The following is a 113,935-nucleotide window of genomic DNA, read 5'->3' as shown; positions in this document are numbered from 1 at the left end:
CAGCGCGCCGATGATGGTGGCCTGGTATTTGTCCGAGCACGCCTTGCCGCCTAAACCCAAGCATCTGTTGGCGGCCGGGATATTGTTGTTGGTGCCGGTGCTATTGATCGCTAAGCAGCCTGACTTGGGCACGGCTCTGCTGGTCGCCAGTTCCGGGGCCGCGGTGTTATTCTTCGCGGGCCTGTCGTGGTGGGTCATGTTGGGGGCGGTGGCGGTGTTGGGCGCGCTGACCCCGGTCATGTGGCACTTCATGCGCGAGTACCAGCGCAGCCGGGTCTTGACTTTCATCAATCCCGAGGCCGACCCGATGGGGGCCGGCTACCATATTATTCAGTCCAAAATCGCGATCGGTTCCGGCGGCGTGGACGGCAAGGGCTGGCTGGGCAGCAGTCAGGCCGAGCTGGATTTTTTGCCGGAAAGTTCCACCGACTTTATTTTCGCGGTTTTCGCCGAAGAATTCGGTCTGTTTGGCTGCGTCGGTTTGCTGTTGATGTATCTACTGGTCATCAGCCGCTGCTTTTACATTGCCGTGCAAGCCCAGGATACCTATTCCCGGTTGTTGGCCGGCAGTTTGTCCTTCACCTTCTTTGTTTACGTGTTCGTCAACATCGGCATGGTGATCGGCGTGTTGCCGGTGGTTGGAGTGCCGCTACCCTTGGTCAGTTATGGCGGCACCTCAATGGTGACGCTGATGGCCGGTTTCGGCATTCTGATGTCGATACACACTCATCGCAAGTTGTTGCCGGTTTGAGGCGATCGCCATAAACCAGCGGTCCGCTCGGGGAAAACCGCGTAATATTCCCCAATTATTCCCATTTTCTGTCTGAGTTTATGAATTTTAAAGTCGCGTTTATGTTGTTGTTATTGTCGGCCATTGGCCCGGCACTGGCTGAAGTTGCCACCACCGATTCCTTCAACGGTTTCATCAAGCAGATGGTCAAGCAGCATCGTTTCAACGAAACGGAGTTACGGAGCTTGTTCAAGGCGGTCAACATCCAGCAGCCGATACTCGATGCCATGTCCAAGCCGGCGGAGGGCAAGCCCTGGTTTCAATACCGCGAAATTTTCATGACCGAGGCCCGCATCGCCGGCGGCGTGCAGTTTTGGAAGGATAACGAAGCCGCGTTGCGCCAAGCCGAACACCAATATGGGGTTCCGGCGGACATTATCGTCGCCATCATCGGCGTCGAAACCAAATACGGCGCGCACACCGGCAAATACCGGGTGATCGATGCGTTGGCGACATTGGGATTCGCCTATCCGCCGCGTAGCGAATTCTTTTTAAAGGAGTTGGAGCAGTATTTGGTGTTGGCGCGCGAGGAGGGCATGGACCCGTTGCAGCCGATGGGCTCGTATGCCGGCGCGATGGGTTTGCCGCAGTTCATGCCGAGCAGTTTTCGAAGCTATGCCAAGGATTTGGATGGCGACGGTAAACGCAATATCTGGACGAATCCGGCTGATGCGATCGCCAGCGTCGCCAACTACTTTGCCAGCAACCAATGGAAACCCGGCGGTCCGATCGCGTACCCGGTCAACGCTGCGGGAGAGGCGTATAAAAAGGCCTTGAGCAAGGGTGTCAAGCCCGATACCAGTGCGGCCGAACTGCGCAAGTTGGGGGTCGAATTGCCGGCCGGTTTGCCCGCCGGCGAGGCGGTCAAGCTACTGGCGTACCAACAGCAAATCGGCGAAGACTTATGGATAGGCTTGCACAATTTCTACGTCATCACCCGTTATAACCATAGCCCGCTGTATGCGATGGCGGTTTACCAGCTTAGCCAAGCGATCGCGGCACGGAAGATTTGAACGGAAAGCGGCCGACAATATCCAAGTCCCGGTCGTTACGCTTCGATTCGCGAACAGAAAACCGAGTTCCCTTTGACGGGCGGCAAACCGATGTGTTTCGCTACGAAATGTAATTGAACAATGACAGATTTTGCACCTTGGTAAACGCGGCTTGCGCGGCTTGCAACGACGTTTGTTGCAGACTGAATTTACTCAATGCGTCGGCATAATCCAAGTCGCCTATCGCCGATGCGGTGGTTTTGTTGGCCAAGATGTAGTCGGTATTCAAATTTTGCTGATCGTCCAGTGCGTGCAAGCGCGCGCCGGTCGAGGCGCGGGTGGTTTCGAAGCGGACCATCGCTCTATCGATATCGTCCAATGATCCGCTGTTTGGCGTATTGGCTTTCAGATCCTGAGATAACCGGTTGATGGCTTGAAATGCATTGTCGATGCCGCCGGGCGTCAATGTTCCGGCCGAGTACACGCCGAAGACTGCTTCACCGGCGTCGCCATCGGTAATGGTCCGGCTGGGGCCGATGGAGATGCTGCGCTGGTTGGCGTCGCCCTGATAGGCGTAAGTGGTGGTATCGAACGGAATCGTGTCGCTCTTGTAGCCGGCAAACAAATACTCGCCGTTAGCGTTTTTGGTGTTCGCCATACCCAGCAACTGTTTGTTTAGTTCATCGATTTCCGCGGCGATTTCCTGACGATTGGTAACAGTATTACTGTCGTTCATACCTTGCACGGCCAATTCGCGGATGCGTTGCAACACGTTGGTCGCGTTTTCCAGGCTGGACTCTTGCAACTCCAAGCGTTGCCGGGCCGCTCCGATGTTGGTCTGAAACTGTTGGTTCTCTTTGATGTTTTGTTCCAAATTGATCAACGACACCGCCGCCGGAGCATTTTCGGACGGCGACAGATATTTCTTGCCGGACGACAATTTGAGTTGGGTGTCGCTGAGTTTGGACTGTTGTTCCAGCATCGCGTCGACGCCGAGCTGGTGGTTCCAGGTCGTGGAAATGCGCATGTGAATTCTCCTAACGTACCGCTCCAATGAGGGTGTCGAATAGCGTGCTAGCCACCGATACGGCCTTGGCGGCGGCTGCGTAAGCGTTTTGGAATTTGATTAGGTTGGCGGCTTCCTCGTCGAGATTCACGCCGGAAACGGTTTCCTTGGCGCTGGTGGCTTGTTTCAACAAGGTGTCCTGCGCGGTCCGGTTGACCGAGGCCGCGTGTGTTTGCGAGCCGACGTCGGCCACCAACTGGCTGTAGACTTGGGTGAAACTGGCCTTGCCGTTTTGCATCAGGGTTTTCGTTTCCAGATCGGCCAGCGCCAGCGCATTACTGTTGTCGCCGGGCACCCCGGCGGCGCTGCTGGCGGCGGCGATTTGTTTGGGATTGGTGATCGCGCTGTTCACCTTCAAGGTGCCGGCCGCGTTAAAGCTCGGGCTGAGGTCGAAGGTATCGCCGCTGGTCAGCGAACCGCCGCTGAACGTGATGCTGAAGCCTAAGGCCGCGGCGGCGGTGGCAAGCGTCGTGTCGTCCAGGCCGGTTTGGCTGGTGTTGCTGCTCAGATTGGTCAACGTATAGGCGTTGGGGCTGGTGCCGGTGACACTGATCCGGTAGCCGGTATCCAGGTTGGCCGACGAACTGGGGGCGACGAAGCTGGCGGTGGCCAGCAGGTTGTCGTCGGCGGTGTGCGGCGTGACCTGAACCACCGGCGAGCCGAGGTCGAAGAATGCCAGGCCGGGGTCGCCGTTCAAATCGAAACCGGCCTGATGGGTGCTGTTAAACTCGGTTGCCAGACCCATCGCCAGCGTGCCCAGTTGTTTTTGAGCCGGGTCCAGTACTTGGTCGCGGAAACGCAAATTGCCGTAAAGCTCGCCGCCGGAAATCAAACCGGAAATGTCCTGGCCGTTCAGCAGAATTTCCTTATGAGTCGAGTCGGTGGCGGAGGACTGCAGGGAGAGTTGCGAGGCGGAATTACCCAATACTAGAGGTTGACCGTTGCCGATGAAGACATTGATCGATCCGTCGGTTTGGCTGGTGAAATTGACGTCGACTTTTTCGGCGATTTTGTTCAGTAACAAGTCGCGTTGGTCCAGCAAATCGTTGGGCATTTCTCGACCGGAAGCCCTGCCGATGTCGGCGACGATTTTTACGTTGAGATCGGCCAGGGCCTTGGCATACCCGTTGATCTCGGTGAGATCGGTCTCCAGGTTGGTATTGACCTGATCGCGCAATTCGCCGAAGCGGGTATTCAAGGTGTTGAACTGCTGGGTCAACGAGCTGGCCTGCGTTAACAAGGTTTGGCGGGCCGGGATCGAGGTGGGGTCGTTGGCGACGGTGTCGACTGCGTCGAAGAACGATTTCATCGCCGGCGCCAGACCGGTGGTGTCGTCGGCGGTGATGTTGTCGATTTGGCTGGACAAGGTATAAAAACTATCGACGTCGTGGTAGGCCGAGGTACTGGAGCGGACCTGGCCGGTAATGAACTGATCGTAACTGCGGGTGATATTGACGACGCTGACGCCGCTGCCGACGTAGCCGGAGCCGGTATATTGCTCGCGACGGGTCGCGGTTTCGACGCGCTGCCGGCTGTAGCCTTCGGTGCTGACGTTGGAAATGTTGTTGCTGGTGGTTTCCAGCGAGCGCTGAAACGCCGTCAGTCCGGATAATGCGGTGTCCAATATGCCCAAGCCCATGATGGTCTCCTAACCGTTGGTGTCGCTCGCCGCGCTGTCGCCGGCATGGCTGCGATAGATAGACATGACTTTTTCCGCGTATTTGGGGTCGGTGGCATAGCCGGCTTTTTGCAAAGAGCGGATGTATTGCGCCGGGTTCTCGGCGTTTTTCAACGCTTGTTCATAACGCGGGTTGGATTTGATGAAGTCCACGTAATCGTTAAAGCTATCTTTGTACGAGTCGTAAGCGCGGAAACCGGCCACCTGTTTTTGGGCGACGCCGCCGTCGAACTCCAATGTCATTGCCTTGGCTTGCTTGCCTTGCCAGGCTCTATCCGCCTTGATGTTGAACAGGTTGTAGCTGTTATCGCCGCCGTTTTTGACCATCGCCTGTCCCCAGCCGGTTTCCAGCGCGGCTTGAGCCAGCAACAGTTTGGCGTCGACCCCCAAGCTTTGCGCGGCTTGCCGGGCATGCGGCATCAATTCGTTGAAAAAGGTTTGCTGGGCCGGCGTGGCGCCGTCATCGATTACGTCCGACGAGGCCGGTGCCGAGTCCAAGTCGCGCCAACGTCCGGCGGTGTTGGACTGATCACGCTCCAGTCGAGCCAGGCTGCGTTCCAGGCTGCTCAGTCCCGAGGCGTCCAACGCGTTGGACGCGGCTTGCCCGCCGCGCGGCGGTTGCCGGTTGCCGTTGGCCGAGCCGCTGCCGGCGACGCGATCCAAGTAGTCGCTGGCTTGTAACACACGGCCTGGCTCGTCTTCCTGCTTGTCTTGCCTGGGGCTCAGCTGCTTAGCGATGACTTCCGCCAGCCCGACGCCGGTGCCGGATAAATGCATGGCCATTTGCTGGTCGTACATGTCTTGGTACATCTTGCTCTGTTGACTGTCGGCAAAGCCGTCGGCCAGTTTGGCTTCGCGCATGCTTTTCATCACCATGCCCAAAAACAGCGATTCGAATTGTTTGGCGGCTTCCTTGATCGCGGCCGGCGAGGATTCGCGCGCACCTTGTTTCAATTTGGCCAATCCGGCGAAGTCGGTATAAACCGATGCGGTATCCGCGTTTAACATGGCAACCTCCCAAGCACTGTCAGACTTAAATGACGATCAATTCCGCCCGTAGCGCGCCCGCCGATTTCAGGGCTTCCAAAATCGCCACCAAGTCGCTGGGTCCGGCGCCGACGCCGTTGACCGCCTGGACGATTTCGTCCAACGAAACGCCAGGGTTGAAGACGAACATATGGTTTTTGTCCTCTTTGATCGACACCTGCGATTGCGGCGTGACCACGGTACTGCCGCCCGATAGCGGATTGGGCTGGCTGACTTGCGGGTTTTCGTTGATCGTCACGGTCAAGCTGCCGTGCGATACCGCCGCCGGCTGCACCCTGACCTTGCTATTGATGATTACGGTGCCGGTTCGGGAGTTGACGATGACCTTGGCCGGCGCGTCGTCCGGCGTGACGTCGAGGTTTTCCAACATCGAAACAAAGCTGACCCGTTGCGAAGCCTCCACCGGTGCCCGCACGCTGACCGAGCCGGCGTCGACCGCGCGGGCGGTATCGGCGCCGAAGGCTTTGTTAATCGCTTGCACCACGTTGTTGGCGGTGGTGAAGTCGGTATTGTTCAGGTTAAAGACCAGATCGCCGCTTTGGTCGAACGAGGTCGGCACCACTTGTTCGACCGACGCGCCGTTGGGAATTCGGCCGACCAACGGATTGTTGACGGTGATTTTGGAGCCGTCCTGGCCGCCCGCGCTCAGGCCGCCGACGACCAGATTGCCTTGGGCAATCGCGTAAACCTTGCCGTCGGCGCCCTTCAGCGGGCTCATCAGCAAAGAGCCGCCGCGCAGGCTTTTGGCATCGCCGATGGACGACACGGTGACGTCGATTTTCTGACCCGGTTTGGCGAAGGCCGGCAGTTCCGCGTGAATACTGACGAACGCGGTATTTTTGGCTTTCGGATCGGTACCCGGCGGCAGGGTCAGGCCGAGCTGGCCCATCATATTGCGCAAGGTTTGCGGGGCGAACTTGGACGATTTGTCGCCGGATTTGTCCAGGCCCGTGACCAAGCCGTAGCCGACCAACTGGTTGGAGCGTACCCCGGCCACCGACGCCAAGTCTTTGATACGTTCGGCATGCGCCCAGCCGCCGCTCAGCAGCCAGAAGGCGATGACGATCAATGTGGTTCTGTTCATGATGGTATCCTCAAAAGAGCGCCGAAACGGTTTAAAACGGGAAAATCGGGCTCAGGAAAAATCGGGCCAGCCAACCGATTTTGTTGGAATCCGCGATGCCGCCGTCGCCGGTGTACATAATCGTTGCATCGGCGACTTTGGAGGACGACACGGTGTTGGCGGCATCAATGTCGATGGGGCGAACAATGCCGGACAAGCGCACGTATTCGTTACCGTCGTTCAAGGCCACCCGTTTCTCGCCGCGCACCCGGACGTTGCCGTTCGGCAGTACTTCGACGACGGTGACGCTGATGTCGCCGGTCAGCGTATTGCTTTGGTCGGCCTTGCCCTTGCCGTCGAATTGCGTAGTCGCGGCCAAGCTGGTTTTCAAGTCGTGACCCAACAAGGCCTGGCTGGCGACGCCGAACAGCGTTGGCGCGGTCGCCGACACCGAGGTGTTTTTCGAGGTGTTGGTATTGGCTTGTTTTCTGGCTTGGGTGGCTTCGTCCAGTGTGACCGTCAAAATGTCGCCGACCCGGCGGGTCTTGATGTCTTCGAACAGGCGCATGTCGTAACCGGCCTGGTAAATCGAGCCGTTGTTCTGTTGCGGGGGCCTCAGGTCTGCCGGTTGGACCGGTGCGAAATCCGGATCGCGCTTGGGCAGAGTGTCGCAACCGGTCAGTGCCAGCAGAAACGCGGCCGCCAGCGGCAAGAGTTTGCCGGAGTACCGGCGCCGATGCGGAAAATAGGTGTTCATCGTCATGCCCCTGAATTAGAGTTGTTGGGTAACGAACGACAGCATTTGGTCGGTGGTGGAGATGGCCTTGGAGTTCATCTCGTATGCGCGTTGGGTTTCGATCATATTGACCAATTCCTCGACCACGTTGACGTTGGACGTCTCCAGCGAGCCTTGCACCAGATTGCCGAATTCGTTCTCGCCCGGCGTACCGACGATAGGCGCGCCGCTGGCGACGGTTTCGCGGTACAAGTTGTCGCCGATCGGCTCCAGGCCGGCGGTGTTGATAAAGTCGGCGGTTTGAATCTGGCCGATTTGGTTGGCCGCCGCCGAGCCGGGTTGGGTGACGGTGACGGTACCGTCTAGGCCGATCGTAATGCTGGTGACATCCTGCGGTACCGTGATGGCCGGCTCTAGCGGCATGCCGTTGGAGGTGACGATCTGGCCGGTCGAATCCAGCTTGAACGATCCGTCGCGGGTGTAATTGATCTCGCCGCTCGGCATCAGGATTTGCAGGAAGCCGCGGCCGCTGATGGCCATGTCCAGCGAGTTGCCGGTTTGCTGAACGTTGCCCTGGGTATGCAGCTTCTCGGTGGCGACGGTTCTGACGCCGGTGCCCAACTGCAAGCCGGTCGGCAACTGAGTGTTTTGGGTGGATTGGCCGCCGGCTTGACGGACGTTTTGGTACATCAAGTCGGCGAAAATCGGTCGGGCTTTCTTAAAGCCGGTGGTGTTGACGTTGGCCAGATTGTTGGAAATCACGGCCATTCGGGTTTGTTGGGCATCCAGTCCGGATTTTGCGACCCATAATGCTCGTTCTGTCATGTTCGTCTCCTGATCTGACAAATTTTTGTCTTATCAGGGATAAAGCAGCTTCTATGCCACTTGCATGATCTTGGCCGTGCTGTTGGCGGTTTCGTCGGCGGTTTTCATGACCTTGCTTTGCAGATCGAAGTTTCTGGACAGTTCGATCATCTCCACCATCGCCGCCATCGGATTGACGTTGCTGTTTTCCAGGGCTCCCTGGACCAATACGACGTTCGCGTCTGCCGTCTGAACCGCGCCGTCCTTGGTATGCATCAAGCCGTCCTCGCGTTTCTCCAGCGAAGCCGGATCGGGATTGACCAGCTTGATTCTGTCGACGATCACGGTGTTGGTCGAATTTTCGCCTTGCGGCACGATGTTGATCGTGCCGTCGTCGCCGATGTCGATTTTGCGAGCCGGCGGTATCGTGATACCGAGCGCGGCTTCGCCGACGACAGCGAGCCCGGAACTGGTTTGCAGTTGACCTTCGGGCGTAATGCGCAGATCGCCGGCGCGGGTGTAGGCTTCCTTGCCGTCCGGCGTGGTAACCGAGATCCAGCCGGGGCCGTTGATGGCGACGTCGAGTTCGTTGCCGGTGGTTTGCAGCGCGCCGGACGAGAGATCGCTGCCGGGCCGTTCGGTCATCGCGTAAACGCGGGTCGGATAACCGGGTCCGAACGCCGGCATGGCTCGGAATTGCTCGAAGTCGGACTTGAAGCCGGGCGTCTGGGTGTTGGCGAGGTTGTTGGCGTTGGCGGTTTGCGCGAGCAAGGTCTGCTTGGCGCCGTTCATCGCGATGTAAAGGCTGCGGTCCATGGGAAATCTCCGTAAAAGCAGGCGGGACCGGCGCCGCTTGCCGGCCCGGTCCCGCGCTAGCCGTGTTTACCTGATGTTGAGGACGGCCTGCATAATGGTGTTTTCGGTCGTGATGGTTTGGGCGTTGGCTTGATACGCTTGTTGGGCGACGATCAGATTGACCAATTGCGCCGATAGATCGACGTTCGAGCTTTCCAGCGCGCCGGATTGAATCAAGCCGAAATTGTTGGAACCGGCTTCGCCGGCGATCGGGTCGCCGGAGGTGGCGCTTTGACCCCAGGCGGTATCGCCGAGTTTGGACAGGCCGTTGGTGTTGGCAAAACGGGTCAGAGCGACCTTGCCCATGGTTTGCGAGCCGCCGTTGCTGAAGCGGGCGAAAATCACGCCTTCATCGTCGATGTCGATGCCGGTCAGGCGTCCGGCAGGCAGACCGTTTTGGGTCATCGCGTTGACGCTGAATTTCTCTTGGACCTGGGTGGACCCGAAATAGTCCATCGTCGATACGGTGATGTCGGACGCGCCGGTGGCAGGCGTGATGGTGTAGGCGCTGAGCGCGAAGCGGCCGTTGGATGGGGTGGTCAATTTGCCCGAGGAGTCGAAGGTCATTGTCGCCGGCGTCGGCGGCACCGTTAGGTCGGATGGCGCGGACACCGTCGAACCGTAGGTGCCGGCATTGACCGGCGTCTTGGCGGTCGGCGTGGCCGGTTCGCTCATGTAGTGATAGACGTCCCAGTCGGTGGAACTGGCGGTTGACGTGCCCTTGACGAAGTAGGTAGTCAGGATGTGCGGCGAACCGAGCGAGTCGTAAATCGTCACCGAGGTTTGGGAATTGTAGGAGTTGCTGTCGGTCGGATCGAAGGTGGTGACGCTCGGGGTGGCCGCGTTGGCGTTCAGGTTGACGGTTAGCGAAGCGGTATCGGTGGCGCTGGGCAGGCCGGTCAGGGTGTTGATTTGCACGGATTGGGTGACGCCGGTACTGAAGCCATCGGTCACTGAGGTACCGTTGGGCGCGTACACCATCAAGGCCTTGCCCTGGTTGTTGACCAGATAGCCGTCCTTGTCCAATTTGAATTCGCCGGCGCGGGTGTACGATAAATCGGTGGTTTCGGTAGGGCTTTTCGCCAGCGTAAAAAAACCCTCGCCGCTGATGGCCAGGTCCAAATTGTTGTCGGTGAATGACAAGCTGCCCTGATTGAATTGCTGGGCCACGTTGGTGACCTTGACGCCAGAGCCGGCCGTGGTGCTGCTGACGCCGCCGAGGCTGGCGGCATAGACGTCGGCGAATTCCGAGCGGGATTTCTTGAAACCCACCGTATTGGAGTTGGCGATGTTATTGCCGGTTACCGACAGATTGTTGGATGCGGCATTCAAACCGCTGAGTGCTGTTGTAAAAGCCATGACGCCTGCTCCTTAAAGAATTTGTTTGATTTTGCTGAATTTGATGTCGCCTAGACCTTCCAGATTCACGGACAGACCGCTACCGTTACTGCCGATGGCGACGCTTTTTACCTTGGAGTTGATGCTGGTATCCAGCGCGGTATTGGTGCCGTCCAGCCAGCCGAAGGCCTTGATTTTGTAGACGCCTGGATCGGCCGGAGTGCCGGCGCTGTCGTTGCCGTCCCATTCGAATTTCAGCGTTCCGGCCGATTGCGCGCCCAGATCGAGTTCCCGAACCACCGTGCCGGTCTCCGGGTCGACGATTTGCACGCCGACGCTGGTTGCTGTGCTGGGTATATCGAGTTCGCCGGATACGCTGCCGCCGGCGCTTAGCAAGGCTTGCGAGCCTGGTGCCACGACGGTATGGCCAACGATGCTGGCCGCCTGCAGGGCTTGGTCGGCATTTAACGAATCCGACAGGGTCTGGAATGAGGTTTGTAACTCCTGAATGCCGGAAACCGCGCTGATCTGCGCCATTTGGCTGACGAATTCGGCGTTGTCCATCGGTTTGGTCGGATCTTGATGGGTGAGCTGGGTCGTTAACAGTTTCAAGAATTCGCTTTGGCTTAATGACTGGCTTTTGCTGGTCGCGCTGCTGGCGCTTGAGGCCGAGCCGGTCGTGGCCAGTCCCAAACTGTTGAAGGTATCCGTTAGGGTCGTCATGGCTTAGTCCTCATTGCCCCATCTTCAGGGTCTGTAGAATTAGGTTTTTAGCGGTGTTAAGCACCTCAACGTTGTTTTCATAGCCGCGCGAGGCCGACATCATGTTGGCCATTTCCTCAATGGTGTTGACGTTGGGTTTATAGATGTAGCCTAGTTCGTCGGCCATCGGATGATTCGGCGCGTATTCCATGATCGGTTGCGCCTGGCTTTCGACGACGCCGCGGACTTCGACACCGGTGGTGCCGGCTCGGCGGTCGAGCTGGTTTTGAAATTCGGCCGCGAACACCGGCTGCCGCGATTTGTAGACTTGGTCGATGCTGCTGCTGACGCTACTGGCGTTGGAAATGTTGCTGGCCACCAGATTCAGGCGCAGGTTTTGCGCATTCATGCCGCTGCCGGCAACGTCGAAGATTCGCAATGAGGACATGGTTATTCTCCCTTGATGGCTCTGACCAGCCCGGCAAAGTCGTCGCTGACGAAGCGCAGACTGGCTTGGTATTGCACGGCGTTTTCGGCGTATTTCGCCTGTTCGATATTGGTCTCGACGGTATTGCCGTCCAGAGAGGCTTGATACGGCGTCCGGTACAGCAGTTCGGCACCGAGCAAGGCATTGGGGCCGGTCATGTGGCCCTGATGGGTGCGACGCAGGTCGCCGCTAGCGTCCGCCAGGGATTGCTGGAATACCGATTTGAAGTCCAGATCCCTGGCTTTGTAATCGGGGGTGTCCGCATTGGCGAGGTTCGCCGCCAAAATTTCGCTACGTTTTTCGCGTAGGGTTAGCGCTTGCGGATGAACGCCCAATGCTCGGTCGAAATTGATTGACATGGTTTGCCGCCTCTTCGAGTTGATACCCGTATTCAGCAGAAAATATGCCAGAAATAAAAAGTCTGAATAAATCAGTTGGATTGGCTGGAGTGGCGTCTGGACGAGCGTCAAAATTTGCCGTTTGCCGCGCGGCGGCAAAATTTTTCCGCATGACCGGTGCGCAATTTTGCGGGGTTGAGACCGGCGTTTAGGCGAGGTGCGTCAAGAATCCGGCGGAGGGGGCAGGCCGGGTTACACCGCGGGATTCCGTGGGCTGGTGGGCGCGGAGGGGGTGTCCGGTTCGGGGAAGTCTATCAATCGACGCGAGAGCGCATGAAGGACGCGGCGACGACGAGAGCCGCCAGTCCGGCGCAAATCCACATGAAGGGCTGGAAGAAAGCGATGATTAATGCGCAGCCGACCAGAAAGAAGCCGAGTAGGCTGAACTGCCAGCCGATGTGATACCCGTCTAGCATCGTCGATTGGCCCAATATCAGCAGGATCAGCATATCGCTTGAGACGCCGACCATTTGGCCGGATTTGTTCAACATGGATGCGGCGGCCACGACGACTATCGTATGTAGCCAATGCATTGCCTGGGCTTTTACGATTTTGCCCAGATCCGCTTCGTTGCTTTTGGCGCGCAGGCGGGCCACGAAAATCGACAGCAGTCCGAACACGAAGACCATCGCCAGCCAATAACCGTAGCCGTCGTCGGGGTTGAAGTCGGTGATAAAAATGCCCACCAGCGACAGCAAGATCAGCAGGATGAATACGGTTTGTTCGATGCCGAAATGGCGCTTGGTGGGCTGGCTTTCGGTCGGGATTTCGTCGTCGGTCATGGTTCGGGTCCGGTGGTGTGGCGGAGAATAGGGTTTTGGGAGTAATACCGGTTGGCTTGAATTCGTCGAGCGTTGAGGCTGACAGCCGTTTGGCAACCTTGCCCGTGCATCGAGTACTGCTCGATATCGGGGTCGGTTGTCAAAGCCCGGTTCAGCCGCGCTTTTTGAAATAGGTTGATTGACCGTTGCGAACCGGTTCAAACGCGCCGAGACCGGTCGGCATCGACTCGGTGCTGCTCAGAAACAGATAGCCGCCGGTTTCCAAGTTCTCGGCCATGCGGCCAATAATGTCACGCTTCACCGCGTCCGAAAAGTAAATCAACACGTTGCGGCAAAATATCACGTCGAAACGGCCGAGCGCGGCGAAGGATTTAAGCAGATTGAATTGCTGAAAGCGCACGAGTTGGCGGACGTCGTCGTTGAGCGTGTAGCCTTCGTAACTCTTTTGGAAGTAGCGTGCTTGAGTGGCGCTGTCCACGCCGCGCGATAAAGCCAACTCGGAATACACCGCGCGTTTGGCGTCCGCCAGCACGGTTTCGGAGATATCGGTACCGATAATTTGGATATTGCGGTTTTTACCCGTGCCGCGCAGGACTTCGAGCGCACAGATGCTCAGCGAGTAAGGTTCTTGACCGGTAGAACACGCCGCCGACCAAATCCGCAGGCTACCGTTTTTTTGGTTCAGTAACTCCGGTAATACCCGGTCCTTAAAGTCGGAAAACTGTTTGTCGTCGCGAAACCAGTAGGTTTCGTTGGTGGTCATCGCGTCGATGACCGCGCTTTTTAGTTTGGCGGAGGAAAACGCGGCGGATTGCAGGGCTTGAGCAAGTTCGTTGAAATCCGCTAATTCGAACTTGACCAGCAACGGCAGCAAACGGCTTTTTGCGAGATATTGCTTGCTGTTGCCGAGCACGATGCCGCAGTTCTGGTCCAGGAACTCGCAGATGCTTTGGTAAGCGGCCGAGCTTAAATTCGGCTCGCCGCCGGCCGAACCGAGAAGATTGGACATGCTGGAAGTCAAGCGTGGTACGCCGGGAAACGGTCGGCGTTAATGGTGCGTGGCATGCTGATGTTTAAGTTGCTTTTGAATGGAATCCAGCAAGGCATCCGGGTCGAATTTCGCGAGGAATTCGTTGGCGCCGACTTTCTGCACCATCGAGGTATTGAAGACGCCGCTCAACGAGGTGTGCAGGATCAGGTAGATGTGCTTCATGTTGGCATCGGCCTTGATTTTGGTGGCTAGCGTGTAGCCGTCCATGCGCGGCATTTCCACATCCGAAATAATCATCGCGTAACGATCCTCGATTTTGACGCCGTCGGCGATCAGATCGCTCAAATGGTCCCAAGCCTCCTGCCCGTCTTTCAGCAGAGTACACTCCAGGCCGATTTGCTGACACACGCGCTTGACTTGATTGCGGGCGACCGAGGAATCGTCGACGACCAGAATATGGTCGTTTTTGCTGGCGATGTCGACTTCAATGTTTTCGGCGGCGGCTTCTTCACGGCCGCCAATGACTTCCTTCATCACTTTTTCGACGTCTATCACTTCGATCAGCTCGCCGTCCACTTCGGTGACGGCGGTCAGGTAACTTTCCTTGCCGGTGCCGGTGGGTGGCGCTTTGACCTGCTCCCAGCCGATATTGATGATTCTATCGACCGATCCGACCAGAAAGCCTTGAATCGAGCGATTGTACTCGGTCACGATCACGTAGCAGCCCGCATCTCTGGTCAAAGGGCGCATGCCGATGGCCATCGAAAGATCGAGGACCGGAATAGTTTTGCCGCGTAAATGGGCGACGCCGCAAATCACGGAGTGGGAATTGGGAATTTGGGTCAACGGCGGGCATTGAATAACCTCTTGAACCTTGAAGACGTTGATCCCGAAGCGTTGCTGGCTGGTCAGCTTAAACAGCAGCAGTTCGAAACGGTTGTGTCCCGCCAATTTAGTGCGCTGATCGACGCCGTCTAAGACTCCGGCCATAAAATTCCCCTGGAATGACAGTGTTCCAAAATTATAGCGACTTTGCCTTGGTTTACTTTAAAAAATGCTGGCATGTTTAGTGCTGGATTGACGGCATAGTCAAAAAACCGACAAGCGAATATGAAAGCCTTAGCAATAGCAAGCCTGTTGGCGGCCGGGCAAGCGGCCGCCGTGCCAACCCAGCCGGTGCAAGAGATACGGGATAGCGTGACCCAGTTTGTCGGCGCCGCGTTGGAGCCTGGCGGCCGCTACGAAGTGGTCGTCGCCCAGATCGACCCGCGCTTGCAACTACCGATGTGTGCCCAGCCGCTGCAGGCCTTCGCCCAGTCAGGTGAGATCAAGCCGGGGCGCAATACCGTTGGTGTGCGTTGCCAGGCTGATAAAGGCTGGACGGTGTACAGCGTTGCTATGGTCAAGGCCTTCAAACAGGTCGCGATCCTCAACAAGTCGTTGCGCCGCAACGATGTGATTCGTGCCGAGTATCTAAATTTCGAAATCCGCGATGCCGGCATGATGCAGGCCGGTTATGTGACCGATGCCAGCCAAGTGGTCGACAAACAAGCGGTTCGCAATATCCCCGCCGGCAGCGTGCTGAATCGTCAACATTATGCCGAACCGACCTTGGTCCGACGCGGCGAGCGGGTCAACATACAGTCGGGCAAGTTCGGGATGTTGATTACCGCGATGGGGACTGCGTTGAACGATGGCACCGAAGGCCAGAGAATCAGTGTCAAAAACCTGTCGTCGCAACGGGTGATCCAGGCCGTCGTGGTCGGTTCCGGACAAGTGACGGTCAATTTTTGACCGATGCCTAAAGGAATTTATGATGATGCCGCTAACAGCTCCAGATAAAACTCTTTTAGGAATGTCGCCATGGCTATCGAATCCATCAATGGTAAAGCTTTCAGCACGGTGGTGCCCGCAAAAACGGCCGCGAAAGATCTGGTCGAAGCCAACAAAGACCAGTCGGCGAGCGCGCTGGACACGGATACCGTCAACATTACCGCGACGGCGCAAGGCTTGGCCGAGGCCGCCGCGACCAGTGCATCCTCGCCCGCCGTGAACGAAGACCGTGTCGCCGAAATTCGCGCGGCGCTGCAATCCGGCACTTACTCGTTCGACCCGGAGCGAATTGCTCGCAAAATGATGCAATTCGAGGATAAATTACCAGACAGTTCCTAACGCCATGATAGAGAAAACCTTCCCCATCGCCGAAAAACTTCTGATTCACGGCCATAAGGCTACCGGAAAATTGTTCGAGCTGTTAAAAGCGGAAGCCGAACAGCTCGGACGGGCCGCCGATCCCGATGTCATCTCCCGCATTGCCGCCGAGAAAAAAGAGATGGTGGCCGAACTCGATCAATTCACCCGTCAATTCGGCCAAGTGCTGGCCACCGAACAACTCGGCGTCGGCGGCGATGGTGTCAAAAGCTACCTCGTCAAAGCCAAGGCCGCCGGTCTGAGCGTGCTGGAGGCTTGGAATCTTTGGCGGCAAATCGTGGCGGTTTCACGGCAATGCAAAGCCATCAACGAGCAAAACGGCGCAAGCATCGTATTACTCAGTCGCCACACTCAACGATCCCTGCAAATTTTGCGCGGCAAATCGCCGTTGGCCGCCACTTACGGCCCGGACGGTTCGACGCGGAGCGAGCTGTTTTCTCATACCTTGATTTCGGTGTAGACTGAAATCCGCTTACAAGGTAGGGTCGTTTTACATGCTCAAAAAACTTAAGCAATGGTTTGCCAAATCCGATGAGCCGGCGCCGGAATCGGACGACAGCGATTTTTTCGCGTTCGAAAATCCGAATTTTTTGACGGACCCGGATCGCATCGCCAAATTGCTGGCCGAAATCGAGACTGGATCGCCATTGTGTACGATACAAATCGAAGGTTGTCAGGAAGACTTCAGTTCTTCGATACTCGGCGTCAAGCTCGATAAAAACGCCATTATTCTCGACGAGTTGGTGCCCAAACATGGCAACGATTTGTTATTGCGTAGCCGGTCGCTAAAGTTATCGACCTTTCATAAGGGCATTCATTTGTCATTCAATCTGAGCGCGATCGAAATCGGCCATATGCGCGGGATCAGCTATTATAAGGCACCGTTTCCGGACCGAATTTTTTATCCGCAACGCCGCCGCTCGCCGCGCTTGGAGATTGCCACCCTGGAAATTCCGTTCAACGGCATTGTCCAGCGCACCGGCATGTCGATCGGCGGTTATTTATTCGATTTGTCACGCGGCGGTGCCGGCATTAACATTCCCGCCAATCGGGCGCGGGTCCAACGCGGCGACAAAATCAAGGGTTGCCAGATTCAGTTCGAGGATTACGCGATGGATTTCGACTTGATCGTCCGTTTCGTCAAGCCTATAGGGCAGAGTTCCAGCAAGGTTCAAATCGGTGGATTCTTCGAGAGTCTGTCATCCAAAAGTCAATCCAAGCTGTCGTATTTCATCACCTCCCTGGAGCGGGTGGAAATCCGAAAACAAAAGTCCTAATCAAAAGGGCTGTGTTAAAATTCGCGGTCTAAGTCCCGGTAGCTCAGCAGGATAGAGCGGTCCCCTCCTAAGGGACAGGTCGGACGTTCGAATCGTCTCCGGGACGCCATATAAAACAATGATTTGAAGTGTTGTCAAAAAGCCTGAAAACAATCCAGGGCATTCGCGGAGCAGTTGAAAATAAATTGCTTCCACCGCGTAGATAAAAAGGCTTGTGCGTACCCCAATTCGAAACCATGCTCTACCCCACCCGATATGGGTACCTGTGTTTGGACTAGTTTCTAACTCACTCACTTTGCCTCGTTTGTAGCAGAGCCGACAAAACCACTGAATTTTATACGGTTGTTGCCAGCCGGCGGCCGGCAGCCGAATTCCAGATGCCTTGCCGTACATGGGCTGGCGAGGCGCCGGTAAAATTGGATTGAAATTTGCTTTACCCCGGTATCCTTCACCTTCTTTTACATGGGGCGCAATATGTCGAACAGTGTTTTTTCCGAAATCTTGAGCGGCTTGTACGACAATCAAGTCATACCTTATCTGGGACCCGGCGTGGTGTTCGACGCCCAGAACAAACTGACTCGCGAGCCCATGCCGGCCGATAGCGATAGCTTGATTCTGGCGATGAACGGTGGTAAACCGATGGCGCCGAAATTGATGTACGAATTTCCGCGCGCCGCGATGAACCAGGAACTGAAGCGCGGCCGCTCGTTTCTGACCCAGTTTCTGGACAAAACTTACGGCGATGCCCAATACACTCGGGCGGCGCTGCACGATTGGCTGGCCGAATGGCGGCCCAAATACGTCATCGATATCAACCGAGACACCCAGTTGCAGGATAGCTATTCCGACGAAGAGCATACCTTGGTCGTCGGTGTCGCTCGGATTACCGCTACCGCGTTCCGGTTTAGAATTTACCATTACGACGGCTCCAGCTATTTCGAAATCCCGCAAGAACAAGTCGACAAGAAGTTGCCGGTGCTGTTTAAGCCGATGGGCACGCCACGCCCCGAAGCTAACTATGTCGCTTCCGATGCCGACTATGTCGATTACATCACGGAGCTAATGGGCGGCTTCGCGATTCCGGATTTCTTGAAGGATTACCGCAAAGGCAAGAAATATCTGCTGATCGGCTTGCCGCTGAACCGCGACTCCGAGCGCATGGTGATGAGCGACATCGTCTATTCCGCCGCCGAGCCGAAAGGTTGGTTTATGCGCAAGAATCCGACCCCCAAGGAAATACGCTTTAGCGAACGTCTGGGCTTTGAATTGATCGACGCCGATGTGCAAGAGTTCTTGCAGGCCGTGCAAGGCAGCGCGGTCGCTGCGGCGTAATCCTTGGCCGTAAGCAAACCCGGTTCGGTCGTCAGGCGCGGATTGGGTTTGCGCTTTCTGGCCGAACGAACCGTGGCAATAGTGGTTCGCCAGCGGCAAACCCCGATAACTCCCGTCGTTTGGCCAAAATCCAAGTTTCTAACACCGCAAGCGTAACGTAGTTTGTCTTGTTGATCGGGCTCTGGTCGAATCGTCGGCGCGATGAGTTATTGGCTCGGTCTGGCGGACGGAAGGACCGCTCGCGCTAAACACGGGCAATGCGCGTCACTCCATCCGCGCCGGCACAAACCGGCTGCCTCATTAACCTTTTACGATGTTATTGGTTTGGCTGTCCGCCTCGGCTTACGGGGATTGTCGTTCCGGATAGCGGTCCTGTCACATTCCTGTAACTTGTTGGGCTTACAGTCAGGCGTTTCCGGCTTTGGGCCGTTTTACGAGTGGCGAACGATGACGACTTTGAGCGAGAGCGCGACTGGCGCGCACACTGTGCGGGCATTCGACGATGAATTGCAGCAGTTACACAGCTTGTTGCTGACGATGACCGAACTGCTGATGCGGCAGTTGGAACAGGCGATGCGGGCACTGGACGCCGGCGACATGGACTTGGCGGAGAAGGTACTGGCGCGTGCCAGCAAGGTCAAACATTGCGAAACCCGAATCGACAACGAGGTCTTGGCGCTGATCGCCAGGCGCTGCCCGGTGGCTAACGATCTGCGCACGGCAATTTCCAGTTCGAAAATCGTTGTCGAGCTGGCGAAAATCGGCGAGGAGCTTGCGGACTTCACCCGATTGATCACGGTGCTATACGATCCGGATACCAGCGACCCGAATCCCAAGCTACTGGCCGACATTATCAAGATCGGCGATTTGATCAGGCTGATGTTGAGCAAGTTGATTCAGGCGTTGGAGCAGAGCGACACCGAACCGGCCTACGCCTTGTTGCGTCACGACAGGGATTACGAAATCGAGTTGCAGGAAGGTATACGCCACCAGTTGGCTCTGGTTCTGAAGGACGTCAGGATGACGCGCCGCGCGCTGGATGTGATGCAAATGATGAAAGCGCTAGAACGCTGCGGCGAGCATAGCCGTAATATTGCCCAGTACTTGATTTTCATGCTGGACGGTATCGACGTACGCCACGCTCGCGGTTAATCTCTTCACGCCATTTGGCGTTCCAATCCTACACGGCGTGGGGCATTCGGTCCGCCCCTCGTCGCTCCTGGCTGCAATTACGGTTAAAATAGCCGGCTATCACTGACTTCGTTGTGGCTTATCGGCATGAAAAGACTATTGAACCAGAGCTTTCTAACCAACCTTATTTCGTTGGTGGTGATCGTCGCAGGCTACGTCAGTCCCTACTATCCCGAAACCTTGAAGGCTATCGGTTTTTTCGCGTTTTCCGGGGCGATTACCAACTGGCTGGCGATTCATATGTTGTTCGAGAAAGTGCCGTTTTTGTATGGCTCCGGCATCATTCCGGCGCGCTTTCAGGAGTTCAAGGCGTCGATCAAGGCCTTGATGATGGAACAGTTTTTTACCGTCGCCAATATCGAACAATTCATCGAGCGCGAGGAAGCCCAAGGCGGCCGGGTGTTGAACCTGGAGCCGCTGCTGAATGCGGTCGATTACGACAAGGTCTACGAAGGTTTGGTGGCGTCCATTATGAATTCGTCATTCGGCGGGATGCTGTTGATGATGGGCGGCGAGGAAGCCCTGCAACCGTTGAAGCAACCGTTTACCGATAAGATGCGGCTGACCTTGGAGGAAATGGCCGAGTCTGATCGCTTCAAGCAAGCGCTACGGCAAGGCTTGAACGCACACCGCATCGGCGAGGATTTGACCGGCAAGATCGAAGCCGTCATCGACAATCGCTTGGCGGAATTGACGCCGAAAATGGTTAAGGACATGGTGCAAGGCATCATCAAGCGGCATTTGGGCTGGCTGGTGGTGTGGGGCGGCGTATTCGGCGGGGTGCTCGGCGCCGTGTTCGGTTTTGCCTGAGACGCATATGACGACGCTCGAACTGGCCTACGAGAGTTACGGCGAACCGGGCGGCACGCCGTTGCTGTTGATCCATGGATTCATGGCGTCCTCGCGCAATTGGCGGACCGTCGCCAAACAACTGGCGCGGCGTTACCATGTTTATGTGCTGGACATGCGCAACCACGGCGTTTCGCCGCATGCGACGCTGCTAGACTATCCGAGCATGGCGGCGGATTTGGCGGCGTTTATCGACAGTCTGGGACTGGATCGCGTGCATTTGTTGGGGCACAGTATGGGCGGAAAGGTGGCGATGTGGCTGGCGCTGCAGCAACCGCAGCGGATCGACCGCTTGATCGTCGCCGATATCGCGCCGGTCGGCTACCAACACAGTTTCGATGCGCTGATCGACGCGTTGCGGGCCGTGCCGGTGGACAGCATCGTTAACCGCAAGCAGGCCGAGGAGGCTCTGGCGGACGGCATTCCCGATCAGGCCTATCGGCAATTTCTGCTGCAAAACCTGTTGCTGAAAGATGGCCGTTACCAGTGGCGCATCGATTTGGACATTATTCGGGATAACGCCCATCACATCGTCGGCTTCCCGGACGCGGCGGGCCGGGCGTATTCGCGGCCGGTGCTGTTTATCGGCGGCGGCAAGTCCCGCTACCTCGATCGCGCGGCGATTGGTCGATTGTTTCCGCTCGCCAGCGTCTCCGAAATTCCCGATACCGGGCATTGGCTGTATGTCGAAGCTCCGCAAGCCTTCTGCGGTTTGGTGGACGACTGGCTTGCCGGGCCGGATTAGCTGCTCGGGCCGGTTTTGAACCTTGGTACACTTGCCGGAATTCGCTAGAACATTAAGCTTGCTTTCCCACTTGTTCCGACCATCGGGTCGAATCGACAAGCTGCGGAATTCTCAGTTTGAAACGCGCGGGGCAGCCCAAAATGACAGATCTTTTCTTCCGTAGGCGCCGGTTTCGGCGGATCGGCAAGTCGGCATTGACGTTGGCCGAGTTGTTGGCGACCGGCCGGAACGCGCCGCTGAGCGATTATCTATCGTTATCGCTCAGCGATTGCGGGCAGTACACCAAGATCAGTCTGACTACGACCGATGCCGAACCGGTCACTTATTCGGCCCTGATGACCGACGCTTCTCAAGCCGATCTGCAATCCCTGGTATTCGTCGCCCAAAACGGCCGGCAAGCCAACGACCCCCGCATCACTTCCTGATTCAGCTTCGGTCGGGGCCTGTGCTAAAATCGCCGGCCTAGCGGCGCGCGGGCCTCAGCGCATCCAACCGCCGCGAATGCGGATTCCGCATCGAGTACCACCACTTTCTCAACCGATAACCATCAACACGCTCATGAACAAACCCAAAAAAGTCGCAATCCTTACGGCCGGCGGTTTGGCGCCATGCCTGAACTCCGCCATCGGCAGCCTGATCGAACGTTACACCGAAATCGATCCCAGCATCGAAATCATTTGCTACCGGGGCGGTTACAAAGGCCTGTTGTTGGGCGATTCGTATCCGGTGACCGCCGAAGTGCGCCAAAAAGCCGGTTTGCTACAACGTTTCGGCGGCTCGGTGATCGGCAACAGCCGGGTCAAGCTGACCAACGTCAAGGATTGCGTCAAACGCGGTTTGGTTAAGGAAGGCGAAGATCCGCAAAAAGTCGCGGCCGACCAATTGATCAAGGACGGCGTCGATATTCTGCACACCATCGGCGGCGACGATACCAATACCGCGGCGGCCGATCTGGCGGCGTTTTTGGCAAAGAACAACTACGGTCTGACCGTGATCGGTTTGCCGAAAACCGTCGACAACGACGTGTTTCCGATCAAGCAATCGCTGGGTGCCTGGACCGCCGCCGAGCAGGGCGCGCGTTATTTCATGAATGTGGTGGCCGAGAACAATGCCAACCCGCGCATGCTGATCGTCCATGAAGTGATGGGCCGCAACTGCGGCTGGCTGACCGCCGCGACCGCCCAGGAATACCGCAAATTGCTGGATAAAGCCGAGTGGTTGCCGGAGTTGGGCTTGAGCCGCGCGTCCTACGAAGTCCACGCAGTATTCGTTCCGGAAATGGCGATCGATCTGGAAGCCGAAGCCAAGCGCCTGCGCGAAGTCATGGACAAGGTCGATTGCGTCAACATCTTCGTATCCGAAGGCGCTGGCGTCGAGTCCATCGTCGCCGAAATGCAAGCCAAGGGCCAGGAAGTGCCGCGCGACGCGTTCGGCCATATCAAGTTGGATGCGGTCAACCCCGGCAAATGGTTCGGCGAGCAATTCTCGCAGATGGTCGGCGCCGAAAAAACCCTGGTGCAAAAGTCCGGTTACTTCGCTCGCGCCGCCGCGTCGAATATCGACGATATGCGCTTGATCAAATCCTGCGCCGACTTAGCGGTCGAATGCGCGTTCCGCCGCGAATCCGGCGTGATCGGCCACGACGAAGACCAGGGCAATGTGTTGCGAGCGATCGAGTTCCCGCGTATCAAAGGCGGTAAACCTTTCAATATCGACACCGACTGGTTCAACACCATGCTGAGCGAAATCGGTCAACCTAAAGGCGGCAAGGTCGACGTCAGCCATTAAGCCGCGTTTGATTTTTTGGTGTTCTAGGGGCGGATTGATCCGCCCCTTTTTATTGGCGCCGCCGCCATTCGCCGCGACCGATCGGCTTCACAATCCCAATTCGGTCAAACCGGCGTGATCGTCCGGGCGCCGGCCCAAAGGCCAATGAAACAAGCGCTCGCCGTCCTTGATCGGCAAATCGTTGATGCTGGCGAAGCGGCGTTGCATCAATCCGTATTCGTTGAACTCCCAATTCTCATTGCCGTAACTGCGGAACCAGTGGCCGGTGTCGTCGTGCCACTCGTAGGCGAACCTTACCGCGATGCGGTGGTCGGTAAACGCCCACAACTCCTTGATCAGCCGGTAATCCAGTTCCCGGGCCCACTTGCGCTGTAAAAATTCCTTGATCTGTTGCCGACCGACCGGAAACTCGGCGCGGTTGCGCCAGCGGCTGTCCTCGGTATAAACCTGCACGACCCGGTCCGGATCGCGGCTGTTCCAGGCGTCTTCGGCCATCCGCACTTTTTGCGCGGCGGACTCGGCGGTAAAGGGGGTAAAGGCGGTTTGGTTTCCATGATGTGCTCCGGATAAGGAAAATTGCCAGGGAGACAGCTTTGTCTACAGGTTGATCGTATCAGGATGTAGACTGATTTGTCTACATGAGGCTCGGTATTCCAGAGTTAAGTGATCTTGAACGGCTTTCCCGCGAGCTCTTTATTCTGTTCGATTTAATACCGCCGCCAAATCCGTCTCGTCTCCCGCCAAATGCGCATCGCGCGGCGGCAATACGTCGGCCACCGCAGCCAAGCGTTTCCAGGCCGGCGCCGGAGTTTTTCGTTCGGCTTTGGGCACGAAAGCCGATTCTTCGACCAGCGTCATTTTATGAATGTAGCGCGGGCAATTTGGGAACATTTCTCTAAGGGTCACCCGTACCACCAGTTCCGCTTCCGGCCATTCGCCGCGCAGAACATCGTCGACTTCGATATAAGCATCGCCGTTGAACCGCAAACGCGCTTGACGTTGAAAATCGACGAACAGCAAGCTGACATGCGGAATGATAGACACATTGCCGGCGGACAGATACATACCGCTGCCGTCGTATAGCGGGAAGGCAATGGTCGTTTCGTCCAAGACCCTGACGAAGCCGGTGGCGCCGCCCTTGTAAGAACAGTTGGGTCGGCCGGCTTCGTCGACGGTTGCCAGGAAAAACATGTTTTGCGCTTCGATAAACTCCCGGTCTTCCGGGCCGATTTGCGTGTCCACAATCGCTTCCCGCAAGCGGTCGGCCAACGCGCGGGTTTCGAAACGATCTTGGAAGTGCCGGCTCCCCTCGTGATAAAAGTCGGTCATTCGTTAGTCCTGGTTTGATGGTGGTTGGCTGCCGCTGGTATGGCGGACGCCTGTTGGTAGGTGGCGATCAAAATTTCAGCCACTCGCTTGGCCTGCCGCGATGCGCCGGCATGGCGTTTCATTTGTTCCGAGACGATGGCGCCTTCGACCAGTAACGTGATTTGCGTTGCCAGACTATCGTGGCCAACGATGCCGCATGCCGCGGCGAGGCCGCTGATGAAGGCCGAGAATTTGTCGTAAAACTCGGCGGAAAGCTGGTGGACCGGATTGCCCTCTACCGGAAATTCGGCCGCGGCATTGATAAAGGCGCAGCCGCGAAAACTCGGAACCGACATCCAATCCTCGATCACGTCGAAAATCGCCAATATCTTGTCCTTGGGATGCTCGGCTTTGTTGTTGAGTTGCTCGACGAACCAGTGCGTAAAGTCTTCATCGCGCTTGCGTAGAAAAGCCAGCACCAACTCGTCTTTCGACGAGAAATAGTTGTACAGCGTCATTTTGTTGGTGCCGGCCAATTTGACGATGGCGTCGATGCCGGTGGCCTTGATACCTTGGCTGTAAAACAGCTCGGTGGCCGCGTCGAGCAAGCGTTGTTGTAGGTTTTTTGCCATACGGATGTTATGTCGGTCCAATTTGCCAAGCGGTCAAGGGCGGCGGATACGATAAGGCCAATTTCTCGTTTGACAGCTTGCTTACCGTTCAATATACAATAAATTAACTTACCGGTAAGTAAGTTTTCGAGATTCGCGTCCGGGATAGGTCTTGAATCAGAACAGGGTATTTTTTCAAATCAGACAAAGAGGTTGTGATGAGTGTATTACTGTTGGGTGCGGCTGCCTGCATCTTGGCGTTGATATTGTCGGCGTGGTTGATGACGTTTGCTCGCTGGTTTCCGATCGAAGGCGTCGACGGCAAGTTTCTGGTGGATTACAAAACCATGATTCGGGCGCATGTGGATTACGCCTTGATGGCCTTGTTCAATTTGGGTTTTTACGGCATCGGCATCGATCTGCCGATAGTGGCTTGCTGGTGCGTCGCTATCGGCGGCTTCGCCAATCCGACCGTATTTACCATCGCCGCCTTCGATACCGATTTTTGGCGGAAGGCGCATTGGCGCGTTTATACCGCAGCCTCGTTTGTCGTTTCGACCATTGGTTTCTTGTGGGTAGGTTATGTGTTAGCCCAAGCCGGCTTGGCCGCGCTATAGATTTTGGGACGAAACCGTCTGGAAAGAAACCGACCAGGTCGTCGTTAACAATCCATCGGCTGTCTCGGCGGAAGGTCCGTCGAAGTTAACTTGAATCTTCGAATAGTGCATCGTGAACCCTACGCGCAAGTGGGCGAACATAAGAGTTTGCTTGCCTGCGCCGGCTGCTTGAACGCCGGTATCGCGTGGCGGAGAAACGATTCGTTACGGAACCCATCGCAGTTGCCGTCGGGTTCCGGCTCAACGCGTTCTTTTGATCCGGCCGGACTGGCGCCGTGATTGGGTTCGGTGGGAGCGCCGGCTCGACAATCCGCGCTACAATCGCCAACATGAATGACAAGAGTCCATCGATAGCCGATAAACCGCCGCGCGAGCGTATTTTGCTGACCGCGCACGATCTGTTTTACCGTGACGGAATCCGCGCCACTGGCATCGACAAAGTCATCGCCGAATCCGGCGTGACCAAGGTGACGTTTTACCGGCAATTCCCTAGCAAGAACGATTTGATTCTGGCGTTCTTGAATTACCGCCACCAGCGTTGGATGGCGTGGTTCGAGGACGCGCTGGCCCGCCACGGCGGCCGGGACGGTGGCGGCCTGGCGCCGGTAAGCTTGGCGCTGGCGGAGTGGTTCGACAACCCGTTGTTTCGCGGTTGTGCGTTTATCAATAGCGTCGCCGAGTTAGGCGGGGCGATGCCGGACGTGGTGGCGATCTGTCGAGACCATAAACAGGATATGGAGCGGGTAATAGCCCGCTTGCTGCCGGATGGCCCGATGCGCGGCCGTCTGGCCGAGGCGGCGGCGATTGCGGTGGATGGCGCCATCATCCGGGCGCAGGCCGAGCCTAATCGCCCAGACGACGAGGCCGCGCGGCGAGCCGCGCTACGCGGCCTGGAAACCTTACTAACGGCGTTGTCGGCCGCCGGCTTAGCCGGGGTTGAAGCGGCGCCAGATTAATTTTTCTAGCCCCACCATTGCATAAATCACCCAGCCGACCGCGACGATTAACAACCATTCCTCGCTGCCGATCGGCGCGCTGCCGAACAAGGCTTGCATGGTCGGCCAATAAGTGAATAGCAGTTGCAGTCCTATCATGCTTAATACGCCAAATATCACCCAGGGGTTGGAAAACACTCCGACCTTGAACATCGAGTAGCGCAACGAGCGGCAATTGAACAAATAAAACAATTCGCCGAAGACAAAGACGTTGACCGCGACCGTGCGGGCCTTGGCGAGCGTTTCGCAGTGACTCAATTCCCACTCGAACAAACCGAACGCGCCGGCCAACAACAGCACCCCGACCAGGCAAATTCGGAATGCCAAGTGCTTGGTGAGTATCGGTTGGTCGGGGCTGCGCGGCTTGCGCCGCATCAGGCCGGGTTCCTTGGGTTCGAAGGCCAGCATCAAGCCCAGCAACACGGCGGTGGTCATGTTGATCCACAAAATTTGCACCGGCGTGATCGGCAGGGCAACGTTGGCAAACACTGCGGCCGTTATCACCAAGCCTTCGCCGAGATTGGTCGGTAGGGTCCAGGCGATGAATTTGATCAGATTGTCGAACACGCCGCGGCCTTCCTCGATCGCGGCTTCGATGGTCGCGAAGTGGTCGTCCGTCAAAATCATCGCCGCGGCTTCCTTGGCGACTTCGGTGCCGCCCATGCCCATTGCCACGCCAATATTGGCTTGGCGTAGCGCGGGGGCGTCGTTGACGCCGTCGCCGGTCATCGCCACGACGTGGCCGGCCGATTGTAGCGCTTCTACCAGTGCCAGCTTTTGTTCCGGGGCGATGCGGGCATAAACCGAGCAGGCCGCTAGCGTTGCAGGGTAATCGGCCGGCGCGAGCCGTTGCAACTCAACGCCACTGATCACCCGCTCGGCCTGGCGCATGCCGAGTTGCTTGGCGATGGCCAGCGCGGTGACCGGATGGTCGCCGGTAATCATTTTGACGGCGATGCCGGCCCTGTAGCAGGCGGCAATCGAGGCTACCGCTTCCGGCCGGGGCGGGTCCATCATTGCTTGCAGGCCGATCAGCGTGAGGCCGCCGGCGACTTCGGCGTGGGCCAGCGCGTCGTCTTGATGGTCGCGGCGGGCGAAGGCCAATACCCTCAGGCCCTGTTCGGCCATCTCTTCCAGTTGGCGAATCAGGCGCTCCTTGTTGAGCGCGACCGGCAGCATATGGGGGTCCAATGCGCTGTCGCAGCGGGCCAGCACGCTTTCCAAGGCGCCTTTTACATAGATCCGCCGACTGTCGGTCGTCGGGTCATGGTTCAGCGTTGCCATGAATTGGTGTTGCGATTCGAACGGGATCGCGTCCAGGCGGGGATGAGCGGCGCTGACGGCGGAGTGGTGCAGGCCGGCCTTGTGAGCGGCCACCAGCAGCGCGCCTTCGGTGGGGTCGCCTTCGATGCGCCAATGGTTGGATTCGGCGATCAGACGGGCGTCGTTGCACAGTAAGCCAGCCTTCAGACATTCCATTAGCGCCGGATAGCTTAGGTGGTCTATCGTTTGGCCGTTGTGGTGAAACTCGCCGTCCGGCGTGTAACCGGAGCCGCCGACTTGAAAATAGTCGCCGCCGGCGTATATCGCTTGTACCGTCATTTGGTTTTGGGTGAGCGTACCGGTTTTGTCCGAACAGATGACGGTGGTGCCGCCCAGCGTTTCGACGGCGGGCAATTTGCGGACAATGGCGTTGCGTTTGGCCATCCGCGATACGCCGATTGCCAGTGTGATTGTAATCGCGGCCGGTAAGCCTTCGGGTATCGCGCCGACCGCCAGCGCGACCGAGGCCATGAACATTTGCAGCATCGATTCGCCGCGCCAGACACCGACCGCAAAGGTCAGCACCGCGCAGCCGACGATGACCCACAACAGCCATTGGCTGAACTCGCTCATTTTTTGAGTCAGCGGTGTGTCCAACTCGGTGGCACTGGCGATCATCCGGTTGATTCGGCCGATTTCGGTGCGGTCGCCGGTTTCGACGACGACGCCGACACCACTGCCGAACGTGACTAGCGTCGACGAATACGCCATGTTGGCGCGGTCGGCGAGTAGGGTTTCGGCGGCCAGCGTCGCCGGGCGTTTTTCGACCGCCACCGACTCGCCGGTCAAGGCCGATTCGTCGATTTGCAGATCGCGGATGCGCAGCAGGCGCAGGTCGGCCGGTACCTTGTCGCCGGATTGCAGCACGACGATGTCGCCGGGTACCAATTCCGGCGCGGCGACGGCGCGGCGCTGGTCATCCCGCAACACCGTGGCGCCGACGCTTAACGCGCGCGCCAGGGCATCAATGGCGCGGATCGCGTTGAATTCCTGAATGAAGCCGATCAGCGCGTTGACCACTACCACGCCGAAGATGACGCTACTGTCCACCCATTCTTCCAGAAATGCGGTGACGGCTCCGGACAGCAGCAGGATGTAAACCAGCGGTTGGTGAAATTGCGACAAAAATAGTCGGACCGGTCCCTTGCCGCGACGGGGTGTCAATCGGTTAGCGCCGTAATCGGCCAGCCGTCGTTCGGCCTCGGCGGCCGACAGGCCCTGGCCGATATCGACGCTCAATTCGCGGAGCAGTTGATCTTCGGCGACGGCGTGCCAAACGGTTTTTTCGGCGGAGGGTGAACCGGCTTCGGCGGATCGTTTTCTGATGGGCATCGGCTTCCTTGAGGCTGGCGAAAATTCGCGCTTGTTCCCCGGTAATTATAGGGTTATAGTCCGAACCGAGGCCTAAGGCCTTATTTTAGAAAAATAAAAACAAAACAATCGGAGGTAGTTATGGGTGGAGTCATCGAGCTGATGGTGCTGATGTTGATCATTGCCGTGTTCGCATTCGCGCCGCTAGGGTATTTTATTTACATGTACACGATGAAAAACGGTGAGCCCTTCGGCGACATCGAGCCGCACGGCGATAGCGAGTCGGCGTTGTTGAATACCGTCGCCAGGACCATCGAAATGATCAGGCACAAAATCGGCAAATAAGTTTAAGGAGCGTCGAAAAAGCCGGGGCAACCCGGCTTTTTTGCGACTATCGGTGTGAAACGCTGCCGCAGGTTGGGCAAGCCGGGTTGCGTTTTAGGCGCATGCCATGCCATTCCATCGTTAAACCGTCCAATAGTAGTAATCGGCCCGTCAACGGCTTGCCGCAGCCGACTAGCAGCTTTATCGCTTCCAGCGCCTGCATGCTGCCGACGATGCCGGTGATTGGCGCTATCACGCCGTTTCTGGCGCAGTTTTGCAATTCCTCGCCGTCGTTTTGGTACAAACAGTTATAACACGGACTGTTGTCCCGGCCCGGTGTAAATACGCTGATTTGACCTTCGAAACGGATGGCCGCGCCGGACACCAGCGGTTTGCCGGCCGTTACGCAGGCGCGGTTGATCGCGAAACGGGTCGGAAAGTTATCGCTGCAATCCAGTACCAAGTCGGCTTCGGCAACTTCGCGCGTCAGAGTGTCTCCCGCCAGTTTGGCCTTGTGGGCCTCTACCGAGACCCCCGGATTGATCTTTTTCAAGGTCGCTCGGGTTGAAATCACTTTATCCAACCCTATATCGGCGGTGTCGTGAGCGATCTGGCGCTGTAAATTGCTCAAGTCCACTTGGTCGTCGTCGTAAACCACCAGTTTGCCGACGCCGGCGGCGGCCAGATACATCGCGGCCGGCGAGCCAAGCCCGCCCGCACCGACGATCAGCACCGAGGCGGACAGTAGTTTTTGTTGGCCGGCGATGTCGACCTGCGGCAGCATGATCTGACGGCTGTAGCGGAGTAATTGTTCGTCGTTCATATCTTGTAAGGCTGTCGGCAAGGACCAGATGATGCCAAAGAGCTTGACAGAGTGCAAAAGCGGGATATTATTAGCACTCGTCGATAGAGAGTGCTAATAACTCGGATGCGGTTTAAAAGCCGGTCCTTCGGATCGCCGGGGCTGAGTTTTAAAACGTTTCTTAACTTGTAACTTTAACTTTATCCATATTGAGGAGACCTTGATGAACATTCGTCCGTTACATGACCGTGTAGTCGTTAAACGCGTGGAAGAAGAAACCAAAACCGCCGGCGGCATCGTGTTGCCCGGTTCCGCGGCCGAAAAACCGAGCGAGGGTGAGGTGTTGGCGGTAGGTGCCGGCAAACCGCTCGATAACGGTCAAGTGCGCCCAATGGCGGTTAAAGTTGGCGATAAGGTGCTGTTCGGTAAATATTCCGGTACCGAAGTGAAAGTCGACGGCGAGCAATACATCGTCATGCGCGAAGAAGACATCATGGGTATCCTGGGTTAATCCCGGATTGCCTAACACACCACATTGATTTCAAACTCATTTTTAGGAATTAAGAAATGGCAGCAAAAGACGTAAAATTTGGTGGCGATGCCCGTGCATTGATGGTCGCGGGCGTTAATATTTTGGCCAACGCGGTAAAAGTCACCCTGGGCCCTAAAGGCCGTAACGCGGTTCTTGACAAAAGCTTCGGTGCCCCGACCATCACCAAGGACGGCGTATCAGTCGCGAAAGAAATCGAATTGAAAGACAAATTCGAAAACATGGGCGCGCAAATGGTCAAAGAAGTGGCGTCCAAAACCTCCGACGTCGCCGGCGACGGTACCACCACCGCCACCGTACTGGCGCAAGCCATCGTTAACGAAGGCCTGAAATCGGTTGCCGCCGGCATGAATCCGATGGATCTGAAACGCGGTATCGACAGCGCGGTAACCGCCGCCGTTGCTTCAATCGAGAAAGCGGCCATCCCTTGCAGCGACAGCAAAGCGATTGCACAAGTCGGCACCATCTCGGCCAACTCCGACGAGTCCGTCGGCGCGATCATCGCCGAAGCGATGGAAAAAGTCGGTAAGGAAGGCGTTATTACCGTCGAGGAAGGTACCGGTTTGAACAACGAACTGGATGTCGTCGAAGGCATGCAATTCGATCGCGGTTATTTGTCACCGTACTTCATCAACAAGCAAGAAAGCATGAGCGTCGAACTGGACGATCCTTTCGTGTTGTTGTACGACAAAAAAATCTCCAACATCCGCGAAATGTTGCCGATTCTGGAAGGCGTGGCCAAATCAGGCCGTTCCTTGCTGATCATCGCCGAAGACGTCGAAGGCGAAGCCTTGGCGACGTTGGTGGTCAACAACATGCGCGGTATCGTGAAAGTCGCGGCAGTGAAAGCCCCTGGCTTTGGCGACCGTCGTAAAGCCATGCTGGAAGACATCGCGGTTCTGACCGGTGGCGTCGTGATTTCGGAAGAAGTCGGTTTGTCTCTGGAAAAAGCCGACATCAGCCAATTGGGTACCGCGAAACGCGTCCAAATCAATAAAGAAAACACCACTATCATCGATGGTGCCGGTGACGAAAGCCAAATCAAAGGCCGCGTCGCGCAAATTCGCGCGCAAGCCGACGAAGCGACTTCCGATTACGATCGTGAAAAACTGCAAGAACGTCTGGCCAAACTGGCTGGCGGCGTAGCGGTCATTAAAGTCGGCGCCGCGACCGAAGTGGAAATGAAAGAGAAGAAAGCCCGCGTGGAGGATGCGTTGCATTCAACCCGCGCCGCGGTTGAAGAGGGCGTCGTGGCCGGTGGCGGTACCGCGTTGATCCGCGCCTTGTCCGCGTTGGACGGCCTGAAAGGTATCAACCACGATCAAGACGTAGGTATTAGCATCCTGCGCCGCGCGATGGAAGAACCTTTGCGCCAAATCGTCACCAACGCCGGCGATGAAGCGTCCGTGGTACTGAACGAAGTCAAAAAAGGCAGCGGTAACTTCGGTTACAACGCGGCAACCGGCGAATACGGCGACATGATCGCGATGGGTATTCTGGACCCCGCGAAAGTCACCCGCTCCGCGTTGCAAAACGCCGCATCCGTGGCTGGTCTGATGATTACCACCGAAGTAATGATCGCCGACGCGCCGGCCGACAACAAAGCTCCGGCAATGCCTGACATGGGCGGCATGGGCGGCATGGGCGGCATGATGTAATCGTGCCGTTTAGCTCACGCTAAATCAACCCCGGTCTTCGCAGGAAGCCGGGGTTTTTTATTGCCGGCGGAAAGATCGGCGCGAAGAAAAAGGTGGCAGTGGTGGTGCAAAACTTCTCGGTGTTGATTGCCGACGACAACGATCTCAATCGCTGGTTGTTGCGCGAACAACTGGAAAATTGGACGGGCAATATCCACGAAGCCAGCGACGGTTTGCAAGCTTGGCACACGTTGCGACAGACCGAATTCCGCATCGTGTTCCTGGATGTGAATATGCCGGGACTCGACGGTCTGGCGTTGATCGACAAATTGCGTACTAGCGAAGTGAGCTGGAACGGTGTTCCGGCCGTAGCGGTGACCGCTCATGCCGGCGAGGACCAACGTCAAGCCGCGATGGCGGCCGGATTTGACGATTATTTGGTAAAACCTATCCGGCTGGAGCACTTGCGGCAAGTCCTGGACCGATGGTTGGAGCCCGAGAGGCCCGGTGAATACGGCGCTTGTCTGTTGCGTAAAACCGGCGACAACCGCCGCCTAACGTTTAATTTGTTGGAACAGTTTTTCGCGGAATTGCCCGGCCAAGTTGCCGACATAGATGACGCGCTGCAGCAGGGGCGCGACGAAGAGGCCTGGAAGATCGTGCATAATTTGCACGGCACGTTTTGCTTTTTCGAGTTCGCCGATTGCCGGGCGCTAGTGGCGGCGTTGGAAACGGCTATCAAACATGATTCACGGTTGGTTCCGGCGAGTTTTCGAGCATTTCAAGTCAGAATGACATGGCTAACGGCGAACAAAGCTGCCGTTATGCAAGGCTTGATTGCCGACTAAACCAAGACAAGACCCTTATTTCAGCTCGTCCAGCAGGGCTTGAGCGGCGGCTTGCTGTTGTTTGGAGCCCTTTTCGAGGACATCGTTGGCGATGGATTTCGCGGTTTCGGTATCGCCCATGTCGATGTAGGCTTTGGCCAGATCGATTTTGGTCTCGAATTCGTCCATATCGGTCAGGTCGGCAACGCCTAAGTCGGGCGTGCCGTCCGCGCTGGTCGGTACGATCGGCGCGTCGAAGTCGAAATTGAAATCGAACTCGTCGTCGCTGGTCGTCAAACCGGGCGATTCGCTGGTGCTGGCAGATTTAGAGTTATCCTCAAAACCGGAAAAATCGAAACTATCCAGTTCTAGGGTTTCAATGGTTGGCGACGTGTCCTTGGGTTTCGGTTTGGCGGGTTCGGAAAAATCCAGTTCGAAGTCGAAATCGAAGCTGTCCGGCACCGTGGAACTTGCCGTCTGTTTCGGATCGGCGGCTTTGTCCGCGGGAATTTCCAGGCCCGAAAGGTCGAACGACTCTAGTTCCAGCTCCGTGCCGGCCGGCGTGGGTTCCGGTGTTCTGTGGGACTGTTTAGGGAGGGGCGCTTGCTCGACATCGAAGTTGAAGTCGAAACTTTCCAACTCGTCGGTATCGGTCGCGAGCTGCTTAGCGCTAGCCGGTTCGTCCTGGGGTAGCTCGGTCGGCGTTTCCAGAGCGGTCAAAGAGAACTCAAAGCTCTCGATTTCAGGTTCCGCGCGAGCCGTTGTCGGCGTGACCGCTTCGGTAACGGCTTTGCTGTCCGCGGCAAAGGCGACCAGATCGAAGTCTAAAGAATCGGGCGTCGAAACGACGGCGTCGGACTTGCGGGTTGCCGATTGGACCGTGCCGATTTCGAAATCCAGACTTGCCAGGTCATCGTTAGTCGTGGATGATGCGGAGGTCAGATCGTTTAAGTCGAAATCCAGGCCGTCACTTAAACTGGCGTTGAGATCCAAATCCAATTCGGCGAAGTCGTCGTCCAGCGAAAACTCGGTCTCGGCGCTTTGCGCGGCGACCGGTGCCGGTTTGACGGTTTCGACCGGAGCGGGCGCCGCGACGCCGCTTCCACCGAATAGCGGCAGATCGGGAGCGATTTCCATCGCCATGTCGCTGACCTTGTTCCAAAAGGTCTTGTCGGCGGTTTTGCCAGCCGCGGCGAGCTCTTCGACAAATTGCACGAATCCGCTTCTGTTCTCGCTGGCGTAAAAAATTTCCAGCAGCTTCAGTTTACATTCATCGCGGTGCGGTTGTTCGCTGATCGCGGTGCGCATCAATTCTTCGGCTTGTTGGTAGCGGCCGTAAGCGAGATAGACATCGGCTTCCGAAATCGGGTCGATTTCGTTTTGATCGGTATCGAATGCGTCGAAATCGCTAGGCGTGAAGTCGCTGATAAACGAGCTTTCGCCAACGGTACCGACGTCGTAATCGTCGGTGCTGCTGATGTCCATGACCGGCACCGACAGGCTGCTTTCGGTGTCCGGCATCCGGATCTGGCTGGCCGATGCGAACATGCTTTCGGTGTTGGTGCGTTCGTCTATTTTCCGCTTACGCCATAGCAGCCAGCCGAGCAGACCCAGCATGCCGGTGCCCAGGCCGCCGACGCCCCAGTAATATAAATCGGAGTCGAAGAAGCTCGGTTCCTCGACGGGCGGCGGTACCACAACGGGCGGTGGCGGCCGTTTTCGCGGTTTGGCGGGCTCTGCTTGGGCCGGCGCCGGTTGCGCGACCTCGGCTACCGGCGCCGGCGTGGTCACGGCGGGCGCGGGAGGAGGCTCGGGCGCGGCGACCGGCGGCTGAGTCGGATTCGCGGACGCTTGTTGGCTAGGCGCGGGTTGCGGTTGGGGCGGTGGCGCGACGGAATCCGCTGGCGTCTGGGCCGGTTTGTTGTTTTGCAAGGTGGCGAGTTGTTGGTCCTTTAATGCCAACAACTGTTGCATCATGCCCAGTTGTTGTTCCAGCTTTTCGATTCGGGCCTGCAGTTCCAGCGCCTTGCCGTCGCCGGTTTGATCAGAAGCGCCGCCAATACCGGCTTGCGCGGTTTTTTCAGCGGTCTTGGCTTGGCTGGCGACTACCGCGTGTTCCGGAATTTTCGATTCGGCAGGTGCCACCAGTTCCAGCGGTTTGGCAATCGAGGCTTCGGCCGGTTTGCGGGCGCTGGATTTCGCGGTTTCGGCGCGCGGCGGTTTCGCTTGGGCTTGCGCCATGCCGTCGGCCGCCGGAATTTTCAGAACCGCGCCTTCCTTCAGCGAATTGATATTGCCGTTGAAAGCGCCGGGGTTCGCTTTGTACAAAGCATTGAGCATCTGTTGCGCCGATACGCCGCGTTCTTCACTGAGTTGCGTCGCGATGCTCCACAAGGTGTCGGAACGTTGCACCGGGCCGAACTCGCCGTCGGTCGCGATCGGTTGCGTCGGTTCGGGGAGGGCGGCATTGCGGATCGCCTTTCGCGGCGCGCTACGTATTGGTCGTTGCACGGGCTCCAGAGGTTCGGCGCTGAAGGGCGTCGCATCGACTGCCGGAAGGACCGCTTGATTATAGCTGGTGGGCGGATCGATCAGCAGTGTGAACTCTCGCGTCATACTGCCTTGCGGCCAAGTGACTTCAAGCAGGAAATCCAGAAAAGGTTCGGTGACGACTTCTCGGGTTGTGACTTTGACCAGGATGCCGCCGTCGGCCTGTACCACCGGTTCTAAACGAAGCTTGGACAGGAAGTAATTCCAAGGTACGCCGGCCTGATCGAATTTTTCCGGCGGCGCCAATCTGACCGAGACGTCGCTAGGGTTCTCGCCGTCGGCGACGCTTAGGCGGATTTGCGCATTCAGGTTTTGGTTCAGCGAAGAGTGCAATTGTATGTCGCCAATGCCCAGCGATTGACCGCTGACGGGGGCCAGCAGGGAAACAACCGCTAAAGTCTTAGTAAAATGGCGCACATTGCTTTCCTTCACTGGTATATACCTCGGTACTGGCGGAATCGCAGGTTGGACATGGGCTAAGGTTAGCCTAGATGTAACTTTTTACCAGAACCTCGGCGATCTGCACACTGTTAAGCGCGGCACCTTTCCGGACATTGTCGCCGACCACCCACAGGTCGATTCCCGTCGGGTGGGAAATGTCCTCGCGGATGCGCCCGACGAACACATCGTCGTTGCCGGCCGACTCGGTCACCGCGGTCGGGTAGCCGCCGTTCGCCCGTTCGTCCAACAGGGTCACGCCAGGAGCCTTGCTCAGCAGTTCGCGTACTTGCTCGGCGCTGATCTTTTGCTTGGTCTCGATGTGCACGGCTTCGGAATGGCCGAAGAACACCGGTACCCGCACCGCCGTCGGGTTGACCAGAATACTGTCGTCCCCCATGATTTTGCGGGTTTCCCAGACCATTTTCATTTCTTCCTTGGTGTAGCCGTTGTCCATGAACACGTCGATTTGCGGCAACACGTTGAAGGCAATTTGCTTGGGGTAAACCTTGGGTTCGATTGGCTTGGCGTTGAGCAGGTTAGCGGTTTGAGTTGCCAGCTCCTCGATCGCTTCCTTGCCGGTACCGGACACCGCTTGGTAGGTCGCGACGTTGATGCGGCTGATGCCGACCGCGTCGTAGATTGGTTTCAAGGCCACCAGCATTTGTATCGTCGAACAGTTCGGATTGGCAATGATGCCGCGATTTTTGTAATCGGCGACTTTCTCCGGATTGACCTCGGGCACGACCAACGGAATATCGTCGTCGTAGCGAAATTGCGAAGTGTTGTCGATGACCACGCAGCCCGCGGCGGCGGCCTTCGGCGCGTACTCGGCAGACACCGAGGCACCCGGCGAGAACAGGCCGATTTGGACTTTGGAAAAATCGAAAGTCGCCAGATCTTCGACGACCAGCGAGCCGCCCTTGAACGGAATGCGCTTGCCGGCGGAGCGTTCGCTGGCCAGCGCATAGACTTTTCCGACCGGAAAATTGCGCTGTTCCAGGATTTCTATCATCGTCTCGCCGACCGCGCCGGTGGCGCCGACGACGGCAACATCATAGGTTTTTGCCATGGTCTTAAGCTCCTTTCAACGCGCCGAGGACGGCGTCGCCCATGCCGGAGGTACTGACTTTGGTCGTGCCTTCCGAGTAGATGTCGGCGGTGCGGACGCCGCTGTCCAACGCACTATTGACCGCTTGCTCGATGCGCTCCGCGGCATCGTTGCGATTGAAGGTGTAGCGCAGCATCATCGCCACCGACAATATCGTCGCCAGCGGATTGGCGATGCCCTGGCCCGCGATGTCGGGCGCCGAGCCGTGGATCGGTTCGTACATGCCCTTGGCATTGGCGTCCAACGAGGCCGACGGCAGCATGCCGATCGAGCCGGTCAGCATCGCGGCGATATCGGACAGAATGTCGCCGAACATATTGGTGGTGACCAACACGTCGAACTGCTTGGGCGCGCGCACCAATTGCATGGCCGCGTTATCGACGTACATGTGGCTCAGCGCCACGTCCGGATAGTCCTTACCGACTTCGGTCATCACGCCGCGCCACAGTTCGGTGACTTCCAACACGTTGGCCTTATCCACCGAACACAACTTCTTGTTACGTTTTTGGGCGATCTTGAAGGCCGAATGGGCAATACGGCGGATTTCCGATTCGCTGTAGATTTTGGTATTGATGCCGACTTTCTCGCCGTTTTCGGCGACATGCACCCCGCGCGGCTGGCCGAAATAGATGCCGCCGGTCAATTCGCGGACGATCATGATGTCCAGGCCGGACACCACTTCCGGCTTCAGCGTCGAGGCATCGACCAGTTGCGGATAGAGAATCGCCGGCCGCAAATTCGAGAACAGATTCAGTTCCGAACGAATGCCGAGCAGGCCGCGCTCCGGGCGCACCGCGTGAGCCAACGGCTCCCATTTCGGGCCGCCGACCGCGCCGAGCAGCACCGCATCGGCATTTTTGCACAGGTTCAGGGTTTGCTGGGGCAGCGGCGTGCCGAAGGCGTCGTAGGCGGCGCCACCGACTAGCGCATTTTCAAAACTCAAGCCCAAACCCATGTCGGCGTTCAGAAAGCTCAGCACTTTCACCGCTTCGGCAACAATTTCCGGGCCTATGCCGTCGCCGGGCAATACTGCGATTTTTTTAGTCATCTATCTACCTATCTAAACTGAAGCGTTCTGAAACAGCCACGGAGCGCGTTTGGCGCGTTCGACCTCGTAGGCTTTGATTTTGTCGGCATGCTGCAAGGTCAAACCAATATCGTCCAAGCCGTTCAACAAGCGGAAACGGCGGTTTTCATCCACGCTGAACGCGATCGTCGCGCCGCCGGGCGTGGTGATGGTTTGCTCGTGCAAATCAATGGTCAATCGGTAGCCGTCCGCAATTTCCTTGAACAAACGGTCAACCGTTTCCGCCGGCAATACGATGGGCAGGACGCCGTTCTTGAAGCAATTATTGAAGAAAATATCGGCAAAGCTGGGTGCGATGATGGCCCGGAAACCGTAATCTTCCAAGGCCCATGGCGCGTGTTCGCGCGATGAGCCGCAGCCGAAATTCTCGCGGGTCAGCAGGATTTGCGCGCCTTGATATTGCGGCTGGTTCAGTACGAAATCCGGATTCAGCGGACGCTGGCTGCAATCCATCTCCGGTTCGCCGCGATCCAGATAGCGCCATTCGTCGAACAAGTAGGGGCCGAAGCCGGCGCGGCGGATCGATTTCAAAAATTGCTTGGGAATGATTGCGTCGGTATCGACGTTGGCCCTGTCCAGCGGCGCGACCAATGCTGTTAAGGTGGTAAAGGCCTGCATGATTAGCGTTCCTCCGCGATATTGACGAAATGGCCGGCGATCGCGGCAGCGGCAGCCATCGCCGGGCTGACCAAGTGGGTGCGGCCGCCGTAGCCTTGGCGGCCTTCGAAGTTGCGGTTCGAAGTCGAGGCGCAATGTTCGCCGGCTTCCAGGCGGTCGGCATTCATCGCCAGGCACATCGAGCAGCCGGGCTCGCGCCATTCGAAGCCGGCGGCGGTAAAGAGCTTGTCCAAGCCTTCGGCTTCGGCTTGCTGTTTGACCAGGCCGGAGCCGGGCACGATCAGCACTTGCTTGACCGAATCGGCCTTGCGGCGGCCGTTAATGACCGCGGCGGCGGCGCGCAGGTCTTCGATGCGCGAGTTGGTGCAGGAACCGATGAAGACCCGATCGACCGGGATGTCGGTAATTTTTTGATTGGCCCGCAAGCCCATGTAATGCAAGGCGCGCAACATGCCTTCGCGTTTGACCGGATCGCTCTCGGCGGCTGGGTCGGGTACGGCGGCATCGACGGCCACCACCATTTCCGGCGAGGTGCCCCAGGTGACTTGGGGTTTGATGTCGGCGACGTTCAATTCGACGATTTTGTCGAATTTGGCGTCGGCGTCGGAATGCAGGTTTTGCCAGTAGCGCACCGCCATGTGCCAGTCATCGCCTTGGGGCGAGTAGGGGCGACCGTGGTAATAGTCGATAGTCACATCGTCGACCGCCACCAGTCCGGCGCGGGCGCCGGCCTCGATCGCCATATTGCAGACCGTCATGCGGCCTTCCATACTCAGCGCGCGGATCGCATCGCCGCCGAATTCTATCGTGTAACCGGTGCCGCCGGCGGTGCCGATCCGACCGATAATGGCCAGCACGATGTCCTTGGCGGTGACGCCCGGACCGGCTTGGCCGTTCACTTTAATCAGCATGTTCTTGGCTTTCTTTTGCACCAGGCATTGGGTCGCCAGCGCGTGTTCGACTTCGGAGGTGCCGATGCCAAAGGCCAGCGCCGCAGAGGCGCCGTGGGTCGAGGTGTGCGAGTCGCCGCAAACCACGGTCATGCCGGGCAGCGTCGCGCCTTGCTCGGGGCCGATGACATGGACGATGCCTTGACGCAAGTCGTTCATGTCGAATTCAGTGATGCCGAATTCGGCGCAGTTTCGGTCCAGGGTTTCGACTTGCAAGCGCGATACCGGATCGGCGATGCCTTGGTGGCGGTCGCTGGTCGGCACGTTATGGTCGGCGACCGCCAGGTTGCGGGCAATGCGCCAAGGCTTGCGGCCGGACAGGCGCAAACCGTCGAAGGCTTGCGGCGAAGTCACTTCGTGCAGCAATTGCCGGTCTATATAGATCAGGCACGAGCCATCGTCTTCGGTGTGAACGACGTGATCGTCCCAGAGTTTGTCGTATAAGGTTTTACCTGCCATCGCGGGTTCTCTTTTATCTGTAGGGTACGCAATGCGTACCGAATTCAAGCTGGAAGGTACGCGGTGCGTACCCTACGCCAATGCAGCGAACAATTTGTCGGTGATGTCTTGCACCGAACCGACGCCGGCAATCGACGCGAATTTGGCGGATTGTCCCGGCGCAGAATAAAAACCGACCAGCGGCTTGGTTTGTTCGTGGTAGACGCATAGGCGCTTGCGAACGGTGTCTTCGCGGTCGTCGTCGCGTTGGATCAGCGCTTCGCCGGTGACGTCGTCGATGCCTTCGGCTTTCGGCGGATTGAACACGACGTGGTAACTGCGGCCCGAGGCCGGGTGCACGCGGCGGCCGCTCATGCGTTTGATGATTTCCTCGTCGTCGACGGCGATTTCGACCACGTAATCCAGCTCAACACCCATGTTCGCCAGCCCTTCGGCTTGAGCGATAGTGCGTGGGAAGCCGTCCAGCAGAAAGCCGTTGGCGCAGTCAGCTTGGGCGATGCGCTCCTTGATTAGTCCCAAAATGATGTCGTCGGAGACCAGACCGCCGGCGTCCATCACTTTCTTGGCTTCCAGGCCTAGCGGCGTACCTTCGCGGACCGCGGCGCGCAACATGTCACCGGTCGAGATTTGCGGAATCGCATATTTCTCGGTGATGAACTGGGCCTGGGTGCCTTTACCTGAACCTGGACTACCTAACAGGATGATACGCATAGCTATGACTCCGGAGCATGAATCAGGCGGGTCTTGCCTGGGAAAAGATGGAAAGGATTGACGGTTTCGGCGTGGCGCGAGTCCGCCGTTAAAAAACCCGGCATTTTATCGCAATTGACTGGGCTTGCCGTTAAAAACTTGTCAAGGATTTTCTGCTTGGAAATCGGCATGGTTGGCCAGTCGCGCGAACTCGGCCAGCGAGATCGACTCGGCGCGTAAATTGGCGTCGATGCCCAGTCGCTCGAACAGTTCGGGGCCGACTAAGCCCTTCAACGAGTTGCGAATGGTTTTGCGACGTTGGGTAAAGGCCTGGCCGACCAGTTGCGAGAAATTGCGGAAGTTCGCGACGTCGACCGGAGCTTGTGCGTGCGGCGCCAGTCGGACGATGGCCGACATCACTTTGGGTGCCGGATCGAAACTTTCCGGCGGGACGTCGAATAACGCTTCGGTTTCGCAGAAATACTGCATCATCACGCTGAGGCGGCCGTATTGTTTTCCGCCCGGCTCGGCGCAGATCCGCTCGACGACTTCCTTCTGCAGCATGAAATGCATGTCTTCGATACAACGGGTGTTTTCCACTAAATGGAACATCAGCGGCGTCGAGATGTTGTAGGGCAGATTGCCGATGACGCGCAACTTCTCGCCGGGTTGGGCGAGCGCGGCGAAGTCGAAAGTCAGGGCGTCGGCGCTGTGTATCGTCAGTTCGGCGCGGCCGGCGTATTGTTTTTGCAGGCGGGCGACCAGATCGCGGTCCAGTTCGACGACGTCGAGCCGGATGCCGCTGTCCAGCAAGGGTTTGGTCAGCGCGCCCAAGCCGGGACCGATCTCGACCCAGTGCTCGCCGGCTGCCGGGTGGGCGTGCGCCAAGATATTGTTGATGATCGCGGAATCGTGCAAGAAGTTTTGGCCGAAGCGTTTACGGGGCTGGTGAGTCATGGGCGATGCGGAGTCGAGGGTGGCGGAGTGTGTCGGCCTCGCGGCCGCAAAGCCGGAGATTGTAGGGCATTTGCTTGGTCCGCGGGCAATGTAGAGAGTGAGCGGAAGGTCGTTGCGGGGCATTTGTAAGGTTTGCGACAAATTTCTCGCCGCCGGCCGGCTTGTCATGTCGGTGTTGCGCCAAGCGGCCGGGGAAGTCCGCAAAATCCCTGGATTTACGCACTTGGCAAGTGTTTTGCTTTAAGCCTAGCAAGGGTGAGGTTAAGCCCAAATCACCGAATTGTTGCTGATTTGTATCGAGGTTCCAGCATGACATTTCCCGCTCGTTCCATCGTAATCGACGATACCACGCTCCGCGACGGCGAACAGTCGGCCGGTGTCGTGTTCTCGCTGGACGAAAAGCTGAATATCGCCAAACAACTGGCCGAACTAGGCGTGCCCGAGTTGGAAATCGGCATCCCGGCGATGGGCGAGCAAGAGCGGGAAGAGATCAAAGCCATTGCCGCGTTGGGCTTGTCCAGTCATTTGCTGGTGTGGTCGCGGATGCGTCAGGAAGATTTACAACACTGTTTGGGCTTGGGTGTCGATACCGTCGATTTGTCGATTTCGGCTTCGGACCAGCACATTCAGCGCAAACTGAAACAAAGCCGCGCCTGGGTGTTGGCAACGATAGATCGTTGCGTCAAGGCGGCGCTGGATGCCGGCATGCAAGTTTGCGTCGGTGCCGAGGATGCTTCCCGCGCCGATAGCGATTTCCTGGCGCAAATGGCCGAAACGGCGCAAGCCGCCGGTGCTTGCCGAATCCGGTTCGCCGATACCGTCGGCGTGATGGAGCCGTTCGGCGTTCACGACGCGATTCGCAAGCTGCGGGCCGTGACCGACATGGACATCGAAATGCATGCCCACGACGATCTGGGTTTGGCGACCGCCAACACCTTGGCCGCCGCGCTAGCTGGCGCGACTCACGTAAATACCACCGTCAACGGTTTGGGCGAACGCGCCGGCAATGCCGCGCTGGAGGAAGTCGTGGTCGGCTTGAAGCAACTGTATGGTATCGAGTCCGGCGTCGATTTACGCAATTTTCCGGCCTTGTCTCATCGAGTGGCGACCGCGTCGGGCGACACGATAGGCAGCCGCAAAAGCCTGATCGGTCGCGACGTGTTCAGTCACGAAGCCGGCATCCATGTCGATGGTTTGTTGAAAGATCCCGCGAACTATCAAGGTGTCGATCCGGCGCTGGTCGGCCGCAGTCATCAATTGGTGCTGGGCAAGCATTCCGGCAGCCAAGGCGTCGTTCACGCCTACCGGCAACTCGGTATCCAGATTAACCGCTGGCAGGCCGGCCGTCTGCTACCGATGATCCGGCAATTCGTCAGCGTCAACAAACGCGCGCCGCAATCGGCCGATCTGAATCAGTTTTTACATAGCCTATAAGCGAGGTGTCCGATGAGTAGCAAGCGTCAAAAATCAGCCGTGCCGGTCAACGGTAAAGTGGAAGCGCCGATTAGCAATTTGCCGCGGGACGAAGCGCCGGACGATCGTTATCCGGGGACCTTTTTCCGGGTGCCGGGCGTGCCAATGCCGGGTAAAACGACTTGGAGCTTAGCAAAATGATGTTCTTCTCGCCCTCCCGCATCGCTGCCACACCCGGCTTATGGCGGGATTGGCGGGAAGACGTGGCCTGCGTATTCGCTCGCGATCCCGCCGCCCGCGGCTGGCTGGAAGTCTTGTTGGCCTATCCCGGCGTGCATGCAGTATTGCTGTACCGGGTCACTCACCGTTTATGGTTGGCCGACTGGAAGTTGACGGCCCGATTGTTGGCTGCGTTCGCTCGCTGGCTGACCAATGTCGACATCCATCCCGGCGCGACCATCGGTAAGCGCTTTTTCATCGATCATGGCGCTTGCGTCGTGATTGGCGAGACCGCCGAAATTGGTAACGACGTGACGATGTACCACGGCGTGACCTTGGGCGGTACCACTTGGAACAAGGAAAAACGCCACCCGACGCTCGGCGACAACGTGCTAATTGGAGCCGGCGCCAAAATACTCGGCGCGATCACGCTCGGTAACAATGTCCGGGTGGGCGCCAACTCGGTGGTCATCAAGGACGTACCGGCCTGCTGTACCGTGATTGGGATTCCCGGCCGGATCATTCAGCAAAAAGGCGTGAAGATTCAAGATCCGCGCGGTATCGATTTGGATCACCACCTGGTCCCCGATCCGGTCGGTAAAGCCATCAACTGTCTGGTTGAGCGTTTGGACGAGCTGGAAAACAATCAGAAACGTTTCGTGGTGGCCGAGGAAACCTGCGGCAGCTGCGAGGCGGAAGGGGTTTGCCACGGCGAAGAATCGCCGGTCAAACTGCGAACCGCGGCGGGTGGCAAATAATGGATTTGTTACAGTTCGACGCTCAGGATTTGTATTACGAGCAGGATGACTCTCAGGAAGTGCAGGATTTGATCAAATATGCGTCCGAGCGCTATGCCAACGGCGATGCGGAGTTGCCGCTATTGCAAGCCTTCCTGAGGGCGCCCGAGTCATTGAACGTTTTGGTCTCGTTGAATCGTTTCTACTACTACCAGCACCGCTTGGCGGAAGCCTTGATCATTTCGGAGCGGGCGCTGGCCTTGATTCGGCCCGGCATCGATTTCCCGGAAGATTGGCGAGCACTGGAACGTAGCCATGTTACCGAAGCGCCTAAGGAATTATTGACCCGCGTTCGCTTCTACCTGTTTACGTTGAAGTCGATCGGATTTTTGAACATGCGTTTGGAAAATCTCGAGTTGAGCCGGGCCATATTCGAAAAACTGGTGGCCTTGGACGATAAGGACCGGATCGGCGCGCAAGGCTTATTGGAATTGGTGGTGCGGCGCCAGGAAGCGGCCGAAGGTATTTTTCGGTTGCCGGACGTGTTCGGGTAAGCATAGCCCCCGCGACGGAAGTAAATAACCCAGGGCGATATTGTTTCGCTCACTCAACCTGAAGGTGAATGCCGTGATTAAACGAAAATCCGATCCGTTTTTAGCGCAGACCTCGACGATGTTATTGATTTTATTGGTCGTATACCTGACTGGCGCCAATGCGGCGCTGCCGGGTGTCGATTTCCCGTTATCAATGAGGTAATTCTGATGAGTTTTGAAGAAGAAATGGAAGAGATGGAAGCCGCCGAGGACTTCCTGGTGTATTTCGGGCTGGAATACGACGCGACCGTGGTTCACGTTAATCGGCTGCACATTTTGCAACGTTTCCACGATTATCTGAGCCAAGCCAAGAGCAGCATGCCGGAAGACGAAGATGCGATGCGGGAAGTGTATAAAAAACTATTGCAACGCGCTTACGGCGATTTCGTCGGCTCCGACGCGCAAACCGAGAAGGTTTTCAAAGTCTTCAAGATGATGGAACCGCAAACCGTATTCGTATCACTGGGCGATATAAAAACATGATAGAAGAACGCTTCGACGAAGAACGCTTCGAATTCGGCGAAGCCGTTCGGGTCACCCGTAACGTGCGCAACGATGGCACCTATCCCGGCATGGAAATCGGCGATTTGCTGATACGGCGGGGTAGTGTCGGCAACGTCATCGAAGTCGGCACTTTTTTGCAGGACCAGGTGATTTACACCGTGCACTTCCTGAACCACGGCCGCATGGTCGGTTGTCGGGCCGAAGAGTTGATCTCGGCCGACGCGGTTTGGAAGCCCAGTCGCTTCGAGTTTCGCGACAAGGTCAAATGCACGATAGACCTGGGTGTGCAAGGCAACGTCATCGCCGCCAAGGGTAGCGACGGCGAGATATTGAAGGTGCTGCGCGAAACCGAACCCTTGCAATACCACGTGCGCTTTCCCGGCCGAACCCTGCAAGTGCCGGAGAGCGTGTTGGAACCGGCCGATCCGAGCAAGTTCCGAGAACCGGAGGAGTAACGATGAACCAGACGGCGGACGTCAAAATAGAGCCCTATACTTTGCTGCGAGCGGCGTTGAACCTGTTCAAGAAAGCGCCGGCCGAACTTGAGCAACCACAGTTGAAGCAAGTCGAGATACAGGCCCGCAACGAATTCGAAATCGAGAACCGGGTGTTGAGCTCCGACGAGGCCACCGGGGTGGTGATTTCCGATATCGAACTGGAAAGGGCTTATCAGGACGTGCGCGGTCGTTTCGAGGACGAAGACGGTTTTATCGCGGCCTTGGAGGCCAATCATCTGGACGAACAGGCGTTGCGGAGCGCCTTACACCGGCAATGTCGGGTCAATACGGTACTTGAGCGCGTCGCGGCGCGGGCGCCGAAGGTTAACGAGGTCGAGATCGGCATTTTCTACCACTCGCATCCCGAGAAATTTCACAAACCCGAGCAACGCAAGGCTCGGCATATCGTGATCAGCATCAATCCGGATTTTCCGGAAAACACTCGGGAGAAAGCCCTGGAGCGGATGACCGAGGTACTCGAAACGCTGCATCGCAAGCCGCATAAATTCGCCGATCTGGCCTTGAAGCATTCGGAGTGTCCGACCGCGATGCAAGGCGGAGAGCTGGGTACCGTGGCGGCCGGTGTGTTATATCCGGAACTCGACGCGGCCTTGTTCGCGCTTAAGGAAGGCGGCTTTAGCGATGTTGTCGAGACCGAAATGGGCTTTCACGTGATTCAATGCCTAAAAATCATCCCGGCGGAAACGCTGTCGTTGAAGAAAGCAACCCCAAAGATTCAGCAAATCATGCAGGATCGTTATCGCAGAAACTGCCAGCGCACTTGGTTGGCCAGTCTGCCCGCAATCAAGAGGAGTGTTTAACATGGTAAAAGAACCCAAGCATTGTTCGTTTTGCGGCATAGAAGCGTCAGCCTCGGTGCCTATGATCGCGGGCACCGAAGGTTACATCTGCGAAGCCTGTGTTACGTTGGCTAGCCAGGTGGTTTCCAGCTGGGGCAAGAAGAAGGAACTAGCCGACATGCAAGGCCCGTTGCCCAAGCCCAAGGAAATGAAAAAAATGCTCGATCAATACGTGATCGGGCAAGATTTGGCCAAGGAAATTCTGTCGGTCGCCGTTTACAACCACTATAAGCGCCTCAAGCACGAGACCAGCAAAACCGGCGGTTTGGGCGATGCCGACCCGAAAGTGGAAATCGGCAAATCCAACATCTTGATGATAGGCCCCTCAGGCACCGGTAAAACCCTGTTAGCCAGTACCCTGGCGAAAATCGTCGGCGTGCCTTTCGCGGTGGCCGACGCGACGACGCTGACTCAGGCCGGTTATGTCGGCGACGACGTCGAAAACATCCTGGTACGTTTGCTGGACGTGGCCGACGGCCAGATCAGCAAGGCCGAATGGGGTATCGTCTACATCGACGAAGTAGACAAGATCGCGCGCAGTCCCGAGCAAGCCTTCGGTACCCGAGACGTGTCCGGCGAAGGCGTGCAGCAAGCGTTGTTGCGTTTGGTGGAAGGCTCGCAAGTCAAGGTGCCGACCAAAGGCCGCCGTAAGGACCACAGCGGCAGCGATTCGGTGATGGTCGATACCAGCAATATTCTGTTCATCGCTGGCGGTGCGTTTCCCGGCTTGGAAAAGCACGTCGAAAAACGCTTGCAACCGCCGAAAACCGCGATCGGCTTCCACGCCGAAGTCAGCAATCCCGACGACAAGCCGACCCTGGAAGCGATGTTGAACGCCACCCAGCCGGACGATTTGAAACGTTTCGGTTTGATTCCGGAATTCATCGGTCGCTTCCCGGTCTTGGCGCCGCTGGAACCGCTGGACGTCGACGCGTTGATTCAGGTGTTGACCGAACCGAAAAACGCGCTGGTCAAGCAATATCAGCAATTGTTCGCCTTCGACGACGTCGAGTTGGAGCTGACCCAAGACGCCTTGGTGGAAATCGCCGAGAAAGCCATCGCCCGCAATACCGGGGCGCGCGGTTTACGCGGCATCATGGAACACGTCTTGCGTAAAACCATGTTCGAGTTGCCATCCAAGGATAACGTGACTCGCTGTATCGTCAATGCCGAAGTCATCCGCGGCGAAGCGGAAATTCAGGTGGTCGAGCGCGACAATCCGGACGAACCCGATTTGCAACGCTCGTCGGCGGGCTAACCGCCAAGGACGCCGGCCACTTGGCCGGCGTCCTCATTCCCAATTCAATCAGGCTTAATTTATGAGCACTCAAACCACCAAAGAAAAGATCTTGCAACAATTGGCCGAAAACCCGGTGATTATTTATATGAAAGGCGTGCCCAGCGCGCCCGAATGCGGTTTTTCGGCGAAAGCGGTCGGTATCTTGAATGAAACCAAGGTGCCGTTTACCTACGTTAACGTGATGAAAGCGCCATTCATTCGCGAGCGTTTGCCTTCGGTCTCGAAATGGCCGACCTTTCCGCAGTTATTCATCAACGGCGAACTGATCGGTGGGGCCGACATCGTGGAATCGATGTACAACGACGGCAGCTTGCTACCGTTGCTGCAAGCGGCGGTGACACCGGCCGATCCGGTTGCCGCCAGCCAAACCATTACCCATTCCGAAGTCGAAGCCTTGATTCTGAGCGCCTATCCCGGCGCCAAAATCGAAATCGAGGGCCAGGGCTGCGACTTGGGTATCGTCGTCGTCAGCGAACTGTTTGCCGGGCAGACTATGATTAAGCAACATCAAGGCGTCATGGAAACCCTGAGCGAACCGTTGGCTTCCGGCCGTCTGCACGCGGTGACGCTGAAGACGTTTACGCCGGAACAACAAGCCGCGCAGCAACCGGCCGCCAATCCGGGCTTGCTGCAAATTCAACTCTAATTTCGTCAACAAGGAGTAAACCATATGGCAAAAGTAGGCATTTTCTTTGGAACCGATACCGGCAACACCCGCAAGTTTGCCAAGCAAATCTCCAGCAAGCTGGGCGACGTCGCGGACAAGCCGGTCAACATTAACAAAGCTTCGGTCGATGACCTGCTGGCTTACGATGTATTGATCCTGGGCTCGCCAACCTATGGCGAAGGCGAATTGCCGGGCATGAGCGCGGGTCACGACAACGAAAGCTGGGAAGAATTTCTACCGACCGTCACCGGCGCGGATTTCAGCGGCAAAACCGTTGCGCTGTACGGCTTGGGCGACCAGGAAGGCTATCCCGGCCACTTCGTCGATGCTCTGGGCTTTTTGTACGATGCGTTCGCCGACGCCGGCGCCAACATCGTAGGCTTTACCAGTACCGAAGGTTACGAGTTTAAAAAATCCAAAGCGTTGATGGGCGACCAGTTCGTCGGTTTGGCGCTGGACGAAGACAATCAAAAAGAGTTGAGCGAAGGTCGTCTGACCGCTTGGCTGGATTCGATTTCTTCCGCCTGGGCATAACGGCCCATGATCGAAGAACAGGCTGTGGTGACCCGAGTCGGCCTTGATGGACGGCCTTGGATCAAAAGCCTGCAAACCAGTGCCTGCGGCGCCTGTCTGCAAAAGCAGTCGTGCGGTACCGCAACGCTGGCAAAAGTATTACCCAAGCGTGAATTCGCCGTCGATTCCGAACTGGCCCTGCAAGCCGGAGATCGGGTCGTCGTCGCGATCGATGACAGTCATTTGGTGTTCACTTCGCTGTTACTGTATTTACTACCGCTATTGCTGATGTTCGGGGGGCTAGGGCTGGCGCAATGGCTAATACCGGCCGCGCTGATCGATGTTTGGTTACCGGAAATTGCCCTGTCCACGCTCTTGCTTGGTTTCTGGCTGATACACCGCGCGCAAAATCTGTTGTTGCTGCAACTCTGTTTTCGACCTCAAATTATCCGCAAATTGGCGGCCGAAGCCTGATCGTTGGCTTTCCTCTCGAATTCCTATCCTCGCTCCGAAAATCTTGGCACTTTCCGTTTCCGGGTATGCGACATGTTCGGCCAAGCATTCGAATATTACTCCGCGCGCGGCCCTGGTCCTTAAGTTGAACTCAATGCCGTTCGCCTGAGAGCCTGTCGAAGCGCACACTAGTCCGGGCTTCGACCAGCTCGGCCCGAACGGAATACCCTTGATAAATAGGGCTGGGTTAATAGCTGAATTCAAGTGGGGATGTTTGACGCTCCCAAACTTCACAAGGTGATTGCGTATTCCGATTAAAACCGCCAGCCGTTCCGATCCGCAAAGCCGCCACGGGTTACAATTCAAACCCTGCCAGATTTTAAATGTCTGTGATCGGCCAAAAGCTGACCATCGCGCTTTGGTTTCAGTAACCGCATTGGATTGGATAGCCGCCTGATAGTATTTATGATTGCATGATCGGAGCTTGTCTTGCGCCTAGATGCAGCGTTAAAGAAATCGTGGGTCTCTGCCGGTTACTCGTCATCAGACCAACATCGTTAGTTAATGGGTATTGGCCTGCGAAACCTCTATTCCGTCGAGGCTTGCTACTCGCTAAAAACCTTTAATCAACCGAGCCTGACCCCATTTATTTCACCGCTCCATCGTGGAATAAGCATGCCGCTTACGTTGGCCTCGGATAGAGCTTCAGTCTCAGGGCAAGTCCTTCATAAATGCGCAGCGCCGCTTGCCGGGTTTCCGGATTAATTTTCAACAAATGATCTTCGCCTTCAATCGCGGCAACTAATGCGTGATACAGCGGGGAAAACTTCATTGGATATTGTCTGGCTTCCATTGCCTGCCGCAATGCATTTCCCTGGCCGTGAGCAACGACATACCAGAGCAGTCTCTGCAAATCGTCGAGGTAGTTTGTCCAAAGCGATTCGTCCTCCCGTTCCACTGCCGCGGCTATGTGATCGAACATACTTTGCCAACGCGTTACCTGCGGTTCACCCAAAGTGCTCAACGCGTTCAATAGATCGCGCCCGGACAGTGAAAGGCCGTTTTCATACGCCAGCGCATGGCCCACCTGCGCGAGCGCCATCGGCAGATTCTCCGTGTGCAACGCCAGCGCGTAAGCATAGTTCGAATGCAGCAACTGCCTGGTATCTAGTGAGAGGGTTTTAGCCAAACCGTCTTCAAAAGCCCGCAGCGCCCTGATCGGAGCGCCTTGCTTGTCTAAAAACAAATTGCCCAATCGGTTTAGCGCCTGGGCGACTGGCTCAAGCAACGCCGCTTCCGTGGCCGCGCCAAAGCGTTCGACGAGCTCGTCGTAGACCTTGATTGCGTCCTCCAATTTCCCAAGCTTGCCCAACCTGAAGCCCTTGCTGGAAAGCGCCTTGGCGACTTGCTCACGCAAGGCCGCTTCCGTGGCCGCGCCAAAGCGTTCGACGACATCGTCGTAGACCTTGATTGCGTCCTCAGCTTGCCCAAGCAGGCCCAAACTAAAGCCCTTGTTGACCAGCGCCCGGGCGACTCCTTCACGCAAGACCACTTCTGTCGCCGCGCCAAAGCGTTCGACGACATCGTCGTAGACCTTGATTGCGTCCTCCGCTTGCCCAAGCTGACCCAACCTGAAGCCCTTGTTGACCAGCGCCCGGGCGACTGGCTCACGCAAGGCCGCTTCCGTGGCCGCTTCCGTGGCCGCGCCAAAGCGTTCGACCAGCTCGTCGTAGACCTTGATTGCTTCTTCCGATTTGCCAAGCTGGCCCAAACTGATGCCCTTGTTGACCAGCGCCTGGGCGACTTGTTCACGCAAGGCCGCTTCCGTGGCCGCGCCAAAGCGTGCGACGACATCGTCGTAAACCTTGAGGGTGTCCTCGGATTTCCCAAGCTCGCCCAAACTGAAGCCCTTGTTGAGCAGCGCCTGGGCGACTTGTTCACGCAAGCCCGCTTCCGTGGCCGCGCCAAAGCGTGCGACGACATCGTCGTAGACCTTGATGGCGTCCTCCGATTTGCCAAGCTCGCCCAAAGTGACGCCCTTGTTGAGCAGCGCCTGGGCGACTTGTTCACGCAAGGCCGCTTCCGTGGCCGCGCCAAAGCGTGCGACGACATCGTCGTAAACCTTTAGGGTGTCCTCGGATTTCCCAAGCTCGCCCAAACTGAAGCCCTTGTTGAGCAGCGCCTGGGCGACTTGTTCACGCAAGCCCGCTTCCGTGGCCGCGCCAAAGCGTGCGACGACATCGTCGTAGACCTTGATCTCGTCCTCGGATTTGCCAAGCTGACCCAACCTGAAGCCCTTGTTGAGCAGCGCCCGGGCGACTGGCACACACAACGCCACTTCCGTGGCCGCGCCAAAGCGTTCGACCAGACCGTCGTAGACCGTGATTGCTTCTTCCGATTTGCCAAGCTGGCCCAAACTGACGCCCTTGTTGACCAGTGCCCGGGCGACTGGCACACACAACGCCACTTCCGTGGCCGCGCCAAAGCGTTCGACCAGATCGTCGTAGACCTTGATTGCTTCTTCCGATTTGCCAAGCTGGCCCAAACTGACGCCCTTGTTGACCAGTGCCCAGGCGACTGGCTCACGCAAGGCTGCTTCCGTGGCCGCGCCAAAGCGTGCGACGACATCGTCGTAGACCTTGATGGCGTCCTCCGATTTGCCAAGCTCGCCCAAAGTGACGCCCTTGTTGACCAGTGCCCAGGCGACTTGCTCACGCAAGGCCGCTTCCGTGGCCGCGCCAAAGCGTTCGACGACATCGTCGTAGACCTTGATCTCGTCCTCCGCTTGCCCAAGCTGGCCCAAACTAAAGCCCTTGTTGACCAGCGCCAGGGCGACTTGTTCACGCAACGCCGCTTCCGTGGCCGCGCCAAAGCGTTCGACGAGATCGTCGTAGACCTTGATCTCGTTTTCGGATTTGCCAAGCTGACCCAACCTGAAGCCCTTGTTGACCAGCGCCCGGGCCACTTCGACGCGCGACGCAAGTTTCCTGGAACCGCTCAATCGCGCTATGGTGCGGTCCAGAGCCTCAATAGACTCAGCAGGCGAAGAGGCTTGTTCTGCTTCGGTGGCGATTTTCCTGTCGACATCGATGCTGCGTAAATCCTGAATCGCTGCGCCGTATTCCTCGGCGCTGCCGAGACGCCTGCACTGCAGGTCGGCATGTTCGATCAATTGATTCCGCAACTGGCGTTGGCGCATGCCGCTCGCTAACGCCAAGGTATAGCCCGGGTCAGCCTGCCCGTCTTGCAGGACCGCGCGTGCAATTGTATGGCGCTCCCTTGGGCTGAAGCAGGTTTGTAGAAACACCGCCAGAAACTTGATGCTTTGGCGTGCGCGCCGCGGGCCGTTACGCATCAGGTACCAGATGTTAAAGAAGCGTTCGCTTACTTGATAGCCGTTGCGCCCCTTCTTGCGCCCGCTGAGCGAAACAGTTTCGACGTAGCCGGATTTTTCCAGCCGCGAAAGCTGGCTGCTCACCAGTGTGGTGTCGAGACCGGTCGTCTCGCCCAGCTTGGCCGAGGTCATCGGGTCCCAATTCAAGGCCAGAGCATCGAATACTGCCCGGCTCTGAATCGGTAGCTCTTCCGTGCGTGCCTGGTACCAGCCGGTGAACGTATCGAGCATGGCGCTCAGTTGCGACAGGACATCGGCACTGGCGTGCGATTCGAGCACGCTGTAGAGCACGCCCAGCGTGCGCGGGTTGCCCCCGGCCAAGGTGTTGAGTGCCGCCACTCGACCCGGATTGTCTTCAATCAGGTCCAACACTTTTTTCCCGCCTCGCCCCTGTTCTCGGCGCGTATGCGCAGGCAGTACATGACTTCTTTGTCATCCAGTTTATCGAGGGTCTGGATTCTGAAAAAATCGTAAAACGCTGCCTTTTGATCGTGTGTCGATTCAGGATAACGGGATGCGGCAGCTATCAGGATCGGGCCGCCAGCGCTCTGCAAATCGTTTCGCAACGACCACTGATGGTTCTCCGGCAGGCCTGCCAACAGCGAATCCAGATTGTCGATCAGCAGCAGTGGCCGCCTGCCCAGGCACTCACAATGCTTGTTGAATTCCTGCTTCACCGGTTCGCCATCCTGATCTTCACGCTTCAACGCCTGGCGCGGTATATGCCGTTCCCATGCCGCGTCCAGCGCCTCAATTTCATCGTCCGTGGCCTTTTCGTCCTCGCGTACTTCAAGGAGCGATTGCAGGCAATTGCGCCAGAACACATCCAGGCTGATGACATTGTGTTGCTCTTCGCGGAACGATAAGGCGATCAAGCGGCTGTTGAGGTCGGGTTCCGTTCTTACGGCAATGGCAATTCGGCGCAGCAGGCTGGTTTTTCCGTAGCCGCGCGGCGCGACGATGAGGTGATGGGTGGCGGGTCGGGTTGGCTCCAGCAGGCGAAGCTGGCGCAGAAAGTAATCCAGCACGCCGCGCCGGGCGACAAAGTTAGCCAGAAAGTCTTCTTCTTTCTGCGACTGTGGGTTGAAATGGGTGAAGTCCATGGTGTGGCGAATATGAAATTGAATAAGTGGGTCTAGGAATTTGCTTGCGGCGGAAAGCGGGTCCACCAGCGGCGCAGCAGTACATTTCTAAACGCCGCAACGGGATTATCCGCGCCCCAGTCATCAATCGTGATGAAGCCTTCTACATCCAGGCGCATCAGCAGTTTGCGCAGCGACTCCCGGGTAAGACTGGGCTGGTTGACCGCCGCGAGCACCCTATCAAAATCGAGCCCCTGTGGATGCGGTGCCAGTGAGTTAAGTACGGCGATAGCGATGGCGCGATCAGCATCCGGGTAATGCTTGCTTAGGTGCTCTTCCCATACTCCGAAAGTCGCCAGTTCGTTGGGCTGCAATAGGCGCGACATGGCTGTTTCTATCAGGGCGGCGGCCTCCTGAGCGTTTTCAGTGGGCGTGCCGGCAAGCTTCTTGGCCAGGGCCTCCAGATAGAAAGCAGCGCGCCATCCTACGGCCTGAACTATCGCGTCCGCCTCAGCGACAGTAATCAGCTGCCGATCCACCAGTCGGCCCGTTTGCGCCAGGTCCATGACAAAATCGCGAGCTTGAATTTCACTCAGCGTCGTCAGGCCATAGGTCTGGAACTTGGCCAAAACGCCCATGTAGTTGCCCGCTTGCGCCAGAGGTTCCAGGCCAATCGAGCCGGTGATCAACCAACGCACATTTGGATAGTCGACTCGAAGACGGCTGGTGAGGTTCATGAAAGTTCTTGCTGCCTCGATGCCTTGCGGGCCTTGGTCGTGCAGAGCTTTAAGGAAGATCGGAAGTTCATCGATCAGCAACAACCACCGTCGATTCGGGTCCTCATGCAAGGCTTTGATCAAGCGCTCGAAATAGGTCTCATGATCGAGCGTAATGAAAGACTGATACCATGCACCGTTGGTGTCGGTGCGCGGATCGATTGCTTGTCCGAGCCGCTGGCTCAGCCAGGCAACGATATTTTTTCCAGACGATCTATGTTTGCCAATCCTGTCGCATAGCTGGCGAAAGAATCCTCGGGTGTCTTTGCAGCCCGCGACTTCTACCTTGATGGCTTCCCAGCCATGCACATGTCCCGCTTCGACCAAGCGCTCCAGCACGAATGTTTTGCCCAAACGACGTGGCCCCGGCATTGAAATATCTGTGCCGGCATCGATCAGCTTGTAGATGGCCGCGACATCGTCGTTTCGACCGTAAGATTTGCTGGTGTAGTCCATCGCATGCCCCTGTGGTTATCAACAGACTTCATTTTAAGACAAAATTGTTTTAAAACATTTATGTTTTAAAACAATTTTGTCTTAAAATGAAATTGGACTCTACGAAAAAGTCGCTGGTAACTGGTACAAACGTTTGTGTTATCACCTTAAGCGCGATCCGACCATCCTGAAAGCCGCGTTGCATTTTTCCTCTGCATCATCGAGCTGACTTTGCGGCAAGCCAACGCGGTAAGGCGTATCAGATTTGTAGGGCGGATCGCCGATAGGCAATCCACCCTAACTTTGCGGCCTGTGGCGGTTTGCTATCGCGAAACCGCCCTACAGCCCTATACACTTTGAACTGTGCGATCACCCCGGCTAATCCCATATGCTGAATGTCTGCTTATCATCACTTCCAAAAGCTGTCATTCAACTCTGGCGTAATGACATCGGATTCGATGGTCTGCTTTGCATCGGAACTGGTGGTGGTTTTCAATCGGAATGGCTGACAGATTTTGGCCGGAATACGCAGTGATTTCTCTCGCAAAGTGAGGTTGGTGACCGCAATGCCGCCGGATCACCGGAGAGCGTTTTGCAGGGCGCCTCGCGTTCATGTGCCGACTGTTGAAAATTGTCGCGGGCGCGACAAATCCATGGGCAAATTGTTGTGTTGTTGGACACCGCACTCGAATTCGACGCCGGATTTCTGGACGAAATCGGTTAAAACCCTGTATATAAGCGGGTTTTATCGTCTTGATTTTGATGGCACCTAAATTGCTTAACAGAGGCTTGAAAATCCCGGATTTTCAGCGTTGCGGCGGACGAGGGACGCGGTTCGTCGTCGGTGTAAGCTCAGTTGTAGAGGTGATGAAATGATCGAAGTGTTGATGGTATCCCTGGTAATGCTGGTGGTGGCGGTTTGCGCGTTTGCGCCGCTGGGCTGCACGATTTTCGCGCAATCCAAAACGGCGGTAGCGGCGAAAGCCAAGGCCGGCGAGTCGGTGACGGAGTTTTCCGGTATTTTGGTACCGGAAGATTCGGTTTTAAAACGCCATTTTCTGGCACAGTTGCAAGCCGAAATTGAAGCGACGCTGTTTCCGCGTCCAACCGATTCGATGCTGCAACGCCACTATGACGCTTTAGTCGCGTCGGAGTTGGAAAGCCGTTTGGCCGGTGGCCGTTAAACGCCACGGTTAGGCGGAGAAAAGGGTCGCCGGCTGTTTGCCGCGCGGCCCTTTTTTGTGTGGATGGCTTGCTGCATTGCGCTTGTTAGCCAATGCTTTCAAATGTCGCTATCAGCGTCAGTATGACCGAAAGCTTTTTTCCTATGAAAGTCACCGGACGCGGTCACCCAATTCGGTGTCGGAGCGTTGTCAATCGCGGTTAAAGCCGCTCCCACGCCATTGACCTTCATTTGCCGAGGCGACGCCGCCGTTTCATCAGCGTTAGTAGGGCTAACATTCTTCCGGTGACCAATCGCCGCGCGTGGTCATGACCGTGATTTACGGAAAACCATTTTCAACGGACCAACCCGTGTCGCATATCCAATCACGCCGGGCGGGCTGGCGCGAGTCTCGCGGCTAGGATGCGTCCATCTTGTAACCGAAGCCGCGCACGGTCTTCAACAATTTTGGCTCGTAGTCGTCGTCGATTTTTCGGCGCAATTGTCGGATATAGACGTCCACGACATTGGTCAGCGGGTCGGCGCTGTATCCCCACACTTGTTCGAGAATACGGGTACGGCTTAGTACCTTGCCGGGCATGCGCATAAAGCATTCCAGCAATGCGAATTCCTTGGGCGTCAGCTCGATCGGGCTATCGCCGCGGCGGACTTCGTGGGTCTCGCCGTTTAGCGTCAGATCGGCGATGCGCAATTCCTTGGCGTCCACTTTCAATTCTCCGCCGCGTCGCCGCATCAAGGCCTCGATGCGGGCTAATAATTCTTCAAAAGCGAAGGGCTTGGTCATGTAATCGTCGGCGCCAGCGCGCAGGCCGGTGACTTTATCCTGTACGGTATCCTTGGCGGTTAGCATCAAAATCGGCGTTTCGACGCCGTTTTCGCGCAGCCGCTCGCAAACCTCGCGGCCGTTCATGTCGGGCAGGCCCAGGTCGAGAATAATGACTTGAAAGCCGCCTTCGGCGGCCAGCAATATCGCTTCCTGGCCGCCGCCGGCCCGCTCCACCGCATAGCCTTCCGCTTTCAAGCCGCGCTGCACGAAGTCGACGATGCGCTTGTCGTCTTCGACCAGTAGGATTCGCATATAGCCGTTTTCGGGGGAGGGGTATATTGGTTTTTTTCGTTCATGGCTAGCCAGTTGGGGATTGCTTGGACAAGGGAAGAGCGATCGTAAACGTCGAACCGGCGCTCTCGGTACTGCTGACCGAGATCCGCCCGCCGTGGGCCTTCAATATCGACTTCGCCATCGGCAGGCCTAGGCCGGTGCCGTCGTCGCGGGAGTGTAACGCGTTTTCGCTACGAAAGTGGCGGTCGAAGATGCGCTCGAGGTCGCCGGCCGGAATGCCGATGCCTTGGTCGCTGAGACTAAACACCGCTTCGCCGTTTTCGACCACTAGCGCGGCGGCGATATGGCCGTCGGGATTGGAATAGCGGCAGGCGTTGTCGCCGAGGATGAACAACACCTGACGCAGGCGTTGTTTGTCGCCGCGGACCCATACGGGGTGATCGGGCAGGCGCAGGGATACCGACAAGGCATTCTCCTCGGCCATGACTTTAAAATCCTCGATGGCGCCGCCGATCAATTCGGCGAAGTCCAGCCCATCCCATTCGAACTGCATCATCGTGGTTTCGGCGCGAGCCATGAATAGCAAATCGTTGACGTATTTACCCAGTTGTTCGGACAGTTCGACGATGCGGTGCAGCGCGTCTTGGTACTCTTCGGGATCGCGTTCGCGGCCGCGCAGCGTGACTTCGGCCTCGCCGCGGATTACCGTGATCGGCGTGCGCAGTTCGTGGGAGATGTCGGCGAAGAATTCGCGGCGGGCGTTGTCCAGTCTTTGCAGTTCTTCGTTCAGTTGGCGCAACTCCTGGGTTCGTTCGGCGACGCGGCGTTCCAGCACGGATCGGCCCTTGCGCAATTTTTCCTGCTGGCGTTCGAGTTCCTGGGCCATTTGGTTGAAATGCTTGGCCAGGTAGGCAAATTCGTCGCCGCTGTCCAGCGCCAGCCGATAGCGCAGATTCCCGGAGGCAATTTCGTTGGTGCCGGCCATCAAGGCTTCCAACGGCTTGCGCAAACCGCGCATCAAGTAAAGGCCGGACGTCAGGCTGAAAGCGGCGGCCAGCAGGGCGCTGCCGATCGCCAGCCAGCGCGAGCGTTTGACCAGCGCTTCCAATTCCTCGCGGGCCTTGTCGGCCTTGGCCCGCTCCGCATTGATCGCGACATCTATCAAGGGTTGAAATTTGCCGTCGATTTCCTCTTCCGAAAATTTGGACAGCAACTGGGTGGCTTTTTCGCGTTTACCTTGTTGGCGCAAGCGCTCTACTTCGTCGAAACGGTATTTGCTGGCGTCCAAGAATGCGGTGAAATGGGCGACTCGCTCCAGTTCGCGGATTTCCCGGACCAATCCGCGCGGTCCTCCGCCGAGGGTTGGACCGCCGTCGCGCGTAACGCGGAAACCGCGTCGTAAAGGTGCTGCTTGGAGGTGTCGACGCCGGCTTGGGCGGCAGGGCTGTCGGTAATCAGACGGTCCAGCCGTTCTTTAAAATGCCGGTAAGCTTCCAGCGACAGGCGCTGATAATGGTCGAAGGCTTCGTAAGCGCGCTGGCTGCGTTGGAAATAACCGGCGACCTGATTCGTTTCCCAGAACATCGTGCCGCCCATTGTTAGCACGAAGCCGAACGAGATGGCGATGACCAGCGTCAGGCGGCGGCGAAACATGGCGGTTTATTTGGCGTCGCCGCCGCTCTCGTCGAGTTGCTTTTCCATGGAGCGAATGGCTTCCAGTTTTTCCCGCAATAAACGGGTCTCGTCGGTTTTCGGCGTTCCGACATCGCTCCTTTCCTTCGCTTCCGCCGGTTGGGCGGTTCGTTGTTTGCGTTCCAGGTTGCCGAGTTTTTTCGAATAACCTTGAATTTGCTTCAACGTCGCGGTTTGGGTGGTCACGAATTGCTTCATCGCTTCGTCCGGCAAGGCCGCCGGCGGCAGGTTACCGACGTCGTCAAGGATTTTCGCAATATCGCCGCAGGTGTCGGACAAGACCCGGCCAACCAGAATTTGCAGCCGGTTGGTCAAATTCGGCGCCTCCTTGTTTTGTTTGACCAGTGCTTTGCATTGCTCGGCGCGAGCCGCTTGGGTCAGTTCGGCGGTTTTCGCGGCGAACGCGAGCAGCCGGTCGAATTCGCTGGCTACTTTCGGCGGTGTGTAGCATTCTGGCGTAGGCGGGCTGGGCTGGGGTTCCATTTGGGCGCAGCCGGTTAAAAGCGCGATACTCAGAACGGCGAGTTTGGATTTCATCATCGGGTTGTTACACGGGTTAAACGGCGATTTTACCGGTTCTAGTCGAGCATCGGTAGCGATAGTCGAAAGCGGTTGCCGTGCAGGCCGGGTTCGCCGTCCACCCAGGCCAATTTGCCCTGGTGGTTGGCGATATAGGTTTTGACGGTTTCCAGATTCAGTTCGGCCATATCGCCGAAAGAGCCGGCCGGAAACCGGAAAAACGGTTCCAGGATCGCGCTGCGTAGCGCCGGATTGATGGCGGGGCCCTCGTCTTCGATTTCCAGCTCCAATTCGGTATCCTGGAGACGTAAGCGCAACGTGATTTCGCTGTCTTCCGGCGCGTGAGCCCAGGCTAGCAGCAACAACTGTTCGACGATCAGGTGCAGTTGGTCGGCAACGCCGGAAATGACCGCCGGTTGGGTCTGTTTCTTCAAATGCAGCGACTTGGCGCGTAACTTGGCGCGCAGTCCGCTGATTACTTCGTCGATCAAGTTTTCCAGGTCGATCAAGTCTTTTTCTTCCGGCTCCTGGCTGAATTGGCTGTCGTTTAGCTGTCGCAGGCAGTCGTCGTACAGTGCTTGCAGGTCGGCGACCGCGTCGTGCAGGTTACTCGGATCGCCGCCATGGCCGAGCGAGTGTAGGCCGATCTTCAACGTGGCCAGCGGGGTGGCGATCTGTCGGGTCATGCCGGCCATGGTTTGATGTTTGGCGTATTCCAGTTCGTGCAGGCGGTTTCTCAGCCATTCCAGGCGATTCCCGAGTTGTCGCCAATCTTCCAGGCCGTCCAGCAGTATCGGCTCGGCCAGACCGCCGCTCAGGCCGCGTACCGCGCGTTCCAATTGGCGGATGGCACGCATTTGCACATAGACCAATCCGATCACCAGCAAGGCGGAAATCGCCGCCAGCAAGCCGCCCTTGATCATGACATCCCGTTCCAGCGCGGCCGATTGGCGGTTCAATTGCCGAAAGCGCTGATCCACGTAGGTTTCAAAATCCCTGGACAGGGTGGCGGCCGATTCACGCAAGCTTTGAAAGGCTTCATCCAACGGAAGCTTGATATCGTCTTCACTGGCCGAGCCGATGATTTGCTGATAAATCAAGACTTCTTTCTCGGCCAATTCGTTGGCCAACAGCGCGATACGATTGTCCACCCGCAGTTTCAATAGTTCGTTCAACGCTTGCTTAAAGGTGGTTCGGGTGGCTTCGTAGGACTCGCGCTCGTAGGGTTGGCGCAGCGCCGGATCGGACAGCAAAACGAACAAGCGCGCCTTGCGCTCCACGTCCGAGGTCTTTTGCAGCACCAGCCGAATGTTTTGGGTTTGCTCGAATATTCGGGTATTCAATTCTCTGCCCAATGCCGAGGCCTCGCGCATCGTGGCCGCCGAATGAACAGCGGCAACGAACAGCGGGATTGCGGTCGCGACGAAGCCCAGCGCGGTCAGGGCCTTGAAAGAAATCAGTTTTTTAAAGTTCATCCTAACGTCGCCGCCTTGGTCATAATGCAATAGTAGTGGGAATTCCGGAATTCGGTAGGTTCGCGCCCGCCTGCTTGCCGCGAAATGGATGGGATAATGCCGGGTGGTCTTCATTTAATTTTAATCAAAACTTCAGGGTTAATCTCATCTGGATGGGCTAATCTCAGGTCCCGTATACGCTCGAAAAAGTACCGGCATAAGAGAAACAATGGCTTAGGCGTGGTATCTGGATTGTTTTTCATAAGCTCTCGAGTTCACTGGCAAGGGCGCTAACGAGGCAAGCCGCGAGGCAGGGTTCAGCCCCGCGATGATCGAAATCCTACACTGGCTCCCAAAGTAAACTGGGAGTGCGGTCACTGAAATTTAAAGGAGTATTCACTTGGTTTTCCAGCAGCACACCTTCGATAGTTGTTTCGAGGTCGTTTTGGCAGATACCCCCGAGAGCCAGCGTATTCATTACAATCTGAGGTACCAAGTCTATTGCGACGAAATGGGCTACGAAGATAAATCGCGTTTTCCGGACAAAATGGAGTACGACGAATGGGACCATCATTCGGTGCATTTTTTGGTGCGCGATAAACTCTCCAAGCAATGGTTGGGCGGATTGCGTTTGGTATACCCGCAGTGCTTCGAGTTTCCGTTCGAGCACAAATGCAACGATGTCGCGCCGATTTCGGAAGAGCAATATCTGCAGGCGGTGGAGATCTCCCGCTTATGCGTGATCAAGCAGGCCCGTCGCGTGGCTCAGCCGGGCAGCGAGGATTTGGGTGGCAACGTCACGATGTTGCGGGCTTACCGTCAACAGAGTAAAAGCCTGATGTGGGGTTTGTACCGGGCCGCCGTGCTGTATTGCGCCCGTAACGGCGTCAAGCATTGGTTTATTCTGGTGTCGCCATCCTTGGCTCACGCGGTAAAAAAAGAAGGCTTCCAGATGACGCAAGCCGGCAATCCCTGTGAGTTCCGCGGCCAGCGCATACCTTATATACTGGACGTCGATCAAATTCTGGCGAATCCGTTCTGGCTGACCGATTACCGAAACGAATATCTGCGGTTTTCCCAACTCGACCGCGTCGCGCCGGCGGCGCTCAAAGCGACGGCGTCAGGCCGCTCGCAGTTCGGATCAGTCCGCTGAGTTCGCGGATCAGCGCGTCCCTGGCACTGGTCTTGCGCCAAACCAGGCCTATCGTTCGATTCGGTGCCGGCGGCTGAAACGGTAGATAGCGAAGCCCGGCCTCGGCGCGCGCCGCGATGCGCGGCACCAAGGTAATGCCAGTTCCGGCTCTGACCATCTGTCGCAAGGTTTCCAGGCTGGTGGCGCGTACGTCCTGCTCCTCGTCCGCGCCAACCGTCCGACAGACTTGCAGGGCGTGACCGCGCAAGCAATGGCCTTCGTCCAGTAGCAGCAAGCGTTCGCCGTTCAAATCGTCCGCCACGACCGGCGCTTTATCGATCAACGGGTGGCCGTCGTGTACCGCCAATAAAAACTCGTCGTCGAACAGGGGCTGGCTATTCAGAAAATCCTCATAAATCGGCATTGCCAGCAACGCGCAGTCCAATTGCCCGCCACGCAGTTGTTGCAACAGCTGTTCGGATTTTTCCTCGACCAGTATCAAGCGTATGCGCGGTAACGCGTGTTTGATCAGCGGTACCAGCTGTGGAAACAAATAGCTAGCCAACGTCGGAAACGCGCCCAAGCGCAGATTGCCGGACAGCGGGTCTTGAGCGGTGGCGGCCAATTCCTTGATGTTGGCTTGTTCCTTCAGGATGCGTCGGGCCGAGGCGATGATTTGCTCGCCGAGTTCGGTCGGCAATACCTTTTTATTGGTGCGTTCGAAAATTTGTATACCCAATTCGTCTTCGAGCTTTTTGATTTGAGTGCTCAAGGTCGGTTGGCTGATGAAACAGCGTTCGGCGGCTTGGCCGAAACTGCGCAAATCGGCGACGGCAATCAGATATTGCAAGTCACGTAGATTCATCGCGTGCGATCGGAGGGGCGGGAGTTTTTAAACGGCATGGTGGTTACTATAACCTATCCCTTTGAATGGGTAGCTGCTCTCGGTAGCCCGCATGGTTTGTTGACCTCCTGATTGGATGCGGCGCATCTCATGCTGGCTTGTGCCATTCTTGATTGAATCGGAGATACCGATGAATTCTAAACTCATTCGTTTAGCCGGCATCGCGCTGGCCCTGGTCGCTGACCCCTTGCCGGCGGCGGACATCTACGAATTGTCTCGCGAAGGTAATCTGGCCGGAATTGCCGAGTACGTACAGCGCGGCGGCGCGGTGAATACGATCAACGCAGACGGCTATCCGCCATTGATTTTGGCCGCTTACCACGGCCATCTACCGGCCGTGCAAGCGCTGCACGCGGCCGGCGCCGACGCTTGCGCCGAAGATACCAAGGGTAACGATGCCTTGATGGGCGTCGCATTCAAGGGAGACCTCGAGACCGCGCGCTGGCTGGTTGAAAGCGCCGGTTGCAACGTCAATCACCGTAATCGGCTCGGCCAGACCGCGTTGATGCTGACCGCGCTATTCGACCGCGAGACCATCGCCGAACTGCTGCTGCGACACGGTGCCGATCCCGAGCTGCGCGACGCGTTGGGCAACAGCGCAGCCAGCCTGGCGCGGAGCCAGGGCCAGGACCGGTTCGTGGCGAAATTGCGGCCGCTCGCGAGCTTGCGTTGAGCCTTCAGTCCCACGCCAACGCGCCGCCGCTCTGGTATTCGGTGACGCGAGTTTCGAAAAAGTTTTTCTCCTTGCGTAGATTGGCCTGTTCGTCCAGCCACGGTAAGACGTTTTTGGCGCCGGGGAAAGGCTCGATGAGGCCAAGCTGCCGGGTGCGACGATTGGCGACAAAGCGGAATTGCTCGATATGCAAGCCGGCGTTGTAGCCCAGGATCGGTTCGCGTAGCAGGTAGCCGGCGTAATCTGCTTCCGCCGCTTCGGCTTCGTCCCACATTCGGCGGAGCGCATCGGCGTCGAGGACCAGGTTTTCTTCATCCAATAATTGCCGCACCACGCGGATGCCGAACGCGCAGTGCAGCACTTCGTCGCGCATGATGTATTGAAGTTGTTCGGCGGTCCCGGTCATCAGGCCGCGCCGCTGCAACGCAAACACCGGGCTGAAGCCGTTGTAAAACCAGCAGCCCTCGAACACGGCGGCGAAAAACAGATAAGCCATCGCAAATTCGTGCAAGGCGTCGCGGTCGGTCAACGGCCGGCCGGATTGCAGCACGCCGTGCAAGCGGCGGTTGGCCAGCGCGATCTTGGCCTGAATTTCCGGCACCACCCGGTAGCGGTTATAGATTTCGCGCTGGTCCAGCCCCAGGGTTTCGATGCAATGCTGGTAGCTCCAAGTGTGCAGCGCTTCCTCGTAAACTTGCCGGGCCTGGTAGATTTGCAATTCCGGCGCGGTCATTTTTTCCATCACCGCCAGGCCGATGTTGCGCATCGCCAGAATGTCGGAAGTGGTTAAGTAAGCCAGCACGTTCTCGAACACATGGCGCTCGGCCGGCGTCAGTTTGTGCTGATAATCGTGTACGTCCCGCGCCATCGAGATTTCCAACGGCGTCCAATGGTTGCGGTTGGCATTCAGGAAAAACGACCAGGCCCACGGGTACTTGAACGGCGCCAATTGGTTGATGTCGGCCTGGCCGTTGACCACCCGTTTTTGTTCGGCATCGACCGGAGGTAAAGCCGATTCGTCTGGAAGCGCCTCGCGTCCTGCACCGGCTTCCGACAGGTCCGGCGCCGCTACTCCAGCTTTAAATGCTTCACCCTGGTCTACTGGCGCGACCGGCAAATCCCAATCGTCGAATGCTAATCCAGCCTTCATTGGCAGGCCTCGCAATCCGGGTCGGCGATCGAGCAGACTTTTATATCGTTCCCACGCTCAGCGTGGGAATGCAGTTCGAACCGCTCTGCGGTTCCCGCCTTCGGAGCGTCCTCCACCGGGTTTCCACGCGAAGTATAGGAGCCGTAATCGCCAGTGCCGCCGGCTTTTTCCATCGCCGTCGCCCCCAAGCCGCGCAAATAGTAAGTGGTCTTCAAGCCGCGTTGCCAGGCTAGCCGGTACAAACGGTCCAGTTTACTGCCGGTCGGCGCGGCGACGTACAAATTCAGCGACTGCGACTGGTCTATCCACTTCTGGCGGCGGGCGGCGGCTTCGATCAGCCATTCCGGGTCGATTTCGAACGCGGTGGCAAAACGCGCCTTGAGGTCGGCCGGCACCCGTTCGATGGCGGCCAGCGAGCCGTCGAAGTATTTCAAGTCGGCGACCATCACCGCGTCCCACAAACCCAGCGCCTTCAACTCGCGGACCAGTGCGGCGTTGACCACGGTGAATTCGCCGGACAGATTGGATTTGACGTACAGATTTTGATAAATCGGCTCGATGGTCGCCGACACGCCGGCAATGTTGGCAATGGTCGCGGTCGGCGCAATCGCGATGCAGTTGGAATTACGCATGCCGACTTGGCCGATGCGCTCGCGCAAGGCTTGCCAATCCAACTGTCCGCCGGACGGCACGCCCAAGTCGCCGCGCGTTTCAGCCAAGCGTTCCAGCGTGTCCGGCGGCAACAAACCTTGCTGCCACAAGCTACCGGCGAAGCTGTTGTAGCGGCCGCGCTGCTCGGCCAAATCCGCCGACGCTTGGTAGGCGTGATAGCACAGCATTTCCGCCGAGCGGTCGGCGAATTCCAGCGCTTCCGGGCTGGCGTAACCGAACCCCATGCGCTGCAGACAATCGGCGAAGCCCATCATGCCCAGCCCAACCGGACGGTGGCGCAGGTTGGCGTTACGGGCCTTGGCCGTCGCGTAATAGTTGATGTCGATGACGTTGTCCAGCATCCGCATCGCGGTGGCGACGGTGCGGCGCAGCTTGTCGTTGTCCAATTGCCAGACGCCGCCGCGTTCGACCAAATGCGCCGGCAGATTCACCGAACCCAAGTTGCAAACGGCGGTTTCGTCGACCGAGGTATTCAGCGTGATTTCGGTGCACAGATTGGAGCTATGAATGACCCCGGCGTGTTGCTGCGGCGAACGCAGATTGCAGGCGTCCTTGAAGGTAAGCCACGGCTGGCCGGTTTCGAACAGCACGGTCAGCATCTTGCGCCAAAGTTGTACCGCGCCGATGCGTTTAAACAATTTAATCTCTCCGCGCTCGGTCTTGGCCTCGTAGGCTCGGTAAGCTTCGGCGAAGGCCGCGCCGTAAAGCTCGTGCAAGTCCGGCGTGTCCACCGGCGAAAACAAGGTCCAGTCGCCGTTGTTTCTTACCCGCTGCATGAACAGGTCCGATACCCAGGCGGCGGTGTTCATGTCGTGGCAACGGCGCCGATCGTCGCCGGTGTTTTTGCGCAGCTCCAGAAATTCCTCGAAATCCAGATGCCAGTTTTCCAGATAGGCACACACCGCGCCCTTGCGCTTGCCGCCTTGATTGACCGCGACGGCGGTATCGTTGACCACTTTCAAAAACGGAATCACGCCCTGGCTGTGGCCGTTGGTGCCCTTGATCCGGCTGCCCAGCGCCCGCACCGGCGTCCAGTCGTTGCCCAGGCCGCCGGCGTATTTTTGCAGCAGCGCGTTTTCCTTGATGGCTTGATAAATGCCGTCCAAGTCGTCGGAGACCGTGGTCAGATAGCACGACGACAGTTGCGGGTGGCGGGTGCCGCTGTTGAACAAGGTCGGCGTCGAGCACATGAAATCGAAGCTGGACAGTAGACGGTAAAACTCGATCGCCCACGCCTCGCGGTCGATTTCGTTTAGCGCCAAGCCCATCGCCACCCGCATGAAAAACCACTGCGGCAATTCGATGCGGCGGCCGTCGACGTGTAGAAAATAGCGGTCGTACAGGGTTTGCAAGCCCAGATAGTCGAATTGCAGATCGCGCTCGGCCAGTAGAGCCTGACCCAGCTTTTCCAAGTCGAATTCGGCCAGACGCGGGTCCAGCAATTCGGCGGCGATGCCGGCCGCAATGAATGCCGCGAAATCGGCGGGGTAATGTTTGCTCATCGCCGCTTGAGTCGCCGCCATGCCCAGTACTTCCAGGCGCAAATTGCTCAATAACAAGCGCGCGGCGACCTTGCCGTAATCGGGTTCGGCTTCGATCAAGGTCCGCGCGGCCAGCACCAGGGCCTGGCGCACAGCCGCCAGCGGCATGCCGTCGTACAGATTGGGCAGGGTTTGCGTCCAGACCGTCTCGGCATCGACATCGTTCAGCCCGGCGCAGGCCTCGCGGCACAAGGCGATGAACCCGGCGCTGTCCAAGGGCAGGCGTTGGCCGTCGTCGTCCACGTGCAAAGCGGGAGCGGGTTTGTCGCCGGCTTGCCGGGCAGCGCGTTGCTCGGCGTGTTTCTCCCGGTACAGCACATAGGCGCGGGCTACGTCGTGGGCGCCTGAGCGCATCAAAGCCAATTCCACCCGATCCTGGATATCTTCGATAGGCACGGTGCCGCCGCCGGGCAGACGCCTGGTCAACGCCTCGACGACGCTGGCGGTCAACCCGGCCACCTGCTCGCGAATCCGCGCCGAATTGACGCCTTGCTGGCCTTCGACCGCCAAAAAGGCCTTGGTGATGGCGACGGCGATTTTTTCCGGCTGAAAGGCGACCACGGAGCTATCGCGGCGGATGACTTCCAAGCCGCTATCGCGCGCGGGTAGTGGGCTGTGATGAACGGCTTCGGTGCCGGAGGTGTTGGTGATAGGTCGGGCGGTGGCGGTGTCCATGCGATTCTCCACGAAGGCAGCGGGGAGGCGCAAAGCCGCAACGGTGGGCGCGGACCGGGTAAGGCCCAATCCGCGACATCGACCATCGCCCTCGGAGACACCCCGCTCCCGGTTGATAAAGGTTTCGAGGGCAGGTCTCCTGGCTCTCGGGTCGTCGCCTGGGTTCGTCTTCCCGGACTCGCGTCCAGTGACATGCTTGAACCAAGACTCGCCGATTACAGTTGCGGGGGCAGCTCCGGCTTACCGGCGATCATGCGAGAAACGCAAGCGCCGACCGGATTCCCTTTTAATCCCCTTCGGGGGGAACCGTCTCGGCGAGGGAGTTTAGGCGGGGCAAAACGATCTGTCAAGGCGATATTCACTATATATTGTGAATGTTTTATTAAAATTTCCCGTATATAGTGCCTGGGAATCGATACCGGCAGGCCGCCGCTCGCTTCGGTGACTGTCCTGCCGGATGGTTGGCGAACGCCGCGTTGGAATCTGTCGAGACACGTCGAAGGCCTGATTGATGTGATACGGACGCTGGGATATGTTGTGCGTATATAGCATTTCGGAGTCACCCATGGCGACCAGTACCGTATTTACCAACAACCGCAGTCAGGCCGTGCGCCTGCCCGCCGACATGCGCTTTCCCGACAGCGTCAAAAAAGTTGAGGTTCGTGCCGTCGGGCAGGAGCGCATCATTGCCCCTGCGGACGCGGCCTGGGACAGTTTTTTCTCGACGGTCCCAGCGTCAGCGACGATTTTCTAAACGAACGCCCTGGCCAGCAGCAAGGCGAGCGCGAGAGTTTTTAAGCGCATGCTGAAATATCTGCTCGACACCAACATCGTCATCTATGTGATTAAGCGGCGACCGATCGAGGTGTTGGCGACCTTCAACCGGCATCACGGCCGCATGGCGATTTCCGCCGTGACCCTGGCCGAATTAATCCACGGTGCCGAGAAAAGCCAATTTCCCGAGCGAAATCTTGCCACGGTAGAAGACTTTTGCAGCCGTTTACAGGTATTGCCTTACAACGACAGCGCCGCGATGCATTACGGCGGCATACGCGCCGCGTTGGAGAAGATCGGCCAGCCGATAGGCGTCAACGACCTGCATATCGCCGCTAATGCCCGCAGCCATGGCTTGATACTGGTCAGCAACAACTTGCGGGAGTTCGAACGCGTGCCGTGGTTATTGATGGAGAATTGGTTGGCGTGATTTTTTACTGAGTAGGGTTTGTTTAACGCATCCTACTGGATTGAAGGTCACAAACATCAGTTACAAATGTCCTAAATTGCGGTTTTTATGTCATTTAGGCACCAGGGTGAATTTGTCATCATGCGCATGGGCGGCGCTGCCCCAACATCCTTAACATTTTCGGAGATCAAACGATGATGCAAAAAAACCAATCGCAGCCACTTCCTTCCTATCAACGCTTCGCGCAAGCCATGTCTCCGTCCGGCACCCGGCCGTTTCGGGTCGGTATCGTGATCGGGCCGGGGTTCCTGCCGATGGATATGGTCGGGATACAGGCGGTTTTCGGCTTCTGTCCGGGGGCTGAAATCCATTTGCTGTGGAAATCGCTCGATTTGGTGGAAGGTTTCCCGGCTTGGTGGACCCAACCGACCACCACGTTTTCAGATTGTCCGGAAAAGCTGGATGTGCTGGCCGTGCCGATGCTGGCGCCGGAAACCACTAACGATCCAGAGGTCATCGCGTTTGTGGCCAAGCAAGGCCGCCAGGCTAAATACCTGATCGGCGTTTGCAATGGCGTGGTTTTACTGGGCGCGGCCGGTCTTTTGGAAGGCAAGCGCGTGACCACGAGCCTGAATTCGCTGTCGCTGCTGCATCAGTTGGGTGCGGCGGAGGTCGTAACTAGCGGCGGCAGTGTCGTGGTCGATGGTAATCTGTATACCGCAAGACCCAGCATTGGTAGTTTTGAAGCTGCGCTGATGGTGGTGGATGTTGCTTTTGGACGCGAATTCGCTGAATTGGCTAACCTGGTTCTCGAATACGACCCCCATCCGCCGCTTGGCCCTGGCACGCTTGAAAATGCCGGCAAGGTGATCGCCGGGAAATACTCGAATTTAATCGACGATATGATTCAGGCGTATAGCCAAGGGGCCGTCGCGGCTTATCAGAGACAGGCACAAGGCTGACACTAGCTAAAACGAACCGTGCCATTCCACTAATATCCCGGGCGGTGCTGTTCTGCGCATTTCGGCATGAACTCGATTCAGTAACAGGTAAGTTCCTAGCGGGCTAACTTAAATGAAGCGACAAATCACTTTCTTCGTCTATCCGGAATTCGAATTGCTCGATTTAAGCGGTCCGTGCTCGGCGTTTAATTTGGTCAACGAACTTTACGGCGGCCAATACCAATTTAGCGTGGTGTCCGTGACGGGTGGCGCGATTAAAGACCGCGCCGGATTAAGTATAGCGACGGAAAGATTGGCCAAAGTTGGCGACAATCAGACCATCGTGGCCGTTGGCGGCCCGACGGCACATGTCTACGGTTTGAACGCCTTAACCAAGGACTTCTTCTCGGAAAGCGCCCGTCAGGGTAATCGCGTCGTGAGCGTATGCACCGGGGCGTTTCTGCTTGCCGCCGCCGGATTGCTGGATGGCCGCAGAGCGACCACGCACTGGCGCTATGCGGGATTGTTGCAATCATGCTATCCCAAAGTGCTGGTCGATATAGACCGGATTTACATCAAAGAAGGCAATATTTGGACGGCGGCCGGATTGACCGCCGGCATAGATCTGGCTTTGATGCTGATCGAGGACGATTTCGGTTCCTCGGTCGCTAAAAGCGTTGCCAAGGATATGGTGGTCTACCACCGCCGCTTGGGCGGTCAATCGCAATTTTCGGCTATCCTGGATATCACACCAACATCCGGGCGGGTTAGGGACGTACTTTGTTATGCCCGCGACCATTTGCGCGAATCGTTATCGGTCGAGCGCCTTGCCGAAGTCGCTTGCATCAGTCCCCGCCAATTTAGCCGGACTTTTTTAATGCCACCGGCATGACGCCGGCCAAAGCCATCGAGCGGCTTAGACTAGACGTCGCGCGGCCCAGAATCGAAGAAGCGCTGGAGCCCCTCGAACAAATCGCCAAGGATGTGGGTTTTGGTTCCGTGGAAAAAATGTGCCGCAGTTGCTTGAATGTGTTCGGACGGACTTCGCAAGAATTGCGGCGCGCCGCGCGTAAATCGGGCGGTGGGCAGCCCGCTTAAGTTAGCGAAGCACAATCGGATGAATGTGGTGTTTTGCGATACAAACCAGCGCATCCAGGGTTCGTATCCGCGGAAGGCTTTCAACGTTTGGTCCGCCTCACCCCACCGCTCCGCCAGCATGTTCCACCAGCCAGCGCAAATATTCCAATTCCGCATCCGCGTGTCGGCAAGCCAAGTACATGGTCTTGGCGATGGGTAGACCGGCAAAGCGCAGCCCGGTCAAACCCAGTTTGGCGGATTTGTCGGCCAGCAGCCATTCCGGCAGCAGGCAAACGCCGCGGCCGGCGGCGGCCAGTTGCAGCATGATGTCGGTTTCCTCGACTTGCAGATGCGCGGCGGGTTCGATGCCGGCCGGTTGCAGCACCTTGCGGAACATGTCCAGCCGCTCGCGAGCCACCGGGTAGGTCAACACGGTTTCGCCGCGCAGATCGGACGGCGTTATTTCCGCGCGGCCGGCCAGCGGGTGGCTGTCGGCGACGATCAACACTAACTCGAAATCGAACAGCGGCTGGTAACTCAGCAGGCCGTTATCGATCGGGTCGGAGGTCAGCACCGCATCCAGTTTGTATTGGCGAATGGCGTCGAACGACTCGAAGCGGTAGCGCGAGGTGACTTCCACCGTCAAATCCGGCCAAGCCCGCAAATAGGGTTGCAGGATGTTGCGGAACCATTCGTAGCAGGCGTGGCATTCGATGCCGATGGTGAGTTTGCCGGTTTTGCCCCGGGCCAACTGGGCCAAGTGGTTTTCCGCCGAATCGACGGTGGCGATCACCGACTCGGCCACTTCCGACAAATAACGGCCGGCTTGACTCAACACCAGCGAACGGCCTTGCTTGTACCACAATGTCACGCCCAGGCGTTGCTCCAGGTTTTTGATTTGATGCGACAACGCCGACTGGGTCAGGAACAGCGTTTCGGCGGCCGCGCCGAGCGTGCCGTGGCGCTGCAAAGCCAGCAGGATGCGCAAGTGAATCAATTCCATAATTATGAATTTATCTCATGAATTGGTGAGAAAGCATCGATTATCGTCACTCAAATGCCTGAATACAATGCCTGACTTGTAAAACATTCAACAATAGGCATTTATCGATGATTAAAATTCACAATTTAGGTTTTCCCCGGATCGGCAAGAGCCGCGAACTGAAATTTGCGTTGGAGCGCTATTGGCGCGGCGAAATCGATGCCGACCAACTGCGCGCGGTTGGCGCCGATCTGCGCATCAGACATTGGCATTTGCAAGCCGGTTGCGGATTGGATTATCTGCCGGTGGGCGACTTTTCCTACTATGACCACGTGTTGGATACCAGCGCGATGCTGGGCGCGCTGCCGCCGCGCTTTGAATGGGCCGGCGGCGAGGTCGATTTCGACACCTATTTCCGGATGGCGCGCGGTCGCGGCGCGGACGGCATCGGCTGCCGGGCGTTGGATATGACCAAGTGGTTCGACACCAATTACCACTATTTGGTACCGGAGTTGAGCCCGGACCAGGTTTTCGCATTGTCCAGCCGGCGCTTGTTCGACGAAACTCGCGAGTTACAGGCGCTGGGTTACCGACCCAAACCGGTGTTGCTCGGGCCGCTTAGCTGGTTGTGGCTGGCGAAAAGCGTCGGCGATTTCGACAAACTGAGCCTGCTGGAGCGCGTGTTGCCGGTGTATCGGCAAATTCTGCAAGGATTGGCCGAGCAAGGGGTGGAATGGGTGCAGATCGACGAACCGATTTTGGTGCTGGACTTGCCGGAAGACTGGCGCGCCGCGTTAGCGACGGCCTATGCAGAGCTACAAGCGCCGGCGCCGAAGCTGTTGCTGACGACCTACTTCGGCGGCTTGGGCGACAACGCGGCCCTGGCTTGCGCGTTGCCGGTGGCCGGCTTGCATCTGGATCTGACCCGCGGCGGCGGGCAACTCGACGTGCTGGCCGAGCTGGGCGGCGGCAAGGTGCTGTCGCTGGGTTTGATCGATGGCCGCAACGTTTGGCGTTGCGATTTGGCGGCGGCGTTGGCGACTGTCGATCGGGCGCGGCGGGCGTTTCAGGGCGAAGTGTGGCTGGCGCCGTCCTGCTCGCTGTTGCATGTGCCTATCGATCTGGAGCGCGAAACCGGGCTGGACCCAGCCGTCAAACCGTGGCTGGCTTTTGCCAAACAGAAATTGACCGAATTGGAGTTGCTGCGTTTGGTGTTGGCGGAAGGCGTGGATGCCGCTCAACCGGAATGGGACGCGGCGTTGGCGGCCGTGGCGGCGCGGCAGCGCGCGGCGAGCTTGGGTAGCGGCGCGGCGAGCCTCCCAAGCGGGCTGGCCGGCGATCTGGACCAGCGCGCCAGTCCGTTCCCGATCCGGCGGGCCGCGCAGCAGGCCGAATTGAATCTACCGCTGTTTCCGACCACGACGATAGGCTCTTTCCCGCAGACCCCTGAAATTCGCAAGGCCCGCTTGGACTTTAAGCGCGGCGAGCTGGCCGATGCCGATTACCGGGCTTTCATGGAGCGCCAAATCAAACAGTGCATCCGCGAACAAGTGGCGCTGGGCCTGGACGTGCTGGTACACGGCGAGCCGGAGCGCAACGACATGGTCGAATATTTCGGCGAGCAATTGGACGGCTTCCTGTTTACCGGGCACGGCTGGGTGCAGTCCTACGGTTCCCGTTGCGTCAAGCCGCCGATCATTTACGCCGATGTTTCCAGGCCCAAGCCGATGACGGTGGCTTGGAGTCGCTATGCTCAATATTTGACCGACAAGCCGGTCAAGGGCATGTTGACCGGGCCGGTCACATTGCTGAACTGGTCTTTCGTTCGCGACGACCAGCCCAGGGCGCAAACCGCCTATCAATTGGCGCTGGCCATTCGCGGCGAAGTGGTCGATTTGGAAAAGGCCGGCATTCGGGTGATTCAAATCGACGAACCGGCTTTTCGCGAAGGTTTGCCGCTACGCCGCGCCGATTGGCCGGACTATCTGGATTGGGCGGCGCGGGCGTTTCGAATCAGCGCCGGCGGCGTCGGCGATGCAACGCAAATTCACACCCACATGTGTTATTCGGAATTCAATGACATCATCGCCGCGATCGCCGAGCTGGATGCCGACGTGATTACCATCGAAACGTCGCGCTCGGATATGGCCTTGCTGGACGCTTTCGGCGAGTATCGCTATCCCAACGATATTGGGCCCGGCGTTTACGACATCCACAGCCCTAACATCCCCGACAGCGCGCAAATGTTGGAACTGTTGACGCTGGCCGCCCGCCATATTCCGGCCGAGCGGCTGTGGGTCAATCCCGATTGCGGTCTGAAAACCCGGCAATGGCATGAAGTAAGGCCGGCGCTGGCGGCGATGGTCGTCGCGGCGGCTCAGGCCCGCCGGGAAGTCGATACCGTGCCGCTGGCGAGTGCCGGCTGATCCGGCCGGCGCGGCATGGCACCGCGTTGGGACGGATAGTCGGCATAGTATGGAATCGATGATTTCCACATGACTAAGGACTTGTTCACAAAAGCTGTGGATAAGTCTGTTGGCAAGCCGTTACCGAGTCGGCTAAGTTGTTGTCGCGACTACACTGATGTTAAATTGACTAAAAATTAGACAATCGAACGCCGATGTTCGCAACGTCGGCGCCGCCGGCCATACTTGGAAAACGACATGATAGATTGGAACAGAACTTATGCGGCAATCTGGCGTCAGCGCCAGGCTTATCTACGGCCGGTACGGGAGATCGATCCGATTCGGCTGGAGCAGTTGTTCGGCATCGACGAGCAAAAACGCCAATTGGTGTCGAACACCGAGCGCTTTTTGGCCGGCCAACCGGCCAACAACGCCTTGTTGTGGGGCGCGCGCGGCACCGGTAAGTCGTCGTTGGTCAAAGCTTTGTTGAACGCGTACAAGGACCGCGAGTTGCGGGTCATCGAAGTGGATAAACAAGATTTGCTGTATTTGCCGGAAATCGTCGACGAAATTCGCGAGCATCCGCAGCGCTTTATCGTCTACTGCGACGATTTGTCGTTCGAAGCCGGCGATACGCTCTACAAGCCGCTGAAAAGCGTGCTGGAAGGTTCTATCGAACTGCCGCCGGAGAACGTCAAGTTTTACGCGACCTCCAATCGCCGGCATTTGCTGCCCGAGCGGATGAGCGACAATCTGGATACGCTTTTGATCGACGGCGAAGTGCATTATTCGGACGCCATCGAGGAAAAAATTTCGCTGTCGGATCGCTTCGGTCTGCGCTTGGCGTTTTATCCGCAGCATACCCAGACCTATCTGGACATCGTCGACAGTTATTTTCCGGATTATCCCGGCGACCGAGCGATTTTGCACAAGGCCGCGCTGGATTTCGCCCATTTGCACGCCGCCAAGAACGGCCGCACCGCCAAGCAGTTTTACAATAGCCGGGCCGGGCGCGGACCCGCCGATTGAGCTTGGCCGGCATGACCGCTTCGGGCATCGTCAGCAGTTTCTACGCGTATTTGTCGCGCCTGCGTTGGATCAAACGCTGGGGCTTGAAACGCAATGCCCATGCCGAAAACGTCATGGAACACAGTTGGGAAGTGGCGGTAATCGCGCATACGCTGGCCTTGATCAAAAACCGCTACTTCGGCGGCGACGTGGATGCCAACGCGGTCGCCGCCGCCGCGCTCTACCACGATGTCACCGAGGTCATCACCGGCGATTTACCGACGCCGATCAAATACCATTCTCCGGAAATTCTCGGCGCCTATCGGCGCATCGAGCACCAAGCCGAAACCGAGTTGCTGAATCTGTTGCCGGACGCCTTGCGCGGCGATTTTCAAGCGCTGCTGTGCCAGGCGTTGTTGCCGGAATCGCAGCGGCAGTTGGTCAAGGCGGCCGACAAGATTTCGGCCTATTTGAAATGTCAGGCGGAATTGAAGGCCGGCAATGCCGAGTTCGAGCTGGCCGCCGCGCAATTGGCGGTGGATATCGAGGCCTTGCAGCAACCGGAAGTGGTGTTTTTCATGGACGTCTTCGCGCCCAGTTGCGGCTTGACGTTGGACGGTCTGATGCAAACCCGCTGACGGCCTGGCTTATTGGAGTTGTTTCAAATCCAGTTTGCGTAATTTCGGCGCCAGGACGGCGGTGGCGGCGACCACCAGCAGCGTCATCGTGCCGCCGAAGATCACCGACGGAATCAGCCCCAGCCAACGCGCGGCGAGGCCGGACTCGAACGCGCCCAGTTCGTTCGACGAGCCGATGAACAGGCCGTTGATCGCGGTGACCCGGCCGCGCATTGCATCCGGCGTCGCCAGTTGCATGATGGTGCTGCGCATCACCACCGACACGCCGTCGCAAACCCCGGACAACATCAGGGCCGCCGCGCCCAGCCAGAACAGCGGCGCCAGCGCGAAACCGATCATGCATAAGCCGAAGCCGGCCACCGCCGCCAACAGCCAGCGCCCGGCATTGCGCTCCAACGGGAAGCGGGCCAGGGCCAGGCCGGTCAATACCGCGCCGGCCGCCGGCGCGGCCCGCAAGATGCCCAAGCCTTCCGGACCGTAGTGAAACACGTCCTGGACAAAGGCCGGCAGCATCGCCATCGCGCCGCCGAACAACACCGCGAACATGTCCAGCGCCTGCGCGCCCAGTACGATTTGGTTGCCGAACACGAAGCGCAGGCCTTCGCCGATGCTGGCGAAGATCGGCGCCGCGGCGGCCGGCGGCCGTGCCTGGATGCGCAGCAGCAATAAAGCCAAGGCCGCGGTCAGTGCGAGTCCTGCCGCCACGCCGTAGGCGGCGATCTTGCCGGCCGCCGCGATCAACAAGCCGCCCAGCGCCGGGCCGGCCACTAAACCGAACTGAAACACCGAGCTGCCCAGGCCGGCGGCTCGGGCGTAAAGTTCGCGCGGCAAAACCGCCGCGAACAAGGCGCCGTAAGTCGGGCCTATGAAGGCGCGGGCCACGCCGGTGCCGGCGATACCGGCGTAAATCCACGATTCCGCGCTACCCGGTATGCGGCCGGCCGCGACGGCGACAAGCAACAGGCCGTTCAGGCACAGCAGCAGACTGGCGGCCACGCCGAACCAGCGCCGCGAATAATGATCGACCGCATAGCCGGCGAACAACGCACAGCAAAAATACGGAATCACCTCCGCTAGACCGACTAGCCCCAGGGCCAGCGTGTCGTGGGTCAATTCGTAAAGATGCCAGCCGACCACGGTGGCCGTGGTTTGATAGGCCAGTACCACCAGCAGGCGGAAGCCGAGCAGTTTTAAAAACGCGGAATTGCGCAACATCGGATCTCGCCGCCGCTCAGGCCGCCGCGCCGGCGATGTCCAGCGCCCGGTCGAGTTCGGTCAAGCTATTATAAAAATGCGCCGAGAAGCGTATCCCGCCGCCGCGCGGGGCGCAGACCACTTGGTGGCGCTGTAAATGCCGGTACAGAGCGGCATTGTCGGCGCGGCGGTGTTGAAAGGTGACGATGCCCGATTGCAACGGCGTGGCGGGTGGGGCCAGCAACACCAAATTCGGATCGGCGCCGATTCGCTCGCGCAAATAGGCGGCGCGTTCCAGCACCAAGGATTCGATGGTGGCCATGCCGGTTTCCAGCAGCAAGGACAAGCTGGCGGACAGCGCATGAATCCCGACCATATTCGGACTGCCGCATTCGAAGCGGCGGGCGGTGGGGTGGACTTCCCACGGCCGGTTTTCGTAATTGTGCGTGTCCTTCATCATGTGCCAACCGTATTGCGTCAGCTTGAGACGGTCGCGCGCGGCCGGCGTCGTGTAGAACACACCTAGACCTTCCGGGCCGAACAGCCACTTGTGGCCGTCGGCCATCACGAAATCGGCGCCGCAGGCTTGCACGTCGAATCGCACCGCGCCCAGACTTTGAATCGCATCGACGCAAAACAAGATATCGCGTTTTTTACAGAACTCGCCCAGTCGTTCGAGATTCAGGCGCAGGCCGTCGGCGAACTGGATCGAGCTGACCGCCAGCAAGCGGGTCCGGCGGTCGATCAGCGCGATTAACGCGTCTTCCGGCGTCGCGCCGTCGCGCATATCGGCCTCGCGGAACTCGACGCCTTGGTCGGCCAACGATTGCCACGGCAATCGGTTGGACGGAAATTCCTGGTTGCTGGAGACGATGTTGTCGCCGGCTTGCCAAGTAAGGCCGTAGGCGACGAAGGACAAGGCCTCCGAGGTGTTTTTGACCAGCGCGATATCGTCGGCGGACGGCGCGTTCAGCAAGTCGCGGAATTGCTCGCGCAGCTCGGTTTGTTTCTTCAGCCAGTCCAGGTAAAAGTGCGAGCCGTAGCGGCTGTTTTGCTCGGCGAAGGCGATCGCCGCCTCGCTGGTACGTTTCGGCCACGGCGCGACCGCGGCGTGGTTCAGGTAAATCAGATCGTCGATCAGCGGGAATTCGGGGTGTCTCATTTCAGGTTTCCGAGTTGCGGGGAGCACGGGCGTGGGCCGGCTCGTCGCGTGGCCGGCCCGGCTATCATAACGGTCGCAAGCGCGAATGCCAAAATGGTCGTCGGCCGTAAGCCTGGTGGCGTTGGCCCGCGACATTTTGGGGCAATTGTTTGAGAGCGCCGAATCAAGTAGTCTTTAGCCTTTTAATCGGTTAGGGACGGCATGAAACAGCAGAGCTGCAATACGATCTGGCATCAAGCCAGCGTGACTCGCGCCCGGCGGGAAGCGTTGAACGGACATCGCTCGGCGATACTCTGGTTTACCGGATTGTCGGGGGCTGGCAAATCCACCTTGGCGCATGCGGTCGAAGAGCGTTTGCACGAACTGGGTTGTTTGACCTTCGTGTTGGACGGCGATAACGTCAGGCACGGCTTGTGCGGCGATCTGGGCTTTAGCGATGCCGATCGTCACGAGAATATCCGACGGGTCGGCGAATTGGCCAAGTTAATGCTGGAAGCCGGCGTGATTACGTTGACGGCCTTCATTTCGCCGTTTCGCGCCGAGCGCGAACTGGCGCGGCGCTTGGTCGCCGACGGCGATTTCATCGAGATTTATTGCAATTGCAGTCTGGACGTGTGCGAGAGTCGCGACGTCAAAGGCTTGTACCAAAAGGCGCGCCAAGGCCAAATCCCGCATTTCACCGGTATTTCGTCGCCTTATCAGCCGCCGGACCACCCGGAATTGATCGTGAATACCGATCAGGCGGAGCTGAAGGCTTGCGTGGAGCAGGTCATGCGGGTCTTGACGGCGCGCGGCGTGGTTGCCGCCGAACGCGACGAGGCGGGCGATGCAATACGACGTCTTTAACGGCGATGCCGACGGCATTTGCGCGCTATTGCAATGGCGGCTGGCTTATCCCGAGCCCTCGATTTTGGTAACCGGTATCAAGCGAGACATCGCATTGCTGGAGCGCGTGCCGGCGCGTGCCGGCGATCGGGTGACGGTGCTGGACGTTTCGCTGGACCGCAATCGAGCGGCGCTGTTGAAGTTGTTGGCGGGCGGTGTCGAGTTATTTTACATCGACCATCATTTCGCCGGCGAAATACCAATACATCCCCGCTTTAGCCATCGCATCGACACCGCGTCCGACTGCTGTACCAGTTTGCTGATGAACGCGCATTTGGCTGGGCGTCACGTCGCGTGGGCGGTGGTGGGGGCGTACGGCGACAATCTTGATAGCGGCGCGGCGGAGGCGGCTCAGTCGCTGAGTTTATCGGCACGGCAATTGCTTGAGCTACGCCAGCTCGGCATTTGCATCAATTACAACGCGTACGGCAGTTGTCTCGAAGATTTGAATATCGCCCCGGACGATTTATATCGCCGATTGAGCGTTTACGCGACCCCGTTCCAGTTCGTGGCCGACCAGCCGGAACTGTATCGGCAATTGCTGGATGGATACGCGGCCGATATGGCGGCCGCGGCGGGTTTGGAGCCCGAGTTTAGCAACGAGGCGATCGCGGTTTATGTGTTGCCGGACCAAAAATGGGCCAGGCGCGTCAGCGGCGTGTGGGCCAACGCCTTGGCCAACGGGGCGCCGGAGCGTGCCCATGCGATCGTCGGTGTCAACGCTCGCGGCAGCTACCAAGTCAGTGTCCGCGCGCCTTTGACCAACAAGGCCGGTGCCGACGAATTATGTGCCGGCTTCGGCGGCGGCGGCCGTAAGGCGGCGGCCGGGATCGACGATTTGGCTATCGATAGATTCGATGAGTTCGTGGAAACCTTCAATCGACGCTATTCTGATTTGCGATGAACGGACTTTCGGTGTTGCCGTGAAAAATCGGTTGTTGCTGGCTTGTGTTTTATACACGGTCTTTGTGATCTACGGCAGTTTGGTGCCGTGGCAGTATAACGGCTTGTCTTTTGGACAGGGGTGGCGGCGGTTTCAACAAATTCCCTATTTGGACTTGGGTATTGCTTCCCGAGCGGACTGGGTAGCCAACATCTTGTTGTTCGTGCCGCTGACGTTTGGCTGGTTGGGCTGGTGGTCTTATCAGCGGAGTCAGGCGGCCCGGATTGTGGCAACGCCGCTGGTGTGGCTGGCGGGCTTGGGATTGTGCTTGGGCATCGAATTTACCCAGGTCTTCTTCCCGCCACGTACCGTGTCGATCAACGATGTGGTCGCGGAAAGCTTTGGCGGGGCGGTCGGGCTGGCCGCTTGGTGGCGGTGGGGCGAGCGATTGATGAGCTGGCTGGTCGCATGGCAGCTTCGACATCAAGGCGTCACTCCGTATTTGCAACTCTATTTGGCCGGTTTATTCGGTTATAGCGTGTTGCCGCTGGATCTGACTCTCAGTCCGGTCGAGTTCTACCATAAGTGGCACGAGGACCGAATCATCCTATTGCCTTTCGGCGGTCTGACTGGCGATTGGCTGAAGAATGTCTACGATATTTTGGCTGATGTCGCGCTTTGGGTGCCGGTGCCTTGGCTTTGGGCGAAGTTGACCCCGATGACGCCACGCCAGATATTGTGGAGGGTATTCTGGTCCGCTCTGGCGATAGAGGGTTTCCAACTGTTTGTTTACAGCCGGGTAACCGATGTGACCGATATCGGCTTGGCGGTCGTCGGCGGCGGTTTAGGTCTGCGTTTGTTGGGCCGGTGCGGCTGGCAATCCGCGGCTGGACTGCATGGCGATACGCTAGGGCGTCGCTTAACGCTTTACGGGAGGTTGGGGTACGTGTCGTGGGGTTTGCTGCTGATCGCGACCCTTTGGTATCCCTACGATTTTCGTTTCGAGCGTCAAGCGCTGCTCGGATGGGAGAGCCGGTTTTTCAGCGTACCTTTGCGGGCGTATTACTACGGCACCGAATACCGAGCCATCACCGAGGTATTCCACAAACTGCTATTTTTCGTCCCGGTTGGGGGCTTTTGCCGGGTGATGTTTGTAGCGCTTGCGAAGCGGCCGCGCCGGTGGGTGTCGGGATTGGCAATTGCCGTCGTCGCGTTGGTCGTCGAATCCGGGCAGATGTTTATCCCCGGCAAAAATTCCGATATGACCGACTTGTTGCTGGAAATCGGTGGCGGTCTGTTGGGGTTTTTAGTGACTGGGCGGGTATTGGCGGAATTTTACGAAGACTCGCGGTCGGTCCTTGGCGACCCGCCGTCGGTTCTCGCCGAGTCGCCGAACGCCGTTGCGAAGGGTAGGTCCACGAATGGCGGATGGTGGCCGATGTTGCTGGGGGTAAGCGTGACTTGGGCCGCGTTGACCTGGGTTAGTCAGTATCCAGGCACACCGTACAACGTTCGGGAGTGGTTTTCCGCCGATTTTCCGGCGCTGAGCGCTTTCGGTTTGACAGTGCTGTTTTTTTGGTGCTTCGGCGGTCCGTTGGCGTTTTTATTAAATGCGCTGGGACGCGGTGCCGGCATGGGTTTTTGTCCCAAGGTTTTGGCTTTGCACGGTTTGGGAGCGTGGCTGATGGTTCGCCTGTGCCTGCCGTTGGAAAGCCTGCATGATATCGTGGGTTCGCCGATCTTGCCGGTCAACGCCGAGTTGGAATTGGTGGTCCGGTTTTTGGGCTTATTCGGTGTATTTTCGATTTTGCAGCAAGGCGGCAACCATCTGGCCTTGTTGCCGTTGGCACGCTCCGGTCATTTCGCCAGGTTGTTCGTCGTCGGCGGCGTGTGGGCGGCCGTGGTGTTGCCGCTTGGTTTTTGGATCGTCGTCGATCGGGCCGCGACCGACAATCTGACCGAGCTATTGCCGAATGGCGGTTACGCCTGGGCCGTGTTGAATATCGGAATTTATTGGTTTTTGGTGAGTTGGTTAAGTTCGTCGCTGGTGGTTAGCGCGGTATTTTTCAAGATTAAGCGCTTTTCGGTGGTTTTGGCGGCATTCCTGGTGTCGTTCGAAGTGGGATATCGCTTAGTGAATTGGGGAACCGAGCAGTACGTCTTGAAATACGATCAAGTCTTTTCAACGCTGCAGTTTTTATTGAGTAGCGACCGAGCGCATTTGACGCCGATAGCCGAGCTACGCGGGCGGTTTTATCCGCTGCATGCCGGCATCGTGGCTCTCGGCTTTTTTGCGCAGTATGCGATGGCGGTAATGTTCCGAGATCGCATTCAACAGAATTATTCGGCGCCCAAGCGGCGGAACCTCTTCAACGGGAGATAGCTTTGACTGGAGTTTGGATATTATGGGTTGCCGGCGGCTTGGCGCATCGCGATGCCGGGCGGTAACTCGGACGTGGCATTGTTTCGGATCAGTCCTTTCAGGCTGCCTCGTTTGGCTTGCGTGGCGGCATGCGTCTGGTTGATCGGGGGAGAACCGGCGTGGGCCGGCGCGCCCAGGAGCGGCGGAGTTTCGGTGGCGACTACCGAGGCGACGGCCGGCGCCGATAGCAAGCTCGGCACCGGTCGCGTCGAACAGACACCGAACACCGCCGAAAATCCGGCGGTAAATGTCGAGCGTAAGCCGTTTGCGGCGGATTTCTCCGCGCAAGTGGCGATGACTCAGGCGCTATTGGTCGAGCAGCGCAGAATGGAAGCGCTGATGACCGGCCATGTTGCGCAAAATTCGCTACCAGGACAAAGCGACATCCATGACCGCTTCCAACAGGTATACGGCTTAGCGATTGAAGCGCCGGCTTACGATCAATTGCTGAACGACATTCGAAGTCAAATCGGCGAAGAAACGTATAGCCGTTTGCTATGGACTTATTTCGATATCAAAGCGTTGGACGTAAGTATCAATGCTCGTTTGGCGGAATACGATCAGGCCCTCAGGCAGTGGATGCAGGATACTCAGCAACGCTGGGGGCTGGACCAGCGCTTTGCTTTTCTCGGGGTTTCCGAGTTGGAAAACAGGATGGAGGTGTCCACGGATTTGGGACCGGTGCCGATTTTGTCGCCAACCCACGCCGGGGGAAAGCGGTTTTGGATATTCGCCAAAATCCGAACGGCGTTGCGGAGGGTGGTATCAACGAGGACGGATTTGTAGCGCGATTGATAAAACTCTTTACGATCAAGAACTTCGTGCTATTGTCGCTAGTGGTGTTTTCGCTCGGTTTGCTGTTTCGCGGATTCCGGTTTTTAGTGCGCCAGCGCAATGCCTAGGTTTACTCGGCAGTGTCTGCTATAAGGTTCCGCCGAGTTCGGTGTACGGTTCCGTCGCGGCTCGGATTTTAGCGTTTCATAGCTTGCCGGGCTTAAACGGCCTTACGCACGCCGCCGGTTTTGCCTTGAAGAGCACTCAAGGTACTTCGGTTAGCTGCCCCGCGGTTTAAACTGGTGGCGGCTTCGGCGTTTTTGTAACCAACGAACCAAGCCGGTGGCGTAGAGCAGCGCGCAAAGCGGCCCCGCCGCGAAAATTAACAAGCGGCCGGGCAAGCCGAAGGCTTCGCCGCTGTGCAGAGGATGCAGCCAACTCCAGAATAATTCGCCGCCGCTAAAATTCTCGGGGGCGTTCACCGCTAATACCTCGCCGCTATATTGATCGATCCAGACGTTGGTTTTCGGAAAGCGCCGGCCCGGCTCGCCGGGCTGGCGCAGATTGATGCGGTAGCTGCCGGCCGCGTCGTTTGGCGTTTCGATCCAGACCAGTGTAGCGTTCGGATAGCGCGCCATTCCCGCCGACACGGCGGTATCCACGTCGATGGTTTTGCCGCCGGATTGGCGGGAGCGCGGGTTGGGCGGGTCGTGCATCGGCGCAGCCTGCATCACCAACGGCTTCACGTATTCGGGGATCTCCAACGCGATGCCGGTGATCGCCAAAACCGCAAATACGAGCCATCCGTATACGCCGGCCAGCTTATGCAGATCGTAGATCAAGCGTTCGGAGCTCGCGCGTTTTTTCAAGGTCAATGCGGTTCGCCATTTGCCCGAATGCGGCCACCAGAGCACCAGGCCGCTGATTAGCGCGATCAGCAGTAAGCCGCCGATGACCGCCATCACCAGCTTGCCCGGCCGGTCCAGCAATAAGGCGTAATGTAAGTCGTACAGCCAGGTGGTCAGGCTGTCGCCCCAAAGATGGCGTCGCACGACCTGACCGGTATAGCGATCCACCGAGACCAGCAGCGGCGCGAACGACTTCCGTTCTGTTTCGATGGGTTTGTAATAGCGAGCGGTGACGGCGCGTAGCGGATTTTCGGGGTTTTCCAGTCGCCAGCCATGCGGCCGTTCCGGTTCGGCGCGGCGCAGAGTCTGGTAAGTGGCTTCCCAGCTTAGCGGCGGGTTGGCGCTGGGTTTGGCGAGCAGCTCCGGCGCCAGGATGGGGTCCAGTTCCTGGTAAAACACCAACACGCTGCCGGTAATGCCGGTCAGCGTTAGCAACAAACCTAGATTGAGTCCCAAGTAAAGATGCAGCGCCCGCCAGAATCGGCGGGTGCCGCCTGTGCGCGAAGCCATCAATAATCAAACTTGACGTTGACGGCGCCGTAGAACGCAATGCCGTCGCCTGGCGAGAAGAACGGTTGGGCGGTGGCGCCGAAGCTTTCGTCGTACCAAACGTATTCCCGGCGAACGTCTGCCAGGTTCTTGGCCTGAAATTGCACTTCCACTTCCTTGGTCACCTGATAGCCCAAATCCAGGTTCAGCAAGGCGTATTCGCCGTATTTGCCGCGGACATTGGCCTGGTCTACGAAATAGTCTCCCTGGCCGCTGGTCCATAGCGACGAACGCAGTTGCGGCAGGATTTGGTAATCGATGCCGGCCGAAAACAAGTAATTCGGGGTATTGACCACCTGATTGCCTGCGACGTATTGCATCGCACTGGAAACAGCTGGCGGATTGGTGACTTTGGCTTCCTGCAACGAGTAGGCGGCCCAAACACCAACTTTGTCGGTCGGATAAACCTTGATCTCAATGTCCACGCCCTGCCTTTTGGTGGCGCCGATCATCGTCGAATCCACGCTGGCCAGATTGCGGCTGATTTCGTTGCTGGCGTCTTGCGCCCAATAAGCGACCCGGCCTTCGGCCCAATCCACTGGTTTTAGTTTTATGCCCACTTCCCAACCGTCGTTCAAAGAAGGGCCAATATTCTTTTGGCTGCTATTCAGAATGAATGTGGCTTGACCCAAACCTACCTGAAATGTGCGTCCCCAGTTTCCGTAAAGGCTATAGCCTTCGACGGGTGTAATCACCGCTCCGATTTTCGGCTGGGAAATAGTGCCGTAATCGTTCAATGGATAGGCGCCGTAGGTCGAGCCAGCGCGGTGATTGAAAAAGCTGCCGTCGATGATGTCGGCACGGTAGCCCGGCGTCAGCTTTAACCATTTGAACGGCTTGATCACGGCCTGAATGTAGCCGCCGTAGTTCAAGAAGTCCCACTTCTCGTCGTTACGCAAACCTGTGCTTCGGCGAACCCGGCTATCGGTCAAATAGCGCAGATATTTGTTTTCCTGTTGCTGGAAATCGAAGCCGGTTTCCAGCGAAAAGTCGTCCAGCCAACTGACCACCGGATGGTAGGTCAGCGAGGTCATCGCGCCGTATTGGATTTCGTCGCGGTCGCGTTCTTGCTGCGTTGCGCCTGGGCCGTAAGTCACGTAGCGCTGGTCGTCGAACAAGGTGCCGTAAACCTTGGACGACCAGAATAAGGTTTGGCTGAGGTTGACGTCCAAATGGGTGCTGACTTGACCAACCGTGCGTTTGCCGCCGTCAGTGGCATTTCGGGCGAAGGTTTGGGTTTGATTGAGTAGCTGTTCCTGATAAGTCATGTAGCCCGGTTCTTGAGCGCCGGCTTCGCTCCAGCGGGCGATCAGACCTATTTTGTATTTTTGGTCGTCCGGCGTGTAAAACCATTTGCCGGAAAAACTGTTTTTATCGGTGTCGCTGTGGTCGCGGTAGCCCTCGCTGGCGCGGTAGGAAATCTGATAATTTTGCGAGAAGCCGTCCTTTTCGTAGCCAAGTCCGGATTGGATGTCGTGGGTATTGAAGCTGCCGTAACCTACCCGGCCCTTGACGTAGTTACCGCCGGTGGTGGTGTTCATGCTGATGTTGCCGGCGAAGGAGTGCAGGCCGTAGCGGGCGTCGTTGGTGCCCCGGACCACTTCAATCGACTCGATGTCCAGCGGAAACAATGAATCGACGAAATAGGTGTCGCCGCTATTGGTGTTGCTCGGAATACCGTCGATCAAAAGCTTGACTGCGTTGACCCGGCCTTCGCCGTTAAAACCGCGAAACGACATTTTTCCGGTCGTGATGCCTTGGCCGAATTGAGTGACCTGCACGCCGGGCATGCGGTGGAACAAGTCGTAGGCGGTCAACACGTTTTGATCGGCAATTTTGTCGGCGTACATGATGTCCACCGAGGTGGCAATGTCCTTGCTGGTCAATTTGCCGTTTTGTTCGTTGTCGCTCACCGTGACCGCGCCGAGTTCGAAAATCGAATCGTCGTTGACTGCTTTCGGTTTGGGTGGTGGGACTTTTTTGATGGCGATCATGCCGTCGCCGACCGTTTCGTATTGTAAGCCGTTTTTCGACAATACTTTCTCCAAGGCTTGGCCGATCGTGAATTGGCCGCGCAGAGCCTCGGCGCTCAGGCCTTGCACGACCGCGTCGGCATAAATCAGCTTGGTGCCGGTGGATTTGGCCAATTGTTCCAGCGTCGCGGCCAAGGCTTGCGGCGGCAGGTCGAAACGGCTGGCGCCATTGTCGGCTAGCGTCTCGAAACTGGCCGCCAACGCCAATGCCAGCAACGGTAAGGTCCGGCGCGCTTGGGCCGGCGCCCATAGTCCTATCTTCATGTTGATCTCCTGGTTTCGTGGATTGCGGCAAGATCGTGTTTGCCTTAATACCTAATAACGATCCGGAACAGACGAACTGGACAATTATTTTTGCAGAGCCATGTTTGAACAGCTCTAGCGAAGCGCTTGTGCCGGAAAAATCCAGTCTGGCAACGGGTTTAGCGCGGATGCAGTACGATGGTCTGTTTTTGCTGTTGTACCCGAACCGGCAGGATTTTTTCGAGCGCCAGCAAAAACGGTTTTAAATCGTCGGTATCGAAGCGGCCGCTGACGGTCTGGCGCGCCAGTTCGGGGGCGGCCAACACGAAATGCACCGGATGGTAGCGTTCCAACTCCGCCGTCACATCGGCGAGCGGGGTATGGTCGAACCAAAGCTGGCCGTCCGTCCAGGCGAGAGATCGTTCGCGGGTGGCGGGCTGGATTGGCAACCAGCGGCCGTTGGCGTCGATTTGCCGGCTGAAACCGGCGCGCAAGTTCTGGCCGATCCAGCTGGATTCCTTGCGCAGTTCCACTTCGCCTTCCAGAACTGCTACCGCCGTTCCCGCCGCGCCGCGCCGGACGTTGAATACGGTACCTATGTCGCTGATTCGAATCCCGCCGACGGCAACGCCGAACGGTTGCCAAGTGCGATGCGCGACGTCGAACAGCGCCTCGCCCTGCTGCAGCTCGACTTCCCGGCGTAGCCAGGACATTCTGACACTGAGTCGAGTCGCGGTATTCAGCTGTATGCTCGATCCGTCGCCGAGGACGACGGTGCGGCGTTCGCCGATGCCGGTTTGGTAGGTCTCCTGGGGAGCGCTGGCGTGTTGCCACCAGGCGCCGCCCAGCAATCCGCAGGCGAACAGCGCGCTGAACAGTGCGGAGGTTTTGCGCCAGGAGCGGCGGCCGGCGGCGCGAGCGTCGTTCAGGCCGGGGACATCCCGCCCTTTCAGCGTGTCGATGTCGCCCCAGAGCTGTTCGATTTCGAAATACGCTTGGCTGTGGGCGGGGTTTTCAGTCAACCAGTCTTCGAACTGTTGGCGCAACAGATCGGTGCACTGTTCCGACTGCAATTCCACGAACCAAGTCGCGGCTTGCTTCAGCAGATTTTGTTGTTCGGCGGCGGTCTTCATGGCGGGTCTCAACCGGTCTCTAGCAAGGCCCGGTGGCAGTGCAACATGGCTTTGACCAATTGACGCTGGACCGTCTTTTCCGAAATGCCCAGTTGCTTGGCGATGTCGTGGTAGCTGAGTTCATCGAATTTGCGCAGCAGAAAAATGTGTCGGCATTGGCCGGGCAGTCCGGCGATGGCTTGCAGCAAGCGTTGGCACTGTTGACCAAGCATAGCAGATTCGTCCGGTTGCTTGGCAGGGCAGGGGACGGTTTCGTCAATGATGGTCTCGCGCATTTCCCGGCGGCGATTCTGACGGACAAAGTCTATCGCGAGGCGCTCGGCTGTGCGAAATAGATAGCCGGTCAAGTTTTCGTCATGGCTGAGCTCGTGTTTGCGCAGCAAGCGTAAATAGGTTTCTTGACTGAGATCCTGAGCAGTATCCGGGCAATTAACCCGCTGTAGCAAATAGGCGACCACGGTGTCTCGGTGGTCGCGAAACAATTCGACGATTTGCTGCTGGTGTAACGTGATGGCGGTCATGGGCTGCCTCCGCGGCAAACTTGGCGGATAAAACCCTAGAAATTCGCAATCAATATGCCAGTTTCCTGTTAAGGCTTGTTGTTTCTGGATCGAAGTCTTTTTGGGGAGGAGCCGGAGTGGCGTCGGCGCGGAAAAACTACGGCAAATGACCTAGCGGGGTGTGGGAAATGCCGTATTTTGCCGGCGACCGCGATTCGGTCGGCATCTATAGGGGCGATCGCTTCCGCTGCCCTAATCCTTCGCTTTCCGCTATGATGCCGCCACCATTGACAAGCAGCGGGGGCAACCATGGACTTAGCGAGAGCACTGGGGTTGGGAGCGGTCGAGCCGGACGAAACGGCGGCCAGGCAGCAACTACATCTCTATATCAACCTGAAATTGGCTTCTTGCGGGCAGCCGATCTGTGTCGACGCCGCCTCGGCGCGTTTCATGGACACCGCTCAGGACTTGCTGAATAGCTACTTGGAGAAGAGTCGGCTGTTGGCCAGTTCGTCGTTGTATCCGGCCGACCGGCGGATTCAGGACTTCCTCGATCGCTATTGCGCAGACTTGAATTTGCCGGCGATGCCGAGCTTGCCCACGATGACCTTCGAACTGGATCGCCACGGCGTCGCTCGCGAGTTGTCGCTGCCGATCGGCGAGGACGAATTCCGCTCGGAAATCGTGTCCAGTTTTCGGGTCAAGCAAGGGGTTTTGCACAATCCGGCCAGCGATCGGCGCACGACCAAAGGCTCGTTTCACATCGCGGATGGCGGCCTGCCGGTGCCGGGCGACAAGAAGCAAGTCCCAAAATTGACGTTTGCGCTGATGTTGGCGGAAGCGCTGAAACCACCGGCCGACATGTTGACGTTGCCGTTTACCGCCAAGCAGGCCAGACCGGCGCGGATGTTCGCATCGCTGCTGTTGCGGCCGGTCGTATGTCCGGAGATTCCCGGCGTGTCGGCCGAAAAAACGATGGAGATTCGCTTCTTCGCGCCCGGCAATTTGGTCAGCAATTTGGATTTCGTCGAAAGCATTTTCGGCAACGGCGGCAATCCGGCCTTGCCTGAGTGCGACGCGGGGCTGGATGTGGACCATTGGAGCGGTCACAGCGGTTGCGTGATATTGGCGCCGCATCTGGCCAAACTGACCAAGCAGCAAGTCGGTTTGCCGAATTGGGAAGCGGCGACCGATCGGCAGCGCGCCGACGGCATGTGCTGGCAAACCCCCGACGAACTCTACAACGACGGTCAGGCCTTCAAGCTAACCGCCCGCGACCGCTCCGGCGTTATCGTTACCTTGTTGGCCGACAACTATTACGGTTATTGCAAGAAGGAAGTCAAAACCCAGATCAGCTACGCCGCGAACCTCTACGGGTTGGCCGAGGAAGAACACGCCGGCGGCGCACTAGCGTTTCGCCGCTTCAATCACGGCGACGAATTCGGCATCGGCAGCCTGACGCGCGAGCCGGGTTACGACTTCGACGACATGGCTTACCGCTACGGCGCCATCATGGACATCCGGCCGGAAGGCTACGCGATCGACCGGCAGTACCCGGACATCGTCTACGTGCCGCAAGATTTGCGGATGAGCTTAACCACGCAACGCATCAGCTGGGTGCGTAACGGGCAAGCACACAGTATCCGCCTACAGCCCGGCAAAATTTACATTCAGCCTAACGGCTATAAAATCGAGATGTGCAAACATCCCGGCGCGCCGTCCTGGCGCTTGGTCGGCACCGTCGCCGAAGGCACGTTCTGCCACAAACCGTGCACCGTGTCTGGCGGCGGCAAGTCGGAAATCTCTAAGTCCATCGAAGATGCGGTAATCTACGGTCCGCTATTCGTCGACGACTTGCAGAACGACCTGGATCGGGTCCAAGCGATCTTCGACAGGGATTACCGGAGCGGGCGCTTTCTGCCCGGTCACGAGCATGAAGATCGCGATCCGGCCAGACCAATACTCAGCGACGAACGCAGTCTCGGGTCTGTCATCAAATTGCTGACCCCGTCGCCTTATTACACGCCGGAGTTCAACGCTTGGTTGAAGTCGATTCCGCCCAGTATTTTCGCGTTGGTATTCTTGATTAAACGCTTTTATCGCAGTGAATGGGAAAGCCGCTGGCGCGACCATTTGTCGGTGGACGTGATCGACGGCGCGCCGGGCCACGAGTTGAAACTGGATCAGCGCAAAATCGTAGCCACCTATTTGCGGGTCGGTTTCGATCAGGAGGGCGGCTGGCGCACCTTCAAGGTCCGTCAGGATTACATCGCCGCCGAGAAAGTGCAGATGGAAGACGACATCACCGCCTCGGTGGTGGTGCCCGCCGACCGGATCAAGGCTTGGTTGCCGCTGACCGACTACCCGCATAGCATCAAATTGGTCAGCAACTGCGAATATCGGCTGTTTCAACGGCCCGACGACGCGATCATTCCCGGCTACGACAAGCAAACCGAGGCCAATATGGCCGCGCCGGGCAATTTCATCGCCAACTTCGAACCGCTCGATCGCGCCAAGCTGGCGGCGGTCGTCGAGGATGTGACGACGTTCTCGCGTTTCACGCCGGCGATGCGGACTCTGTTGAACCAAGCCTACCGCGACGCCAACGGTTTCGTTGTGTCGTCGGCGCATCCGCGCTTGGTCGACGGCAAACCGTCCAAGAACCCGCGCTATCTGGAAACTCGCGCCGACATCGTCAACCCGATTCGCAAATACATCGCCGAAATCGGCGCCCGCCTGCACCGCAAGATTCCGTTGTCGGAGCCGTTATGCCATCCAGTCGACGCGGTGCTGACCGGGCGGCGGAACAATCCGCCGGAACCCGGCATTCGCCCTCTGGCGGTTTACAACCCGATTCATTATCAGGAATTGCCGGAATTGTTCATGGACTTTATCTGTTCGTTGACCGGCAAGTCGCCCTCCACGACCGGCGCCGGTAGCGAAGGCGCTTTGACCAAGGGACCGTTTAACGCGTTGCGTCCGACCGCCGATCTGAACAATGCCTTGGTATCGTTCATCCTGACCGACTATCCGGGCTTTTCCAGTTCGGCCGGTTTCATCGGGCCGGATACCCGGGTCGATCACGACATCAGCCTGTTGATCCCGGAAATCTGGGCGCGCTTGCCGCCGCGCGAGCGCCGGCCGGACTATCTGATCCAGCACGGCTATCTGGAAGCGGTGCGGGATTTCGAATACCAAGGGCGCAAGGTGTTGGCCAGCCGTTTGGGTTACCGGATTACCAGCCACTTCGTGCATGGCTTGATGGGCAAGATTTTCGATAATCCTTACGCGGTGTTCACCGACGAGATTTTGCAACCCGAACGGCAGAGTCTGGCGGTGTTTGTGGAAGGGGTTAACAATATCGTCGATACCCAGCAGCGGGTGGCCCGGCAGTATTTCGAGGATGGCAGCATTCAAGACGCTTGCCCGCCTCTGTTCGCCTTGCTGCATATCATGGCCGACGGATATTACCAGGGGATGGACGCCAGTCATCCGCAAATCCGAGCCATGTTTGGCCGCGAGGCTTTGTTGGCTTCCGATTGGTACCGCGAGCGGCTGAGTATTAAACAACAGCGAGACATTGCACTTTGGCAGGGTCATGTCGATTATTTGCAAACCTTTTTGAACGCCAGCGGACACCAGGCGCCGGCGGCGGAATTGAATTTGGTCGAGCGCTTGCAACGGGCGAAGACCCGCTTGCTGGCGGTGTCGGCGGAGGATTATCCGCAAACGCTGGTCGGCACGCTGGGTGCCGATCCGCTTGGACCTTATGCCGCGGGCTAGGCTTAAGGCCCGCCGGTTTCCAGGTAGCCGCGGAGTTCCGCCAGGTTCAACGGCGTGCTGAAGTGAAAGCCTTGCGCCAGATCGCAATCTAGCGCGCCTAGCATAGCGGTTTGCCGCTCGTTTTCGACGCCCTCGGCGACCACCTGCAAATGGATGCCGTGCGCCAAACCGACGATGGAACGGACGATACAGGCGTCGCCGGTTTCCGCGTGGAGGTCGTCGATGAAGGACTTATCGATTTTCAGCGTGTCGATCGGCAGCTGACGCAAATTATTCAGCGACGAGAAACCGGTGCCGAAGTCGTCGATGCTCAGGCGCATGCCGCGGCTTTTCATCGCCCGCATTTGCGCGATCGCCGCGTCCAAATTGTCCATCAACATGTTTTCGGTCATTTCGAATGCCAGGCGGCTGGCCGGGAAACCGGTTTCCGCCAGTATCGCGTCGATGCGATTCATCAGGTCGGGTTGCTTGAACTGGCGTGACGACAGATTGAACGCCAGCGTCAAGCCGGCCGCGGCCGGCAAGGTTAGAATGTCGCGGCAGGCGGTACGCAATACCCAAGTGCCGATCTCGACGATCAGGCCGCTGTCTTCGGCGATGGGAATGAATTCGTCCGGTTGAACCTCGCCGATGTCCGGGTGCCAGCGCAACAACACTTCGACCCCGACCGGCGCGCCGCCGGGCAAGGCTACTAGCGGCAGATAGCGCAATTGGAATTCGCCCCGGGCCAGCGCCTGATGCAAATGCTGCTCCAGCGTCACGCGCCGCAAGGACAGGGCGTTGGCCGACGCGTCGTAGAATTCGAATTTATTGCGGCCGCGCTGTTTGGCCTGGTAGAGCGCGTCGTCGGCGTGTTTGATCAAGGTTTCGCTGTTTTCCCCGTCGGCCGGATACACCCCGATGCCCAGACTGGTACCGATAAACAATTGGTGGTCGTCGATAAAAAATGCTTGGTTGACTTGCTCGATCACCCGCCGAGCGATTTCGCCGGCATCGGTGGCGGTGCGCAGATTCAGTCCGATGATCGCGAATTCGTCACCGCCCAGGCGGGCCACGGTTTCGTGCTCGCGCAAGCAAGCGGTGACGCGCTTGCCGACTTCGATCAACAGTTTGTCGCCGACCAGATGCCCCAGCGTGTCGTTGATATTCTTAAATCGGTCCAAATCCATGTAGAGCAACGCGAACTCGGTGCGATGCCGGCGCGCCTGACTAATAGATTGCGCCAGCCGTTCGTTGAACAGGGCGCGGTTGGGCAAGTCCGTCAGCGGGTCGAAATACGCTAGATGCTTGATGATTTCTTCCGAATCCTTGCGGTCGCTAATGTCGTGGATGATGGAGACAAAGTGGCTGATGGCGTTATCGTCGTCCAGAATCGGCGTGATCGACTCCAGACACCAGAATAAGTCGCCGTTTTTCTTGCGGTTCAGGAATTCGCCGTGCCAGTCCTGGCCGGCATTCAGGGTTTGCCACAATTCGTCGTAGATTTCGTTGGCGGTCAGATCGGATTTCAATAAATTGGCTTTGTGGCCGATCACTTCTTGTTCGGTAAATCCGGTGATCCGATAAAATGCCGGATTGCAGTATTCGACCTTGGCCTGGTGGTCGGTGATGATGACCATGCTGGAACTGTATTGCATCGCCAAAGACAGCTTGCGCAGTTCGCGTTCGGTCTTGCGGTGATTGTCGATTTCCTTGGCCAGCGCAGCGTTGGCGGCCATCAGTTGGCTTTGGCTGGGTATCGCCAGAATTTTCGGGATCAGCGGCCAGATTAAGACCGCCGTGGTCAACGAAGCCGCGGCGGTAGCCAGTTTGACCAGTCCCGACGCCCAATAATCAGGTACCCAAACGTTCCAGATACTCAGCAAATGGGTGGTGCCGCATAGGAAGATAAACAGACCGAATAGCCAGTATACCCAGCCGAATTGTATGTCCTGGCGGCGCTTTAACACATACACCATCGCGAACGGAATGGAGTAGTAAGACAGCACGATCAGCGCGTCGGACACGGTATGCAACAACAGCAAGTCGCTTTGCCATAAGTAACATTGGCCGTGCGGCATGTAAGCCTGCATATCGAACAAATGGGGCTGTGATTCGTGCATGGCGCTCCCGAAAACAACGCTCCGGCAATCGGCCGCCGGACCGAAAAGGCGTTACTCCCGAAGCCGGGATGACGCGCGAATTTAGCGCAAAATCCCTTGCAATAAAACAGTTTTGTAGCAGTGCGGGTTTCAGGCCGGCGGCAGCCGGCCCGTTATGTCGTGTCTGGGCTTTGACTCCGTGCCGCGCGTTGCCGACAAAGCCAGCGCGCGGCGGGACGGTTCCTACTGTTGATGTTTGCGTTTGCCCTTGGTTTTGGTTTTCGGAAATTCCTGGGCGATCAACGAACGCGCCAGTTTACGCAGTCCGTTGGACGAGACTTCCAGGCCGAGCGGCGAGCCTATCGATTCCAGTTCGTACATCAGGTCGGTCGCGGCCACCAGCGTCACGTAGCGCAAGTTCTCGCCGCCCGGCAGTTGCGTGGACGCCAAGCGCAGCAGCGGTGCCAGTTTGTCCCACGAGCTGTTGAAAAATTTCCGTACCGGATCGTTTTCCGCCACGTATTCGCCGGTCAGACCTTGTTCGAACGCGCTGCCGGCCTTTTCCAAAACCTCGCGCATCGTGGCCTTGGCCGATTCGTCGGCGGCGGTCAGTTTGGTGCGTTCGATGGCTTGCTCGACCGAGCCTTGCCAGTTTTGCCAGAGTTGCCGCCATTGCGCGAGTTCGGTTTCGGTCAATACCGGCGACGATTTGATCCCGTCGCTTTTCCGGTCGTTGGCCGTGTAGCCGACACCTAGCAACAAGCCCTTGGCGTCGGCCTTGGCTTGGTTGAAACGTAGACTGTTGACCGCGTCGTGCCAGTCTTCGCTGTGCTCCGCCGAGATAAACGGCAGCAGCGATTTGGCGATGTCCGGGCGAGCCCGGTTCAGGTCGATTTTTAGCGAGGCCAGTTTCGGTTCGGCGGCTTTTTTAATCAGCGACAGCAATTGGTCGATGTTCAGCGCTTGACCGTTGCGGTCGTAGGCCTGGGTGCGAGTGACCGGAAACGACAGCACGTTACCGGTCGAATCCAGCGTGGGCTGTTGAAAGGTTTGCAGAATGCCGGACCATTCGACGATGGTCATGCATTTGTTGCCGAGCGCGGTGCCGATCTTGGCCTGCACGTGGTTTTCGATTTTGACCAAGCCGTCCTCGCCGCCGATTTGCGGCTGGGACAAATCCAAAAACTGCATTGCTTGCCGTCCTTCCAGACGCGCGCGGTTTCGCCGGCGCCGGTGTAAAGCTGGTTGACCAGTACGCTTCTGATCAGGCCGTATTCCATCGGCACCGGCACGTTGATCTCGCGAGCCTGGGCGACTTGCGCCGTCAGCAGCACGCCGCCGGTGAATAACAGGGTACGCAGGGTTGACATGATTTACTCCGTAACGTTGTCTTGCGCGGTTGGGTTGAGTTCGGAAATGCCCCGGTAGGCCGACGAAATCGGATAACGCCGATCCCGGCCGAAGGCGCGGGGGTAATGCGGATGCCGGGCGGCGATTGCCGGCGTTTGTATTCGTTGCGATCGACCAGCGAAATCGCGCGTTCGACCGCCTCGCGCGGATAGCCTAGCTCGACGATGTCGGCGGCCGATTGATCCCGCTCTATGTACAGCGCCAAGATAGGGTCGAGTACGGAATAGGGCGGCAGCGAATCTTCGTCTTTCTGGTCCGGGGCCAATTCCGCCGACGGCGGCCGGCTAATCACCCGTTCCGGAATCACCGGCGTCAGCGTGTTGCGGTATTCGGCCAGTTGGTACACCAGTAGTTTCGAGACATCCTTGAGCGGCGCGAAGCCGCCGGCCATGTCGCCGTAGAGCGTGGCATAGCCTACGCTCATTTCGCTTTTATTGCCGGTGGTCAACAACAGTTTGCCTTGTTTGTTGGACAACGCCATCAGCAAAACGCCTCGGCAGCGGGCTTGGATGTTTTCCTCGGTGGTGTCGGTCTTGGAACCGGCAAACAGCGGCGCCAGCATGGCGTTGAACGCGGAGACGGCCGGTTCGATCGGGATCACGTGATGCCTGACGCCGAGCGCCTTGGCTTCCAACTCGGCATCTTGGTTGCTGATGTCTTGGGTATAACGCGACGGCATCAGGACGCATTCGACCCTATCCGCGCCCAACGCGTCCACCGCCAATGCCAGAACCAGTGCCGAGTCTATGCCGCCCGATAGCCCTAGGATCGCGCCTTGGAAGCCGTTCTTGCGCACGTAATCCCGAATGCCGAGCACCAGTGCCTTGTATTCGCTGACCACCGGCTGGTAGAGCGCGACGATGCCGGTTTTGGCCGGCCGCGAGCCGTTGAACTCGACGAGATCGAGTTGCTCCTCGAATTCGGCGGCGCGATAGACAATCTCGCCATCGCGATCGGCGACGAAGGAGGCGCCGTCGAAGACCAATTCGTCCTGGCCGCCGATTTGATTAACATAGACCAATGGAATGCCCGCCGCGCGAACTTGGCTGCAAATGATGGTTTCGCGTTGCTGCATCTTGCCGGCGTGGAACGGCGAAGCATTCAGGGTCAGGATGATGTCGGCGCCGGCGTCGCGATTGGCGGCGATGATGCCGTCGCGCCAGATGTCCTCGCAAATGGTCAGCGCCAGTTTCGTGGTCTTGACTTCGAAAAGACAGGTGTGCCGGCCAGCCTTGAAATAGCGTTGCTCGTCGAAGACGCCGTAGTTAGGCAGAGCGAGTTTGTGGTATTCGGCGACGATGACGCCGTCCCGCAACGCGGCGGCGGCGTTGTAGAGCGTCTCGCCTTGCCGGCTCGGGTAGCCGATCACGGCGGTAATGCCTTGGATGTCGCGCAGCAGCCGGCCCAGACCGCGTTCGGTCTGGGCCAAAAAATCGCCGCGCAACAGCAAGTCCTCCGGCGGGTAGCCGGTCACGCACAATTCCGGGAAAACGATCACATCGGCGTGTTGGTGTTTGGCTTGCTCGACGGCGGACAGGATTTTTTCGACGTTGCCGGAAATGTCGGCGACCGTGAAATTCAGTTGAGCCAGGGCGATGGTTAGAGTCATCGATTACCGGGCGATACAGCCGCGCATTGCCGCGCCGATGTCCGACGGCGAGCTGACCATGGTCACGCCGGCCGCCTGCATCGCCGCGATCTTGCCTTTCGCGGTGCCCGCGCCGCCGGTGACGATCGCGCCGGCGTGGCCCATGCGTTTGCCGGGCGGGGCGGTTTGGCCGGCGATATAACCGACCACCGGTTTGGTGACGTGGGCCTTGATGAATTCCGCAGCCTGTTCCTCGTCGCTACCGCCGATCTCGCCGACCATGACGATGCCCTCGGTTTGCGGGTCGTCTTGAAAGCGGCTTAATACGTCGATGAAGTTCATGCCGTGGATCGGGTCGCCGCCGATGCCGACGCAGGTGCTTTGACCCAGACCTTCACGGGTGGTTTGGTGGACGGCTTCGTAAGTCAACGTGCCGGAGCGGGAGACGATGCCGATCTTGCCGGGCTGATGAATATGGCCGGGCATGATGCCGATCTTGCATTGGCCGGGTGTGATAACGCCGGGGCAGTTCGGGCCGACCAGCAAGGATTGCGTGCCTTGCATCGCCGCCTTGACTTTCAGCATCTGCAACACCGGGATACCCTCGGTAATACAGACGATCAATGCTATGCCGGCGTCGACCGCTTCCAGGATCGCGTCGGCGGCGAAAAACGGCGGCACGTAAATCATCGTCGCGCTGGCGCCGGTGGCCTTGACGGCTTGCTGGACCGTGTCGAATACCGGCAAATTCAGATGGCTGGAGCCGCCCCGGCCCGGCGTGACGCCGCCGACCAGTTGGGTGCCGTAGGCTAGCGCCTGTTCGGAGTGGAAAGTACCTTGTTTACCGGTGAAGCCCTGGCAGATGACTTTGGTGTGTTTGGCTATCAGAATAGACATTAGGCCACCTCTTGAGCCAGTTTCACCGCCAATTCGGCGGCTTGATTCAAATCCTCGGCGGGCGTCAGTCCCAGGCCGGAGTTTTTCAGCATGGCCAAGCCCTGCTCGACGTTGGTGCCCTCCAGGCGGACCACGACTGGAATCGTCAGATGCATGTCCTCGACCGCCGCCAGAATGCCGGCCGCGATCACGTCGCATTTGACGATGCCGCCGAAGATATTGACCAGCACGGCTTTGACGGTGCCGTCGGACAGGATCAGCTTGAAGGCTTCCTTGACCTTGTCCTTGTTGGTACCGCCGCCGACGTCCAGGAAATTGGCCGGCGCGCCGCCTTTGAGTTTGACCATGTCCATGGTTGCCATCGCCAGGCCGGCGCCGTTGACCATGCAACCGATATTGCCGCCCAAGGTGATGTAATTCAGATCGAATTGCTTGGCCTCTGCTTCCTTGGGGTCTTCCTGGCTGGCGTCGCGCAGCGCGGCGATGTCGGGATGCAAGGCCAGGGCGTTGTCGTCGAAATTGATTTTGCCGTCCAGCGCCAGCAGTTTGCCGTCTTCGGTTTCTATCAGCGGATTGATTTCGATCTGGCTGCAATCCTTGCTTAGGAACAGTTCGTACATGCCGTTCAGGATGGCCGGCAATTGCACCTGTTGCTCTTTGCCCAAGCCGAGCGCCGCGCCGATTTGCCGGCCCTGATAGGCTTGCAGGCCGGCGGCGGGGTGCACCGGAATACGGACGATCTTCTCGGGCGTTTCGGCGGCGACGGCTTCGATGTCCATGCCGCCGGCCGCCGAGGCGACAAACAACAGGCGCTCGCTTTCCCGATCCAGCAAGAGGCTCAAATAAAATTCGTTTTTGATCGCGGATGCCTCTTCGACCCAGACGCAGTTGACCGGCAGTCCGAAGGCGTCGGTTTGATGAGTGACCAAGCGTTTTCCCAGCATTTCGGCGGCGTGCTCGGCGACTTCGCGGGCATCGCGGGCCAGCTTGACGCCGCCGGCCTTGCCGCGCGCGCCGGCATGGATTTGCGCCTTGACGACCCAGGCATCGCCGCCCAATTGTTCGGCGACCTTGGCGGCGTTCGCGGCGCACTCCGCGATATCGCCTTTCGGCACCGGTACACCGTACACGGTAAACAGTTGTTTCGCCTGGTATTCGTGGATATTCATGTCCCGCTCCGATTCACGTTGATTGCCGCCGTCACTATAAGACTAGCCGCCGGGCAGGTCCTCCGCCGACTTAATGCTATGATGAAAGCCATCTTCATTCTAACTGAAACCCGCTGACAGAGACGGCATGCCTCCCGGTCAAACCCATACCTATTACCCTTGTCCGTTTTCCCGAGGTTACGGCATACCCGAGCGGCAAGCATGGCTGATGCTGAAGATATTCGCCATCTATCGCTTCATGGCCGGCAGTTTGTTCGTGATGCTGTTTTATTTACGGTTCGGCGCATCGACGCTGGGCACCTACGACAACACATTGTACCAGTTCGCTAGTCTCGGATACCTTGCGATTTCCGTGGTTGCCGCGCCGATCACGCTCAGGCATCGCTTCGGTTACGCGATGCTGGCGCAGATGTTTATCTTCACCGATATTGTCTTTATCACGTTGATGATGCATGCCAGCGGCGGCATCGCCAGCGGCATCGGCATGTTGTTGGCGATTTCGATCGCCGCCGGCGGGCTATTGATCGGCGGCCGTTGCGCGATCTTGTTCGCGGCGCTGGCTAGTCTGGCGGTGTTGGCCGAGCAGGTTTACGCGATTCAGACGCGCAGTTTCGAGCCGGTGACGCTGACCTATTCCGGCATGCTGGGCATTTCGTTTTTCTCGATTGCGTTCCTCTCGGTGATTCTGGCTCAGCGCGCCGAGCAGTCGGCGATTCTGGCGCAACAGCAAGCACAGACTATCGCTCGCTTGGAAGGCTTGAATCGCTACATTATTCAGCATTTGCAATCCGGAATTTTGATCGTGGATGGTGAGCGAATGCTGCAATTAGCCAATCAGTCGGCGCTGCGGTTATTGGATCTGGCGGATATTCCGCCGACATTGGCGGACTTGGCGGCTCCCTTGCAAGAAGCCTTCGGCTTATGGCGCGACAACCCCGAGCAGGATTTTGCCATCTTGCATTTGTCCGGCGACAGGGAAATTCAGGTACGGTTTTCCGTGTTATCGATGGACGGCGAGGCTTTGTATCTGTTGATCATCGAGGATATCGCTTTGTATAACCAACGCTTGCAGCAAAGCAAGCTGGCTTCGCTGGGTCGCTTGACCGCCAGCATCGCCCACGAGATTCGCAACCCGCTTAGCGCAATCAGCCACGCAGGACAGTTGTTGTCCGAGGCGCCAGGCTTGCCCGCCCAGGAAGTGCGGTTAACCGAGATCATTCAGAACCACTGTCAACGGGTGAACTGTATTATCGAGGATATTTTGAAGTTGTCCCGCCGCCACTTCAGCCATAAGCAAAAAATCAATCTGGACGCTTGGTTGACGGCTTATTTCAGCGAGCAGAAATTCGATTTGGGCGGACGCGCAGATGCGTTCGCGCTGGCGTTTGTCAGGACGGGCTTGACGGCTTGCATCGACGACGGCCATTTGAAACAAATTCTGGATAATTTGTGCGCCAACGCACTGCAGTACGGCAGGCCGGAAGCGGGGAAAATCCGGGTTGTGGTCGATCTGGTCGACGAACAGCCGACGATCAAAGTGATCGACAACGGTCCCGGCATCGGCGGTGAACATCTGACGCATTTGTTCGAGCCGTTTTTCACGACCTCGCACAAAGGCACCGGGTTAGGTTTGTACATTTCCAAAGCGCTCGCGGAACTGAATCAGGCCGATCTCGGCTACGTTCAGGATGGCGGAAAATCCTGCTTCGTGCTGGCGCTGGCTAACGCGGAAAACACGGTGATAGAAATATGAGCCCACCCGTCACGCTGGTTGTCGACGACGAGCCCGACATTCGGGAATTGCTGGAAATCACGCTGAACCGAATGGACATTCAAACCCGCTGCGCGGCTGATTTGGCCGGGGCCAAGCAATTGCTGGCCAATCAACGTTTCGATCTGTGTTTGACCGATATGAAATTACCGGACGGCGACGGTTTGGAACTGGTCGACCACATCCAGGCCTGCGGTCTGCCGTTGCCGGTGGCGGTGATTACCGCGCACGGCAATATGGATATCGCCATCAAGGCCATGAAAAAAGGGGCTTTCGACTTCCTATCCAAGCCGGTCGATTTGGCGGTGTTGCGGCAGCTGGTCAACCATGCGTTGCAAGCCTCGCAAGGGCGGGCTGCCGAAAAAGAGCGCCGCACTCGCGATGTATTACTGGGCGATTCGGTGCCGATGCGGGCGATACGCTCGAAAATCGAGAAGGTGGCGCGCAATCAGGCGCCGGTCTACATCAGCGGTGAGTCCGGTTCCGGCAAGGAATTGGTGGCGCGCTTGATTCATCAGCAAAGCCCGCGCGGCGCGCAGCCCTTTGTCGCGATCAATTGCGGCGCGATTCCGCTGGAGTTAATGGAAAGCGAGTTCTTCGGTCATAAAAAAGGCAGCTTTACCGGCGCGGTCAGCGACAAGCAAGGCTTGTTTCAGGCTGCCGAAGGCGGCACGCTGTTTCTCGACGAAGTCGCCGATTTGCCGTTGCCGTTGCAAGTCAAATTGTTGCGAGCCATCCAGGAAAAGAAGGTCCGGCCGGTTGGCGAGCAACGCGAAGTCCCGGTTGACGTGCGCTTGCTGAGTGCCACGCATAAGGACTTGGCGAAAATGGTCCAGGAAGGGGCGTTTCGGCAGGATTTGTATTACCGGATCAATGTCATCGAACTGAATTTGCCGCCGCTGCGGGCCAGGGAAGCCGATATTCCGCAATTGACCCGCCACTTACTGACCAAGTTAGCCGCCGCCAACGGCACGGCAATTCCCGATCTGAGCGATGCGGCTTGGCGAGCGCTAAAGGGGTACTGCTTTCCAGGCAATGTGCGGGAATTGGAAAACATTCTCGAGCGAGCGTTGGCCTTGCACGAGGGCAATCTGATCGATGTTGACGATTTGAATTTGCCGTTGGGGCTGGAGGCTGCCGCGGCCGAGGATTTCGACGCGCAAAAGATGTCGCTCGAAAGCTATTTGGAGGGCATCGAAAAGAAAGCGCTGAGCAGTGCGTTGGAAGAAAATCGTTGGAATAAAACCGCGACCGCCAAGCAACTGGGCTTGACCTTCCGTTCGTTGCGGTATCGGCTGAAAAAGCTGGGACTGGAGTGATTGCGGCAGCCGGATCGGCTGCCGAGAAGCGGGTTCCGTTAGCGGTACTTGTCCATGGCGGCCAGTTGCTGTAGCGCGGCCTGGATTTTGGTTGTCGCGGCTTCGTCCAGTTCGTTGTTTTTATAGACTTTGTCGAGCAAGCCTTCCTCAACCAGCGCATCCTTGATCCAGCGCTTGGCAAAGGCATAGTTGCCGGAAATTTTCGCGACTTCGCCTGTTTTCGGATTTTTGACGCTGTCGGCAGTGGCGGTCGGTGCGGCGGCTTGGGCTGGCGCGGCCGGCTTGGCGGCGGTTTTGCGGGTGGAAGGACGGGGTGTCGCGGGTTTTGCGGCGGGGGCTGGCGGCGGGGGTGTCGGTTCGGCTTGACTGGCCGTGGGTTCCGGCGCCGGCGTTATCGCCGCTTCCGGTTTGGCGGCGCTCGGCTTGGGTTTTTTATCGCCCATGACCACAAAGACGACGTAAGCGACAAATATCGTGGTCGCGATGAATAACAGTTCGGCCATAACCCTTCCCCTTTGTAAATATTATTTTTTGGTTTAAGAACAATGTGATGACAATTGTAGACGCCGGCCGCGAATATACCAGAGGCGGACGAAGCGGTAAATACGGGCGATTTTCCCGGCGGGTAACTCGGCTTATTTCACCGGCGTTTGACCGGTGTGGCCGTTCAGCAAGATCGCGATCGACACTTTATGGCTATCCAGAAGATTGATGTCGGGCTTGCCGAAGGCGTAGCCCTGGCCGAAATTGACGCCGATTTCCTTGAGCTTGAGCGCGGTGCTGGCCGATTCGACGAATTCCGCGATGGTTTTTTTGCCCAATTTGGCGGCGATTTCGACCATGGATTTCACCAAAATCTGATCGGTTTCGTTTTCCAGAAGGTTTCGGATGAACTGGCCGTCGATTTTGACGTAATCGACCGGAAAGGTTTTCAGGTAATTGAACGAACAAAAGCCGGCGCCGAAATCGTCGAGGGCGAACTTGCAACCCAGCGCCCGAATTTTGTTGATCATGTGGCGGGTTTTTTCGAAATTGTCGACGGCGGCGGTTTCGGTAATCTCGAAGGTCAGGCGGCCGGCTTCCACCCAGGTCAATTCCAGCTTGTCCCGTATCGTCGGCAGCAGATCGGGATACTGGAAGGCGGTACTGGACAGATTGATCGCCAGCGACACGTAAGACATGTAAGACGGCATCGCCGCCAAAAAATCGATGGCGTGTTCGACGACCCACAGGTCGATCGCGTGGATCAAGCCGGTGCGCTCGGCGACCGGGATAAACTGATCCGGCGTGATCACTTCGTTGTTTTCGCCGCGCATGCGCAGCAACACCTCGTAGTGGGAGATATTGCCGTCGCATAACTGAACGACCGGTTGAAAAACCAGAAACAGGTTGTTTTCGCGCAAGGCCTTGCGAATCAGCGGTACCCAATAGATGTCGCGGCGGCGTTCCTTGACCGAAATATCTTCGCTGTTGTAAAGGCAGACCTTGTCTCGGCCACTGTTTTTAGCATAGTTGCAGGCCTGGCGGGCGTGCAGAATCATCTCGCCGGGATGCACGGCGGCGACCGAATTATCGAGTGCCGCAATGCCGATCGAAACCGATGCGCTATAACACACTTCGCCGGTAAAAAATCGGAAATTGTCGACCGCGTTCTTGATCGTCTCGGCGAACACTCTGGCTTGTTTTTGGGTTTTGTTTTCCAGGAACAGACAGAATTCGTCGGCGCCGATGCGGGCGAACAAACTGCCCGGCGGCGCCATTTTCCGGACCAGTATGGTCAATTCGACCAACAGACGGTCGCCGACTTCGAAACCCTCCAGCTCGTTGATCAAGCTAAAGCGATCGACGTCGATAAACAGCAGGGCGCCGTCTTTCTGCAGTTTATTGCTGCGGTTCAGGATTAAACGCAGTTGCCGTTCGAAACTGCTCCGGTTAAACAAACCGGTCAATTCGTCGTGGGCGACCAAAAACTTCAATTTGGCGTCGATGATGCTTTTGGCGGCCAGTTCGTTGATCAATTGTTCTTCCTGCTTGAAGCGCAGTAAACGCTCCTGATGCAGGCTAAGCAGAAAGCGGACCGCCAGCAACAATTCCTGGGTGTTGAATGGATTGTTGATTTTGTACACCAGGCAGTTTTCGTACTCCTGAGGGCATGGCGACGCACTGCAGTCGGGGTTTTCGTCGTCCAGGATCACGACCGGTATCACCGACGCTTCGTTGGCATTGGCCAAGCTGTGACAGAGATCCGCGGTTTTACAGGCCGGCAATTTGGCGTTCAGCACGATCAGGCCGACGGCTTGCGGCTGGTCGTGGAAGGGTTTGAGAATCTGGTAAATTTGTTCGCCGTTGCTGGCCGAACGGAGGTTTCCGAAGCCTTTGGCCTTGAGGGTGGCGGCGATTTTTTGGGCGGAAACCTCGTCATGCTCGGCAATGATGATAAGTTTTTCCTTGAGCGCGTCACTGGCAATCATCTGTCCATACCGTCCAGGTATTGAAAAAATCTTGAACCATCATAAACCATAGCGTGCGCAGGAATCCAGCAGGGTGAGGATTGAAAAATTATATAAATGGTCTAGGTTTAAACTGAGTGCTTAAAGTCATTTCTATAAAGCTGCGGTTTAGTATAGGTTAAATTTTCATTCCAATAATCCAGATGCAACTTTCTTCGTCGTTGGGTTTAAGCGTTTCGGATTTACTTCGAGGCGACATTCAGTTGGTTTCGCCCCCCAATGTTTATTTTCTGCTTAAAAAAATCATAGACGATCCGCAAAAATCGGCTAGCGATGCGGCCTTCGTTATCGAAGACGACGCGGCTCTGGCGTTGAAGGTTTTGAAGATCGTCAATAGCGCGTTTTACGGGTTTCCGTCGCAAGTCAGTTCGATCGCCAAGGCGATTTCGCTGATCGGCATGCGCGAATTGCAGAACTTGGTGTTGGCAATGGTGGTGGTCGAGCGGTTCTCGGAACTGCCGGGGCAATTGTTGTCGATGCACGACTATTGGGCGCGCAATTTACGTTGCGCGCTGCTGGCGAGAGCGCTCGACAAACTGCTGGGAAAGCGTTACGCCGATACCGCCTTCGTGTGCGGATTGGTCCACAACATCGGCCAACTGGTGTTCTACCGACGAATTCCGGTGCTGGCGCGGGAAGTCGATTTGTTGCTGCAGTCGCAAGCCCAACCGGAAAGCGACGACGAAGTGCGCATTGAGCAAAACGTCATTGGCTTCGATCATTTCCAAGTTGGCGCCGAGCTTTGCCGGCTTTGGAAGCTGCCCGAAGTCATCGTCGAAAGCGTCAGGCTGCATTGCTATCCGGACACACTGGTACCCTGCGCCGACATTGCCGCCATCGTCAGACTGGCGAATCTGCTGTGCCGAATCGAGAATCCCTACGATGCTTTTACTATCGACGCCCTGGGCTTGACGCCCGATCAGCTCAGTGTCGTGTTGGACGACATCAGCATGGAATTCGAAGGCATTTTTAAATTGTTCTATTCCTAAACCCGAAGCGGGCTATCCGAGGTCGCCGCCTTCGGACTTTCCTTCGCCGGAGCCGGCGAGTTTCAGGTTGCAGCGTCGCTATGCCCGGCTTTTCGGTTTCGCTTGGCGGCTGAATCCGGTTATTATCGGGTTTTGGCCGATTTCGAGGGAAATCCATGATGGCTGCGTCAAACAAACTTCGCCGCGCTGGGTTTTGGTGCGCTTGCTTGCTGATGTTGCGGATGATACCCGCGCATGCCGCCGAAACCCGGCCGCCGGCCTGGCCGGAATTTGTCGAAGGCTTTATTGCCGGTTACTTTGAGCAGCAACCCACCTTCGCTGCCGAGGCCGGCCGCCACGAATTCGACGGTCGCTTGCCTGATTGGAGTCCGCAAGGTTTGCGCGATACCGAACGCTGGCTGGAAGCGCAGCGGATGTTGGCGCTGGCCTATCCGGACCAAGCCTTGACGCCGGCGCAACGTTTCGAGCGTGATTACCTGCTGGCGACCGTGACCAAGGAATTGTTTTGGCGGCAAGTCGTGCGGCGGCCGTTCAAGAGCCCGCAATTTTATGCCGAGGCGCTGGACCCGAATCTGTACGTCGGCCGGCCTTACGCACCGCCGGCCGAGCGGATGCGCGCCTTCATCGCCTATGCCGGCAATGTGCCGCAAGCCGCCGCGCAAATTCGCGCCAATCTGGAATTGCCGCTGCCGCGCACCTACCTCGACATCGGCAAAACCGTATTCGGCGGTCTGGCCAAATTTTACGAAACCGAGGCCAAGGCGGCGTTTGCCGACGTTGCCGATCCGGCATTGCAACGGGAGTTTGTAGAAAAAGTCGGCCCGGCGGCACAGGCGCTGCGCGAGTTGGTGGATTGGTTGGAGCAGCAAAGGCCAACGGCGACCGACGCATTCGCGTTGGGAGCGGAAACCTTCAGCCGGATGCTGGCCGATACCGAAACCGTCGAGCTGCCGTTGCCGAAGCTGGAGCAAATGGGCCGCGCCGATTTGCAACGCAATCTGCAAGCCTTAAAACAAGCTTGCCGCCCATTCGCGCCGCAAGCCACGACGGCCGAATGCGTGGCGCAGGCCGAGGCGCATAAGCCGGCTGGCGGGCCTGTGGCCGCTGCCACCGAGCAACTCAAGCATTTGAAAGCCTTCGTCGCCGAGCGGCAATTGCTGACGATTCCGAGTGACGAAGAAGCCAATGTCGCGCCGTCGCCGCCTTATGCGCGCTGGAATTTGGCTTACATCGATATTCCGGGGCCTTACGAGCGCGGCTTGCCATCGGTGTATTACGTAGCGCCGCCCGACCCGGCCTGGACTGCGGCCGAGCAGGCTGCCTATCTGCCAGGCCAGGCCAATTTGCTGTTCGTGTCGGCGCATGAAGTCTGGCCCGGCCATTTTCTGCAATTTCTGCACGCGCATCGGGCAGGCTCCAAGTTTGCGCAGTTGTTCGGCAGCTATGCCTTTTCCGAGGGCTGGGCGCATTACGCCGAGGAATTGATGTGGGAGGCCGGCCTGCACGACGGCGATCCGGAAACCCATATCGGCCAGTTGGTCAACGCCTTGCTGCGCGATGTGCGTTTTCTGGCCGCGATCGGTCTGCATACCCAGGGCTGGAGCGTCGAGCAGGCCGAACAAATGTTCCGGGACCAGGCTTTTCGCGATCCGGGCAACGCCCGCCAACAGGCCGCGCGCGGCACCTTCGACCCGGCCTATCTGAATTACACCTTGGGGAAATTGCTGATTCGGCAATTGCGCGACGACTGGTGCGCCCGGCGCGGCGGCCGTAAAGCCTGGCGGCAATTCCACGATACGTTTTTAAGCTACGGCTCGCCGCCGATTCCGTTGGTCGCGAAGGCGATGTTGGCCAGCGAAGGGCGTTAACTCGCATCGGAAATGCGGTACGTCCGGCGCGGATCGGCGGAAGGCCGGCACTCCCATGCCGTAAATTCGAGAATTAACCGTTGGTCCCGAGCGCGGCCGGAGGGCGAACTGGTAAACCGTCCGTGGTTCGACAGGCTCACCACGAATGGTTTATGAGCTACCGCGAATGATTCGACAGGCTCACCAGGAACGGTTTACGAGCTACCGTGAATGGTTCGACAGGCTCACCGCGAACGGTTTACAAGTTCACCAGCAACGGTCTACAGGCTTGCCGCGAGCGGTATTGAGGGCCGGTTTAATCGCCAATGGCTTTGCTCTCGCGACGGCTGTTTTTATAACAAAGTCGCCGGTCCAGCCGCCGGCGCACGGTTTCGGCGCGCTGCCGATCGCGGCGGAAGTCGCGCCTACGCCGATGCGTTTTATTCCGCCCGGCGAAAATCCCGTCATGATCGTTAGGCTATGCCGGTAGGCGGTGGCGGACCTCAAATTGTGTATCGGTTTCGCTGCACCGCACGGGATTTTCGGCCGTCGCCCTCAACAGTGCCTGGACCTTTTTGCGAGATCAACAAGGCGGTGGCTTCGGCCAAGGCTTTGTCCTTCCGGTTCTTGGAAGGATTCATTTTTTGATCTCAAATTTAAATGCGGTTGAAAATTTGAGGCGACAACTATTCTGACGCGGGCGGTCAGTTGAACAGCCTGTCCCACATTCCATCGACCTTTTTAATGACGTCCTCGCGCATCACGATAGGCCTGCCCCACTCGCGTTGAGTTTCGCCGGGCCATTTGTTGGTGGCGTCGAAGCCGACTTTCGAGCCTAGACCGGACACCGGCGAGGCAAAATCCAGGTAATCGATCGGCGTGTTTTCCAGGATCGTCAAATCGCGGGCCGGGTCCATGCGGGTGGTGATGGCCCAAATCACGTCTTGCCAGTTGCGCACATCCACGTCGTCGTCAACCACGATGACGAACTTGGTGTACATGAATTGCCGCAAATAGGACCAGGTGCCGAGCATGACCCGCTTGGCGTGGCCGGCGTATTGCTTCTTCATGCTGATCACCGCCATCCGGTACGAGCAGCCTTCCGGCGGCAGGTAGAAATCGACGATTTCCGGAAACTGCTTTTGCAGAATCGGCACGAACACTTCGTTCAAGGCCACGCCCAATATCGCCGGTTCGTCGGGCGGCCGGCCGGTGTAGGTGCTGTGGTAGATCGGCACTTGCCTTTGAGTGATGCGCTCGATGGTAAATACCGGGAATTCGTCGACTTCGTTGTAATAACCGGTGTGGTCGCCGTAGGGGCCTTCCGGCGCGGTTTCGCCGGGATAGATAAAACCTTCTAGCACGATTTCGGCGCTGGCCGGTACTTGCAGGTCGTTGCTCAGGCATTTGGCGACTTCGGTTTTGGCGCCGCGCAATAGGCCGGCGAAGGCATACTCGGACAACGGGTCCGGCACCGGCGTCACCGCCGCCAGAATCGTCGCCGGATCGGCGCCCAAGGCCACCGCGACCGGGAACGGTTCGCCGGGGCGTTGTTGTTGCCATTCCCGAAAATCCAGGGCGCCGCCGCGATGCGCCAGCCAGCGCATGATGACCTTGTTTTTGCCGATCACCTGCTGGCGGTAGATGCCCAGATTCTGGCGTTCCTTGTTCGGGCCCTTGGTAATCACTAGCGGCCAGGTAATCAACGGTGCGGCGTCTTCCGGCCAGCAGGTCTGGATGGGGTAGTCGGCCAGATCGACCTCCGCGCCGATGCGGATCACTTCCTGACAGGGGGGATTGCTGACGATTTTGGGTGCCATGTTCAGAACCTGCTTTAACACCGGCAGTTTTTCGAAGGCATCCTTCATGCCCTTGGGCGGCTCGGGTTCCTTTAAATACGCCAGCAGTTCGCCGATGCCGCGCAACTCGGAAATATCGGTGGCGCCCATGCCCATCGCCACCCGTTTGGTGGTGCCGAACAAGTTGCCGAGCACGGCGATGTTGGAGCCTTTGGGATTTTCGAACAGCAAAGCCGGACCGCCTTGCTTCAACACCCGGTCGCAGATCACCGTCATTTCCAGATAGGGATCGACCTCGATTTTGATGCGTTTCAGTTCGCCTTGTTTTTCCAGTTGAGCGATAAAGTCTCTTAAGTCTTTGTATTTCATCGGATGGTGGGTGGTCGGTGGGGCAGGGCACGGCAGGTCTTAAGACCGAACGGCCGGCGGTTCCGGGCTAATCGGCGACAAGTTTGCCCGCTTTGCCGGGGGAATTGCAAGGCGAGCCGGGCGCTCGAACGGCGAGCGCTTAAATTCGGTCGGCGTCGTTAGGCTTCTGAGCTGATAGCCGGGTACCGAACAGGTAGTCGCACCCCGGCCAGGTCACGCACCAGTTGCCGGGTTTGTTTAAGGTATGGTGGTCGTAGTGCCAGCTTAAATGGCGCCGGCCCCAAGCCGGGTCTAAATGGGCCTTGCGGTGGCGGGTGTAATAAACCAGTAGCGAAAAATACAGGCCGCACGGAAAGCCGGGCCAGATCGCCAGTAACGGCGCGTGCAGCGAGGCGATGCCGGCCAATACCGCCAGTTCCTTGGTCTGAGCGTTCCATGCGTTCAAGCGGATTTTCGCGTAACCCGGATCGTACATCGCGTGTTCGGCGCAGGTCGCGTGGTGCCCGTGCCAGTGATAGGCCCAAAAGCTGTTCCGGCGCTTGCCCAGGCCGTGCAGGATAAATTTATGCATCAACCATTCGCCGAGATTGGCGTAACAGAGCGCTAGAACAAACTGGACGGCAAACATCATCGGTAATCCTGTTCGATTGGGGGAAGACGCTTTGGAGGCGGCTGTGGCGACTTGGACTGGCGTGTCGATGTTCGATTTCTTGTCGGCTGCCCCCTCATCAGGCTCGGTTTTGTGTGGCGGCGCGGCCTGCTGAAGGCTGAGCGTATGGTAACTATTCAGCGCGAAGTAAAAACGCCCTCTCCCGGCGGAACGGGGGATGAACTCCTCAATGTCAGCTATGCCGTTCGCTGAGCGGCGTCGAAGCGAAATCGCTGGCTTCGGCTCCGCTCAGCCAACGCCTCATTTCGGCTCAGCCAGCACCTTATTTCGGTTCGGCCAACGCCTTATTTCGGCTGGGCCAAAGCCTGATTTCAGCTCCGTTCAGCCAGCGGCCTACATGGACTGCAACCGTTTAACTTGGCGCCGTTGGTCATCACTTCCCCCAAAACGCATATGACTAGTTACAGCGTATTTATATAAAAAAGCTATCGATGTTATAAAAACAATCGATTTTATTTATATAAAAATCTTCTCCAGAATAGCGACCAAGCCGGACGAACCGGGCGAGATATCGCCGCCGGCCTTATCAAACACCTATCAGGAGAACAGCCATGAACACCATCAAAACCATTAAAATCGCCGCCGTTATCGCCACCGTATTGATGGCCGCCAACGTACGCGCGCACGGCGACCGAATTGAAGCCAATAGCGGGGAAGCCAAAACCGCTATCGCCGAAGTGGTCTACGACAATCCGGCCTATAGCCGGGGCATACACAGCTACCCGAACCCGATCGCGGAGCATCCGATGGGCAAAGCGCGGGCGATCTACGTCGATAAAGCATACGGCCAAGCTATTTATAGCTATCCGGGCAACTGGCGGTAATCGCAACAGCGCCGGGCGGCGCTTAATGGGCAATGCGGTAAAGCTGTCCGGCGCGCTCCAGGATGGCGGTGAGGTCTTCGGCCGGCATCGGTTTGCCGAACAAGTAGCCTTGGGCTTCGTCGCAATCGTTTTGCATCAGGTATTGGGCTTGTTGCTCGGTCTCCACGCCTTCGGCGATGACCTTGAACTTGAGGATACGGGCGATCGAAATAATCACTAGTACGATGGCGGCCGCGTCGGCGTCGTGCATGATGTTGGCGACGAAGGAGCGGTCGATTTTCAGCTTGTCGAAGGCAAAATGCTTCAGTTGGTTCAAGCTGGAATAGCCGGTGCCGAAGTCGTCTATCGAGATTTGCATGCCGGCTTCGCGCAGTCGAGCCAGAATCTCGCGCTTTTTTTCCGGGTGGCGGATGAATAGACTCTCGGTCAATTCCAACTCGACGTATTGTGGCGGCAGGCCGGTATCGGCGACGATCGCGGTCACCTGATCGGCGAAATCCTCGTGATCCAACTGGCGTGCCGAGACGTTGACGGCAACGCTGAACGGCGGATAGCCGGTTTGCTGCCACAAACGGTTTTGCCGGCAGGCTTCGCGTAACACCCAGGCGCCTATCGTTTCGATCAGACCGATTTCCTCGGCCACCGGGATGAAGGCGTCCGGCGGCACCAAGCCTAGTGTCGGATGTTGCCAGCGGATCAACGCTTCGGCACCGATGATGCGGCCGGAATTCAGATCGATTTGGGGTTGGTAGTGCAGAAAGAATTCGTCGCGCTGTAAGGCCCGGCGCAAATCGCTTTCCAGCCGCAGTTTCGACGATACCGCGAATTCCATGCTGTCTTCGTAAAAACAAAAAGTGTTGCCCTGTTCCTTGGCGCGGTACATCGCGGTGTCGGCGTGTTTGATCAACAAACCGCTGTCGATGCCGTCGGCCGGAAACAAGGAGATGCCGATGCTGCAACTGATATAGAACTCTTGCTCCATCAGCAGGAAGGGCTTGGCGATGGTGTTGCAGATTTTGTCGGCGACCGCCACCGCGACCTGGGCGTTGCCGATTTTTTCCAACAGTAGAATGAATTCGTCGCCGCCGAAGCGGGATACCATGTCTTCCTTGCGCACGCAGCTCTGGATGCGCTCGGCGGCGGCTTTCAACAATTGGTCGCCGACATCGTGGCCCATCGTGTCGTTGGTGAGTTTGAAGCGGTCCAAATCCAGAAATAACACCGCGTGCAATTGCGGGTGGATGCCGTCGGCCTGGATGACCGCGTTCAGCTTGTCCATGAACTGAGCACGGTTGGCCAGATTGGTCAATGGGTCGTGATAAGCCAGGCGGTTCAGCGTGCGCTGGCTGCGGCTGGCATCCAGCAAGTGGGCGATGCGCTTACGCAATACCGTGAAATGGATCGGCTTGGGAATGTAGTCGTTGGCGCCTATCGAGAAGGCCAACTCCACCGAATGTTCGTTTTCCAGCGCGGTGATCATCAAAATCGGCACTTCGGCGCCGTTCGGCAGCGCCCGGATTTTTTGGCAGGCTTCGAAGCCGTCCATCTCCGGCATTAGCGCATCCATCAGGATCAGATCGGCCATTTGCCGTTGACAAAGAGCG

Annotated in this window: 105 protein-coding genes, 1 tRNA gene, 1 pseudogene and 1 riboswitch (2 of these 108 running past the window's edge); of the genes and pseudogenes, 52 read left to right on the top strand and 55 right to left on the bottom strand. The window is 57.7% G+C overall.

The window, feature by feature from the left end; translation table 11 throughout:
• Window positions 1-751, top strand: partial view of a rod shape-determining protein RodA gene (gene rodA / locus ACP4CD_RS14535; protein WP_064023929.1) — the 3' portion only. The gene continues 380 nt to the left of window position 1, outside the view; the window shows 751 of its 1,131 coding nt (coding positions 381-1,131); the start codon falls outside the window, past its left edge; it ends in the stop codon at window positions 749-751.
• Between the two features lie 80 nt (window positions 752-831).
• Window positions 832-1,803, top strand: coding sequence for a lytic murein transglycosylase B (gene mltB / locus ACP4CD_RS14530; protein WP_426991430.1), 972 nt, complete (start codon window positions 832-834; stop codon window positions 1,801-1,803).
• A 100-nt stretch (window positions 1,804-1,903) separates the two neighbouring features.
• Here mltB and flgL read toward each other — a convergent pair whose 3' ends face one another.
• From flgL to ACP4CD_RS14460, 14 genes are all read right to left on the bottom strand, one after another.
• Entirely contained in the window at window positions 1,904-2,809 is a 906-nt protein-coding gene (gene flgL, locus ACP4CD_RS14525; protein WP_281022120.1) for a flagellar hook-associated protein FlgL, read from the bottom strand.
• Between the two features lie 10 nt (window positions 2,810-2,819).
• Window positions 2,820-4,487, bottom strand: coding sequence for a flagellar hook-associated protein FlgK (gene flgK / locus ACP4CD_RS14520; RefSeq protein WP_426991429.1), 1,668 nt, complete (start codon window positions 4,485-4,487; stop codon window positions 2,820-2,822).
• Between the two features lie 9 nt (window positions 4,488-4,496).
• Entirely contained in the window at window positions 4,497-5,534 is a 1,038-nt protein-coding gene (flgJ, locus tag ACP4CD_RS14515) for a flagellar assembly peptidoglycan hydrolase FlgJ (RefSeq protein WP_313729193.1), read from the bottom strand.
• A gap of 25 nt (window positions 5,535-5,559) precedes the next feature.
• Window positions 5,560-6,657, bottom strand: coding sequence for a flagellar basal body P-ring protein FlgI (locus tag ACP4CD_RS14510; protein ID WP_064023934.1), 1,098 nt, complete (start codon window positions 6,655-6,657; stop codon window positions 5,560-5,562).
• Between the two features lie 31 nt (window positions 6,658-6,688).
• Window positions 6,689-7,393, bottom strand: coding sequence for a flagellar basal body L-ring protein FlgH (gene flgH, locus ACP4CD_RS14505; protein WP_168033562.1), 705 nt, complete (start codon window positions 7,391-7,393; stop codon window positions 6,689-6,691).
• A gap of 15 nt (window positions 7,394-7,408) precedes the next feature.
• Complete coding sequence (gene flgG / locus ACP4CD_RS14500) at window positions 7,409-8,197, bottom strand: flagellar basal-body rod protein FlgG (RefSeq protein WP_064023936.1); 789 nt, start codon at window positions 8,195-8,197, stop codon at window positions 7,409-7,411.
• 51 nt (window positions 8,198-8,248) lie between these two features.
• Window positions 8,249-8,992, bottom strand: coding sequence for a flagellar basal-body rod protein FlgF (gene flgF, locus ACP4CD_RS14495; RefSeq protein WP_064023937.1), 744 nt, complete (start codon window positions 8,990-8,992; stop codon window positions 8,249-8,251).
• A gap of 66 nt (window positions 8,993-9,058) precedes the next feature.
• Complete coding sequence (flgE, locus tag ACP4CD_RS14490; protein WP_064023938.1) at window positions 9,059-10,390, bottom strand: flagellar hook protein FlgE; 1,332 nt, start codon at window positions 10,388-10,390, stop codon at window positions 9,059-9,061.
• Window positions 10,391-10,402: 12 nt separating this feature from the next.
• Window positions 10,403-11,092: a flagellar hook assembly protein FlgD gene (locus ACP4CD_RS14485; protein WP_064023939.1), complete on the bottom strand. Its 690-nt coding sequence runs from the start codon at window positions 11,090-11,092 to the stop codon at window positions 10,403-10,405.
• Window positions 11,093-11,102: 10 nt separating this feature from the next.
• Entirely contained in the window at window positions 11,103-11,519 is a 417-nt protein-coding gene (flgC, locus tag ACP4CD_RS14480; RefSeq protein ID WP_064023940.1) for a flagellar basal body rod protein FlgC, read from the bottom strand.
• Window positions 11,520-11,521: 2 nt separating this feature from the next.
• Window positions 11,522-11,917 (bottom strand): flagellar basal body rod protein FlgB, encoded by a 396-nt coding sequence (gene flgB, locus ACP4CD_RS14475; protein WP_064023947.1) that lies wholly within the window; start codon window positions 11,915-11,917, stop codon window positions 11,522-11,524.
• A 293-nt stretch (window positions 11,918-12,210) separates the two neighbouring features.
• Window positions 12,211-12,738 (bottom strand): hypothetical protein, encoded by a 528-nt coding sequence (locus ACP4CD_RS14470; protein ID WP_064023948.1) that lies wholly within the window; start codon window positions 12,736-12,738, stop codon window positions 12,211-12,213.
• Window positions 12,739-12,889: 151 nt separating this feature from the next.
• Window positions 12,890-13,747 (bottom strand): CheR family methyltransferase, encoded by an 858-nt coding sequence (locus tag ACP4CD_RS14465; protein WP_426991428.1) that lies wholly within the window; start codon window positions 13,745-13,747, stop codon window positions 12,890-12,892.
• A 39-nt stretch (window positions 13,748-13,786) separates the two neighbouring features.
• Complete coding sequence (locus ACP4CD_RS14460) at window positions 13,787-14,719, bottom strand: chemotaxis protein (RefSeq protein ID WP_064023950.1); 933 nt, start codon at window positions 14,717-14,719, stop codon at window positions 13,787-13,789.
• A 120-nt stretch (window positions 14,720-14,839) separates the two neighbouring features.
• On the opposite strand from ACP4CD_RS14460, the gene flgA reads away from it, so the two are divergent.
• From flgA to ACP4CD_RS14405, 11 genes are all read left to right on the top strand, one after another.
• Window positions 14,840-15,523, top strand: a complete 684-nt coding sequence (flgA, locus tag ACP4CD_RS14455; RefSeq protein ID WP_071154960.1) for a flagellar basal body P-ring formation chaperone FlgA — start codon at window positions 14,840-14,842, stop codon at window positions 15,521-15,523.
• A 69-nt stretch (window positions 15,524-15,592) separates the two neighbouring features.
• Window positions 15,593-15,901 carry a flagellar biosynthesis anti-sigma factor FlgM gene (flgM, locus tag ACP4CD_RS14450; protein WP_064023952.1) on the top strand — a complete coding sequence of 103 codons (309 nt, stop codon included), beginning with the start codon at window positions 15,593-15,595 and terminating at the stop codon, window positions 15,899-15,901.
• Window positions 15,902-15,905: 4 nt separating this feature from the next.
• Window positions 15,906-16,400: a flagella synthesis protein FlgN gene (locus ACP4CD_RS14445; protein WP_426991427.1), complete on the top strand. Its 495-nt coding sequence runs from the start codon at window positions 15,906-15,908 to the stop codon at window positions 16,398-16,400.
• Window positions 16,401-16,434: 34 nt separating this feature from the next.
• Window positions 16,435-17,217 carry a flagellar brake protein gene (locus tag ACP4CD_RS14440; RefSeq protein WP_064023954.1) on the top strand — a complete coding sequence of 261 codons (783 nt, stop codon included), beginning with the start codon at window positions 16,435-16,437 and terminating at the stop codon, window positions 17,215-17,217.
• 32 nt (window positions 17,218-17,249) lie between these two features.
• A tRNA-Arg gene (locus tag ACP4CD_RS14435) sits at window positions 17,250-17,326 on the top strand.
• A 365-nt stretch (window positions 17,327-17,691) separates the two neighbouring features.
• A complete protein-coding gene (locus tag ACP4CD_RS14430; RefSeq protein WP_064023970.1) occupies window positions 17,692-18,549 on the top strand; it encodes an SIR2 family protein in 858 nt (285 codons plus the stop codon).
• A gap of 447 nt (window positions 18,550-18,996) precedes the next feature.
• Window positions 18,997-19,701: a phosphate signaling complex protein PhoU gene (phoU, locus tag ACP4CD_RS14425; RefSeq protein WP_064023955.1), complete on the top strand. Its 705-nt coding sequence runs from the start codon at window positions 18,997-18,999 to the stop codon at window positions 19,699-19,701.
• Window positions 19,702-19,827: 126 nt separating this feature from the next.
• The gene (locus ACP4CD_RS14420) at window positions 19,828-20,550 is read left to right on the top strand and encodes a DUF445 domain-containing protein (RefSeq protein WP_082885271.1); all 723 of its coding nucleotides are present in this window, start codon (window positions 19,828-19,830) and stop codon (window positions 20,548-20,550) included.
• 7 nt (window positions 20,551-20,557) lie between these two features.
• Window positions 20,558-21,334 carry an alpha/beta fold hydrolase gene (locus tag ACP4CD_RS14415; RefSeq protein WP_426991426.1) on the top strand — a complete coding sequence of 259 codons (777 nt, stop codon included), beginning with the start codon at window positions 20,558-20,560 and terminating at the stop codon, window positions 21,332-21,334.
• A gap of 140 nt (window positions 21,335-21,474) precedes the next feature.
• The gene (locus ACP4CD_RS14410) at window positions 21,475-21,759 is read left to right on the top strand and encodes a hypothetical protein (protein WP_426991425.1); all 285 of its coding nucleotides are present in this window, start codon (window positions 21,475-21,477) and stop codon (window positions 21,757-21,759) included.
• A 133-nt stretch (window positions 21,760-21,892) separates the two neighbouring features.
• A complete protein-coding gene (locus ACP4CD_RS14405; protein ID WP_426991424.1) occupies window positions 21,893-23,122 on the top strand; it encodes a pyrophosphate--fructose-6-phosphate 1-phosphotransferase in 1,230 nt (409 codons plus the stop codon).
• A gap of 87 nt (window positions 23,123-23,209) precedes the next feature.
• Here ACP4CD_RS14405 and ACP4CD_RS14400 read toward each other — a convergent pair whose 3' ends face one another.
• From ACP4CD_RS14400 to ACP4CD_RS14390, 3 genes are all read right to left on the bottom strand, one after another.
• Complete coding sequence (locus ACP4CD_RS14400) at window positions 23,210-23,617, bottom strand: DUF1348 family protein (RefSeq protein ID WP_426991423.1); 408 nt, start codon at window positions 23,615-23,617, stop codon at window positions 23,210-23,212.
• Window positions 23,618-23,815: 198 nt separating this feature from the next.
• A complete protein-coding gene (locus ACP4CD_RS14395; protein ID WP_426991422.1) occupies window positions 23,816-24,451 on the bottom strand; it encodes a pyridoxamine 5'-phosphate oxidase family protein in 636 nt (211 codons plus the stop codon).
• Window positions 24,448-25,062 carry a TetR/AcrR family transcriptional regulator gene (locus ACP4CD_RS14390; RefSeq protein WP_426991420.1) on the bottom strand — a complete coding sequence of 205 codons (615 nt, stop codon included), beginning with the start codon at window positions 25,060-25,062 and terminating at the stop codon, window positions 24,448-24,450. Before ACP4CD_RS14390 ends, ACP4CD_RS14395 begins: the two co-directional genes overlap by 4 nt.
• A gap of 197 nt (window positions 25,063-25,259) precedes the next feature.
• On the opposite strand from ACP4CD_RS14390, the gene ACP4CD_RS14385 reads away from it, so the two are divergent.
• Entirely contained in the window at window positions 25,260-25,658 is a 399-nt protein-coding gene (locus tag ACP4CD_RS14385) for a hypothetical protein (protein WP_426991419.1), read from the top strand.
• 329 nt (window positions 25,659-25,987) lie between these two features.
• Entirely contained in the window at window positions 25,988-26,614 is a 627-nt protein-coding gene (locus ACP4CD_RS14380) for a TetR/AcrR family transcriptional regulator (protein ID WP_281022138.1), read from the top strand.
• Here ACP4CD_RS14380 and ACP4CD_RS14375 read toward each other — a convergent pair.
• Window positions 26,585-29,308 (bottom strand): cation-transporting P-type ATPase, encoded by a 2,724-nt coding sequence (locus tag ACP4CD_RS14375; RefSeq protein ID WP_426991418.1) that lies wholly within the window; start codon window positions 29,306-29,308, stop codon window positions 26,585-26,587. The genes ACP4CD_RS14380 and ACP4CD_RS14375 overlap by 30 nt on opposite strands.
• Window positions 29,309-29,428: 120 nt before the next feature.
• Between ACP4CD_RS14375 and ACP4CD_RS14370 the strand changes: the two genes are divergently transcribed.
• On the top strand, window positions 29,429-29,632 hold the full coding sequence (locus ACP4CD_RS14370) for a hypothetical protein (protein WP_426991417.1): 204 nt from the start codon (window positions 29,429-29,431) through the stop codon (window positions 29,630-29,632).
• Window positions 29,633-29,678: 46 nt separating this feature from the next.
• Here ACP4CD_RS14370 and ACP4CD_RS14365 read toward each other — a convergent pair whose 3' ends face one another.
• Entirely contained in the window at window positions 29,679-30,434 is a 756-nt protein-coding gene (locus ACP4CD_RS14365; RefSeq protein WP_426991416.1) for a HesA/MoeB/ThiF family protein, read from the bottom strand.
• A 202-nt stretch (window positions 30,435-30,636) separates the two neighbouring features.
• Here ACP4CD_RS14365 and groES point away from each other — a divergent pair, with 202 nt between their 5' ends.
• From groES to ACP4CD_RS14350, 3 genes are all read left to right on the top strand, one after another.
• Entirely contained in the window at window positions 30,637-30,924 is a 288-nt protein-coding gene (groES, locus tag ACP4CD_RS14360) for a co-chaperone GroES (protein WP_064023967.1), read from the top strand.
• A gap of 56 nt (window positions 30,925-30,980) precedes the next feature.
• Entirely contained in the window at window positions 30,981-32,621 is a 1,641-nt protein-coding gene (groL, locus tag ACP4CD_RS14355) for a chaperonin GroEL (RefSeq protein ID WP_064023968.1), read from the top strand.
• A 92-nt stretch (window positions 32,622-32,713) separates the two neighbouring features.
• Entirely contained in the window at window positions 32,714-33,448 is a 735-nt protein-coding gene (locus ACP4CD_RS14350) for an Hpt domain-containing response regulator (RefSeq protein WP_281022142.1), read from the top strand.
• Window positions 33,449-33,463: 15 nt separating this feature from the next.
• Here ACP4CD_RS14350 and ACP4CD_RS14345 read toward each other — a convergent pair whose 3' ends face one another.
• The 7 genes from ACP4CD_RS14345 to rsmA all read right to left on the bottom strand — a co-directional run bounded on the left by ACP4CD_RS14345 (window position 33,464) and on the right by rsmA (window position 42,287).
• Window positions 33,464-36,394, bottom strand: coding sequence for a FimV/HubP family polar landmark protein (locus ACP4CD_RS14345; RefSeq protein ID WP_426991415.1), 2,931 nt, complete (start codon window positions 36,392-36,394; stop codon window positions 33,464-33,466).
• A 70-nt stretch (window positions 36,395-36,464) separates the two neighbouring features.
• The gene (locus ACP4CD_RS14340; protein WP_168029894.1) at window positions 36,465-37,487 is read right to left on the bottom strand and encodes an aspartate-semialdehyde dehydrogenase; all 1,023 of its coding nucleotides are present in this window, start codon (window positions 37,485-37,487) and stop codon (window positions 36,465-36,467) included.
• Window positions 37,488-37,491: 4 nt separating this feature from the next.
• Entirely contained in the window at window positions 37,492-38,574 is a 1,083-nt protein-coding gene (leuB, locus tag ACP4CD_RS14335; RefSeq protein WP_064031301.1) for a 3-isopropylmalate dehydrogenase, read from the bottom strand.
• Between the two features lie 12 nt (window positions 38,575-38,586).
• Window positions 38,587-39,231, bottom strand: coding sequence for a 3-isopropylmalate dehydratase small subunit (gene leuD, locus ACP4CD_RS14330; protein WP_064031300.1), 645 nt, complete (start codon window positions 39,229-39,231; stop codon window positions 38,587-38,589).
• 2 nt (window positions 39,232-39,233) lie between these two features.
• Entirely contained in the window at window positions 39,234-40,640 is a 1,407-nt protein-coding gene (gene leuC / locus ACP4CD_RS14325) for a 3-isopropylmalate dehydratase large subunit (RefSeq protein WP_426991414.1), read from the bottom strand.
• Between the two features lie 72 nt (window positions 40,641-40,712).
• Entirely contained in the window at window positions 40,713-41,351 is a 639-nt protein-coding gene (adk, locus tag ACP4CD_RS14320; RefSeq protein ID WP_168029898.1) for an adenylate kinase, read from the bottom strand.
• Window positions 41,352-41,492: 141 nt separating this feature from the next.
• The gene (gene rsmA, locus ACP4CD_RS14315; RefSeq protein ID WP_168029900.1) at window positions 41,493-42,287 is read right to left on the bottom strand and encodes a 16S rRNA (adenine(1518)-N(6)/adenine(1519)-N(6))-dimethyltransferase RsmA; all 795 of its coding nucleotides are present in this window, start codon (window positions 42,285-42,287) and stop codon (window positions 41,493-41,495) included.
• Between the two features lie 309 nt (window positions 42,288-42,596).
• On the opposite strand from rsmA, the gene nifV reads away from it, so the two are divergent.
• The 12 genes from nifV (at window position 42,597) to ACP4CD_RS14255 (ending at window position 50,064) form a co-directional block, all read left to right on the top strand.
• Window positions 42,597-43,721 carry a homocitrate synthase gene (gene nifV, locus ACP4CD_RS14310; RefSeq protein ID WP_426991413.1) on the top strand — a complete coding sequence of 375 codons (1,125 nt, stop codon included), beginning with the start codon at window positions 42,597-42,599 and terminating at the stop codon, window positions 43,719-43,721.
• Between the two features lie 12 nt (window positions 43,722-43,733).
• On the top strand, window positions 43,734-43,901 hold the full coding sequence (locus ACP4CD_RS14305; RefSeq protein ID WP_168029904.1) for a hypothetical protein: 168 nt from the start codon (window positions 43,734-43,736) through the stop codon (window positions 43,899-43,901).
• Window positions 43,898-44,677, top strand: coding sequence for a serine O-acetyltransferase (gene cysE / locus ACP4CD_RS14300; protein ID WP_064031295.1), 780 nt, complete (start codon window positions 43,898-43,900; stop codon window positions 44,675-44,677). Before ACP4CD_RS14305 ends, cysE begins: the two co-directional genes overlap by 4 nt.
• Window positions 44,677-45,210 (top strand): hypothetical protein, encoded by a 534-nt coding sequence (locus tag ACP4CD_RS14295; RefSeq protein WP_064031294.1) that lies wholly within the window; start codon window positions 44,677-44,679, stop codon window positions 45,208-45,210. The genes cysE and ACP4CD_RS14295 overlap by 1 nt, the downstream gene beginning before the upstream one ends.
• Window positions 45,211-45,283: 73 nt before the next feature.
• A complete protein-coding gene (locus ACP4CD_RS14290) occupies window positions 45,284-45,412 on the top strand; it encodes a hypothetical protein (RefSeq protein WP_269454770.1) in 129 nt (42 codons plus the stop codon).
• A gap of 5 nt (window positions 45,413-45,417) precedes the next feature.
• The gene (nifW, locus tag ACP4CD_RS14285; protein ID WP_064031293.1) at window positions 45,418-45,732 is read left to right on the top strand and encodes a nitrogenase-stabilizing/protective protein NifW; all 315 of its coding nucleotides are present in this window, start codon (window positions 45,418-45,420) and stop codon (window positions 45,730-45,732) included.
• Complete coding sequence (locus ACP4CD_RS14280; RefSeq protein ID WP_064031292.1) at window positions 45,729-46,208, top strand: nitrogen fixation protein NifZ; 480 nt, start codon at window positions 45,729-45,731, stop codon at window positions 46,206-46,208. The genes nifW and ACP4CD_RS14280 overlap by 4 nt, the downstream gene beginning before the upstream one ends.
• Window positions 46,209-46,210: 2 nt before the next feature.
• Entirely contained in the window at window positions 46,211-47,071 is an 861-nt protein-coding gene (nifM, locus tag ACP4CD_RS14275; protein ID WP_313729172.1) for a nitrogen fixation protein NifM, read from the top strand.
• A 1-nt stretch (window position 47,072) separates the two neighbouring features.
• Complete coding sequence (gene clpX, locus ACP4CD_RS14270) at window positions 47,073-48,368, top strand: ATP-dependent Clp protease ATP-binding subunit ClpX (protein ID WP_064031290.1); 1,296 nt, start codon at window positions 47,073-47,075, stop codon at window positions 48,366-48,368.
• A gap of 61 nt (window positions 48,369-48,429) precedes the next feature.
• The gene (gene grxD / locus ACP4CD_RS14265; RefSeq protein WP_064031289.1) at window positions 48,430-49,056 is read left to right on the top strand and encodes a Grx4 family monothiol glutaredoxin; all 627 of its coding nucleotides are present in this window, start codon (window positions 48,430-48,432) and stop codon (window positions 49,054-49,056) included.
• A gap of 24 nt (window positions 49,057-49,080) precedes the next feature.
• Window positions 49,081-49,611 carry a flavodoxin gene (locus ACP4CD_RS14260; protein WP_064031288.1) on the top strand — a complete coding sequence of 177 codons (531 nt, stop codon included), beginning with the start codon at window positions 49,081-49,083 and terminating at the stop codon, window positions 49,609-49,611.
• A gap of 6 nt (window positions 49,612-49,617) precedes the next feature.
• On the top strand, window positions 49,618-50,064 hold the full coding sequence (locus tag ACP4CD_RS14255; protein WP_426991412.1) for a SoxR reducing system RseC family protein: 447 nt from the start codon (window positions 49,618-49,620) through the stop codon (window positions 50,062-50,064).
• Between the two features lie 661 nt (window positions 50,065-50,725).
• Here ACP4CD_RS14255 and ACP4CD_RS14250 read toward each other — a convergent pair.
• Genes ACP4CD_RS14250 through ACP4CD_RS14240 form a run of 3 tightly spaced genes read right to left on the bottom strand, consistent with a single transcriptional unit; the run spans window position 50,726 to window position 55,751 of the window.
• Window positions 50,726-53,806 carry a tetratricopeptide repeat protein gene (locus tag ACP4CD_RS14250; protein ID WP_426991411.1) on the bottom strand — a complete coding sequence of 1,027 codons (3,081 nt, stop codon included), beginning with the start codon at window positions 53,804-53,806 and terminating at the stop codon, window positions 50,726-50,728.
• On the bottom strand, window positions 53,797-54,540 hold the full coding sequence (locus ACP4CD_RS14245; RefSeq protein WP_426991410.1) for a hypothetical protein: 744 nt from the start codon (window positions 54,538-54,540) through the stop codon (window positions 53,797-53,799). The genes ACP4CD_RS14250 and ACP4CD_RS14245 overlap by 10 nt, the downstream gene beginning before the upstream one ends.
• A gap of 32 nt (window positions 54,541-54,572) precedes the next feature.
• A complete protein-coding gene (locus ACP4CD_RS14240; RefSeq protein WP_426991409.1) occupies window positions 54,573-55,751 on the bottom strand; it encodes a hypothetical protein in 1,179 nt (392 codons plus the stop codon).
• An 851-nt stretch (window positions 55,752-56,602) separates the two neighbouring features.
• Here ACP4CD_RS14240 and ACP4CD_RS14235 point away from each other — a divergent pair.
• Window positions 56,603-56,914: a hypothetical protein gene (locus ACP4CD_RS14235; RefSeq protein ID WP_168029908.1), complete on the top strand. Its 312-nt coding sequence runs from the start codon at window positions 56,603-56,605 to the stop codon at window positions 56,912-56,914.
• Between the two features lie 396 nt (window positions 56,915-57,310).
• Here ACP4CD_RS14235 and ACP4CD_RS14230 read toward each other — a convergent pair whose 3' ends face one another.
• From ACP4CD_RS14230 to ACP4CD_RS14210, 5 genes are read right to left on the bottom strand one after another with little or no spacing between them, the layout of a single operon-like run.
• On the bottom strand, window positions 57,311-57,991 hold the full coding sequence (locus ACP4CD_RS14230) for a response regulator transcription factor (protein WP_168029910.1): 681 nt from the start codon (window positions 57,989-57,991) through the stop codon (window positions 57,311-57,313).
• Between the two features lie 46 nt (window positions 57,992-58,037).
• Complete coding sequence (locus ACP4CD_RS14225) at window positions 58,038-59,261, bottom strand: sensor histidine kinase (RefSeq protein WP_426991408.1); 1,224 nt, start codon at window positions 59,259-59,261, stop codon at window positions 58,038-58,040.
• Complete coding sequence (locus ACP4CD_RS14220) at window positions 59,228-59,626, bottom strand: hypothetical protein (protein WP_426991407.1); 399 nt, start codon at window positions 59,624-59,626, stop codon at window positions 59,228-59,230. Before ACP4CD_RS14220 ends, ACP4CD_RS14225 begins: the two co-directional genes overlap by 34 nt.
• Window positions 59,627-59,632: 6 nt before the next feature.
• On the bottom strand, window positions 59,633-60,205 hold the full coding sequence (locus tag ACP4CD_RS14215; protein ID WP_426991406.1) for a hypothetical protein: 573 nt from the start codon (window positions 60,203-60,205) through the stop codon (window positions 59,633-59,635).
• Between the two features lie 38 nt (window positions 60,206-60,243).
• Entirely contained in the window at window positions 60,244-61,659 is a 1,416-nt protein-coding gene (locus ACP4CD_RS14210) for a sensor histidine kinase (protein WP_426991405.1), read from the bottom strand.
• 379 nt (window positions 61,660-62,038) lie between these two features.
• On the opposite strand from ACP4CD_RS14210, the gene ACP4CD_RS14205 reads away from it, so the two are divergent.
• Entirely contained in the window at window positions 62,039-62,791 is a 753-nt protein-coding gene (locus ACP4CD_RS14205) for a PEP-CTERM/exosortase system-associated acyltransferase (protein WP_064031284.1), read from the top strand.
• On the opposite strand, the gene ACP4CD_RS14200 is transcribed toward ACP4CD_RS14205, so the two are convergent.
• Entirely contained in the window at window positions 62,745-63,635 is an 891-nt protein-coding gene (locus ACP4CD_RS14200; protein ID WP_426991404.1) for a LysR substrate-binding domain-containing protein, read from the bottom strand. The genes ACP4CD_RS14205 and ACP4CD_RS14200 overlap by 47 nt on opposite strands.
• A gap of 169 nt (window positions 63,636-63,804) precedes the next feature.
• On the opposite strand from ACP4CD_RS14200, the gene ACP4CD_RS14195 reads away from it, so the two are divergent.
• The gene (locus tag ACP4CD_RS14195) at window positions 63,805-64,347 is read left to right on the top strand and encodes an ankyrin repeat domain-containing protein (RefSeq protein WP_281022154.1); all 543 of its coding nucleotides are present in this window, start codon (window positions 63,805-63,807) and stop codon (window positions 64,345-64,347) included.
• Window positions 64,348-64,351: 4 nt separating this feature from the next.
• Here ACP4CD_RS14195 and ACP4CD_RS14190 read toward each other — a convergent pair whose 3' ends face one another.
• Both ACP4CD_RS14190 and ACP4CD_RS14185 read right to left on the bottom strand, forming a co-directional pair.
• The gene (locus tag ACP4CD_RS14190) at window positions 64,352-65,497 is read right to left on the bottom strand and encodes a ribonucleotide-diphosphate reductase subunit beta (protein WP_426991402.1); all 1,146 of its coding nucleotides are present in this window, start codon (window positions 65,495-65,497) and stop codon (window positions 64,352-64,354) included.
• Window positions 65,494-68,385: a ribonucleoside-diphosphate reductase subunit alpha gene (locus tag ACP4CD_RS14185; protein WP_426991401.1), complete on the bottom strand. Its 2,892-nt coding sequence runs from the start codon at window positions 68,383-68,385 to the stop codon at window positions 65,494-65,496. Before ACP4CD_RS14185 ends, ACP4CD_RS14190 begins: the two co-directional genes overlap by 4 nt.
• Window positions 68,386-68,497: 112 nt before the next feature.
• A riboswitch (cobalamin riboswitch) is annotated at window positions 68,498-68,711 on the bottom strand.
• Window positions 68,712-68,950: 239 nt separating this feature from the next.
• Here ACP4CD_RS14185 and vapB point away from each other — a divergent pair.
• The 5 genes from vapB (at window position 68,951) to ACP4CD_RS14160 (ending at window position 71,607) form a co-directional block, all read left to right on the top strand.
• Entirely contained in the window at window positions 68,951-69,139 is a 189-nt protein-coding gene (gene vapB / locus ACP4CD_RS14180; protein ID WP_426991399.1) for a type II toxin-antitoxin system VapB family antitoxin, read from the top strand.
• Window positions 69,140-69,187: 48 nt separating this feature from the next.
• Complete coding sequence (gene vapC, locus ACP4CD_RS14175; protein ID WP_426991398.1) at window positions 69,188-69,589, top strand: type II toxin-antitoxin system tRNA(fMet)-specific endonuclease VapC; 402 nt, start codon at window positions 69,188-69,190, stop codon at window positions 69,587-69,589.
• A gap of 173 nt (window positions 69,590-69,762) precedes the next feature.
• Entirely contained in the window at window positions 69,763-70,530 is a 768-nt protein-coding gene (locus tag ACP4CD_RS14170; RefSeq protein ID WP_426991396.1) for a DJ-1/PfpI family protein, read from the top strand.
• 112 nt (window positions 70,531-70,642) lie between these two features.
• Window positions 70,643-71,401, top strand: coding sequence for a GlxA family transcriptional regulator (locus ACP4CD_RS14165; RefSeq protein ID WP_426991395.1), 759 nt, complete (start codon window positions 70,643-70,645; stop codon window positions 71,399-71,401).
• Window positions 71,398-71,607, top strand: coding sequence for a helix-turn-helix domain-containing protein (locus tag ACP4CD_RS14160; RefSeq protein WP_426991393.1), 210 nt, complete (start codon window positions 71,398-71,400; stop codon window positions 71,605-71,607). The genes ACP4CD_RS14165 and ACP4CD_RS14160 overlap by 4 nt, the downstream gene beginning before the upstream one ends.
• Before the next feature lie 97 nt (window positions 71,608-71,704).
• Here ACP4CD_RS14160 and ACP4CD_RS14155 read toward each other — a convergent pair whose 3' ends face one another.
• Window positions 71,705-72,589, bottom strand: a complete 885-nt coding sequence (locus ACP4CD_RS14155; RefSeq protein ID WP_426991392.1) for a LysR family transcriptional regulator — start codon at window positions 72,587-72,589, stop codon at window positions 71,705-71,707.
• A gap of 107 nt (window positions 72,590-72,696) precedes the next feature.
• On the opposite strand from ACP4CD_RS14155, the gene metE reads away from it, so the two are divergent.
• The 3 genes from metE to yfbR all read left to right on the top strand — a co-directional run bounded on the left by metE (window position 72,697) and on the right by yfbR (window position 76,619).
• Window positions 72,697-74,994: a 5-methyltetrahydropteroyltriglutamate--homocysteine S-methyltransferase gene (gene metE / locus ACP4CD_RS14150; RefSeq protein ID WP_426991391.1), complete on the top strand. Its 2,298-nt coding sequence runs from the start codon at window positions 72,697-72,699 to the stop codon at window positions 74,992-74,994.
• Window positions 74,995-75,231: 237 nt separating this feature from the next.
• Window positions 75,232-76,002, top strand: coding sequence for an ATP-binding protein (locus ACP4CD_RS14145; protein ID WP_313729156.1), 771 nt, complete (start codon window positions 75,232-75,234; stop codon window positions 76,000-76,002).
• 11 nt (window positions 76,003-76,013) lie between these two features.
• Window positions 76,014-76,619, top strand: coding sequence for a 5'-deoxynucleotidase (gene yfbR, locus ACP4CD_RS14140; RefSeq protein ID WP_426994685.1), 606 nt, complete (start codon window positions 76,014-76,016; stop codon window positions 76,617-76,619).
• Window positions 76,620-76,628: 9 nt separating this feature from the next.
• Here yfbR and ACP4CD_RS14135 read toward each other — a convergent pair whose 3' ends face one another.
• Complete coding sequence (locus tag ACP4CD_RS14135) at window positions 76,629-77,834, bottom strand: MFS transporter (RefSeq protein ID WP_426991389.1); 1,206 nt, start codon at window positions 77,832-77,834, stop codon at window positions 76,629-76,631.
• A 16-nt stretch (window positions 77,835-77,850) separates the two neighbouring features.
• Window positions 77,851-78,975, bottom strand: a complete 1,125-nt coding sequence (locus ACP4CD_RS14130; RefSeq protein ID WP_426991387.1) for an aminotransferase class V-fold PLP-dependent enzyme — start codon at window positions 78,973-78,975, stop codon at window positions 77,851-77,853.
• A gap of 201 nt (window positions 78,976-79,176) precedes the next feature.
• Between ACP4CD_RS14130 and cysC the strand changes: the two genes are divergently transcribed.
• The 4 genes from cysC to ACP4CD_RS14110 are packed head-to-tail and all read left to right on the top strand — an operon-like array spanning window position 79,177 to window position 83,951.
• Window positions 79,177-79,821 carry an adenylyl-sulfate kinase gene (cysC, locus tag ACP4CD_RS14125; RefSeq protein ID WP_064031627.1) on the top strand — a complete coding sequence of 215 codons (645 nt, stop codon included), beginning with the start codon at window positions 79,177-79,179 and terminating at the stop codon, window positions 79,819-79,821.
• Window positions 79,802-80,764, top strand: a complete 963-nt coding sequence (locus tag ACP4CD_RS14120; protein WP_281022167.1) for a DHHA1 domain-containing protein — start codon at window positions 79,802-79,804, stop codon at window positions 80,762-80,764. The genes cysC and ACP4CD_RS14120 overlap by 20 nt, the downstream gene beginning before the upstream one ends.
• A 19-nt stretch (window positions 80,765-80,783) precedes the next feature.
• Window positions 80,784-83,126, top strand: coding sequence for a VanZ family protein (locus ACP4CD_RS14115; protein ID WP_426991386.1), 2,343 nt, complete (start codon window positions 80,784-80,786; stop codon window positions 83,124-83,126).
• 27 nt (window positions 83,127-83,153) lie between these two features.
• Complete coding sequence (locus ACP4CD_RS14110; protein WP_426991385.1) at window positions 83,154-83,951, top strand: hypothetical protein; 798 nt, start codon at window positions 83,154-83,156, stop codon at window positions 83,949-83,951.
• 266 nt (window positions 83,952-84,217) lie between these two features.
• Here the strand turns inward: ACP4CD_RS14110 and ACP4CD_RS14105 are convergent, their stop codons facing one another.
• The 4 genes from ACP4CD_RS14105 to ACP4CD_RS14090 all read right to left on the bottom strand — a co-directional run bounded on the left by ACP4CD_RS14105 (window position 84,218) and on the right by ACP4CD_RS14090 (window position 89,326).
• Window positions 84,218-85,357, bottom strand: a complete 1,140-nt coding sequence (locus ACP4CD_RS14105; protein WP_426991384.1) for a PepSY-associated TM helix domain-containing protein — start codon at window positions 85,355-85,357, stop codon at window positions 84,218-84,220.
• Window positions 85,357-87,693 carry a TonB-dependent receptor domain-containing protein gene (locus ACP4CD_RS14100; protein ID WP_426991382.1) on the bottom strand — a complete coding sequence of 779 codons (2,337 nt, stop codon included), beginning with the start codon at window positions 87,691-87,693 and terminating at the stop codon, window positions 85,357-85,359. Before ACP4CD_RS14100 ends, ACP4CD_RS14105 begins: the two co-directional genes overlap by 1 nt.
• 158 nt (window positions 87,694-87,851) lie before the next feature.
• Complete coding sequence (locus tag ACP4CD_RS14095) at window positions 87,852-88,805, bottom strand: FecR family protein (protein ID WP_426991381.1); 954 nt, start codon at window positions 88,803-88,805, stop codon at window positions 87,852-87,854.
• 8 nt (window positions 88,806-88,813) lie between these two features.
• Window positions 88,814-89,326, bottom strand: coding sequence for an RNA polymerase sigma factor (locus ACP4CD_RS14090; RefSeq protein WP_071154917.1), 513 nt, complete (start codon window positions 89,324-89,326; stop codon window positions 88,814-88,816).
• Between the two features lie 288 nt (window positions 89,327-89,614).
• Here ACP4CD_RS14090 and ACP4CD_RS14085 point away from each other — a divergent pair, with 288 nt between their 5' ends.
• Window positions 89,615-93,088 (top strand): hypothetical protein, encoded by a 3,474-nt coding sequence (locus ACP4CD_RS14085; RefSeq protein WP_426991380.1) that lies wholly within the window; start codon window positions 89,615-89,617, stop codon window positions 93,086-93,088.
• A 2-nt stretch (window positions 93,089-93,090) separates the two neighbouring features.
• On the opposite strand, the gene ACP4CD_RS14080 is transcribed toward ACP4CD_RS14085, so the two are convergent.
• The 6 genes and pseudogenes from ACP4CD_RS14080 to sucC form a co-directional block, all read right to left on the bottom strand.
• The gene (locus tag ACP4CD_RS14080; RefSeq protein ID WP_426991379.1) at window positions 93,091-95,190 is read right to left on the bottom strand and encodes a putative bifunctional diguanylate cyclase/phosphodiesterase; all 2,100 of its coding nucleotides are present in this window, start codon (window positions 95,188-95,190) and stop codon (window positions 93,091-93,093) included.
• Window positions 95,191-95,412: 222 nt separating this feature from the next.
• Window positions 95,413-96,360 (bottom strand): hypothetical protein, encoded by a 948-nt coding sequence (locus ACP4CD_RS14075; protein WP_426991378.1) that lies wholly within the window; start codon window positions 96,358-96,360, stop codon window positions 95,413-95,415.
• Entirely contained in the window at window positions 96,249-96,539 is a 291-nt protein-coding gene (locus ACP4CD_RS14070) for a hypothetical protein (protein WP_426991376.1), read from the bottom strand. The genes ACP4CD_RS14075 and ACP4CD_RS14070 overlap by 112 nt, the downstream gene beginning before the upstream one ends.
• Window positions 96,540-96,542: 3 nt before the next feature.
• Window positions 96,543-98,188, bottom strand: a pseudogene (locus ACP4CD_RS14065) (NAD+ synthase).
• 3 nt (window positions 98,189-98,191) lie between these two features.
• On the bottom strand, window positions 98,192-99,064 hold the full coding sequence (gene sucD, locus ACP4CD_RS14060) for a succinate--CoA ligase subunit alpha (protein ID WP_426991375.1): 873 nt from the start codon (window positions 99,062-99,064) through the stop codon (window positions 98,192-98,194).
• Window positions 99,064-100,233, bottom strand: coding sequence for an ADP-forming succinate--CoA ligase subunit beta (sucC, locus tag ACP4CD_RS14055; protein WP_064031615.1), 1,170 nt, complete (start codon window positions 100,231-100,233; stop codon window positions 99,064-99,066). Before sucC ends, sucD begins: the two co-directional genes overlap by 1 nt.
• Before the next feature lie 127 nt (window positions 100,234-100,360).
• On the opposite strand from sucC, the gene ACP4CD_RS14050 reads away from it, so the two are divergent.
• Window positions 100,361-101,986 carry a sensor histidine kinase gene (locus ACP4CD_RS14050; protein WP_313729144.1) on the top strand — a complete coding sequence of 542 codons (1,626 nt, stop codon included), beginning with the start codon at window positions 100,361-100,363 and terminating at the stop codon, window positions 101,984-101,986.
• Window positions 101,983-103,323, top strand: coding sequence for a sigma-54-dependent transcriptional regulator (locus tag ACP4CD_RS14045; protein WP_064031613.1), 1,341 nt, complete (start codon window positions 101,983-101,985; stop codon window positions 103,321-103,323). Before ACP4CD_RS14050 ends, ACP4CD_RS14045 begins: the two co-directional genes overlap by 4 nt.
• A 38-nt stretch (window positions 103,324-103,361) precedes the next feature.
• Here the strand turns inward: ACP4CD_RS14045 and ACP4CD_RS14040 are convergent, their stop codons facing one another.
• Window positions 103,362-103,826, bottom strand: coding sequence for a hypothetical protein (locus ACP4CD_RS14040; RefSeq protein ID WP_426991374.1), 465 nt, complete (start codon window positions 103,824-103,826; stop codon window positions 103,362-103,364).
• Between the two features lie 132 nt (window positions 103,827-103,958).
• Window positions 103,959-105,794, bottom strand: coding sequence for an EAL domain-containing protein (locus ACP4CD_RS14035; RefSeq protein ID WP_064031611.1), 1,836 nt, complete (start codon window positions 105,792-105,794; stop codon window positions 103,959-103,961).
• A 182-nt stretch (window positions 105,795-105,976) separates the two neighbouring features.
• Between ACP4CD_RS14035 and ACP4CD_RS14030 the strand changes: the two genes are divergently transcribed.
• Window positions 105,977-106,822 carry an HDOD domain-containing protein gene (locus ACP4CD_RS14030; RefSeq protein WP_071154907.1) on the top strand — a complete coding sequence of 282 codons (846 nt, stop codon included), beginning with the start codon at window positions 105,977-105,979 and terminating at the stop codon, window positions 106,820-106,822.
• A 155-nt stretch (window positions 106,823-106,977) separates the two neighbouring features.
• On the top strand, window positions 106,978-108,690 hold the full coding sequence (locus ACP4CD_RS14025; RefSeq protein ID WP_426991373.1) for a DUF885 domain-containing protein: 1,713 nt from the start codon (window positions 106,978-106,980) through the stop codon (window positions 108,688-108,690).
• A gap of 683 nt (window positions 108,691-109,373) precedes the next feature.
• Here ACP4CD_RS14025 and ubiD read toward each other — a convergent pair.
• Entirely contained in the window at window positions 109,374-110,837 is a 1,464-nt protein-coding gene (ubiD, locus tag ACP4CD_RS14020; protein ID WP_426991372.1) for a 4-hydroxy-3-polyprenylbenzoate decarboxylase, read from the bottom strand.
• A 139-nt stretch (window positions 110,838-110,976) separates the two neighbouring features.
• The gene (locus ACP4CD_RS14015; protein WP_426991371.1) at window positions 110,977-111,468 is read right to left on the bottom strand and encodes a sterol desaturase family protein; all 492 of its coding nucleotides are present in this window, start codon (window positions 111,466-111,468) and stop codon (window positions 110,977-110,979) included.
• A 590-nt stretch (window positions 111,469-112,058) separates the two neighbouring features.
• Between ACP4CD_RS14015 and ACP4CD_RS14010 the strand changes: the two genes are divergently transcribed.
• Window positions 112,059-112,331 carry a hypothetical protein gene (locus ACP4CD_RS14010; RefSeq protein ID WP_281022188.1) on the top strand — a complete coding sequence of 91 codons (273 nt, stop codon included), beginning with the start codon at window positions 112,059-112,061 and terminating at the stop codon, window positions 112,329-112,331.
• 22 nt (window positions 112,332-112,353) lie between these two features.
• On the opposite strand, the gene ACP4CD_RS14005 is transcribed toward ACP4CD_RS14010, so the two are convergent.
• A protein-coding gene (locus ACP4CD_RS14005; RefSeq protein WP_426991370.1) for an EAL domain-containing protein crosses the window boundary here: on the bottom strand, window positions 112,354-113,935 show its final stretch. The gene runs 2,654 nt beyond the window's last position; only the last 1,582 of its 4,236 coding nucleotides appear in the window; its start codon lies off the right edge, out of view; it ends in the stop codon at window positions 112,354-112,356.

This window comes from Methylomonas stagni (assembly GCF_050154735.1).
Lineage (GTDB): Bacteria > Pseudomonadota > Gammaproteobacteria > Methylococcales > Methylomonadaceae > Methylomonas > Methylomonas koyamae_A.
This window is presented reverse-complemented; position numbering and strand designations above follow the sequence as displayed.

Bases quoted from the DNA above. Each gene is read 5' to 3' on its own strand.
- mltB (WP_426991430.1), top strand. From the start codon at position 832: ATGAATTTTAAAGTCGCGTTTATGTTGTTGTTATTGTCGGCCATTGGC.
- flgL (WP_281022120.1), bottom strand. From the start codon at position 2,809: ATGCGCATTTCCACGACCTGGAACCACCAGCTCGGCGTCGACGCGATG.
- flgK (WP_426991429.1), bottom strand. From the start codon at position 4,487: ATGGGCTTGGGCATATTGGACACCGCATTATCCGGACTGACGGCGTTT.
- flgJ (WP_313729193.1), bottom strand. From the start codon at position 5,534: ATGTTAAACGCGGATACCGCATCGGTTTATACCGACTTCGCCGGATTG.
- ACP4CD_RS14510 (WP_064023934.1), bottom strand. From the start codon at position 6,657: ATGAACAGAACCACATTGATCGTCATCGCCTTCTGGCTGCTGAGCGGC.
- flgH (WP_168033562.1), bottom strand. From the start codon at position 7,393: ATGAACACCTATTTTCCGCATCGGCGCCGGTACTCCGGCAAACTCTTG.
- flgG (WP_064023936.1), bottom strand. From the start codon at position 8,197: ATGACAGAACGAGCATTATGGGTCGCAAAATCCGGACTGGATGCCCAA.
- flgF (WP_064023937.1), bottom strand. From the start codon at position 8,992: ATGGACCGCAGCCTTTACATCGCGATGAACGGCGCCAAGCAGACCTTG.
- flgE (WP_064023938.1), bottom strand. From the start codon at position 10,390: ATGGCTTTTACAACAGCACTCAGCGGTTTGAATGCCGCATCCAACAAT.
- ACP4CD_RS14485 (WP_064023939.1), bottom strand. From the start codon at position 11,092: ATGACGACCCTAACGGATACCTTCAACAGTTTGGGACTGGCCACGACC.
- flgC (WP_064023940.1), bottom strand. From the start codon at position 11,519: ATGTCCTCATTGCGAATCTTCGACGTTGCCGGCAGCGGCATGAATGCG.
- flgB (WP_064023947.1), bottom strand. From the start codon at position 11,917: ATGTCAATCAATTTCGACCGAGCATTGGGCGTTCATCCGCAAGCGCTA.
- ACP4CD_RS14470 (WP_064023948.1), bottom strand. From the start codon at position 12,738: ATGACCGACGACGAAATCCCGACCGAAAGCCAGCCCACCAAGCGCCAT.
- ACP4CD_RS14465 (WP_426991428.1), bottom strand. From the start codon at position 13,747: ATGTCCAATCTTCTCGGTTCGGCCGGCGGCGAGCCGAATTTAAGCTCG.
- ACP4CD_RS14460 (WP_064023950.1), bottom strand. From the start codon at position 14,719: ATGGCCGGAGTCTTAGACGGCGTCGATCAGCGCACTAAATTGGCGGGA.
- flgA (WP_071154960.1), top strand. From the start codon at position 14,840: ATGAAAGCCTTAGCAATAGCAAGCCTGTTGGCGGCCGGGCAAGCGGCC.
- flgM (WP_064023952.1), top strand. From the start codon at position 15,593: ATGGCTATCGAATCCATCAATGGTAAAGCTTTCAGCACGGTGGTGCCC.
- ACP4CD_RS14445 (WP_426991427.1), top strand. From the start codon at position 15,906: ATGATAGAGAAAACCTTCCCCATCGCCGAAAAACTTCTGATTCACGGC.
- ACP4CD_RS14440 (WP_064023954.1), top strand. From the start codon at position 16,435: ATGCTCAAAAAACTTAAGCAATGGTTTGCCAAATCCGATGAGCCGGCG.
- ACP4CD_RS14430 (WP_064023970.1), top strand. From the start codon at position 17,692: ATGTCGAACAGTGTTTTTTCCGAAATCTTGAGCGGCTTGTACGACAAT.
- phoU (WP_064023955.1), top strand. From the start codon at position 18,997: ATGACGACTTTGAGCGAGAGCGCGACTGGCGCGCACACTGTGCGGGCA.
- ACP4CD_RS14420 (WP_082885271.1), top strand. From the start codon at position 19,828: ATGAAAAGACTATTGAACCAGAGCTTTCTAACCAACCTTATTTCGTTG.
- ACP4CD_RS14415 (WP_426991426.1), top strand. From the start codon at position 20,558: ATGACGACGCTCGAACTGGCCTACGAGAGTTACGGCGAACCGGGCGGC.
- ACP4CD_RS14410 (WP_426991425.1), top strand. From the start codon at position 21,475: ATGACAGATCTTTTCTTCCGTAGGCGCCGGTTTCGGCGGATCGGCAAG.
- ACP4CD_RS14405 (WP_426991424.1), top strand. From the start codon at position 21,893: ATGAACAAACCCAAAAAAGTCGCAATCCTTACGGCCGGCGGTTTGGCG.
- ACP4CD_RS14400 (WP_426991423.1), bottom strand. From the start codon at position 23,617: ATGGCCGAAGACGCCTGGAACAGCCGCGATCCGGACCGGGTCGTGCAG.
- ACP4CD_RS14395 (WP_426991422.1), bottom strand. From the start codon at position 24,451: ATGACCGACTTTTATCACGAGGGGAGCCGGCACTTCCAAGATCGTTTC.
- ACP4CD_RS14390 (WP_426991420.1), bottom strand. From the start codon at position 25,062: ATGGCAAAAAACCTACAACAACGCTTGCTCGACGCGGCCACCGAGCTG.
- ACP4CD_RS14385 (WP_426991419.1), top strand. From the start codon at position 25,260: ATGAGTGTATTACTGTTGGGTGCGGCTGCCTGCATCTTGGCGTTGATA.
- ACP4CD_RS14380 (WP_281022138.1), top strand. From the start codon at position 25,988: ATGAATGACAAGAGTCCATCGATAGCCGATAAACCGCCGCGCGAGCGT.
- ACP4CD_RS14375 (WP_426991418.1), bottom strand. From the start codon at position 29,308: ATGCCCATCAGAAAACGATCCGCCGAAGCCGGTTCACCCTCCGCCGAA.
- ACP4CD_RS14370 (WP_426991417.1), top strand. From the start codon at position 29,429: ATGGGTGGAGTCATCGAGCTGATGGTGCTGATGTTGATCATTGCCGTG.
- ACP4CD_RS14365 (WP_426991416.1), bottom strand. From the start codon at position 30,434: ATGAACGACGAACAATTACTCCGCTACAGCCGTCAGATCATGCTGCCG.
- groES (WP_064023967.1), top strand. From the start codon at position 30,637: ATGAACATTCGTCCGTTACATGACCGTGTAGTCGTTAAACGCGTGGAA.
- groL (WP_064023968.1), top strand. From the start codon at position 30,981: ATGGCAGCAAAAGACGTAAAATTTGGTGGCGATGCCCGTGCATTGATG.
- ACP4CD_RS14340 (WP_168029894.1), bottom strand. From the start codon at position 37,487: ATGGCAAAAACCTATGATGTTGCCGTCGTCGGCGCCACCGGCGCGGTC.
- leuB (WP_064031301.1), bottom strand. From the start codon at position 38,574: ATGACTAAAAAAATCGCAGTATTGCCCGGCGACGGCATAGGCCCGGAA.
- leuD (WP_064031300.1), bottom strand. From the start codon at position 39,231: ATGCAGGCCTTTACCACCTTAACAGCATTGGTCGCGCCGCTGGACAGG.
- leuC (WP_426991414.1), bottom strand. From the start codon at position 40,640: ATGGCAGGTAAAACCTTATACGACAAACTCTGGGACGATCACGTCGTT.
- adk (WP_168029898.1), bottom strand. From the start codon at position 41,351: ATGCGTATCATCCTGTTAGGTAGTCCAGGTTCAGGTAAAGGCACCCAG.
- rsmA (WP_168029900.1), bottom strand. From the start codon at position 42,287: ATGACTCACCAGCCCCGTAAACGCTTCGGCCAAAACTTCTTGCACGAT.
- nifV (WP_426991413.1), top strand. From the start codon at position 42,597: ATGACATTTCCCGCTCGTTCCATCGTAATCGACGATACCACGCTCCGC.
- ACP4CD_RS14305 (WP_168029904.1), top strand. From the start codon at position 43,734: ATGAGTAGCAAGCGTCAAAAATCAGCCGTGCCGGTCAACGGTAAAGTG.
- cysE (WP_064031295.1), top strand. From the start codon at position 43,898: ATGATGTTCTTCTCGCCCTCCCGCATCGCTGCCACACCCGGCTTATGG.
- ACP4CD_RS14295 (WP_064031294.1), top strand. From the start codon at position 44,677: ATGGATTTGTTACAGTTCGACGCTCAGGATTTGTATTACGAGCAGGAT.
- nifW (WP_064031293.1), top strand. From the start codon at position 45,418: ATGAGTTTTGAAGAAGAAATGGAAGAGATGGAAGCCGCCGAGGACTTC.
- ACP4CD_RS14280 (WP_064031292.1), top strand. From the start codon at position 45,729: ATGATAGAAGAACGCTTCGACGAAGAACGCTTCGAATTCGGCGAAGCC.
- nifM (WP_313729172.1), top strand. From the start codon at position 46,211: ATGAACCAGACGGCGGACGTCAAAATAGAGCCCTATACTTTGCTGCGA.
- clpX (WP_064031290.1), top strand. From the start codon at position 47,073: ATGGTAAAAGAACCCAAGCATTGTTCGTTTTGCGGCATAGAAGCGTCA.
- grxD (WP_064031289.1), top strand. From the start codon at position 48,430: ATGAGCACTCAAACCACCAAAGAAAAGATCTTGCAACAATTGGCCGAA.
- ACP4CD_RS14260 (WP_064031288.1), top strand. From the start codon at position 49,081: ATGGCAAAAGTAGGCATTTTCTTTGGAACCGATACCGGCAACACCCGC.
- ACP4CD_RS14255 (WP_426991412.1), top strand. From the start codon at position 49,618: ATGATCGAAGAACAGGCTGTGGTGACCCGAGTCGGCCTTGATGGACGG.
- ACP4CD_RS14245 (WP_426991410.1), bottom strand. From the start codon at position 54,540: ATGGACTTCACCCATTTCAACCCACAGTCGCAGAAAGAAGAAGACTTT.
- ACP4CD_RS14240 (WP_426991409.1), bottom strand. From the start codon at position 55,751: ATGGACTACACCAGCAAATCTTACGGTCGAAACGACGATGTCGCGGCC.
- ACP4CD_RS14235 (WP_168029908.1), top strand. From the start codon at position 56,603: ATGATCGAAGTGTTGATGGTATCCCTGGTAATGCTGGTGGTGGCGGTT.
- ACP4CD_RS14230 (WP_168029910.1), bottom strand. From the start codon at position 57,991: ATGCGAATCCTACTGGTCGAAGACGACAAGCGCATCGTCGACTTCGTG.
- ACP4CD_RS14220 (WP_426991407.1), bottom strand. From the start codon at position 59,626: ATGTTTCGCCGCCGCCTGACGCTGGTCATCGCCATCTCGTTCGGCTTC.
- ACP4CD_RS14215 (WP_426991406.1), bottom strand. From the start codon at position 60,205: ATGATGAAATCCAAACTCGCCGTTCTGAGTATCGCGCTTTTAACCGGC.
- ACP4CD_RS14210 (WP_426991405.1), bottom strand. From the start codon at position 61,659: ATGAACTTTAAAAAACTGATTTCTTTCAAGGCCCTGACCGCGCTGGGC.
- ACP4CD_RS14200 (WP_426991404.1), bottom strand. From the start codon at position 63,635: ATGAATCTACGTGACTTGCAATATCTGATTGCCGTCGCCGATTTGCGC.
- ACP4CD_RS14195 (WP_281022154.1), top strand. From the start codon at position 63,805: ATGAATTCTAAACTCATTCGTTTAGCCGGCATCGCGCTGGCCCTGGTC.
- ACP4CD_RS14190 (WP_426991402.1), bottom strand. From the start codon at position 65,497: ATGAAGGCTGGATTAGCATTCGACGATTGGGATTTGCCGGTCGCGCCA.
- ACP4CD_RS14185 (WP_426991401.1), bottom strand. From the start codon at position 68,385: ATGGACACCGCCACCGCCCGACCTATCACCAACACCTCCGGCACCGAA.
- vapB (WP_426991399.1), top strand. From the start codon at position 68,951: ATGGCGACCAGTACCGTATTTACCAACAACCGCAGTCAGGCCGTGCGC.
- vapC (WP_426991398.1), top strand. From the start codon at position 69,188: ATGCTGAAATATCTGCTCGACACCAACATCGTCATCTATGTGATTAAG.
- ACP4CD_RS14170 (WP_426991396.1), top strand. From the start codon at position 69,763: ATGATGCAAAAAAACCAATCGCAGCCACTTCCTTCCTATCAACGCTTC.
- ACP4CD_RS14165 (WP_426991395.1), top strand. From the start codon at position 70,643: ATGAAGCGACAAATCACTTTCTTCGTCTATCCGGAATTCGAATTGCTC.
- ACP4CD_RS14160 (WP_426991393.1), top strand. From the start codon at position 71,398: ATGACGCCGGCCAAAGCCATCGAGCGGCTTAGACTAGACGTCGCGCGG.
- ACP4CD_RS14155 (WP_426991392.1), bottom strand. From the start codon at position 72,589: ATGGAATTGATTCACTTGCGCATCCTGCTGGCTTTGCAGCGCCACGGC.
- metE (WP_426991391.1), top strand. From the start codon at position 72,697: ATGATTAAAATTCACAATTTAGGTTTTCCCCGGATCGGCAAGAGCCGC.
- ACP4CD_RS14145 (WP_313729156.1), top strand. From the start codon at position 75,232: ATGATAGATTGGAACAGAACTTATGCGGCAATCTGGCGTCAGCGCCAG.
- yfbR (WP_426994685.1), top strand. From the start codon at position 76,014: ATGACCGCTTCGGGCATCGTCAGCAGTTTCTACGCGTATTTGTCGCGC.
- ACP4CD_RS14135 (WP_426991389.1), bottom strand. From the start codon at position 77,834: ATGTTGCGCAATTCCGCGTTTTTAAAACTGCTCGGCTTCCGCCTGCTG.
- ACP4CD_RS14130 (WP_426991387.1), bottom strand. From the start codon at position 78,975: ATGAGACACCCCGAATTCCCGCTGATCGACGATCTGATTTACCTGAAC.
- cysC (WP_064031627.1), top strand. From the start codon at position 79,177: ATGAAACAGCAGAGCTGCAATACGATCTGGCATCAAGCCAGCGTGACT.
- ACP4CD_RS14120 (WP_281022167.1), top strand. From the start codon at position 79,802: ATGCAATACGACGTCTTTAACGGCGATGCCGACGGCATTTGCGCGCTA.
- ACP4CD_RS14105 (WP_426991384.1), bottom strand. From the start codon at position 85,357: ATGGCTTCGCGCACAGGCGGCACCCGCCGATTCTGGCGGGCGCTGCAT.
- ACP4CD_RS14100 (WP_426991382.1), bottom strand. From the start codon at position 87,693: ATGAAGATAGGACTATGGGCGCCGGCCCAAGCGCGCCGGACCTTACCG.
- ACP4CD_RS14095 (WP_426991381.1), bottom strand. From the start codon at position 88,805: ATGAAGACCGCCGCCGAACAACAAAATCTGCTGAAGCAAGCCGCGACT.
- ACP4CD_RS14090 (WP_071154917.1), bottom strand. From the start codon at position 89,326: ATGACCGCCATCACGTTACACCAGCAGCAAATCGTCGAATTGTTTCGC.
- ACP4CD_RS14085 (WP_426991380.1), top strand. From the start codon at position 89,615: ATGGACTTAGCGAGAGCACTGGGGTTGGGAGCGGTCGAGCCGGACGAA.
- ACP4CD_RS14080 (WP_426991379.1), bottom strand. From the start codon at position 95,190: ATGCACGAATCACAGCCCCATTTGTTCGATATGCAGGCTTACATGCCG.
- ACP4CD_RS14075 (WP_426991378.1), bottom strand. From the start codon at position 96,360: ATGCAGTTTTTGGATTTGTCCCAGCCGCAAATCGGCGGCGAGGACGGC.
- ACP4CD_RS14070 (WP_426991376.1), bottom strand. From the start codon at position 96,539: ATGTCAACCCTGCGTACCCTGTTATTCACCGGCGGCGTGCTGCTGACG.
- sucD (WP_426991375.1), bottom strand. From the start codon at position 99,064: ATGTCTATTCTGATAGCCAAACACACCAAAGTCATCTGCCAGGGCTTC.
- sucC (WP_064031615.1), bottom strand. From the start codon at position 100,233: ATGAATATCCACGAATACCAGGCGAAACAACTGTTTACCGTGTACGGT.
- ACP4CD_RS14050 (WP_313729144.1), top strand. From the start codon at position 100,361: ATGCCTCCCGGTCAAACCCATACCTATTACCCTTGTCCGTTTTCCCGA.
- ACP4CD_RS14045 (WP_064031613.1), top strand. From the start codon at position 101,983: ATGAGCCCACCCGTCACGCTGGTTGTCGACGACGAGCCCGACATTCGG.
- ACP4CD_RS14040 (WP_426991374.1), bottom strand. From the start codon at position 103,826: ATGGCCGAACTGTTATTCATCGCGACCACGATATTTGTCGCTTACGTC.
- ACP4CD_RS14035 (WP_064031611.1), bottom strand. From the start codon at position 105,794: ATGATTGCCAGTGACGCGCTCAAGGAAAAACTTATCATCATTGCCGAG.
- ACP4CD_RS14030 (WP_071154907.1), top strand. From the start codon at position 105,977: ATGCAACTTTCTTCGTCGTTGGGTTTAAGCGTTTCGGATTTACTTCGA.
- ACP4CD_RS14025 (WP_426991373.1), top strand. From the start codon at position 106,978: ATGATGGCTGCGTCAAACAAACTTCGCCGCGCTGGGTTTTGGTGCGCT.
- ubiD (WP_426991372.1), bottom strand. From the start codon at position 110,837: ATGAAATACAAAGACTTAAGAGACTTTATCGCTCAACTGGAAAAACAA.
- ACP4CD_RS14015 (WP_426991371.1), bottom strand. From the start codon at position 111,468: ATGATGTTTGCCGTCCAGTTTGTTCTAGCGCTCTGTTACGCCAATCTC.
- ACP4CD_RS14010 (WP_281022188.1), top strand. From the start codon at position 112,059: ATGAACACCATCAAAACCATTAAAATCGCCGCCGTTATCGCCACCGTA.